Here is a 115,343-nt window from a genome sequence, read left to right on the forward strand (position 1 = left end):
TGTAGCATGAGTCTAAGTGAAATGTTAACAATAATAATTATGTTTCATACATCCTATGCTAAGAATTTTAAATTTTTCTATAAAAGTTATATAGAGTGCATGCATAAGGATGATTTTCCCAAAGCCTTGAGTTATAATAGATTTGTTGAATTAATGGCACGATTATTCATACCGCTAAATATGTTGATTCATTTGTTGTTTGGTGAGGAAACAGGTATTTATTTTATTGACTCTACAACGATTAAAGCTTGTCACAATAAAAGGCGTTATAGCAATAAAGTTTTTAAAGGATTAGCCAAACATAGTAAATCCTCTATGGGGTATTTTTATGGTTTTAAATTACATGTAATAATCAATAATAAAGGGGAGTTTATGGCATTAAAAGTGACCAAAGGCAATGTAGATGATAGGGTTCCAGTACCGGAGTTAACAAAAAGATTAACTGGAATTATAGCAGCTGATAAAGGTTATATTAAGCAAAATTTGTTCTTAAATTTATATGAAAGAGGCTTAAAAATGATTCATGGAATTAAGAAGAATATGGAAAATAAATTAATGGATTTGAAAGAAAAAATCTTACTTCGAAAGCGTAACTTAATTGAAACAGTTTTTGATTATCTAAAAAATAAAATGAACCTTGAACATACTAGACATAGATCACCAATAAATGCCTTTGTCCATATATTATCTACTCTTGTTGCTTACTCATTAAAGAAAAATAAACCTTCAACAAAATTTGATTTTAATCTACATGTTCACAATATCCTTATCCCGAATTGACGTACTATGTGATTGTCTCTAGATTTTACATAGATACAGTCCAAGTATAATATTGGATACACCCTATCTAAACAACGATTTTGCCACCTAGTTACTTCTTCTATTACCCCATCTGTTATGGTGGATATCAAGTCACCAGATACATCAGTTTGATATATTTCTTCTAAATGCCCTCGGATCTCGCTGACTGTCATACCGCGACCATAAAGGGATATCACTTTCTCATCAAATCCATTAAATCTCCTCAGCCCTTTTGGTATTAATTGAGGATTATACTCTCCTTCCCGATCTCTTGGTACTTCTACTGTCAGCTTACGACCATCCCCATCAATTACTGTCTTCTCATAGCTACCATTACGACTATTATTATCTACTTTTGGCATCTTGCTATGTTTTGAATATCCTAATTCATGATCCAACTCACTTGCTAATATTTTCTCAACTATTTGCTTCTTTAGCTGTTGAAATAAACCATCTCGACCAAATAACTCCGATGGATCTGCTTTTGATAATAATTCTTCTACTAGCTGATTACTGATGTTTAATGTATCTTTATCTGTATCTAATTTTTTAGCCATAATTCCTCCTTGCTTGCTTAAGTTACTTTTTTACAGTAATCTCTTACTGCTTTCTTTGCAACTTACACAAACTATAGGACAGACTCAAAACATTAGATAAAGTTATGCAGTTTTGCTGCAGGTATACACTGATTCTATTAATTCCTTTGTTTTCTTTGATTTATGGAAACTAGCATTATCCATCACTACAACTTGTCCTGCCTTTAACTCTTTAATTAAAAACTTCTCAACCCAATTATCAAATAACTCTGTATTGCACGTTCCATTAAAAACAAAAGGGGCTATTGATTGATTGTTTACCAAACCAGCTATGATATTAGTTCTTTGATAGTGTTTCCCACTCTTCTTTCCAATCAGTAATTCTCCTGTTTTACCCCAGCCTCTATCTTGGCAAATACCAGTATCTATACCTCTTTCATCAATATGCACTATTTGCCCTTTATCATATTTATTGATCTCTTCTAAATATTCAGCTCGTCTCTCTACACTTGACTCCATGTAGCTAAAGGTTTTTTTTTATAACTAAAGCCTAGCTGTTTTAATATCCTACCAGTTTGAGACCTAGCAATTCCAAACTCTTTACCAATATCTTGTAATCTCATATTTGGATTATTTCTTACAAAATTTGCTAACTTTTGCTTATCAACTTTACTTTTAAAACCTACTCTAGTTTTTGCTAATATCGTTCCTTCCTTTCTCTTCCTTACGTTCCAGCGACTAATTGTATTTTTATGTATATCGAATATCTTGGCAGCCGCTCTTTGACTGTTACCTTTTTCTATATAACTTATTACTTTTTTTCTTAAATCTTTACTATATGGGCTTGTTGACATTTTTTCTCTTATTTGTACCATATAATGTCATCTAATTCAACAGGTTTAACTATATCACCGGAACGATTACGTAAGGCACTAATTGGGGTGGAGGTTACCAGTGTAGTACACATTAAAGATAAAAGAGTATTTGGCATTCCATCCCCGGTATCAGATGAGGCAAAGATTATTTATAAAGCAATGAATTTACCGATTAGCACTATTCCTTATTTAATATCATCAGGAGAGTAAAAGAAATAATCAAGTAGTAAAGCTAATAATTATTATAGGATTATTTTGAAATTTTTATATTCGAACAAATATGTGTAGCGACAACTAAAATAATTTGTTGTGCCTGCAAATTTTATCATTTCCTCTTCTGTCAGCCATTTTTTGGCACAACAACACTGAAGTTGGGAAACTTGTACTAAATTTGCAGGTAATATCACTGCTCTATAGTAAGAACATAAATAACTCCTTTAATTATTTGTTGAGATTTTAGTAATTAGTTAACAAAAGTTAGCTAATCGTAACAAACGGTACTATATTTATTTTTTCAGAGTGTCAAGTATTCTTATATTAACCTGAGTTTGACGTAAGCACCAAACAAAATGCTAAGCATTATGTAATAACATAAACAAACTGTTGGTGGTGAGCTATGGTAAAAATAAAACCTTCTTTCAAACCAGTTTGTTAGAAAGAATATTTGAAAAGTAAGAAGGGAGGGATTATAAAGTTCTCGAATAATAACAACAAAATTGGAGAATATATTATGATCCCTCTTACGGAGATTTTCTGCTTAATTGATGATTTTTGCAAGCATTTTGATACGGAGCAAAATAAATATATATTACCAAATCCTAACCGTAAGCGTAAAGTAGTTTGCAGTATAGGACTCTCAGAGATTATTACTATTATAGTAATGTTTCACTTGAGTCACTACCGTACCTTTAAAGATTTTTATTTATGCTGCCTATGTCAAAGTCAGAACGCCCTCGCAAAGCGAGGGGCTTGACGGTTATGAGCAGCCCAAAGGGCTGCCATTGTTAATTAAAATTCTCCTGATTCGTCAGAGCCTAAACTATCAAGTTGCTCTTGATTCTTAATGTAGTGTTTGATCTGATTCTCTTCAAATCCTACAGTTGAGACCGCATAACCTCTAGCCCACAACTTTTCTCCATTAAAATTACGTTTTCGTCCACCAAACTGCCTAGCAACGGCTATAGCACTTTTCCCCTTGATATAGCCTATTACTTCAGCTACAGAATATTTAGGAGGAATCTTGATGAGCATATGCACATGATCTTGTACCATATGCCCCTCTATGATCTTGCTCCCACGTTGAAAAGCTAACTCATGGAATACGTTCCCAAGATATTTTCTAACCTTCCCGTACAATTCTTTTTTACGACACTTTGGAATAAACACAATATGATATTTGCAATCCCATTTAGAATGATTTAAACTTTCGTATGTTGTCATATATTTTCTCCTTTGACCGTCAAGCCAAAGAAGTTATATATGATAACTTTTTATTTTATACTAAATCTAAAGGCCAAGCCTTGATGGTCTCACTAGTCAAACTAGTGGCTTACCTATCATTGAGTTATAGAAAGGAATTTCCAAAACTTGTGAGCTATAGTCGTTTTGTTCAGTTAATGCCAATGAGCTTCATGCCCATGGTATTACTGCTAAAAAGCCTATCAGGAAAACAAACTGGTCAATATTATATCGACTCTACTAAACTTCCTGCTTGCCATAATTTAAGAATTAATAGACATAAAGTATTCAAAGACATAGCAAAAAGAGGTAAGACTTCCACTGGGTGGTTCTTTGGTTGTAAGCTACATATTGTCATTAACAGTTGCGGAGAGATTATGAGTTTTTCTTTAACTCCAGGAAATGTTGATGATAGAGCAGTGGTGGAAAATTTAGTAGATAAATTACAAGGCTGGCTTTTTGGTGATCGTGGGTATATCAGTAAAAAACTCACTCAATCCCTTGCTAATCAAGGTTTAGAACTAATAACAAAAATTAAAAGTAATATGAAAGAAAGAATAATAGATCCTATTAAAAAGCGGTTTTTAAATAAAAGGTATATTATTGAAACCATTAACGATCAACTAAAAAACCTTTGTCATATAGACCATACAAGGCACAGATCTGTTATGAATTTTCAAACTAACGTATTAGCTGGACTGCTTACCTATGTTTTTAAGCCTAATAAAATTTCTGTAGCTTTTGGAAAATTAAACAATCTCAACCTTCCTCTTACATCAAACTGAGGTTATATTAAATTGCTGAAGAGATGCTTGATATTTTATTACTTTTATAGTAACATATTACGTAGATATCTATAAATTATACTGATCAGTTTATGTCAAATACTAATTGTTATGATAAGGCAACTCGTAGAGATTTTATAACCTTAACTGCTAGCAGTATGGTTGTGGTTGGAGCAGCGTGTGCTACCTATCCTCTTGTTAATTCATTTAACCCTTCAGCAGATGTTCTTGCCCTATCTTCAATAGAAGTGGATTTATCTCAAATCCAACCAGGGCAAACTGTTACTGTTAAATGGCAAGGCAAGCCGGTTTTTATTACTAATAGAACTCCAGAAAAAATTGCTGAAGCAAGAAATGTAAATCTCGCCGAGTTAATGGATCCTGAGCTTGACCAAGATAGAGTGAAATCTGGGCATGATAAGTGGTTGGTGACTATAGGCATTTGTACACATTTGGGTTGCGTACCACTTGCAAACCAAGGCGATTATAACGGTTGGTTTTGCCCATGCCATGGCTCTCAGTATGATTCATCTGGTCGAGTACGCAAAGGACCAGCCCCTTCAAATTTGGCTGTTCCACCATATGAATTTATTTCCGATACAAAAATTAAAATCGGATAATTATTTATGAATGAAAGTAATTATCCTGAGGAATCCAATCCAAACAAATCCAATCCGATCATAGAATGGATCGACTACCGACTCCCTATTTTCTCGTTCTTTAAACATCTAGGCGAATACCGAACACCCAAAAATTTGAGTTACCTATGGAACTTAGGGTCAATAGCTGGTATTGCCTTAGTAATTCAGATAATCACTGGCATTATTTTGGCTATGCATTATACCCCTCACGTCGATTACGCCTTCGAGAGTGTTGAAAAAATTATGCGTAACGTCAATTATGGCTGGCTAATACGTTATATACACTCAGTTGGGGCATCAATGTTTTTTGTTGTCGTTTATCTACATATCTGTAGAGGGTTATATTATGGCTCGTACAAAAAACCTAGAGAGTTATTATGGCATATAGGCATAATAATTTTTCTTATCATGATGGCTACTGCCTTTATGGGATATGTACTGCCTTGGGGACAAATGAGCTACTGGGGAGCAACTGTAATCACCAATTTATTTTCAGCTATACCTATCATTGGCAAATCGATAGTTACCTGGCTTTGGGGAGGTTTTTCAGTTGATAACCCTACACTTAACAGATTCTTTGCTTTACATTATTTATTGCCTTTTATTATAGTAGCTTTAGTCTTACTTCATTTAGTAGCCCTACATGTTCATGGTTCAAATAACCCCAAGGGTATCGATGTTAAATCCCCTAAAGATACTATTCCTTTCCATCCATATTATACTGTAAAAGATTTTGTTGGATTTGGTGTTTATTTTCTAATATTTGCTTTTTTTGTCTTTTTCAAACCAAATTATTTAGGACATCCTGACAATTACGTACCAGCTAATCCTTTGGTTACGCCAACTCATATAGTTCCAGAATGGTATTTTTTGCCATTTTATGCTATTTTACGGGCAGTACCGTCAAAGCTAGGTGGGGTAATATTAATGTTTTCTAGTATTTTGTTATTATTTGTTTTACCTTGGCTTGACAGCTCAAAAGTTAGAAGTGCCAATTATCGACCAATGTTCCGTATAGCTTTTTGGCTGTTCATAGCTGATTGTTTGGTACTTGGATATCTTGGAGGAAAACCAGCCGAAGACCCTTATATTACCTTAAGTAGATTTGCTGCTACTTACTATTTCTTTCATTTTCTCGTTGCAGTACCACTAATTAGCAAGTATGAGAAAACTTTGCCATTACCGGATTCTATATGAAAGATAATAAAATTACCTCTTATATCAAATTTTACCTGTGTTTGTTAATTTTGTTAGTATCCAATACTATCACTGCCAACGAAGCATTACCTACAAAAAAGATTGCTTGGTCATTTGACGGAATTTTTGATAGCGTTGATAGAAAAGCTGCACAACGTGGCTTTCAAGTCTATAAAGAAGTATGTAGTGTGTGTCATGGTCTTTATAATTTATATTATCGTAATCTTAAAGATATAGGATTTTCAGATGAAGAAATTAAAGAAATAGCCAAAAATTATACGGTGCAAGATGGACCCAATGATGCAGGAGAAATGTTTGAAAGACCAGCTCTACCATCTGATTCATTTGTTCGCCCCTACTCTAACGAACAAGCAGCAAGAGCAGCCAATAACGGGGCAGACCCACCTGATTTATCATTGATCATTAAAGCAAGACCTGATGGGGCAAATTATGTATATTCTATACTTACTGGTTATACTAATCCTCCTGAGAATTTTAAATTAATGCCAGGATTAAGTTATAATCCATACTTTCCGCATAGTCAAATTGCCATGCCAGCTCCACTGACAGATGGACAAGTACAATATATAGACGGAACAAATTCATCGGTAGAACAAATGGCTATGGATGTTACCGTATTTTTACAATGGGCTGCTGAACCTGAAATGGAAAACCGTAAATCTATGGGTTTGAAGGTAATGATATTTTTAGTAATTTTTACAATTTTCTTTTATATTTCTAAAAATAGAATTTGGCAAGATGTCAAGTAACTTAATTATAAACCAGCAATTATAAATTCAAAATGTAAATGACAGTAATATTGTTCTAATTACAACTTATAGATATCAATTTGGAGTAATATTTTTTTATCATTGTATAATGTTTATCCTATGTCAAATATAATTAATGTGTCTCCTATATGTACAAATTTATAGATTTATTTTGCGGTATTGGTGGTTTTCGTATAGCTCTTGAAGAAAAAGGGATGGAGTGTGTTTTTTCATCCGATATTGATAAAGATGTGCAAGAAACTTATAAAAGGAATTTTGGAGAAAAGCCCATGGGTGATATTTCTGAGATTTCTGAGCGAAAAATACCAAAACATGATATTTTATGTGCCGGTTTTCCTTGTCAACCTTTTAGTATCTCCGGTAAACAGAATGGTCTACATGATATAAATGGTAAATTGTTTTATGAAATAATTAGAATTGCACAATATCATAAACCATTAATATTATTGCTTGAGAATGTTAAAAATATTATAAATATTGATAATGGTAATGTTATTAAAACGATAGATATAAAACTTGATGAAATAGGATATAATACCAAGTGCAATAATTAACGCAGTGGTGTAAAATGGGTTTTTAACTGATAAAGGTACTCAAATGGCTAGGTTAATATTACCACAAGGTTTTCATGGTCATGATTTTATAAAAATGATGAAACATGAGCCGCATGGTCGAAATCGTATACGTTTATTGGCGATGTATCACCTTCAATTAGGCAAATCTTTAAAAGCCATATCTGAAATAGTGAAGTCACACTGGAAAACTGTGCAATCATGGCTCAGAAGATTTAGGAATCATGGTTTTGAAGGATTATTTGAATCACAAAGAAGCGGCGCCCCTAGGAAGATTAACACTATACAAGAGTCTGCTCTTTTTGATAAAATCAATACGCTCAGTGAAAGTAAAACTGGTGGGTATATAACTGGAAAGGAGCTACATATCATGTTACTTGAGGAATATGGTGCTAAATGCGCTTTAAAAACAGTCTACAATACTATGCACCGCCTTGGTTTTAGCTGGATTACTTCTCGTTCAATGCATCCAAAGTCAAATCAAGAGACTCAAAATACATATAAAAAAACTTCCCAGACATGTTAACAAAATTATTACCAAAAAATATCGATAGATGTAAAGTTGATATATGGTCTCAGGATGAAACTCGAGTTGGGCAACAAGGTAGCTTAACTCGTATATGGGCTAAGCGTGGCACTAGACCCCGTAAAGTTCGGCAACAGCAATTCATTTCAACATATATTTATGGAGCTGCTTGCCATGATACAGGAGAAGCTTTTGCATTAATTTTACCATATGCAAACACACAGGCAATGAATAAATTCTTAGAAGAGCTTTCTCGCAGTATTCAAGGCAACCGACATATAGCTTTACTAACGGATAATGCAGGTTGGCACACAGCCAAAAAACTAACTGTGCCAAGCAATATCACTTTGATACCGCTTCCGCCCTATGCACCGGAACTTAATGCAATGGAACAAGTTTGGGAATGGATCAAAAATCATTTCTTGTCTAACCAATGTTATGGTGTATATGAAGATATCGTCACTATGGCTTGTTACGCTTGGAATCAATTTGCTCATAATGTAGATTTAGTAAAATCAATTATGTATAGAGACTGGATAAACACACCGTGTTAATTATTGCAATTGGTATAAAGTATACAGACATGTACTTAATGCGTCCTTGTTTGGTGTGCCGCAGGCAAGAGAACGTATTTACTTTGTTTGTATAAGAAAAGATATTGTAGGTGATATTAAGGTTAAATATTCACCACCACAGGAAACCAACAAGAAAATATACCTTGAGAATATACTGGAAAATAATGTCGATAAAAATTTGTTTATTGATAGAGATGATATAGTAGTTGAAAAAGAGATTACAGATAGAGAACTAAAACCTTTACGAGTTGGTTATTTAAATAAAGGGGGGCAAGGTGAAAGGATTTATAGCCCATTAGGACATTCAATTACATTATCAGCTTTTGGTGGTGGAGCTGGTGCAAGAACAGATTTATACTATATAAATAATAATATACGCAGACTTTCAATTAATGAATGCAAATCTTTAATGGGATTTTCACAAAGTCATTATGTATCAGAAGGCTTAAAAGGATATAAACAACTTGGTAATTCTGTTATACCAAAAATGATTGGTAGTGTTTATGATTCAATTAAAATATTGTAGTTATGAATAATAGAAATGCATATATAGGTAAAAATGTCGAAACTCTTTTTAAAAATTCAATTATTGATCTCACTGATGTAGTAAAGGCAATTCAAAATGTCTTTGCTATTGATAGTAGATTGGTAACAGCAATAAATAACGGTATTCATAATGAAAAAGTTGATGTTAAATTAGAATTTGCTTGCGGCAGAAACATTGATGCAAGTATTAAAGCTTATAAAAAGAGTGTGGCTTATAACCAACTTACAAGAACAACTTTAGCTATTTTTTGTAAAAAGTTCAATTTAGATTGTATCGAGTATTTACAAAATTTATTTATTGAGAAGGCAAAAAATTCAAAAACTGTTAAATTATTTTCAATCGAAGAACAAGAAAAAGTCAGCTGTATATTTAAACCAATAATAAAAGAGATGATAGATTGGTCAATGTCGTATAAAAAATCCCGTGAAATATTAGTATTATATGAACGAGAAGATAGTATGATGCGTATTTATTCAATGACTGATATATTAAAACATTTAGATTACACAATTACATTTACCTCAAATGGTAATTTACTTGTCGGTAAAAGTATAGTGATTCAAAGAAAAGGCGGTAATGGACATCATATTCATGGCATTTTAAATAAAACAGACCCAAAACATCCAGGCAATAATATTCAATTTAAATTATGGATTAATAGTTTTGTTGAAGAAATGAAAAATTATGAAATTAGTAAATATTATCATAGTACCCCACACTTTTATAAAAGCCTATCCTGATGCGGTAAACAGACATTTCTTATTACTACTCTAACTAACTATTTAAGATATTACGGCTTCTTATTTATCTAAAAATGTTTTTATATCTTTCTTTTTAAGATTTTTGATCTTGAATTTACCCCATCAGGATCGGCTTTTATAAAAGTGTGGGGTACTTATATCTTTAAATTATGATATAAGTAATGGTAAGAGGGTGATTTGAGGGGTACTTGATTGAGATAATCGAGCATAGAATAAGTACCCTCTTACAAAGTTTGCTTTGAACAAATTGCAGAAGGTGTTGGAAGTAGCAGCCTTGCACAATAAGACGAAGGAGATTATATCATGAGTAAAATAATAGGTCTAGATGTAAGTAAACAATGGCTTGATATATGTGTATATAATACAAGCGATAAACCTAAATATCATCGTTTTGCCAATGATGCAGCTGGTCATGAAGAGGTGATTAAATTAGCAAAAGAGCAAGAGATTAAGCTAATAATATGTGAACCCACTGGAGGATACGAAGCTGAGATTTGTCAAAAGCTGTATAATAATAAGCAACAAATACATAAGGTCAATACATATAGTTTTAATTCTTTTAGTAAATCGGTAAATTTGTGTAAAACTGATAGGAAGGATGCATTTAAATTAGCATATTATGGTGATAAGATGCAGCTTTCAGCGAATTATATATATCAAGTTGAATCAGAGAATTTGAAGAGATATAAGCAAAGACGAGAAGATTTAGTATTAATGCTTAGCAATGAAAAGAAAAGACTACATCATAGTATTGATGGTATTGATAAAGATAGTATAGAAAAACACATTAAATTCTTACAAAATGAAATAGCTGAGCTTGATAAGAAGTTAAACAAAACAATAGATGAGTCAGAAGAGTTAAAAGAGAAGGTAAAAATATTAGAGACTGTACCTAATATTGGTAAATGTTTGGCTACAAAACTAATTAGTTTTGTACCTGAATTAGGGGATAAAAATTATAGTAGTAATGAATTGTCAGCAATTGTGGGGATAGCTCCGTACGCCCGTGATAGTGGTAATAAGCAAGGACGAAGATTTATTAGGGGAGGCAGAAAAATACCACGGGATGCTTTATACATGGCGGTATTAACTGGCAAAAATGGTTTTCAATATTTAAAAACTTTATACAATAGGCTTGTTAATAATTTTAAACCTAAGAAAGTTGCGATAGTTGCTTGTATGCGTAAGCTACTTGAAGTTTGCCATAAACTTATTCAACAAAAACGTTGTTTTATTATTTAGATAAATATTTTTTTGAAAATTTAGATAAAAGATAATTGCTATGAAATATTATATATAATCCTCAAATCATAGAAGATATAGTCAATTGATGAGAAATTGGTGACGTCGTCACTCATCACTCCTACTACCCTATTCTCCTGAATTGACTGTACTATTATCCTTAGATAATTTTAGTATATACTAATTAACCTCAGTTTGATGTAAGAGGAAGGTTGAGATTGTTTAATTTTCCAAAAGCTACAGAAATTTTATTAGGCTTAAAAACATAGGCAAGCAGTCCAGCTAATACGTTAGTTTGAAAATTCATAACAGATCTATGCCTTGTATGGTCTATATGACAAAGGTTTTTTAGTTGATCGTTAATGGTTTCAATAATATACCTTTTATTTAAAAACCGCTTTTTAATAGGATCTATTATTCTTTCTTTCATATTACTTTTAATTTTTGTTATTAGTTCTAAACCTTGATTAGCAAGGGATTAAGGTGGTCCCCTTTGTCTAGACAAAAATTTAGATAAATAGAGATATAATTCACAAAAATTAAATTGTTGTTTTTATACAATATTTTTTTCAAAATATACACATTCTGGAGTTTTATAATCCAAAGCTTGATGCATCCTTTGTCTATTATAAAAGTCCATATATTCGTTAATTGCTGTCTTTGCCTCCTTTACTGTTGTTAAAATAATCCGATAAATTTTTTCCTGTTTTAATGATCGCCAAAAACGTTCAATAAAAATATTATCTAAGGCTCGTCCCTTACCATCCATACTAATCAAGATATTATGTAGCTTTAGCATACTAATAAAATTCTCCGAGGTAAATTGTACTCCTTGATCAGTATTAAATATTTTTGGCATACCATATTTTTCTATAGCGTCTTCAAGGGCTGTTACACAAAATTCACTTTCCAAACTAATGGAGATTCGCCAACTTAGAATATAACGACTATACCAGTCAATAATAGCTACTAAATATACGAACCCTTGGCTCAGTCTTATATACGTTATATCTGCACTCCAAACCTGGTTTGGCAATACTATTTCTAATCCTTTTAGTAAATAAGGATATATTTTATGCGCTTGATTCCTCTTGCTTAAATTTATTTTAGGATAAACAGCTTCAAGACCCATTATCTTGTAGTAACGTCTAACAGCTTTACTACCTACCGAAAAACCTTGGGCTTGTAAATATTTAGCCATCCGCCGCATACCATAATATGGATGCATAGTATAGGTCTCATCAATTATTGCCATAATCTTGATATCTTGTTCACTAATACCAGTAGGTTGATAGTAATAGGTTGACCTGCTAATATCCAATAACTTACACTGTTGTACAATTGTTAACTTATTATGATTAGGCTCTATCATATTACACCTAACCTTTAATTCCAAACAATGCAGATTTTTTTTTGAGCCAGTCATACCAATTGCAATAATTAACACGGCGTGTTTATCCAGTCTCTATACATAATTGATTTTACTAAATCTACATTATGAGCAAATTGATTCCAAGCGTAACAAGCCATAGTGACGATATCTTCATATACACCATAACATTGGTTAGACAAGAAATGATTTTTGATCCATTCCCAAACTTGTTCCATTGCATTAAGTTCCGGTGCATAGGGCGGAAGCGGTATCAAAGTGATATTGCTTGGCACAGTTAGTTTTTTGGCTGTGTGCCAACCTGCATTATCCGTTAGTAAAGCTATATGTCGGTTGCCTTGAATACTGCGAGAAAGCTCTTCTAAGAATTTATTCATTGCCTGTGTGTTTGCATATGGTAAAATTAATGCAAAAGCTTCTCCTGTATCATGGCAAGCAGCTCCATAAATATATGTTGAAATGAATTGCTGTTGCCGAACTTTACGGGGTCTAGTGCCACGCTTAGCCCATATACGAGTTAAGCTACCTTGTTGCCCAACTCGAGTTTCATCCTGAGACCATATATCAACTTTACATCTATCGATATTTTTTGGTAATAATTTTGTTAACATGTCTGGGAAGTTTTTTTATATGTATTTTGAGTCTCTTGATTTGACTTTGGATGCATTGAACGAGAAGTAATCCAGCTAAAACCAAGGCGGTGCATAGTATTGTAGACTGTTTTTAAAGCGCATTTAGCACCATATTCCTCAAGTAACATGATATGTAGCTCCTTTCCAGTTATATACCCACCAGTTTTACTTTCACTGAGCGTATTGATTTTATCAAAAAGAGCAGACTCTTGTATAGTGTTAATCTTCCTAGGGGCGCCGCTTCTTTGTGATTCAAATAATCCTTCAAAACCATGATTCCTAAATCTTCTGAGCCATGATTGCACAGTTTTCCAGTGTGACTTCACTATTTCAGATATGACTTTTAAAGATTTGCCTAATTGAAGGTGATACATCGCCAATAAACGTATACGATTTCGACCATGCGGCTCATGTTTCATCATTTTTATAAAATCATGACCATGAAAACCTTGTGGTAATATTAACCTAGCCATTTGAGTACCTTTATCAGTTAAAAACCCATTTTACACCACTGCGTTAATTATTGCAATTGGTATCACACTCAACGCTTAACTGACCAATTTGCTCATATAGATTCTTGATTAACCCCTGCTGATTTGGATCAGCACTCTGTGTTTTATTCTTAAAACCTTGTACTAACAACTCAAGACCTTGTTTTTTCCAGTTGCTGATCTGTGTTGCATGAACACCATACTTACTGGTTATCTGGGCTATTGTTAGCTCTCCCTTAATTGCTTCTATGACAATTTTGGCTTTCTCCTCAGCACTATATTGCCTTACTTGTTTTTTCATCTCTAGCTCTCCTTGTTTGCTAAAGAATTCTATCTCATTTTTCTTATTTTTCTGTCCAAAATATTGGAACCATTATAGATTGAGTGAGTTTTTTACTGATATACCCACGATCACCAAAAAGCCAGCCTTGTAATTTATCTACTAAATTTTCTACCACTGCTCTATCATCAACATTTCCTGGAGTTAAAGAAAAACTCATAATCTCTCCGCAACTGTTAATGACAATATGTAGCTTACAACCAAAGAACCACCCAGTGGAAGTCTTACCTCTTTTTGCTATGTCTTTGAATACTTTATGTCTATTAATTCTTAAATTATGGCAAGCAGGAAGTTTAGTAGAGTCGATATAATATTGACCAGTTTGTTTTCCTGATAGGCTTTTTAGCAGTAATACCATGGGCATGAAGCTCATTGGCATTAACTGAACAAAACGACTATAGCTCACAAGTTTTGGAAATTCCTTTCTATAACTTTGACATAGGCAGAGTCAATCATTTAATTTGTGTAAGTTCATTTTTTATTTTCCAATAAATCATATTTAAAATCTCCACAAAGTATTTCAAATTGATTTAAAGCTAAAGACCAATCTTTAATAGGCATGGTCCATTTTTTGGCTGCATTTTGTAGGGATAAAAATATTATTTTTTGAATTGACTTATCATCTGGAAACACCCCCTTATTTTTGATAATTTTTCTAATTTGACGATTTACAGATTCTATAGTGTTAGTAGTATAAATTACCTTTCTGTTCTCTTCAGGAAAGGCAAAAAACGGTATTATCCCAGACCAATTACGTTGCCAAATATCAGAAATTACCGGATATTTTTTATCCCATTTTACACCAAATTGCTGAAGTTTTAAACGTGCCATTTCGTCATTATTAGCTGTATAAATTTGTTTTAGATCTGATGTGACCTCTTTTAAATCTTTATATGACACATACTTTACTGAATTGCGAACCATATGTACAATACATAATTGTACTATAGTACTCGGGAATACACTGCTTATAGCTTCTGGAAAGCCCTTTAAACCATCCACACAAGCAACATAAATTTGTTCAATTCCTCGATTCTTTAACTCAGTAACTACTTGCATCCAAAATTTAGCACCTTCATTTTTGCCTATCCAAATGCCAAGTAACTCCTTTTTCCCTTCTATATTTACAGCAAGTGCTAAATATACTGCTTTATTTATTACTATGTGATTGTCTCTAGATTTTACATAGATACAGTCCAAGTATAATATTGGATACACCCTATCTAAACAACGATTTTGCCACCTAGTTACTTCTTCTATTACCCCATCTGTTATGGTGGATATCAAGTCACCAGATACATCAGTTTGATATATTTCTTCTAAATGCCCTCGGATCTCGCTGACTGTCATACCGCGACCATAAAGGGATATCACTTTCTCATCAAATCCATTAAATCTCCTCAGCCCTTTTGGTATTAATTGAGGATTATACTCTCCTTCCCGATCTCTTGGTACTTCTACTGTCAGCTTACGACCATCCCCATCAATTACTGTCTTCTCATAGCTACCATTACGACGATTATTATCTACTTTTGCCATCTTGCTATGTTTTGAATATCCTAATTCATGATCCAACTCACTTGCTAATATTTTCTCAACTATTTGCTTCTTTAGCTGTTGAAATAAACCATCTCGACCAAATAACTCCGATGGATCTGCTTTTGATAATAATTCTTCTACTAGCTGATTACTGATGTTTAATGTATCTTTATCTGTATCTAATTTTTTAGCCATAATTCCTCCTTGCTTGCTTAAGTTACTTTTTTTACAGTAATCTCTTACTGCTTTCTTTGCAACTTACACAAACTATAGGACAGACTCCATAGGCAGCATAAATAAAAATCTTTAAAGGTACGGTAGTGACTCAAGTGAAACATTACTATAATAGTAATAATCTCTGAGAGTCCTATACTGCAAACTACTTTACGCTTACGGTTAGGATTTGGTAATATATATTTATTTTGCTCCGTATCAAAATGCTTGCAAAAATCATCAATTAAGCCGAAAATCTCCGTAAGAGGGATCATAATATATTCTCCAATTTTGTTGTTATTATTCGAGAACTTTATAATCCCTCCCTTCTTACTTTTCAAATATTCTTTCTCCTAACACACTAGTTTGAAAGAAGGTTTTATTTTTACCATAGCTCACCACCAACAGTTTGTTTATGTTATTACATAATGCTTAGCATTTTGTTTGGTGCTTACGTCAAACTCAGGTTAAGTTATATAATCTACCATATGTTTTACAAAATTTTTAATCCCACCGATAGAATGAGCTTCTAACTGAAACCATGTCTTACCATCTTTTGTTTTGCCAACTAAAAATTCTCTAAATATTTCGCCAGCTTGAATTGACGTATCGGACTCAGCCTTATTGCCCCTATGGTGAGAAGAAAAACGTTCTTTAACCAGCCCTAGATCTTTTAATTTATCATACATACTCCCATTATCTTCAACTATTATATGGGCACCTTGTAGAAAATCACTCGAATGCGGCAATACAACTTTTGCCATTATGTCTATTATTACAACAGCTTTCTGCAAGCTATCCTTTGGGTTAACAGAGCTTTTAGGGGTGTTGAGTATATTTTGTATAAGAGCTTTTTTAGTATCCGGCGGGTCTATGGGCAGTGATTCAACACGCTCAACCAAATGATCCCTTATACTATCTACCTTTAACTCTGAATAATCAGTAGTAATATCTTTCATTTTTCCACTCCATTATATTTTATAGTCAATTCAAGAGAATTTGGGGCTAGGAGCGATGCCTATAAGTAATAGGCAAGCATTGAGCGACAACGTCCCCAACTTCTCATCAATTGACTATAGAGCTAATAGTAGCAACAAAGCAATCCAAGAAAATGATTATTTTGGATTGCTTTGCTTAAAATTTATAGTCATATCGTATGCCTAAATTAGTCAACCCTGCATTAGGCCCTACAATATCAGCATTAGAAATATGGTCAAGAATTAGTGAAATTGCATGTATTTCATTAAGCTTTACCCCTAAACTAAGACTTTCTCTAAATAACAGCCTTGATCCTAATGGACGTTTTTTCAAGGCTCGTTGTTTTGGTGATTTTTTCAATTCCCCATTATGAAACGCCCCTCCAAGGCTTAGCTCACAAAATATAAATTCTGTCATATCAAAATGCCAAGTAAGCCCACTATAAAAACTACTTGTATATCTACCAGTGCTAATATCCGCTCCTATATGAGGATAACCACCCCAAAATTTGTATTTTTCACTAAATAAATACTCGAGATTAATGGCAATGCCTTTTTCATACCGAAAATTTACGTCCTGCTTTAGCACCCCTATTCTTATTTCAGCAGCCAGGACTCTTTGTCCAATTAAACAAAAAGAAATACTAAACAAAATTAATAATATTAAACGATTCATATACCCCACAAATTTGAAAAAAGATTACCTTGATAATTGCAACCATATCTTGTTTTAAAACTAATATTTTAAAATTTATAATTACTGAACAGTTACTTCACCCAACAACTCAGCTAATTTGTTTATCTCTAGACTATCAGAACTATTAGAAAGATCAACAAATGAACGATGCGAAAGATTATCTAAAACACCATTAATCGTATTATTAAGATCATACCCATAAAGAACCTCGGAGAAACTATTAACTAATTTTCTTAGATTAGGATCAGTATCAAAACCAAGGACGTGTAACACTGCATCAGCAAAATGATCTTCTGAAGCATTTGCTGAAGTATTTTCTTCATCTTTCTAGCAATAATATATTTATTACCGTTTTCTTCTCGCTTTTCGTTTAAGAATTGCTTGAATAAATTTGTATTAGTCCAATTAGGTTCAAGTTGATCTTCATTAAACCCTTTATCTAGCAAAAATTCTACTACATCTTTATTTGCTACTAACTCCTTAAAAGAATATTTTTGCCCGGCTTTTGGGTTGGCGGTGTCTTTAAGACCTTGGTTGTTAATAGTGAATAAATGTAAATCTTCTATTCCCAAGCCTTTATATCGAAGCAAGTCCTTTGCACTATGCCCATATTCATCTTTAGTAGCAATATTTGCCCCATTATTTACTAACTCTTTAATTAACTCTCCCATTAAAGAATCAGTCGGGTTTACTGCATAATGTAAAATCGCTAAATGTAGCGGTGAAAACTTAGCATAACCACAAGAAACGTTAACTTCAGCTTGCAATTTTACTAATTCACTAGCGACAGGAAGAAGCCCCTCTTTAATGGATAAAGTTAAGGGAGTGTTATCATAACCTATGCTGTAGCTATTATAAGCTTCCGGAGTACCATTACCATAACGAAAATTAATAAATTCACTAAACTCTGCTTCTTGTAATTTTTTTTGAGCGTCTTCTAATATAACATTAGTCAACTGCCTTGCGATATCTTTATTACCTTCTTCTGCAAAGCTTGCCACAGCTATTGCTAATAAAAGAAGATTATTCCCCTTAGGATTATCCCAAGAAGTGTTCTGATCATCCGTACCAAAGAAACTATAGTACCCTACAATTTTGAGAAGATGAAGAAGAATGGTTGATTTAGAGTGGTGTGAAGTAGTATAAGGTAGGTATTTTTATAACAAAATGCATAATATAATACTTCAAGAATTGATTTTATATATAGACGGAAATAAATCAAGATTAAAATGTTTGGTTGGTATGGTAATACCAATTGCAATAATTAACACGGTGTGTTTATCCAGTCTCTATACATAATTGATTTTACTAAATCTACATTATGAGCAAATTGATTCCAAGCGTAACAAGCCATAGTGACGATATCTTCATATACACCATAACATTGGTTAGACAAGAAATGATTTTTGATCCATTCCCAAACTTGTTCCATTGCATTAAGTTCCGGTGCATAGGGCGGAAGCGGTATCAAAGTGATATTGCTTGGCACAGTTAGTTTTTTGGCTGTGTGCCAACCTGCATTATCCGTTAGTAAAGCTATATGTCGGTTGCCTTGAATACTGCGAGAAAGCTCTTCTAAGAATTTATTCATTGCCTGTGTGTTTGCATATGGTAAAATTAATGCAAAAGCTTCTCCTGTATCATGGCAAGCAGCTCCATAAATATATGTTGAAATGAATTGCTGTTGCCGAACTTTACGGGGTCTAGTGCCACGCTTAGCCCATATACGAGTTAAGCTACCTTGTTGCCCAACTCGAGTTTCATCCTGAGACCATATATCAACTTTACATCTATCGATATTTTTTGGTAATAATTTTGTTAACATGTCTGGGAAGTTTTTTTATATGTATTTTGAGTCTCTTGATTTGACTTTGGATGCATTGAACGAGAAGTAATCCAGCTAAAACCAAGGCGGTGCATAGTATTGTAGACTGTTTTTAAAGCGCATTTAGCACCATATTCCTCAAGTAACATGATATGTAGCTCCTTTCCAGTTATATACCCACCAGTTTTACTTTCACTGAGCGTATTGATTTTATCAAAAAGAGCAGACTCTTGTATAGTGTTAATCTTCCTAGGGGCGCCGCTTCTTTGTGATTCAAATAATCCTTCAAAACCATGATTCCTAAATCTTCTGAGCCATGATTGCACAGTTTTCCAGTGTGACTTCACTATTTCAGATATGGCTTTTAAAGATTTGCCTAATTGAAGGTGATACATCGCCAATAAACGTATACGATTTCGACCATGCGGCTCATGTTTCATCATTTTTATAAAATCATGACCATGAAAACCTTGTGGTAATATTAACCTAGCCATTTGAGTACCTTTATCAGTTAAAAACCCATTTTACACCACTGCGTTAATTATTGCAATTGGTATAAAGTTTGTTATTCCATTAAAAATGGATCATAAAATTCGTCTTACAAAAGGTTTAAGAACTTTAACCATTGAAAGAATATTTAGTGATGTTAAAGCCTTAGAGTATAGGGCTTGTAGTGGTATATTATGGAATAGAAAGGTTAATTTTACCGCATATAGAAATGATAAGAGCGAGCTGATGGTTCTGGTGTCTTCAATTGAAATAGAGCAAGATATTTTTGCTTTATATAAATTTCGTTGGAGTGTTGAACGACTATTTTTGCACCTAAAAAGCGGTGGTTTTGATATTGAAAAAAGTCACATTACGTCAATTCGGGATAAGGATATTGTGAACATGTAGATTAAAATCAAATTTTGTTGAAGGTTTATTTTTCTTTAATGAGTAAGCAACAAGAGTAGATAATATATGGACAAAGGCATTTATTGGTGATCTATGTCTAGTATGTTCAAGGTTCATTTTATTTTTTAGATAATCAAAAACTGTTTCAATTAAGTTACGCTTTCGAAGTAAGATTTTTTCTTTCAAATCCATTAATTTATTTTCCATATTCTTCTTAATTCCATGAATCATTTTTAAGCCTCTTTCATATAAATTTAAGAACAAATTTTGCTTAATATAACCTTTATCAGCTGCTATAATTCCAGTTAATCTTTTTGTTAACTCCGGTACTGGAACCCTATCATCTACATTGCCTTTGGTCACTTTTAATGCCATAAACTCCCCTTTATTATTGATTATTACATGTAATTTACGTCAGTTCGGGATAAGATATAGATGAAATAGTAATAGATAAAAGGATTGTCAAAAAGGAGTGCCTGCAGTATTTATATTTTTAAACAAAAAAACAAACTACAGGCATGAAAAAAGATATCACAGAATTATATAGTTTTATAGATGATTTTTGTAAAATTTATTTGGAGTATGAACAGAGAAAGTTATTACCATCAAATAAGCAAAGAAATCGCTGTTGTAGCATGAGTCTAAGTGAAATGTTAACAATAATAATTATGTTTCATACATCCTATGCTAAGAATTTTAAATTTTTCTATAAAAGTTATATAGAGTGCATGCATAAGGATGATTTTCCCAAAGCCTTGAGTTATAATAGATTTGTTGAATTAATGGCACGATTATTCATACCGCTAAATATGTTGATTCATTTGTTGTTTGGTGAGGAAACAGGTATTTATTTTATTGACTCTACAACGATTAAAGCTTGTCACAATAAAAGGCGTTATAGCAATAAAGTTTTTAAAGGATTAGCCAAACATAGTAAATCCTCTATGGGGTATTTTTATGGTTTTAAATTACATGTAATAATCAATAATAAAGGGGAGTTTATGGCATTAAAAGTGACCAAAGGCAATGTAGATGATAGGGTTCCAGTACCGGAGTTAACAAAAAGATTAACTGGAATTATAGCAGCTGATAAAGGTTATATTAAGCAAAATTTGTTCTTAAATTTATATGAAAGAGGCTTAAAAATGATTCATGGAATTAAGAAGAATATGGAAAATAAATTAATGGATTTGAAAGAAAAAATCTTACTTCGAAAGCGTAACTTAATTGAAACAGTTTTTGATTATCTAAAAAATAAAATGAACCTTGAACATACTAGACATAGATCACCAATAAATGCCTTTGTCCATATATTATCTACTCTTGTTGCTTACTCATTAAAGAAAAATAAACCTTCAACAAAATTTGATTTTAATCTACATGTTCACAATATCCTTATCCCGAATTGACGTAAAATGCCTTAAATCCCATCCGAATAAAACGGTACAAAACCATTGAAAGACAATTGTTTTCATTATTTACCTATGGCTTTGATCATATCAAAAATGCTTTTTATCAATCTACAACAGCCATAACGCAGCTAATATCCACATTATTAATACCTCCCAAACAAAAACTTTTTTCTATCCTAATACCATCTTTACAAAAATTGTAGGGTACTTATATCTTTAAATTATGATATAAGTAATGGTAAGAGGGTGATTTGAGGGGTACTTGATTGAGATAATCGAGCATAGAATAAGTACCCTCTTACAAAGTTTGCTTTGAACAAATTGCAGAAGGTGTTGGAAGTAGCAGCCTTGCACAATAAGACGAAGGAGATTATATCATGAGTAAAATAATAGGTCTAGATGTAAGTAAACAATGGCTTGATATATGTGTATATAATACAAGCGATAAACCTAAATATCATCGTTTTGCCAATGATGCAGCTGGTCATGAAGAGGTGATTAAATTAGCAAAAGAGCAAGAGATTAAGCTAATAATATGTGAACCCACTGGAGGATACGAAGCTGAGATTTGTCAAAAGCTGTATAATAATAAGCAACAAATACATAAGGTCAATACATATAGTTTTAATTCTTTTAGTAAATCGGTAAATTTGTGTAAAACTGATAGGAAGGATGCATTTAAATTAGCATATTATGGTGATAAGATGCAGCTTTCAGCGAATTATATATATCAAGTTGAATCAGAGAATTTGAAGAGATATAAGCAAAGACGAGAAGATTTAGTATTAATGCTTAGCAATGAAAAGAAAAGACTACATCATAGTATTGATGGTATTGATAAAGATAGTATAGAAAAACACATTAAATTCTTACAAAATGAAATAGCTGAGCTTGATAAGAAGTTAAACAAAACAATAGATGAGTCAGAAGAGTTAAAAGAGAAGGTAAAAATATTAGAGACTGTACCTGGTATTGGTAAATGTTTGGCTACAAAACTAATTAGTTTTGTACCTGAATTAGGGGATAAAAATTATAGTAGTAATGAATTGTCAGCAATTGTGGGGATAGCTCCGTACGCCCGTGATAGTGGTAATAAGCAAGGACGAAGATTTATTAGGGGAGGCAGAAAAATACCACGGGATGCTTTATACATGGCGGTATTAACTGGCAAAAATGGTTTTCAATATTTAAAAACTTTATACAATAGGCTTGTTAATAATTTTAAACCTAAGAAAGTTGCGATAGTTGCTTGTATGCGTAAGCTACTTGAAGTTTGCCATAAACTTATTCAACAAAAACGTTGTTTTATTATTTAGATAAATATTTTTTTGAAAATTTAGATAAAAGATAATTGCTATGCAAATGGGCATTGGTAAGCGAACTAAGTTGATGTTGTCTCAGTAATTGCTGATGATGTAATAGATTATTTGCTTGCCCCTCTAGCTTTATCCTCTGTTCAAGCGATAAATCTTCTTTCCATTCAGCAACTATATTGGGATTTAATAAAGCATCTGGCGAATGCTTTAAAGTACCTAGTGCTGAGGCAAATGCTAAAGCTTGTTTGGCATTAATTAGCATTTGTTCTCGCTCTTGCGGCAGTAATGACAGAGAGTTAATAGCTATCATGATATCTTGTAAGTTACTAGTATAAAGCTGTGGGTTATCATAAGTAGCATTCTTTAACTTTTCAATAGCTTCAATTGCTAAATGGTTACGTTTACCATCAATCAGCTTGGCTTCTGTATGACTTATTTGCCCAATTAAAGATATTCGGTAGTCATTAATCTTAGCTTGCAACATACGCTTGGTTAGTCTGTTCTTGGCTTGTTGCAGATAATTTACAGCCCGCTTATCATACTTGCCTAAAAAATACTCGATAAACGGTTTGTTGTTTTCTGAAAAATCCGGATGAAATTCATCAAATTGTGTCAAACAGTTAAAACCACCAGTTTTGTTATCACTAGCTACTTCAATATTGCTCTGTGATTGATGCAAGTGCGTAGTGGTATCTTTAATAAAGTCTGCCCATAAATTTGGCATTTCTACGCTGGAATCTTTCTCCAGTTTACGTACCAAATAGCCTTTAGCTTCTTCATTAATCTGCTGACTTATACCTGCTATAACTTGCCATTTCATCTTTTTTTATTACTTCCCTTTTACTTGTCTGTTATCCCTTCATTACTTCTTGATATCCTAGCAAGATCAGACATCCCGCTTAAAACCGTACCAAGATTTTGCCAAGGCGAAGCTGACCTGATCGAACTAATATTACGGTTAATTGCTTCCTTATTTAAATCAATCATTACCGTGTTTAAGTTTGATCTTGGTCTTTGGTGAAAATGTTCAGCTTCTACACTTCTTGCCTTCATCTCGTCCATATAAGCCATATGTCGTAGTAATAAGCCAGCTGAATCAGTACCAGTTATACCAATACCAGTTTTCAGGATATTATAGCCCAGCTGCTGGCGATTATATAACTGTTCTTGCCTCAACATATCAACATGATAACTTGATATTGCTCCATATTCCGCAGTTCTTTCTATTAGTTGTTGACGGTCAAACCTGACATTCTCCTGTTGTTGTCTCAATAAATGCTGTTGTTCATATAAGGATTGCTTAGTTTTTTCTTTATTACTTCTTAGTTGGGAGTAAGTATTAAATAAAGATGCTCCTGTAGCAAATATACTCGCTCCACTCGAGAAAAAATTTAGAAAATCAAACATTGCTATTTTTTACCTTTTAAAGATTTTTAGCTATTTAATTTGTTGCAAGAATATGTTACATTATAACTAGTATTAGTTGTGTAATGTACTGAAAAATCTGCCTAACGGGTAGGCATTTTTAGCAGTCGATTCTTTCGAAGAATTAGGGCATTACCGATTGCTACTTGCAACATTGACTGAGGAACGTAGGTACAGTGTTATGACCCCTGTGGTTAGTGGGGGTCTCTCGCTCATTCATCAATTACCCTTATAATTTGGTAAAATCTTTGCCTTGGCATAGATTTTTAATATACTAACGGGATAAGGCTTATCGACCTTAAAAATAACATCAATATCAGTTTTAATTTCTCCGTGCATAATAAAATTTACCCAACCTGATTGATAAGGAGTGGCAAATAAGTCACATACTTCTTTAGTAGCTGTTGATGTTGTTAAATATTTCTTATCATTAACCAATCTAATCAACGCATCACTATCTAAATATCTACTATTAATATGTTGCCTATCTATTTGCCCATTATCAAGCCTTTCTTCAATATAACCACCTTTACTATTAAAGACCTTCAATCCAAGTTCCGCATCTTTTTTCGGAACATGCTCGTATTCATCCGGAAATATCAAAGGAAAAGTCTGTAATATCGAAGAATAAGGAAAACCTACCGACAAATGTCTTACCGGATGTTTTAGCTTAATCAGCTCATTATCAATAATCTTTAAATCATGTAATTCTTCATCACCAATAATAGATACAGCAATTTTCTGAAAAATTGGCAATATAGTGGCAATATTTATTTGCTGGAATGATGGCAAGCAGTTTCCAGCTATACTACTTAGTTCATAACCTCCAATATCAGGAAATAGTTTTTTAAAAACTGGAAAATATCTTTTTGATAAAAGTAAATATTTCTCTAATTTTATGCTCTTCTCATCCTCAAGAATATCTTTCAATAAAGCTGGATGAAAGCTTGGCATGATTAACTGACAATATTCAATAATGTTACGCTGAAAATAAGCTAGTCCTTCTTTGAGCTCTTGCATTTGCTCAAATATTCTATCAGCTAACGTTTCAGTGTAATCTTCTTCGCTGCGAATAGAAGATGAGGAATAGGATGAAGATAATGAGGCTCTACGCTCTCTACTTCCTTCCGTTGGTGGTAAGTTCAGTCTTTCAGCATTTCCCAGCCTGTATGCTACTTCATCTATCATCTCATCGATAGTTTGATTAAAATTATCAGACAAAATATATTCTCTAACATCTTTACTTAATTGTTTATCAAGTATGATACTCCTTAAACAATCAACTATTTCTTCTCGTCTTTTGAAATTGCTTAGCTCATTAATCTTGTTGTCATTATGTATTTGTTGTAATTTATCAATTAATTGGTTAGTAATGGTTGATAATTTATCATTTATTTGTTGTTTGCTAGTATGTTGATCTAACTCTATTATTTGTCGGCTAATTAGTTGTTTAATCTCTTCACCAAATATATATTTAGTCAGTTTTGGATGAGCGATATTTAGCAGTTCCTGGTAAAAATCCACTACAGTTTTGGTAAAAAACTTTTTTATGTTAACTAGCAATTCTTTATTATTGTCACTATCCTGCTGAGCATAATATAATAACATTCTTTTATTGATGTGAATAGCCGCTAACCGCATCTCTTGTATTTCTCTACTTACTTCAAACTGTAGATTAATATTTTGCTTAGCATTTGCCATAATATCTTGCACCGTGCCAGCGATGAACCTTATTAGCTCAGTATTTAGTTTTTTTATTTGCAGACAAATAGTTGGACGAAAGGAAAAAGCACTATTAGGCAGATATTCCATTAAGCCACCATCTCTTAAAATAGCTGGTACATCAATTTTATTTAGTGCTTCTGTGGTTTCAATAATATCACCACCAAGACGCTCACCATCATATAATAATTGCTCGATTACCACTAAACTTTCAGGATGACCGGAAAATAGATTATCTATTTCAGCATAAATACGTGAGAATATTCGATGATAGGCAAAAGATATCGCCAAAATATTCATAATCTTAGGTAAATAATTTTTATAATATTTTTGTAAAAAACTTTCTATCTCGGGTCTATGTTCATCATAATTAGCAATGTGCCTGTTTTTGTATTTAAAAGAATCACCAGCATTATCTAACTTAACTCTCAAGATATTTTCTGCTTGAGCCTGTACAATATGCTCTAGCTTGGTTATATCACCTCTAAACTCATAAGCACTATCATCCTTTAACGCTTGCATAATTGAACGGTAAGCAGCATTCTCTCCTGGCTGCAGGATATTTACATGACAATCAGCATAAACTGCTCTATCGGTAACAAAATGCTTGGCAGAAAAATAACGAGTTTGCAGCACTTCTAGATATTCTTTACTGCTTACACCAGTATCATCACTTCTCCGAACATGCAAATATAACATATCAGCACTTTCAGCATAGATCGGCGTAATGCCTAATACTTGACCATTACCACCCAGCCAATGTTGTGACCAGCCCATAATTTTTAAATCTTGCGAATAGATAAAAATTGCAAAAGAGCCATTTTTTAGCACCGCCACTATCATCGAAAATGGACTGTTACAGCCGACAATTTGTCTAATACCACCAGCAAATATATGCTCAGCATAGGCAGTTATATCTGATATTTGAAAGCCACCTTTTTCTTGTGAATAATACAAGCTATTGATTTTACATCCATTACCTTCAACAAAAAAGATGGTCTTACCGATCACTACTGGTTTCAGTGGTGATACCGGCAACTCAATCTCTTTATGGATTTTGACAAACTCCCCTTTAGCTCGATCTCCTTCTTTCACTAAATAAATACCATCACTAGTACCGAGTAACAATTCATCAGCAAAAGGTACCGACCATAGAACATTATCAAAAGTAGCAGAAGAAAAAGTTGCCGAAAAAGCAGTTAAAGGATTACGGGCTTCTAGTAAAGTCCTATATGCCATCCTAAAATCACTAAAATCTCCCTTATAGCTTGCCCAAATTGCATGAATATTCTTATTAACCCCAAAACACCATAATCGGTTTTCAAAAGTAACCACTGAAGTGCAATATAATTTCTCCTGCTGGGCTTGGTAGATGGGGGATTGATTAACATATGATAAACTTGCTGCTCGCTGATAAAGAGCTTTTAGCTCATCATTAATTTTATCTACTTCTGCTCCATAAATTACCTCATTAAAAGGTTTCTGTATCTTAGTAGCTTGTCCAGTTTGTCCTGTAGTAAAATAATTAACTTGGCATTTTAGTGGTTCAATAATAAACATTCTATCTTTACCAGGAAAATTACTGGATAGCTCATAGCTACTACTTGAAGCTATCTCAGCTCTTTCACCATATTCTACCTGTCTTTTGCTTGCCTGTTCGCTAATATATTGGTAAAATTGCTCAACAATTTGCGGATCAACGGAGAATTTAAAGATCGGTCTCTTATCACCGAAGGAAATATAAGCAATCCCTTGGAACACTACATAAGAAAAATCCTTAGGACGAAAATGAAAATCTTGCCCATCATCCTTAATAATTTTATTGGTTAGCAATAACTCACCACCAACAAAAAATAAGCAATTAGTATGTAACTTATGCGATTCAAAAACTAGTAAGTAGGATAACTTCCTTGAGAACATCACTGCTGCCATTTTCTTTGGCACATTATCATTAAACAAATGGACAAATTGTGTCCCATGTCTACGCATAATGCCACCTGATGGTAACAGCATGAAGTTAATCAGCTTCTTAACACCATTCTGATACAATACCAGCTCAGTTCTCCCTTCAATGGTCGGAGTAAGCTCACCACCTGAGAAGTTGTTTTTTTGTGAGTAAACAAATTGTTCTTGTTGCATAACTTAACGTAATTTGATTATTCAAATATCATACTTCACCGGAATTAATCAGATTATAATCAACCGCATAAATCCTTCTTGTTTCTTCCAATTTGATCAAATATTGTTTCTTTAGTCCATCAGTAAACACACTATCGGAATACATAGCAAATGACACTTGTGAGGCTAATGATAAAGCTGCCAGTAATTTAAAGCTGGCAGGTACTTGTTGCCAAATAGTTGGATCATTCTCTAATAAATTATCAACAATGTTTTTGCTGTAATAAAACAGTGAGGTAAGTTTACCACCCTTGAAGTAAATCTTACCTGTCTCTGTATAAAATTGTAGGTTAGATGGCACTATTACAGCACATTTAATACAATCATTAATATTCGGTATTTCGGTAAAGTTTTGTCTATTACCTTCGATATTATCAACTCTCCGTAATGCAAATGACCATTTAACCATTAGTACAGTATCTTCAATAGCAGGATTAACAAACTCCTCACTTAATTCCTCGGCTTTTGATATTCTGCCACCACCAATGCTACTAATACCACAATTTGACCCAAGTACTACTACTGCCTTTTTGATAATCTCATATTTCACAATAATTACACTATTGAATCAATTTTGTAGTTACCCATCTTCATTCTCACTCTCAACAATACCACCATCACCATCATCCTCAACAACATTATCACCAACACCACCAACACCGGCAGCAGCATCAACAGTAGCAGCTCTTCTCATGACCAGTACTTGCGTAGCTAAATTATTGTTGGCAATTACTGCTAAATCATTATCAGTAATATCCTCACTATTATCACTATTCCGGCATTGATTGCCAAACATCTGCCATGGCATTGTTATGCTATGTAAGCCTTTCCGGTGATTCTCATTAGCTATTGCTTTCCACAATTCACCATGATGGCTGGTGCAGTCATAGTCCTCTAAACATTTAATGACCACTACTGCTTGTTCATTATCACGGCTAGCTCCAAATGCTTCACTGTAATATAATACCTTGGCATAGTGGTATTGTACCAGCTCTTCAATACCCTTCTTGTTAGAACCACTAACCGTATTAAATCTTATGGCTCCTTCATTAAAGGCATAGCAATCTCTAACAGCATATCTAGATTGATTAGCATCCCCAGTATTATCAAATATACCACCCAGCATCTCGCTAGTAATAAAAGTAAATCCTAAGAAACTATTAACTTCACCACTTACTAAGGCTCTAACGTTATTATAGTCATAATTGGTAATTTGTGGATCACGTAGTAAGTCTGAAATTTGATTGCTTGAGCACAATAAGTATAATTTATCATACATACCAAAAAAGCGTTTTTTTAAGATATGATGAGCTTTTATTAGTTTGTCAACAGTCAGTCCTGCTCTCTTTTGCTGGATGCCCCCTCTATTGACGGCAACTGCAGCTTGAGCATTTAAGCCTAAATTAACATCAGTAACCCTAATTCCTACTGGTACCACATTATTAGCTACGTCAAAGTTAACAACATTGTTGCCTGTCCTTCCTGCTCGAACTGGACTTGCAAAAGCACTAATAATTACTCTATCTTGTTGTCTACCCATTGCCCAACCTGCCATTTTAGGAAAATGTGAAGTAGGGTCAGTTAATAGGTTCAACTTATCGTTCCTATCCATGGTAGCGTTCCAATGATAGGCAGAAGCCGTCAAAAACCTTCTTGAAATAGTTGGAATTTTAAATTCTATTTGTTCTAATCTACCAGGGTCTCCACCATCAGTATAATGTCCATGTAAATGATCATCAGGATCAATTGCCCGTCGATTTCTACTCTCCACCTCATGGGTAGTCATTGACTCAAAGCTAATTACCTCAGTATCCTGCGTACCATTTGTAACGCATTTTCTTAGTTTACAACCTTCTTGTTGAATAACTAGGCTGATATTTTTGGCAAATTGTTCTTTAAGACCATCTGTTATTTGTTCCATTTCTTTTCTCCTCAAATAATCTATCAATATTTAAAGTGTGATATCATTTATACTCAAATCAACAAAAACTTAAGCTGGTCGTTGTCCTCTATGCAGCCAACAACCTTTCGGGTATATATGTTATTAGTGGCTCTTTTATGATAGGTTATTGCGAAGTTGCAGCCTTAAATGAGTTGTCACCTACTTCATGACTTTAATGATTGCTTGGTTACGTTATTTTTTATTGTGTCTTATCATAAGCGATCTTGTATAATTGTTGCATACGTTTAACAGCTTGTTCATGTCCCGTATGCTCTTTACTCCTTAATTTTACCACAAACTCGGGGTCAGAATCAAGTTTATCTATCTCTGACAATGCCGCCTCTCGGCTGTTAATGCCAGGTAGCTCTTTGCCAATTACTAACGAGTCAGATTTTAAAGTTTCACCGACTCGTACTAATAAATCAACTAAAGCTGGTGCGTAATGTGAGTCTTCAATTAATCCAGCCAGCTCTTTAGTACCAAACTTAGATAAGGCTGCCTGCATCACTGTCATTTTACTGTCAAAACCTTCACCATAATTGCGTTTCAGCAAATCAATGTGAGAGTTACGTGTTTGCTCGATAGCATTTTGTTGCTGTTTTTGTAAATCCTGCGAAAAACCATACAGAGAATTAAGCAGCTTCTCACCTTGCCTTTTAGATAATCCGCTTTGGTAAAACATATCTTCATAACGAGTTAAATACTCCTCATCTTCCTTGGAGCGTTTATCAGTATATTTCTTATCTTCAGGCAATCCCAAACGGCAATAGAATTTATGCCACTCATCATCAGAGCTGTCATCTTTTGGCACAGCAACTCGCTGATTTAAGCTTTTTTCTGCTTCCAAATAGCTCTGAGCTAAAGATGAGACATCCTTGAATTTACCCAGTGACTCAGCTTTACGTATTTCCTCAGGCATGTTAGCTAGCCAATCACTACCAGAGGAAGTAGGGCTAGTTTCATAGTTATTGGCAATTAATTCTTTACTCATCTGCTTATTCTTCTTTCAACGTTTCCATTTCTTCTTTTAACTTCTCTATTTCTTCAAGGATTAGCCCGGTAAATTCAATGATTTCATCTATTGGCTTTTTTTTATCCAACATTTTTTTTGCCATGGCTATAGCTTTTTCTTCAATACCTTCAGCTTTGCCTCTAGCTTCAGCATCTTCAATTTGTTGCTGTTCTACCGCTAAATTATCAAAATAGGCTTTTGTTCTTTGCTCATAGGTGTTAAGCTCTGCTTCTGACCAGCTAGCTTGGTCTACAGCCCCAAAGGCTCTCCTAATAATTTCATCTTTACCTATTAAATTCTCTATTTCTGTTAAGGTTAATTTACTATCTCCTGCATGCTTGAAAAAATACATCCACTTCTCTTCAATACTCTTTAGCTCATCAATAGTTTTTTTAAATTTCTCAAGCTCTAAAAAAACAAAGTAAAAATCTTTTAAATCATGGGCATAGCTCTCTGTATCTAAAAGACGATGTTCTGATTTCCAATGTTTTTTATCGCTAAACATCACAAAATCCGCTATCGCTAAAAATATTACTCCTTTTAATTTGGCGTATACTGCCAGTTTCTTGTGTTTCTCATCTTCCTCAAGTATTTGCTGAGAATATGCTTTAGCTGCATAATATTGGGCTCTCTTCTCAAATCCTGGATGCTTACTTACCTGCATCTCTACTATGAATTGATTACCGTGTTGATCTTTACATAACACATCAACTATGGACTTTCTGTAAATAGCAATATCAGGGTCTTGGATAGTTGGTAAAAATGTCACCTCAATTATTTGCTCATTTCCTTTACACTTGAGAACATCATTTAAAAAATGAACAAGTATATCTTTATTCTTTTCAGTACCAAAAATTTGGCGAAAACAAAAATCATTTTTAGGGTCAAGAAACTTTGATAAAAACATATAATATAACCTCTTAATTGTTACTAAATATCGCCATTATTTATCTGATTCATTAGTACCATCGATATTATCAATTCCATCATCTTCTGAAACTTGTGAGCATATGTATAGGAATAAAGCTCGATGCCCTTCAAGAAAGGCTGTGTAATCACTTTCTTGCCGAACGAAATTGCTACGATATATGCCACTCATTTGTGCTAAATCCTCTAATACTATTTTACCATCTTCTCCACTAAAAAGCTTGTAATAAATTGATTTTAACTGCTCTTTTGTTAATAAAGGTAATGAGGATGAGGAGTTAATTGATAGTTTCATTCTTTCTTACCCTTATATCTGTTGTTGTTGCTGTTGCATTTGCATCATCTTACGTTGTTGTCTGATTTGTAATACTTCTTGCTCGTTCTTCAGGATTGAGCTTGGGGCTCCTCGCAGCTCAAAAAATAGTTTAAAACATTCATCCCAGTTGATATTATCATAAATCTCAGGAAAAAAGTTACTGATTCCACTTCGTTGAAAAAAACCTAATACTTGCTCAACGCTGGATATTGCTGATGTTTTCTGTGCCCTGGATAGTGGTGAAACATATTCAATCTCTATCTCAGGAGGGCTATTTGCTCCCTCTAAAATCGGTACTCTACGTCAATTCGGGATAAGGATATTGTGAACATGTAGATTAAAATCAAATTTTGTTGAAGGTTTATTTTTCTTTAATGAGTAAGCAACAAGAGTAGATAATATATGGACAAAGGCATTTATTGGTGATCTATGTCTAGTATGTTCAAGGTTCATTTTATTTTTTAGATAATCAAAAACTGTTTCAATTAAGTTACGCTTTCGAAGTAAGATTTTTTCTTTCAAATCCATTAATTTATTTTCCATATTCTTCTTAATTCCATGAATCATTTTTAAGCCTCTTTCATATAAATTTAAGAACAAATTTTGCTTAATATAACCTTTATCAGCTGCTATAATTCCAGTTAATCTTTTTGTTAACTCCGGTACTGGAACCCTATCATCTACATTGCCTTTGGTCACTTTTAATGCCATAAACTCCCCTTTATTATTGATTATTACATGTAATTTAAAACCATAAAAATACCCCATAGAGGATTTACTATGTTTGGCTAATCCTTTAAAAACTTTATTGCTATAACGCCTTTTATTGTGACAAGCTTTAATCGTTGTAGAGTCAATAAAATAAATACCTGTTTCCTCACCAAACAACAAATGAATCAACATATTTAGCGGTATGAATAATCGTGCCATTAATTCAACAAATCTATTATAACTCAAGGCTTTGGGAAAATCATCCTTATGCATGCACTCTATATAACTTTTATAGAAAAATTTAAAATTCTTAGCATAGGATGTATGAAACATAATTATTATTGTTAACATTTCACTTAGACTCATGCTACAACAGCGATTTCTTTGCTTATTTGATGGTAATAACTTTCTCTGTTCATACTCCAAATAAATTTTACAAAAATCATCTATAAAACTATATAATTCTGTGATATCTTTTTTCATGCCTGTAGTTTGTTTTTTTGTTTAAAAATATAAATACTGCAGGCACTCCTTTTTGACAATCCTTTTATCTATTACTATTTCATCTATATCTTATCCCGAACTGACGTATTAAGCAAAATTTGTTCTTAAATTTATATGAAAGAGGCTTAAAAATGATTCATGGAATTAAGAAGAATATGGAAAATAAATTAATGGATTTGAAAGAAAAAATCTTACTTCGAAAGCGTAACTCAATGATAGGTAAGCCACTAGTTTGACTAGTGAGACCATCAAGGCTTGGCCTTTAGATTTAGTATAAAATAAAAAGTTATCATATATAACTTCTTTGGCTTGACGGTCAAAGGAGAAAATATATGACAACATACGAAAGTTTAAATCATTCTAAATGGGATTGCAAATATCATATTGTGTTTATTCCAAAGTGTCGTAAAAAAGAATTGTACGGGAAGGTTAGAAAATATCTTGGGAACGTATTCCATGAGTTAGCTTTTCAACGTGGGAGCAAGATCATAGAGGGGCATATGGTACAAGATCATGTGCATATGCTCATCAAGATTCCTCCTAAATATTCTGTAGCTGAAGTAATAGGCTATATCAAGGGGAAAAGTGCTATAGCCGTTGCTAGGCAGTTTGGTGGACGAAAACGTAATTTTAATGGAGAAAAGTTGTGGGCTAGAGGTTATGCGGTCTCAACTGTAGGATTTGAAGAGAATCAGATCAAACACTACATTAAGAATCAAGAGCAACTTGATAGTTTAGGCTCTGACGAATCAGGAGAATTTTAATTAACAATGGCAGCCCTTTGGGCTGCTCATAACCGTCAAGCCCCTCGCTTTGCGAGGGCGTTCTGACTAACCAGCTGAAGCTGGTAGGTTGAAGTTGCGACTAGAAGTCACGGATTTACTCTAAAGAGATATTCATTACATTATTAGGCTGATGTGCATCTGAATGATTGTTAATGTAGTTATTGATTATATCATCAGTGACATTACCACTGGTTGAGCTAAAGAAGCCCCTAGCCCAAAAGTGGCGTCCCCAGTAAGTTTTTCTAATTTCAGGAAATTCTTGCTGAATTTTATATGATGAACGTCCTTTAGCTGCTTTAACAAACTGACTAATGGATATATGAGGTGGAATTTCAGCCATAATATGGACATGATCGGCAGATAATATTCCATTGATGATTTTGATACCAAGATATTCTGCTACCTGAGCAATAATTTCTCTAATTCTAATCCTGAGGTTACCTGTGAGTACTTTGTATCGATACTTAGTAATCCAAACGATATGGAAGCGGTGGTAAAATACGGTGTGGCTAGACTTACTATAATCAGTCATATATATTATTCTCTATTCAGAGAATAATATATATGATAACATTAGTAAATTGAAATATTTTAGAACAAGGACTGAAGTCTTTTCCGGCTGAAGCCGGAGGTTTTAACCAAATTTTGGGACAATAAAATGAACCTTGAACATACTAGACATAGATCACCAATAAATGCCTTTGTCCATATATTATCTACTCTTGTTGCTTACTCATTAAAGAAAAATAAACCTTCAACAAAATTTGATTTTAATCTACATGTTCACAATATCCTTATCCCGAATTGACGTTACTCTGTTATATTTGATTAGCGTTTGATATATTGCCATGATTAACGGATTTAACAACTCACTCTCAATTCTACCAACCATTGGAGACATTAAACGGTATTGTTCCTCCGTCCTAATTTGCACCTCAGTGGCAGTCATTTCTTTATTGTCCCAAAATTTGGTTAAAACCTCCGGCTTCAGCCGGAAAAGACTTCAGTCCTTGTTCTAAAATATTTCAATTTACTAATGTTATCATATATATTATTCTCTGAATAGAGAATAATATATATGACTGATTATAGTAAGTCTAGCCACACCGTATTTTACCACCGCTTCCATATCGTTTGGATTACTAAGTATCGATACAAAGTACTCACAGGTAACCTCAGGATTAGAATTAGAGAAATTATTGCTCAGGTAGCAGAATATCTTGGTATCAAAATCATCAATGGAATATTATCTGCCGATCATGTCCATATTATGGCTGAAATTCCACCTCATATATCCATTAGTCAGTTTGTTAAAGCAGCTAAAGGACGTTCATCATATAAAATTCAGCAAGAATTTCCTGAAATTAGAAAAACTTACTGGGGACGCCACTTTTGGGCTAGGGGCTTCTTTAGCTCAACCAGTGGTAATGTCACTGATGATATAATCAATAACTACATTAACAATCATTCAGATGCACATCAGCCTAATAATACCAATTGCAATAATTAACGCAGTGGTGTAAAATGGGTTTTTAACTGATAAAGGTACTCAAATGGCTAGGTTAATATTACCACAAGGTTTTCATGGTCATGATTTTATAAAAATGATGAAACATGAGCCGCATGGTCGAAATCGTATACGTTTATTGGCGATGTATCACCTTCAATTAGGCAAATCTTTAAAAGCCATATCTGAAATAGTGAAGTCACACTGGAAAACTGTGCAATCATGGCTCAGAAGATTTAGGAATCATGGTTTTGAAGGATTATTTGAATCACAAAGAAGCGGCGCCCCTAGGAAGATTAACACTATACAAGAGTCTGCTCTTTTTGATAAAATCAATACGCTCAGTGAAAGTAAAACTGGTGGGTATATAACTGGAAAGGAGCTACATATCATGTTACTTGAGGAATATGGTGCTAAATGCGCTTTAAAAACAGTCTACAATACTATGCACCGCCTTGGTTTTAGCTGGATTACTTCTCGTTCAATGCATCCAAAGTCAAATCAAGAGACTCAAAATACATATAAAAAAACTTCCCAGACATGTTAACAAAATTATTACCAAAAAATATCGATAGATGTAAAGTTGATATATGGTCTCAGGATGAAACTCGAGTTGGGCAACAAGGTAGCTTAACTCGTATATGGGCTAAGCGTGGCACTAGACCCCGTAAAGTTCGGCAACAGCAATTCATTTCAACATATATTTATGGAGCTGCTTGCCATGATACAGGAGAAGCTTTTGCATTAATTTTACCATATGCAAACACACAGGCAATGAATAAATTCTTAGAAGAGCTTTCTCGCAGTATTCAAGGCAACCGACATATAGCTTTACTAACGGATAATGCAGGTTGGCACACAGCCAAAAAACTAACTGTGCCAAGCAATATCACTTTGATACCGCTTCCGCCCTATGCACCGGAACTTAATGCAATGGAACAAGTTTGGGAATGGATCAAAAATCATTTCTTGTCTAACCAATGTTATGGTGTATATGAAGATATCGTCACTATGGCTTGTTACGCTTGGAATCAATTTGCTCATAATGTAGATTTAGTAAAATCAATTATGTATAGAGACTGGATAAACACACCGTGTTAATTATTGCAATTGGTATAATGTAATGAATATCTCTTTAGAGTAAATCCGTGACTTCTAGTCGCAACTTCAACCTACCAGCTTCAGCTGGTTAGTTATTGAGTTTCCTTTTGCATCCTGAATATATCGATATAGAATGCTTTGTATATGGCATCGCGACATTGATTTTGTTCAATTTCAGTAGGTAGGATATTTTCCATACCAGTTAGCGGTATTATTTTATCTGCCATACCATTACGGTAGAAATTAACACTGCCTGGCGTAGTATATAGTGGTAAGTAATACCCATCTTTTGGCACTAATAATGGTGGGTCTAGCTGTTTCTGGGCTACTTTTAGGGTAATTTGCCTTAAACTATTGAGCAATTTAATATCAGGCAGCACATGATGAGCCGGAGCATAGCCATATACTTCACCTTCTTCTTTTACCCATCGCGTCACAAAAAATGGGAAATAAGAATAGCCTGATTGATTGATAATTTTTTGTTCAGCTAGGTAGATATATTCTGAGCTATAATCAAGTATTAATGAGCTAGCTGTTGCCATTGGTTTTCTACCTTTATTCTTCTGATTTTGAGCTTGCGGGCTAACTATGTGTAATATTTCTACTATTTCATCAGGATTTTTGGCTAATCTTTCATTGAAAGGAGCAAAGTCTGACCATTTAGCTAACGCAGATTTTATCGGCATACTAAATAGTCGATACATTGTATTAACAAAACCAAACTTATCCTCTTCACAATAACATTCTTGTAAATTAATGTTACGGAAGAATAGAGTTTGTTCTAATTCTGGGTCTTCTTCAACATAGAATATCGCGGTACCAAAGGCAGCGAGATTTAGAAAAAACTGATGAATCTGATTATAAAAATTAGAAGCCGGATTGTTGAATATATCCATTAAAGATTTTTCTAACATTTGGGCTAGCATGCTGCGTTCAGCTGTTGTTAAATATTCCTGCTGCTCTTTATTTTCAGCAGCTATAGTAAGGTTAAACCAATTTATTGCTGGATTTACCAGCAAGCTTTGTAAACCTGATGCTAATTGCTCTCTTGACCAAATAGAAGTTGAATCAAATATTACCTTATTACTCTCAGTTTGTGGGCAAACATATTTCTTTAGCTCATCCCATACTTGCTGCCATTTCTCCCGCTTGCTCTTGAGATTGTCAAAATATTCAATTTTTTTGTTTAAATCACTATCAGCCATAAGCTGTCACCATATTCCTTGTTACGTTTGAGTTTATAGTTGAGTTTGGGTTTAAATATGGCGTACCAAGTTTCTTTGACACTTTCTTGAGCTTCTTGATAAAGTCATTATCATACAACACCTGATAGTTATATTTCTTACCGCTAGCTGCCGTCATGCTAGGCAAACCAAGGGTTAACCCTTCAATATCCTTAAGCGATACTATCTTGCCAAGAGATTCAGATAATTGCGGTAAATCTTTTAATTGTGGTACTGACCGCATGTTAAAATGCTCCACTGCTTGTTTTAAACCACCAAGCTCAGCTATCGGCGTTTTTGCTAATCCTGATCGACCATATCTTGCCATTTGCTCTAAATTGCCCGACATACCATCATATTGATGGTTATTAGCAAGATCAACTTGTTCAATCCTCCCTCTAAGGTTATGCATAATATTTGATGTATTCATATAATGACCAATACCAACTAATGGAGATAAACATTTTAGTCCAAAACCTAGCTGTCCAAGTATTGAAGTTCCTCCTGCTACAGTTGCTGCTCCTGCTCCTCCTAATGCTCCCAGTCCCATTCCAGCTCCAAAGGTTAAGGCACCAAGACCTGCCCCCTGTACCAAGCCTGTAATGTTGGCTGATTTCTGAAGTTTCTCAGCCCGCCACTTTACATCGTGAGCATAACTATCTAACTGACTTTGTGCAGATGAACCATAATCCCTTAATTTATTTTGTAAACCCTCAATATGCTTTTGGCGTTCAGTATAATCAGCAGTTATTTTATCTTCTATGCTTTGCTGTTGTTTATATTGTTCAATGATGCTGGTTAATTGATGTCTTGCCTGATCAAAATTACTAGTATCTTGCAATAGACGATCTTGACTTGCTTGATAGTTACCTAACTGATTCTCAAGATCAGCTTTTTCCATACTAAGATTTTTATGTTCCCTAGTAATGTCATTCATAGATTGACGAATTCTGCCTTCCATTTCTTGACGTTGCTTTTTTAACGATTCAACGTCTTGCTGATGTTTGGCAATTGTACTGCCTGCTTCTTCTTCAGTTAAGCCTCGTAAACTTTCTTTTTGCTTGGCTACTTGCTCATAGAGATTTTGAAAGACACCTGGTAATTGTTCCACCTCGCTCATTCTTGCTTCAAGGGCTGGAGCTTTCTGTTGCAATGCTGCAAAAGATTGTTTAAGTTGTTCAGATGAGGAAGCTAGCCTAGCTCTTTGTGCTTCTATGTTCTTTAAACCACTATCATATTGGCTAGTATAGTGATTTAATTGGTTCTGCATCTCATAGTTTCTAACGTTAGCTTGATATTTCTGCTCCTCTAGAGAACGTAAACCATGCACTGACTGTTGTAATTCATGAGATAGCTTATTGATAGTATTTTGTGCCTCACGAGCATAATTATTATAACGATTCTGCGATTCCTCATAGTTATGCGTATGCCTTTTTTTATCAGCACCAGTAAGATACTTGCCGCCAGGAACATACTTAGAAATACCTTTAGAAACCTCCCGGCTAAAAAAACCTCCAACTAAACCTGCAACTGCTAAGGCTGGTAACCAGAACATTATATTACCTCATCTATATTATAGCTATTTATATTTATCCCCCTTTCAGCCATTTCATCTCTCCAAAGCATTATAATCATTCATTACTTTACGATATTTTAGTATGTTATATTGTGATTGCTGTTGCTCATTACCAGTTTTAACATCCATCGCTAAATAACAAAAACTCTCAGTTATATCGGTAGCTCTCGAGGAGCTAGAATGCACGCCTCTTTTAGTGGCATCAAACTCATAGAGACCGTTAATGCCACGTTGGCATTTCTCAGCATCTATTCGGCACGTGCCTAGCAGATTTCTGGCTTTAGTTATCATTTCTTCCCGTAAATATTTCCTACCAATAGCAAAAGGTGGGAAGCCTACTTTTTCTGCTATTTCATTGGCTTGTTGTAAGCGAGTATCCAAAGTTGGCATTTGTCTTTGGTTCATATCATGGGGCAATACATTACGTCCATATTGATACGGTCTAGTTCTTAAATGATTAAGATAAAACTCTAAATTTTTACCCCTATTCATATAAAAATCGATAATATCAATATAGTCTTTTTTCTCTTGAACAAACCAAATCACCGTATAATCAACAATACCTATATCCCAGTAAGTGTTAACCTGATAGCTTGCATCAAATGGCACATAGCCAATACGCCCCTGACTTTCAGCCAACCGTAATTGTTCAACAAAAGTACCACCTTGATCAGCTCTCTTGTAACGATAAGCAGCAAAGTCACAATAAAACTCTCTTTGAATCTCTTCATTAGTCATGTCGACCGAAGCCAACTTATTTTTATCGACTAATGGTTGTCCCTCATTATCCGTAGTATCTTCAATAGTTTTTATTTGGCAAAATACTTCCGGACTATCTTGGTATTTCCGGTATAATTCTTCACCATGTGTCAGTTTTGGATTATCGGAAGGAGTGTACAAATAAAGCAACCAGGCATTATTACGAATTACCATCGGCTCTATAACACAACTCATAGCTCGTGGATCATGGTAAGAATATTCCGAGATAACTGCTCCCTTAATACCACTACCCCTGATAGTAGCATAACGATCACTACCAACAAACTGAATCACTGAACCATTTTTAAATAATATCCGTTGCTTATATTGCTGACTACGAGCAATAATGCCTTTAGGGATAAATGACATATAGGGACGTCCTGATAATGTCATACCATCCCATACGCTCATTTTAGCTTGATTATAGGTAGGATAGACATACCAGTAAATGCCAACTTCTCGAATAGCACTAGCAGTGATCCAATTAATACCCATAATATCTTTACCAGCCCTTCTATGCCAAATGGCAATAGCTTTCTTACCACCCGAATATAAATATCTCCACAAAGGTAGCTGAAATGGATAGGGACACCAGTCCACCGGAAACTTGCTGCTCGTAGATCTAGGTAGCTCTTTGTTGACTTTAGCTTTACTAGTAGTTTTCATCACTGTGGTCTTACTTTTCTTAATTAATTGAACCATCTGCCCCATAAGACTCTATTTCAAAGTTAGTTACATCAATCATCTTTGCCATTTCTCGGGTTTTTACTGTTTGTTCAGTTTCATCACTATTTTTCCTATGGTAACTAGCACCATTCTTTCTCATTTGATATTTCTGGGAATTAGCTTTAAGATATTCTAACAACGATTTAGAGCAATATTTTTTCTTAGTAGCAATTGCCTGATTATCCTTGTTATAAGTCACTTCCTCATAACCATTAATTGCTCTGTCATATAATACCCCTTCTGCTCTATCTACCGCAATGGCTAAAGCTAAATTAACGCATTTGGCTAAATATTTATCGCTATTAATAATCCGGTGCAACCTAAGTGGCGAGATACAACCAGCCTTCTTAGCGGCGATAATGATGTTACCATGCTCACAAAGATATAATAGGAAATTAGAGATATCCTCTATTAAACCAAACTTACTGATGGTACTAGATGATATCTTTGCTAAATATTTTTCAAACAAACCATAATTTTTAATCATATATGTCTCTTTAAAAATCACTTGTAATTACCTCTATTATACCTGACTTCCAGGCTTTTTACCACTTGAAAAATAAAAATTAAAAAAGTGAAAATTTTTAATAACAAATAATTAATTACCTTAAAAAAATTTTTTGTAAAACGCCCCCCTATACCCTATTTTATGCTGCATGTACCCCCGGATGATTTTGCGGCAATTTTTGCAAAAAAATATAAAAAAGTGACAAAAATTACTAAAAATCTTATCAAAATAGCTATAAATGGTAAATTTAGGGTCGGGGTTCTGCTGTTTCAGCAGAGGCTCTATTCTTACAAGCCGCATTACTCTTATATTTTCTAAATCCTTACAATTTCATATGTGATTCATATGTACTTTTCAACCTTCAGTAACTGGTTGATTATTATTAACCTCTTTGTAATCTTTCTTTTTTTCGCTTAATACAATTAATCTTTTCTTCTATTTGCCATATGTTATACCGCCACCATTCTATCAGCATTGATAACCTCAAAAGTAAAATTCTGGCTGCTGCAAGCATCTTCCAAAGCTCTCCTGTAATTATTCTGAATCCAAGCACCAATAAAGGCAGTGGCTGGTTTGAGAATGATCTTCTTGCTAGTCATATCCTCTTCAATGGCTTCTAACTGGCTAAACCATGCTTTGTCGATGAACTCACCCTGTGACTTTAACAAATATTCCCTTATTTTATACCATACTGACTTTGGGTCTAGTTGACTTAGCCCCGAATACACTGATGCTGATTTATTGCTACTGTCAGTGGTTTTGTTGCTAATAATATCCAATAGATCAACCTGCTTGCCGTATACCTCCTGCACTTGATTGAGCAATTGGCTTTTATCATTGTCTGACAAAGATATATCTGCTAAATCAATCTTGTATTCATCGTTAAACACTCCTACAAACCGACAACTAGTCAGCAATTTATAAGCAGTATCAGGCTCAAAGGCTGCAGCAATTTTGCGTTTTAACTGACTCCGTGGTGAAGTATCCTGATTTGCTTCTATCTTCAACAAATAAGCCTCTTTTGCCTTGGTAACATCGTCTATCTTGAAGTTAAAATTATCATTATTTACCAAATTTGATTGACGCATTTCACGAATCAAAGCTATTTTCATGTAATTCAGTACTGCTTGCTTGCAAGGAAAGCGATTATCAGGATATTGTTCACTAAGTTTAATCAACAGCTTGTTGATATAACTCAAATTGAAGTCACGACCTGATCTCATTCTTAGCAAAGCCCCATCTTCTTTGGTCAATGGGTGAAACTCCTCTAGCTTCTTAGATGCATACCAGTTTTTAGCCTTTTTGGCAATATTGCTAATCCAACTTACTGATTCCCTACTTGGCTGTTGCTCCCCATTATTCCCTGAATATCCACCACCTGTTGAATCTGAGTCTGACTCATCATCGGTTGGAGCTACATCACCAGAATTGCAGTCTGTTGAATTGTCGGGTAACGCTTCACTTAGTGAGTTTACCGTTACCTCAGGCGATAAATTAAAGCTTTGCTCCTGAGTTGATTCAAGCTCTGACAAACTTTGTTCACCTGGACTTATCGTTACCTCAGACAGCAAATTAAAGCTTTGCTCCTTAGTTGACTCAGGTTCTGGCAAATTTTGTCCACAACTTTGTCCACAATTTTTTTTATTTTTTTCACATCTAGATAAAGATATAGATATATTATTATCTATTATATTGTGTGGGGGAAATTTTTTTTCATTCGGGTTAGATTTTTCTTCTGATTGAGTTAAAATTTTTCGATGGCTAGATTGACTATTTGTGTGATTAAAGTGATAAGAATTATCATTAGCTTTACGAAAACTCATAAATTTCTTAAGGAGTTTGATACATAAAATATTGCGGCATTTTAGGTTATATTTGATTGTAGTAATTAAAGTGAAATCAATGAACCCACTTGTTTGTAATTCTTTTAGACATTGTCTAACCCTTCTTTGACAAACTCCTAGTTCTTTTTCGAAGAAGTGATAGCCTTCTTGCAATTCTTCTGATAGTTTATCTTTTTGATAAATCTGTAAACGAGAAACTATCAATGATAAAAGTCGACGAGAAGTTGTACTTAATCGTTTATTACAATTATTGGTAAGATTTCGCCATTCAGGTGGGATAAAATTGCCAACAAAGTTATAAAAGATGATATCATGTTTTTCAATTAAAGGGTTAGAAAAAGTTAATGATTCTGTCATACTTTTCCCCCTTGTAATAGGGTTGAAAATAGATTTTTTTGTAGATCAAATTTCAGGATTAGCACATATGGTGCACATATGAAATTCTTAAAAAGAGTAAGAAAATTCTGAAAGGCTAATAAGTAAAGGTTTAAGAGAGGAGGTGGAGAGGGAAGGAGTGTCTGCCTGTCACGCAGAAGGTCGCGGGTTCGAGTCCCGTCACTCCCGCCAAAGACTTATTAGGGTTTCAGGACTTTTCTAATTTCACTAAAAAATCCATATGTGTTCTATATGTGTTATTCAAGTTAAAATTCCTGACATATAACATCCTAAAAAGTCCATCTCTAACTGGTCTACAGAGGGAGGGTATATGACGGAAATTTTAACTTTCCCCTCCACTTTTGTCGATAATCGTGATACTATCTTTTACAATGTAGTTGACAATTTCATTCCATATGAGTGGCGAAATCTTACTAACAATTGTGGCAAGCGATTAAGTATCACCGCTCGTCAACTTTTGTCGCTGATAGTTTCTCGCCTACAATTTGATAACAAGAGGGATAAGCAAGTAGAAGAATTACAGGAAGGCTATCTTTTTTTCCAGCAAAAGCTAGGAGTTGGTCAAAGACGGGTAAGGCAATGTCTATTAGAACTGAAAGACAGTGGTTTGATTGATTTTTATTCAACTACTCTGATTATACGTAATATGAGATGTCCTCATATCCAATGTATCAAACTTCTTAAAAATTTTGTCAGTTCCCGTAAAACTAATTATCACTCTAATCAACAAGAATTTTTAAAACAATCTGAAACAAACCATAACCCAATAGGTCAGAATATTCAGCCTAACCGGCAAAAAATTTCAGGTCAACCTGAAAAAAATTGCACCTCAACTGAAAAAATTGAAAAAAATTTTTCCCCACTCAATATAATAGATAATAATATATCTATATTTATATCTAGATATGGCAAAAAAAAATTTTTTGAAGAAAATTGTGGACAAAGTTTGGAAGAGGGTAAATCAACGGAAGAGCAAAGTTTACAATCGGAAGCAACGGTAAGTTCAGTAAGTAAGATACTACCGCTAAATTCTAGCGATGATTGTGGGGAAAATAAAAAAAATTGTGAACAAAACTGGGTGGAAGGTAAGTCAACGCAAGAGCAAAACTTTCAATCAGAAGGAGCGGTAAGTTCAGTAAGTAAGATACCACCCATAAATTCTAGTGAGTCCTCTCCAATCAGCGATTCAGGCAGTGAGTCAGAGTCTGACTCAAAAGATGATGATGCAGATAGTGGTGGGGTTAATCAACAATCTTGCCAAAAATTGGCTGGTGTGATTAGCAAAATTGCCAGCAAGGTTAAAGGTTGGGGTTTGCCTCAGAAGTTAGAGGAGTTTCACCCATTGACTGAAGACGATGGCGATGTGCTAAGAATGAGATCAGGACGTGACTTCAACTTGAGTTTTATCAACAAGTTGTTGATGAGACTAAGCGAGCAACGTCCCAATAATTACTTTCGCAATAAGCAAGCCGTGCTAAGTTACATGACTTTGGCTTTGATGCATGAAATGCGTCAACCGGCTTTGGCAAATAACGAGAGCTTTAACTTCAAAATGGATTATACTGCTAGGACTAAAGAGAGTTATTTGCAGAAGGTAGAAGCGAGTCTAGACACTAGTCCAACAAATCAACTGAAATATAAGATTGCTGGAGTCTTTGAGGGTGATACTGCCTATAAGTTGCTGACTAGTTGTAGTTTCTTAGGGGTCTTTGGCGATGTATACAGGATTAAGCTAACACAGGATATTAGCTTGCTTGAGCATGAAAAAAGCAAATTATTCAATCAAGTACAAGCGGTATACGGCAACAAGGTACAGCACTTGGAGATTATTAACAAACAAACTACCACAACTACCGATAAATCAAAATCAAGCTATTTAGGACTAAGCCAGCTAAATCCACAGTCAGTGTGGTACAAAGTACGGCAATATTTACTGGAATCTTATGGTGAATTTGTTGATAAAGCATGGTTTAGCCAGTTAGAAGTGGTTGAGGAGGATATGAGTTGCAAAAAAATCATTCTCAAGCCAGCAACAGCCTTTATTGGTGATTACATTAAGCAGAAGTATGGTATGGATCTAAGGCATGCTTTTAACAGTCATAATTTTACTTTTGAGTTTATAAAAGTTAATAATGGTGCAATGGCAATTTAGAAAGATAGCACTTAAAGCTATTTTAAGCGTATTTATAAGAGGATTCTAATTTTTAGCTAGAAAGATATATTATACCAATTGCAATAATTAACACGGTGTGTTTATCCAGTCTCTATACATAATTGATTTTACTAAATCTACATTATGAGCAAATTGATTCCAAGCGTAACAAGCCATAGTGACGATATCTTCATATACACCATAACATTGGTTAGACAAGAAATGATTTTTGATCCATTCCCAAACTTGTTCCATTGCATTAAGTTCCGGTGCATAGGGCGGAAGCGGTATCAAAGTGATATTGCTTGGCACAGTTAGTTTTTTGGCTGTGTGCCAACCTGCATTATCCGTTAGTAAAGCTATATGTCGGTTGCCTTGAATACTGCGAGAAAGCTCTTCTAAGAATTTATTCATTGCCTGTGTGTTTGCATATGGTAAAATTAATGCAAAAGCTTCTCCTGTATCATGGCAAGCAGCTCCATAAATATATGTTGAAATGAATTGCTGTTGCCGAACTTTACGGGGTCTAGTGCCACGCTTAGCCCATATACGAGTTAAGCTACCTTGTTGCCCAACTCGAGTTTCATCCTGAGACCATATATCAACTTTACATCTATCGATATTTTTTGGTAATAATTTTGTTAACATGTCTGGGAAGTTTTTTTATATGTATTTTGAGTCTCTTGATTTGACTTTGGATGCATTGAACGAGAAGTAATCCAGCTAAAACCAAGGCGGTGCATAGTATTGTAGACTGTTTTTAAAGCGCATTTAGCACCATATTCCTCAAGTAACATGATATGTAGCTCCTTTCCAGTTATATACCCACCAGTTTTACTTTCACTGAGCGTATTGATTTTATCAAAAAGAGCAGACTCTTGTATAGTGTTAATCTTCCTAGGGGCGCCGCTTCTTTGTGATTCAAATAATCCTTCAAAACCATGATTCCTAAATCTTCTGAGCCATGATTGCACAGTTTTCCAGTGTGACTTCACTATTTCAGATATGGCTTTTAAAGATTTGCCTAATTGAAGGTGATACATCGCCAATAAACGTATACGATTTCGACCATGCGGCTCATGTTTCATCATTTTTATAAAATCATGACCATGAAAACCTTGTGGTAATATTAACCTAGCCATTTGAGTACCTTTATCAGTTAAAAACCCATTTTACACCACTGCGTTAATTATTGCAATTGGTATTAAAAACAAATAACACTATTATACGAGTCTGTATTTGCGAAATTTTAAGATGTTATAGTTTGATAAAACTAATTGTATTAGTTGAGAAGAGAATAATTACAATAGGGTTAATAATGACAAGGGATTATTTAGTAAATTTTTCATTTTAAAGAAAAACCAGCATGTAACCAGCATGTGGAACTATGAAAACTTAAAAATTTTGAGAGTAATGGGGTTTGCAAGACTTTAGTCCTCTGCCAGTTTGGCAGAGACTCTTGCCCTAAATTAGTTATTGATAGCTATTTTAGCAAGATTTTTATACTATTTTTATCGGATTTTTCATTTTTTTTGCAAAAGTAAACTTCGTAAAGTCAATAGGGGGCTATGCGGCATAAAATCAAGTATAGGGGGGCTTTTTGTAAACTTTTTTTTAAGGTAATTAATCGCTTATTATTAATAATTTTCATTTTTTATTCTCAATACTTAAGAGTTAATTCACTCTTGAAATTATCTTATTTATTCCACGCTATAGGACTAATTTGGTAGTTGTTTAAAGTTAACAGCAAGAATATAAAAATGTAAAAAGTAATTCATTTGCAAGTAACATTGAATAGAGCTATAATATAAGATATTGCAGGTATTCTATGGATTATTAATGATCAAGAGTTACAGTTTATTTGAAAAATATTTAGAAAAGATCTCATCTAGCACTATTAGCAAATTTGGTTCAATAGATAGTATCTCTAGTTTTTTGTTGTATCTTGGTGAGTGTGGCAATATTGTTACTGCTGTTAGCAAGGCTGGGTGTATTTCGCCGCTTATGTTACACCGGATCATTCACAGTGATAAATATCTAAACAAATGTGTTAATTTAGCTTTGCAATGTGCAGTAGATAGAGCAGAAGGGGTTTTGTATGATCGAGCTATTAATGGCTATGAGGAAATAACCTATAACAAAGATAATCAACCGATTGCTATTAAGAAAAAATATTGTTCCAAATCCCTGCTGGAATATCTTAAAGCTAATTCTAAGAAATATCAAAATCAAACTAGGAAAGGTGATGGTAGTAGTAATAGGAAAAGTGCTAATAGTACTGAGCAAAGAGCAAGGGATATAGATATAACGAGGATGGTAACTAATTTTGAGGTAGAATCTTACGGAGCAGAGGATAGCAGCAATGAAGAAAAATGATGTTAAGGTGGAAAAAAGTATTAGCAAAACTATTACTGCTGAAGCTATCAAAGCTATTCCTAGGTCTAAAAGCTTTAAATTCCCAGTAGACTGGTCACCCTATCCATTCCAACTACCTTTGTGGAGGTATTTGTATTCTGGCGGTAAGAAAGCCATAGCCATTTGGCATAGAAGAGCTGGTAAGGATATTATGGGTATTAACTGGATCACTGCTAGTGCTATTCGGGAAGTTGGCATTTACTGGTATGTCTATCCTACCTATAATCAATCTAAAATGTCTGTTTGGGACGGTATGACCTTGTCGGGTCGTCCCTATATGTCATTTATCCCTGATGGTATTATTGCCCGCAGTCAGCAATATAAGCAACAGATATTGTTTAAAAATGGTTCGGTGATTCAGTTTGTTGGTAGTGATCGTTATGCCAGTATCAGGGGTAGTGGTATTAAGGGAGCAGTAATTTCGGAATATTCCTACCATGATCCAAGGGCTATGAGTTGTGTTATAGAGCCAATGGTAGTTCGTAATGATGCTTGGTTGCTTTATTTGTATACGCCAAGTGATAACCCGAAACTAACGCATGGTGAGGAGTTGTATCTTAAATACCAAGATAGTCCTGGGGTGTTTTGTCAAGTCAGAACTATTGAAGATACTACTGATAATGAGGGTAAACCATTAGTTGATAAAAGTAAACTTGATTCAGTCGATATGACTAATGAAGAGATTCGCCGAGAATTCTATTGTGACTTTGAAGCATATCGTTATAAGAGGGCTGATCAAGGCGGTACTTTTGTTGAACAATTACGGCTAGCTGAAGAAGAAGGACGTATTGGTTATGTACCACATGACTCAGCCTATCAGGTTCATACTTACTGGGATATTGGCATTGTTGACTATACAGTGATTTGGTTTGTCCAAGAAAAAAAGGACTCTATTGATATTATCGATTTTTACATGAACAGGGGCAAGGATTTAGAGTTTTACTTGAATCATTTAAGAACTAGACCTTATCAATATGGACGCAATGTCTTACCGCATGATATGAGTCGAAGACAAATGCCAACTTTGGATACTAGGTTACAACAAGCCAACGAGATTGCCCAGCAAGTAGGATTTTCACCTTTTACCATTGGTAGGAAATATTTACGAGAGGAGATGATAAGTAAGGCAAGAATGCTACTAGGTAAATGCCGTATCGACGTCCAAAAATGTCAACGTGGTATTAACGGACTTTATGAGTTTGATGCCAGCAAAAGAGGGGTGCATTCTAATTCCTCTAGAGCTACTGACATAGTAGAAAGTTTTTGTTATCTCGCGATGGACGTTAAAACTGGTAATGAACAACAGCAGTCACAATATAATATATTGCAACACCGTAGGGTAGTGAATGATTATAATGCCTTGGAGATAGGAGTTAAGAAATGAGATTAACATTTTGTTCAGTTATATTTTTACTATTAGTAGGTACTATAGTAATATCTATAAATAATTTACGATAGGATTATGGGTGGAATTTGGAATTATCTTACCGGTAAAGATAAAAGACGACAGAATCGTCTGTACAATGAATCACGAGATCGTTACAATAATTACGCTAGTGAAGCACAAACTACTATCAATAATTTATCACAGCAATTGCAACATGCTCAGCAGGGTTTGCGTTCTTTAGAAGAGCAACAATACCAAGCTAGCATGAGAAGCTATGAAATGCAGAACCAACTGGATTATTATACTAGACAATATGAGAGTGGTTTAAAAAACTTAGAGTCACAAAGATCTAGTTTGTCCGCATCAGCCAATCAACTGAAACAAGCTTTTGAAGGATTTAAACAAAAAACTCCTGCTCTTGATGCAAAAATAAGTGAGGTAGAGCAATTACCAAGCAACTTCCAAAACCTGTATGATCAGATAGCCCAGCGAAAAGAAAGTTTGAAAGGTTTAACTGAAGAGGAAGCCGGTAGCCACATTTCTAAATATCAGCAAGACGTAGAGAGTCTAAAAAAGCAACGTGGCGAAGTGGAAAGCAAAATACGCCATTCGATGGATAGTATCACCAAAGAGCATCAACAACTAACAAGGGAAAAAGCTAATCTTGAACATCAGCTTGCTAACCACCAATCACAGCAAAATCGATTGTTGCAGGATAGTAGTAACTTTGATAATACTAGACAACAATTAACCAGAATTATTGAACAATACAAGGAAGAACAAAATAGACAAGAACAAATTGCTGCTGACTATGCAAGACAGCAATCGCATGCTGAAGGGTTGCAAAACCAGTTAAAGAGTTATGGGGCAGCAGCTCAGAGTCAGTTGGATAGCTATGGCAGAGATTTAGAATGGCGGGCTGGGAAGTATCAAAAATCTGCAAGAACTACTGGATTAGTACAAGGATTGGGGCTAACGGCTTTAACCTTTGGACTTGGGTCAGGATTAGGAGCAATTGGTGCTAAGGGTTCAGTACTTGCTGGGATAGGTTCAGGAATCAAAATGTTATCTCCGCTTGTTGGTATAGGTCATTATATGAATAGAGCCGATATTGGTCGTAAACTTGCTGGTTTTGAAAGAATTAATCTTAACAACAATGATCCAAGTATAGGTGCTGATTTGTCGCGAATAGCAAGATACGGTCCAGCAGGATTAGGAAAAATAGCCATAGATGAGCTTGGTGGTCTAAAACAATCGCTGGAACATTTTAATATGCGATCAGTACCACGATTAAAAGATTTACCGCCGTTACATGAATCTCTTGGCAAAATCACATCCCTTAGAGATATTGAAGGATTAACTCTAGGCTTGCCTAGTATGACTGCAGCTAGTGGCAAAAAATATAACCATGAGGTGCTATATAATAGTGACTTCCTCAAGAAACTTAAGAAAGTATCAAGAAAATTGGCAACACCATATTTAACAGCTAATACAAGTTTAAACTCAAGAGTTATGAACTATGCATGATAATGATTTAAATAAAAAGATTGAATATTTTGATAATCTGAAAAGCAAGCGGGAGAAATGGAATCAGATATGGGATGAGCTAAAGAGATATGTCTGTCCACAAACTGAGAGTAATAAGGTAATATTTGATTCTACTTCCATTTGGTCAAGGGAACAATTAGCCTCAGGTTTACAAAGCTTGCTAGTTAATCCATCAATGAACTGGTTTAACCTGAGTATAGTAGTTGAGGATGAAAATCAATACCAAAGTAAATTAACATCAGCTGAGCTGAACATGCTAGCCCAAATGATAGAAAAAGCCATAATGGATATATTCAACAATCCAGCTTCTAATTTCTACAATCAGATTCATCAGTTTTTTCTAAATCTAGCTGCCTTTGGTACAGCGATATTCTATGTTGAAGAAGACCTATTATTGCCCCAAACTCTATTTTTTCGTAATATTAATTTACAGGAATGTTACTTTGAAGAAGATAAATTTGGTTTTGTTAATACCATGTACCGACTATTTAGCATGCCAATTAAAGCTGCATCAGCTAAATGGTCAGACTTTGCCGATTTCAAGGAAAGACTAGCTAAGAATCCTGATGAAACAGTAGAGATATTGCACATAGTTAGCCCACAAAGTGAGAATCAGAGAGGTAAAGGTGGAAAAGGGTTAATGACAACACTTGCCTATAGCTCAGAATATATCTACTTATCTGAACAAAAAATTATCAGTCAATCAGGATATTCGTATTTTCCGTTTTTTGTTACGCGGTGGATTAAAGAAGAAGGTCAAGTATACGGCTATGCTCCAGCTCACCATGTACTACCCGATATAAAACTACTAAATAGTTTAAGACAAATTATCCTGAAAGTAGCCCAAAAACAATTAGACCCACCATTATTAGTTCCCAAGGATGGCTACTACTTACCGCTCTATACTACTCCAGGTAGCGTTAACTTCTACCGTAACGGTATGGCAGATAAGATAGTACCATTAACTGGCATGGAGAGTATCATTCCAACTGAAATTGAACAAAATCAATGCCGCGATGCGATATTTAAGGCATTCTATATTGACATATTCAGAATGCAGAAAGAAAACAAAGAGATGACTGCCACTGAGGTACAAATTAGAACGGAGGAACAATATCGGTTAATGTCACCAATGGTGGGTAGAATCGAGACGGAATTTCTAAACCCGTTAATCACTGCAATATATCAGACGCTGATAAAATATAACAGAGTACCGATCCTTGAAGGAGCAACTAGCCCACCTGATATTGAGATTGAATATGTCTCACCATTATCCAAGGCTCAAAAATCATCAACGATATCTGGGGTTGAGCAAGTAGTGAGCTTTTTCCAAAGGAGCGGCATCAGTAACTTCTACCCTGAAATTTATGACAATATAAATTGGGATGAGTGTTTTAAACTATTTTGTGAGCTTAGAGGAACACCAAGCTCAATTCTCAAGAGTGAACAGGAAGTATTGCAGCTTAGACAACAACGCAAAATGATGCATTTACGACAACAGATGCATCAACAAATACAAGGGCAACAAAATGAAACTATCAATTAATTGTTCAGCAATTTCTCAATCTTCATCCCAACGCTCAATACTCACAAAAGAGCAATTAAAATCAATTTATTGCAAGCTTTTTAATGGAGAAGATGGTAGAATAGTCTTAGAAGATTTAGCCCAAGTCAGTGGTGTATATCGTAGCAACTTCATTCTGCAAGAAAGTGACTACACCGCCTTCCTAGAAGGGCAACGAGCTTTGTTGTTGTATATATGTTCACAAGCTTCAGAGGATGAGGGAGTTGATAATATTGAAGGTGGTAGAATAGATTAATATAATAAGAATATTTTTTAAAAGGATGAGATAATAAAGTTTATGACAAGATATTTAGATCCAACGAACGATGTTGCCTTTAAAAAATTGTTTGCCGAGGACAGTATAAGGTTGATGAGTTTCTTAAACAGCATTATGAGATTGCCGGATAGTTTAAAGATTACGGAACTCGAATATATTACCAATGAACAAGTTCCTGATCTCGGACAAAATAAGAGGAGTATAGTTGATGTTAAAGTAAAAGATAACTCAGGTAATACATACATTGTTGAAATGCAAAACGGCTATGCTGATGCTTTTTTAGCTAGGGTGCAATTTTACGGTTGCGTAGCATTTTCTTCACAACTGAAAAGAGGTAAGAGATATGCTGATTTAGCTCCTGTAGTTATGGTAATAATTACTTCAGGATTCTGTGCATTACCTGAAGAAGAGGAATGTATTAGTTTTCATCAAATTATCAATGTAGATAATGGCAAGAACCACCTCAAATGTTTATCTTACGTATTTGTTGAACTGGATAAATTTACTAAGGAAGCAAATGAGCTTGAGACAATGGAAGATGATTGGTTATATATGATGGCTAAATTTGATAAAGCCAAAGAGCCACCAGAACATACCAAGGATAAAACAATACTCTCAGCCTATCGGACTATCGAACAATTTAACTGGAGTGAGAAAGAATATGAGGCTTACCTAAAAGCTATGTTGGTAGCTCAGACCGAAGAACTAAATTTGGAAAGTAAATATAATCAAGGTAGAGAAGAAGGTAAGGCTGAAGGTAAGGCTGAAGGTGAAAAAAAGAAAGCTATAGCAATAGCAATAGAGATGTTGAAAGAAGGGTATCCTATAGAGACTATAAGTAAATTAACAAAACTATCTATAGAAGAAATAAAAAAGCTACGTGATGATTTGGCTAAAGAGACAACTACTGATAGTTAATGAAAATTAAATGGCAAAGAATATGGGCTTATTGTATTGCCAAAATAGAGGATTACGTTGGTCATCCGCTACATAGCTAAGGACTCTAGTAGTCATAACCATAATACTAATTATATTGTTAATGACTATTATATAAAGTTTTTTGTCAAATTTCTAAAAAATTTACGTATAAAATTATCAATGAGTAAAATATGAGCGAAGAAGCAAATATTATTAACCATGAAACTGGCAGCAGCAATAGCAATGATTCATGGCTAGCTAGTTTGCCGGAGGAGATCCGCAAAGCTGAATCACTGAGCAAGTTTAAAGATGTCTCTTCTTTGGCACAGAGCTATTTAGAAGCAGAAAAAAGCTTGAATCAGCGGGTTGTTGTGCCAAAGTCTGAAGCTTCAGAAGAGGAATGGCGTAAATTTTATTGTCGCTTAGGATTGCCTGAGGATAAGAAATATACTGATAAAAGAAGTAAGGAAGATGAAGAATATCTAGCTCGCTATGAGGAGATGTTTTACCAAAGCGGTTTATCTAAAAAGCAGGGTGAGAAGTTACTGGAAAATTTGTATGCTTTCTCGCAGGATTTGCAGAAGCAGCAGCAAAAAGCTATTGAACAAGCTAGTCACTCAAATATTGATTGGCTAAAAAATAATTATGGTAAGGAGTTCGACAGCAAGATGACAGTAATGCAAGCAGCTTTGTCTAAATTCGGTACTAAGGAACTAGCTGGCTTAATTGAAGAATCAAGTTACTCGCCAGCTTTAGTAGATTTATTAGTTCGGGTTGGTGAAACCTTAAAATCTGATTCATTAGTTACTGGTAATGAACCACCGACAATTAGCAGTCAAGATAAGGCATTGCAAGAGATTAATAGACTTGAATCTGATGGGGAATTCATGGTAAAATTAAATAGCAAAGAGCATACGGGGCATCATCAAGCTGTTAAACGTATGGAGGAATTGTACAAGATAGCTTATGACAAAAAACAACAATGAATAACAAAAATAAAGTGAAGAAATAACAACTAAAATAGGTGATAACTCGTTTTAAAGGCTGCTGCTCGCAATAACCTATCCTAAAAGAGCCACTGCAATATAGTGCTTTAAATATTAGATTTTTTAAAATAACAAATTATTTCTCAAATTAGATTTTAAAAAAGTTTATTGATAGGAGAAAGAAAATGCAACAAATAACTGACAGCCTTAAGGAACAATTTGCTAAAAATATTAGCTTAGTGATCCAGCAGGAAGGGTCGAAGTTACGGAAATGTGTTACTAACGGTACGCAAGATACTGAGGTAATTAGCTTTGAGTCAATGACTAACCATGAGGTTGAGAGTAGAAACCGGCAGCCAATTGATCCTGATGATCATCTGCATGGTCATTATGCGGAAGCCGGCAATGCTCAGCGATTAGAACAAATAGAGTTTAAAATACCGACTATTTCAAGACGGTTTTTGACGGCATCGAGCTATCACTGGAATGCCACAATGGATAGGAACGATAAGCTAAACCTGTTAACTGATCCAACCTCGCATTTTCCTAAGATGGCTGGTTGGGCAATGGGCAGACAACAAGACCGAGTAATTATCAAAGCTTTTGCCGGGTCAGTCCGAGCAGGTCGTACTGGCAGTAACGTCATTAACTTTGATGTAGCAAGTAATGTAGTACCAGTGGGACTCAATGTTACTGATGCTGATTTAACCTTAAATGCTCAAATATCAGCTGTCGAGAACAAAGACATCATCCTACAGAAAAGAGCGGGATTAACTGTTGAAAAATTAATAAAAGCCCATCATATCTTAAAAAAACGTTCTTTTGGTATGTATGATAAATTATACTTACTATGTTCAAGCAATCAAATCTCTGACTTGCTAGGTGATCCGCAAATAACCAATTATGATTATAATAACGTTAGAGCCTTAGTTAGCGGTGAAATTAACAGCTTTTTAGGATTTACCTTTATTACTAGTGAAATGCTGGGCGGGATATTTGATAATACCGGTGATGCCGGTCATCCTAAATATGCTGTTAGGGATTGTTATGCTTTTAATGAAGGAGCAATGAGATTCAACACAGTCAATGGTTCTAGCAAGAAAGGCATAGAAGAGCTAGTACAATATCATTATGCCAAGGTGCTATATTACAGTGAAGCCTTTGGTGCGAGTCGAGATAATGAGCAAGCAGTGGTAGTGATTAAATGTTTAGAGAATTATGACCCAACTAGCCATAATGGTTCACTGTGGCAAGCAGTAGCTAATACTCCTTACCGAAAAGGTTTACATAGTATGACTATGCCGGGCAGATGTTTGGTAGTCAATGTCGTAATGTTGATAATAGTGAGGATATTAATGATGAGCATTTAACAATAATGGCTAACAACAACTTATCTACTGTTAAAAAGCCACGGGTAGTAGTAATGAGAACAGCAGGTGGCGATGTTGGTGGTGATAATGATGATATAGATGGTGGTATAGTCGAGAGTGAAGACGATGGTGATGATAAAACGATAAATGATTAATTACCGTGAAACAGGAATTATCAAGAAAGCAGTGGTAATACTTGGAGCAAATGGCGGTATTAGTAGTAGTAGCGGTAGAATATCGAAAGCCGAAGAATTATGTGAGGAATTTGTCAATACTGCTATTGAAGATACTGTACTAACGGTTAAATGGTCATTTGCCCTGAAGAGAGTTGATAATATTGAAGCTCATGAAATTACTGGCAACAACTTTACTGAAGTAGCAAATATTAATGATTGCATTAAATGTGCAGTAATAGTGCCATCTAATCTGCAATTTTACACTGAAGCAGGTAAGATTTACTTCAAGGGAGGTAAACTTACCTCGCTGTTTTATTACTCTAAAAGAATTATCGATAATTTGTTAAATAACGATACTACTACTTGGCAACAAGTTCCATCTGGGTTTAAGTTACTAGCTGCTTTATCATTGGCTTGGCAAGTATCATTTGCTATGTATTCTGATAGTTTGTTTACCGATGGACTGAAGAAGCAATATTTAATTAAATTAGATGAGACAACAAGGATTTACTCTGTCGATTATAATCTGATTAACTCCGGGGAGATATGATAATTTTGCCAATAAATTATATATATGCAGCAAGAACAATTTGTCTATTCGCAAAAAAACAACTTTTCAGGTGGTGAGCTAACTCCAACCATTGAAGGAAGAACAGAGCTAGCTTTGTATCAGAACGGCGTTAAGAAGCTGATCAACTTTATGCTACTACCGTCAGGTGGTATTATGCGGAGGCATGGTACACAGTTTGTTCATTTGTTCAGTGACAATGTACCAAGGAAAATGGCAGCAGTGATGTTTTCAAGGAAATTATCATATTTGTTAGTCTTTGAATCGCACAAGTTACACACCAACTGCTTATTCTTTGTTGGCGGTGAGTTGTTGCTAACCAGTAAAGTTATTAAAGATGATGGGCAGGATTTTCATTTTCGTCTCAAGGATTTTTCTTATGTAGTGTTTCAAGGGATTGCTTATATTTCCTTTGGTGATAAGCGACCGATTTTTAAATTTTCTATTGACCCGGAGATTGTCGAGCAGTTTTATGAGCATATTAAAGATCAGGGGAGGCAAAGACAGGAGAAATATAATGAAAGAGCTGAAATAGCCTCGAATATTAGCATGGAGCTAGCCGGCAATTTTCCTGGTAAAGATAAGATGTTTATTATTGAGCCGCTAAAATGTCAGGTAAATTATTTTACCACAGGACAAACTAGCTTAGATAGGCAAGCTAACAAGATACAAAAACCTTTCAACGAAGTAATTTATGGAGCAGAAGTAGATAAAATTAATGATGAGCTAAAAGCCATTCACCAGCGGGCAATTAGACAAGCAGCAGGGCAAGAAGCTGGTCAAAGTAATATCTATCAAGCTAGGTCGGAGAAATTATATTGTGCTTCGGTAGTAACTTTCGAGAACCGACTGTGGTGCTTTGGGGTTAATAAAAACATCCACTCAATTTGGGCAAGTTATAAGGGTGATTTCAGTGATTTTAGAATGGCTTATAAGACTTTATTGGAAGCCCGAAATCCATTAACTGCTTTTGCAGCTACTTTTTCTTCGGCTACTTTTGATAATGTCCTATGGTCGATTCCGTTTGGCGATGAATTATTACTAGGCACTAGTGACGGTATTTATTTGGTTAAAGAAGGCGATCGAGCTAAGGGCGAGTTTATTAAAATCCACAAAGAGATTGATCTACCAATATCCTTAATGCAACCAGTAATACTTGGTAAAACTATCTTTTTTGTTTCCGGTAACGGCTGTAAAATTAACAGTTTATATTATTCACGGGAAAAAGGTGGTTTTCAGATATCTGATATCACTGCCTATGCTGAACATATATTTGCTGGCGGTATTAGGCAAATTGTTGGTAGTAATAGTCCATTTTCGATGATAGTGGCAGTACTAAAAAACGGATCTTTTGCGAGTTTTATCTATTCGCAAGATTTAAAGATTATGGGCTGGTCACAACATTGGTTAGGCGGTAACGGTGAAGTATTAGCTATTACGCCTATTTATGCGGAAAATGCTGATATGTTGTATTTACACGTTCGGAGAAACGATGATACTGGCATAGGCAGCAGGGAATATCTTGAAGTGCTACACACTCGTTATTTCTCTGCCAAGAATTTCACCTTAGAGCAAGCGGTATATGCTGATTGTCATGTGAATATCAAGCAACCGGGGGAAAATGCTATCTATCGTTCAATCATGCAAGTATTAAAGGATGATACTGCCTATGAGTTTAGAGGAGGCATTACCAAGTTAGAGCATATTGTACAAGCTCAAGCAGAAAATATCCTAAAACTTAACGTACGTCAGTTCGGGATAAGATATAGATGAAATAGTAATAGATAAAAGGATTGTCAAAAAGGAGTGCCTGCAGTATTTATATTTTTAAACAAAAAAACAAACTACAGGCATGAAAAAAGATATCACAGAATTATATAGTTTTATAGATGATTTTTGTAAAATTTATTTGGAGTATGAACAGAGAAAGTTATTACCATCAAATAAGCAAAGAAATCGCTGTTGTAGCATGAGTCTAAGTGAAATGTTAACAATAATAATTATGTTTCATACATCCTATGCTAAGAATTTTAAATTTTTCTATAAAAGTTATATAGAGTGCATGCATAAGGATGATTTTCCCAAAGCCTTGAGTTATAATAGATTTGTTGAATTAATGGCACGATTATTCATACCGCTAAATATGTTGATTCATTTGTTGTTTGGTGAGGAAACAGGTATTTATTTTATTGACTCTACAACGATTAAAGCTTGTCACAATAAAAGGCGTTATAGCAATAAAGTTTTTAAAGGATTAGCCAAACATAGTAAATCCTCTATGGGGTATTTTTATGGTTTTAAATTACATGTAATAATCAATAATAAAGGGGAGTTTATGGCATTAAAAGTGACCAAAGGCAATGTAGATGATAGGGTTCCAGTACCGGAGTTAACAAAAAGATTAACTGGAATTATAGCAGCTGATAAAGGTTATATTAAGCAAAATTTGTTCTTAAATTTATATGAAAGAGGCTTAAAAATGATTCATGGAATTAAGAAGAATATGGAAAATAAATTAATGGATTTGAAAGAAAAAATCTTACTTCGAAAGCGTAACTTAATTGAAACAGTTTTTGATTATCTAAAAAATAAAATGAACCTTGAACATACTAGACATAGATCACCAATAAATGCCTTTGTCCATATATTATCTACTCTTGTTGCTTACTCATTAAAGAAAAATAAACCTTCAACAAAATTTGATTTTAATCTACATGTTCACAATATCCTTATCCCGAATTGACGTAACTTAGGTCAGACTAATGCTGACAGCGATAGTAACGATGACAATCTTGGTAATTCCTTTAAATATAAAAACAAGCTAATTGCTGATTATGGGGAATATAGACCAGCCATAGAGAATTTTTTACGGAACTATTATCAAAAAATGCTACCAACCATTATGGAGATTTTGGGGGTATCTTTTGCTTACCATCGAATATTCTCGCACATTTATGCTGAACTGGAAAATCTATTTTCCGGTAATCCTGAGAGCTTGGCTAAAGTTAAGCAATTATTCTATGACGGGGAAAGGGTAAGCGTATGGTAAAGGTGGTCTTATAAAAGAAGGAAGATTGAAGTATTGTTCTGTGGTAGAAATAACAAAGGAATAATAGTATGAATAAGAGTAGGAGGGATATTACATCTGAACAAAAGAGGCAAATAATTTCAGAGTCATATGTGTCCGGGTGTGTTATATCACAAGTTGCTCAGTCTTATGGAATTTCAAAGGAGACATTATACGGATGGCGTAGTAGGGAAAGGAGAATAAGAGGTGAAGAGGCAGCAGTAAATAATTCAGGCAACAAATTTGTAGAATTATCAATACAGAAAACAACATTACAGGAGACAAGATGTATAATATTAAAAAAAGCTGAATTGACATTTAATGATTTTTCTTTATCAATTGAAGGTAATGTTAGTAGTAGTAAATTATTAGAGATAGTTAAAATATTGGATAGATCATGCTAGATATAGGGTATGATAGCAAGATATATCTTTGTACCGGTTGTACTGACATGCGTAAGGGGATTAACGGTTTATCAATACTGGCACAATCAATATTGTCAGATCAATTTCACAAGAGTGCCTTATTTGTATTTAGGGGTAAAAAGGCTGACCGGATAAAAATATTGTGGTGGGACGGACAAGGTTTTTGTTTATATTACAAATGTCTTGATAGCGGTAAATTTATATGGCCTAAGGTTGACGAGAAGCAATCTGTTGGAATTACCAAAGCCCAGCTATCAATGTTGATAGAAGCTATTGACTGGCGAAATCCAAAATGGTTTAATAGACCTCAATATGCTGGATAAAAATTTGATGTAAAAGTATATATTATATATAACAGTTATGGTTTTTGATTTAAACAATTTACCTAGTGATATACCAGTGTTGCATAAGATGCTTGCGGCATTAAATAATAATATACAGTCACTAATTACAGAGAATCAATCGCTAACTACAGAAAACCAGTCATTAACCACTGAGAATCAATCATTAAGAGAACAGCTGGCATTACTAAAAGCAAAGCGTTATGGGAAATCATCAGAAAAGCTAGATAAACAAATAGAGCAGATTGAGCTTAAAATAGAAGAAAATGAGCTTATTTTAGGATTTAAAACTGAGCAAGATAATGTTAATTCTGATAAGAGTATAGCTACTGTCGATGATAGTAAGCAGAAGCCAAAACGACAAAAATTACCGGAGCATTTACCAAGAGAAGCTGCGGTATTAAAACCTGTTGATCAATGTCCTGCATGTGGTGGAGTGGAATTTCGTAAGATAAGTGATGATATCTCAGAAACATTAGAATATGTTCCATCATCATTTAAGGTGATACGGCATGTAAGGCCACGCTGTGCCTGCACCCACTGTGAGAAGATAGTACAAGCCTACGCACCGTCAAAAGCCATTGATAAAGGTAAGCCGGGGTCTGGGTTACTGGCACATATATTAATTCAGAAATATTGCAATCATCTACCACTATATCGTCAGTCGCAAATTTACGAGAGAGAAGGAGTGGAGATTTCGAGGACAACAATGGCGAGTTGGGCGGGTCAGTGTGCTAGATTGCTAGAGCCAATAGCCAAAGCAATTCAACAATGTATCTTTTCGGGTAAACAGATACATGGTGATGATACACCTGTGAGGGTTCTAGCTCCTGGGATTGGTAAAACCAAGATCGGTAGAATATGGACCTATGTATCATACCAATTGTAATAATTAACACGGTGTGTTTATCCAGTCTCTATACATAATTGATTTTACTAAATCTACATTATGAGCAAATTGATTCCAAGCATAACAAGCCATAGTGACGATATCTTCATATACACCATAACATTGGTTAGACAAGAAATGATTTTTGATCCATTCCCAAACTTGTTCCATTGCATTAAGTTCCGGTGCATAGGGCGGAAGCGGTATCAAAGTGATATTGCTTGGCACAGTTAGTTTTTTGGCTGTGTGCCAACCTGCATTATCCGTTAGTAAAGCTATATGTCGGTTGCCTTGAATAGGACCAGTGTTAAGAACAAGCTCTTTTGCCGCCACTTACAGTTCCTAAAAAAATAATGTTTACACTTTTTTATTGTTAGAGCAAAAAATATATTGCAAAATAATTGTAATATGAATAAAATCGAGTAAATCAATACCGACACTGTGATTTCTAGGAACAGATAAAAATGCAATATAATTTATCATTAGAGGATTTAAATTTATGCAAGAAAAAGAAAGGTCAATCAAATCAGTTAACTTTTGCAATAATGTTAGTGTATTTCAAAAAATACATACAATTTCCCTCTAATAAAGCTAACACAGTTTCGATGCAATTATTGTTACAGGTTGCCAAACATTTAGATATTGATCCAACACAAATTATTACATTTGACTGGGATACACGTACTGGAGAAAGGTATCGTCAGGATATCAGACAGTATTTAGGATATCGTGTAGCAAATGCCAAGGATATTACATTAATAATGAATTATCTTGTAGATGACTTGATACCGCGTCATTTCTCAGATTCAGTGCTACTTGAACAAATACGTACATATTTCATCAAAGATAGAATAGAAATTGTTAATACCAAACAATTAGAAAATTACATTTCGTTAGCTAAACAAAAATTTGAACAACAATTTTTTAGAAAAATATTTGATAATTTAAGTCAAGGAAATCTTCTTTTAATAGATCGCATTCTTAGTAAAAATAGTGATGAGGATAATAACATTATAGAATTATCAGAACTTAAAAAAGATATCTCTGGAGCTAAAATTAAGAATATTCAATGTGCCATAAATAAAATCAATTTACTAGGTCAAATCAAATTATCTGACTGCATAATAGAGTCAGTAGACAGAAAATTATTATTAAAATATTATGAACGTGTGATGGTTTTTGCACCTAGCAATATTCTAGATTTTGCCCCGACTATAAAATATGCCACCATGGCAATATTCTGTAGTGTAAGACTGGAGCTATTGTTGGATGCCTTAATAGATACCATGATTAAACTAATTAAAAAGATGCGAGCCGGAGCAGAGAAGCATGTAGACCGTCATATTCTTCAGGAAGTTAAGCGTGTTGACGGAAAGTTTGATATTCTAGAAAAGTTGGCTATACTAAATGCAAAAAATCCTAAAAGCATTATTGAGGACAAAGTTTATCCGGTAGTGCCTCAGGAGAAGCTGGAAGAAGTAATTGAAGATCTACAACATCGTGGTAGTAAGTGGTATCAGGCTCAGGTGCGAGAAAAAATGCATACCACCTATGCTTATGGCAATAGAGGTAGTCTACTTGCGATAATAAGAATATTACAAATTTCTGAAGATCATATTGATTATCAACCTATCTTAAAGGCAATTCGTTTTATCAACCAATACTGGAATGAATCAGATTTAGCTTACTATATTAATATCCCACCAATCAATAGAGCTATCCCACAGAACTGGTATAACGTCAATTCGGGATAAGGATATTGTGAACATGTAGATTAAAATCAAATTTTGTTGAAGGTTTATTTTTCTTTAATGAGTAAGCAACAAGAGTAGATAATATATGGACAAAGGCATTTATTGGTGATCTATGTCTAGTATGTTCAAGGTTCATTTTATTTTTTAGATAATCAAAAACTGTTTCAATTAAGTTACGCTTTCGAAGTAAGATTTTTTCTTTCAAATCCATTAATTTATTTTCCATATTCTTCTTAATTCCATGAATCATTTTTAAGCCTCTTTCATATAAATTTAAGAACAAATTTTGCTTAATATAACCTTTATCAGCTGCTATAATTCCAGTTAATCTTTTTGTTAACTCCGGTACTGGAACCCTATCATCTACATTGCCTTTGGTCACTTTTAATGCCATAAACTCCCCTTTATTATTGATTATTACATGTAATTTAAAACCATAAAAATACCCCATAGAGGATTTACTATGTTTGGCCAATCCTTTAAAAACTTTATTGCTATAACGCCTTTTATTGTGACAAGCTTTAATCGTTGTAGAGTCAATAAAATAAATACCTGTTTCCTCACCAAACAACAAATGAATCAACATATTTAGCGGTATGAATAATCGTGCCATTAATTCAACAAATCTATTATAACTCAAGGCTTTGGGAAAATCATCCTTATGCATGCACTCTATATAACTTTTATAGAAAAATTTAAAATTCTTAGCATAGGATGTATGAAACATAATTATTATTGTTAACATTTCACTTAGACTCATGCTACAACAGCGATTTCTTTGCTTATTTGATGGTAATAACTTTCTCTGTTCATACTCCAAATAAATTTTACAAAAATCATCTATAAAACTATATAATTCTGTGATATCTTTTTTCATGCCTGTAGTTTGTTTTTTTGTTTAAAAATATAAATACTGCAGGCACTCCTTTTTGACAATCCTTTTATCTATTACTATTTCATCTATATCTTATCCCGAACTGACGTAGATTGATAAAAAGCATTTTTGATATGATCAAAGCCATAGGTAAATAATGAAAACAATTGTCTTTCAATGGTTTTGTACCGTTTTATTCGGATGGGATTTAAGGCATTTTGTATTATTCCATTTTTGACTATTAAAGCTGAAGCAATAGCAGTTATCACTAATAATTTTTCAAATCTATCCAATTTTACAATGTGACTTTTTTCAATATCAAAACCACCGCTTTTTAGGTGCAAAAATAGTCGTTCAACACTCCAACGAAATTTATATAAAGCAAAAATATCTTGCTCTATTTCAATTGAAGATACCAGAACCATCAGCTCGCTCTTATCATTTCTATATGCGGTAAAATTAACCTTTCTATTCCATAATATACCACTACAAGCCCTATACTCTAAGGCTTTAACATCACTAAATATTCTTTCAATGGTTAAAGTTCTTAAACCTTTTGTAAGACGAATTTTATGATCCATTTTTAATGGAATAACAAACTTTAGATGGTTATTTATCAGAAAGTCTAACCATTCTTTATTCATAAATTCTCTATCAGCAAGCAAATATTTTATTCTTTCAACGCCAAAATTATTAATAAATTTCTGTAAAAATTCCTTCATAAATTCTGCAGAACACCCGCCACCATGCGACAAAGTCTTCCAGAATATTGGCACCGATATTTTACCAATTACCATTACTAAAAATAAAATATTAATATCGGATTTACCAAATTTCCAACTTGTCCTATCCATTGCTACGACATAATTTTTTGAAGCAAAAAAGCTTAATAGCAAATAGCCAACCTTCATATAATCAAAATTAAAATCTTTTAAAAAACGATAAATTCTATGAGTTTTTGACGTCGCTTTAGCATCACCTAAAATACCAAGTGCTAAACCTTTTTGATAAATTGAGCTGCCCGTCAGCAAACTAATTACCATACCAACCAAACATTTTAATCTTGATTTATTTCCGTCTATATATAAAATCAATTCTTGAAGTATTATATTATGCATTTTGTTATAAAAATACCTACCTTATACTACTTCACACCACTCTAAATCAACCATTCTTCTTCATCTTCTCAAAATTGTAGGGTACTATAAGGAAGCACTATCATCGGCATTCATGAGGTGTATGGAAAAATTTATGACCAACTTGGTTTTAATAGAATCTTACCTAATCCTGCCAGGGAAGTGTCAAGCATAAACATAATACGCAATGTTGTTTTAGCTCGTATTGCTAACCCAACTAGTAAGCGTGAAACAGTCAATTTATTGGTCAATAATTATGGAGTAGATTTAAAGCTTGATTCGGTATACAAAACTATGGATAAAATAGATGATAAGGTGGTTGAGAAAATCGAGCAGTGTGCTTTACTTAGCACTCAAAAGTTGTTTAAAGAAAAAATCGATGTACTATTTTATGATGCAACAACTCTTTATTTTGAATCATTTACTGAAGATGAGTTGAAGAGTAAGGGGTTTAGTAAAGATCATAAATTCAATGAAGTACAGGTAATGCTGAGCATTTTTGTTACTAATAATGGTATTCCAATCGGTTATGAGATATTTCCTGGGGCGACCTATGAAGGTCATACTTTATTGAAAGCTTTAGATAGCTTGAAAGGCAGGTTTGCTATTGATAAAGTAGTGTTTGTAGCAGACAGCGGTATGTTGAATAATGAAAATTTAGCTCTATTAGAACAGGCTGGCTATCAATATATAGTAGGTGCTAAAATTAAGAATATGACTAAGGATATTACAGCTAAAATCTTAAATAATGATGATTATCAGCCATTAACCGTTGATGCAGAAGAATATAGGGAAAAATAATTGAACTAGCTGAAAAGGGTCGCAAACTGATTATGAGCTATAGTAGCAAAAGGGCTTATAAAGATGCTCAAGATAGAGAGCAAGCATTGAAGAAATTAATGAAAAAAAGTAAAGGAGTTAAGTCGTTAATTTCTGCTAGTGGTTATAAAAAATATTTAATAATTAATAATAATGATAAGTTTACAGTAAACGAGCAAAAGATAGAGGAAGATAGCAAATGGGATGGTTTGCATGGAGTTATTAGTAACCTAGAAAATGTTGATGTAGCGTATATATTGTCTCGTTATAAAGGATTGTGGCAAATTGAAGAAACATTTCGAATTAGTAAACACGATATTAAGATTAGACCAATTTATCATTGGAGTCCTAGCAGAATCAAGGCACATATTGCTTTATGTTTTATGGCGTTAGTATGTATCAGGCATTTAGAATATCGAGTAAATTTACAGTCAATTAAACTATCACCGGAACGATTACGTAAGGCACTAATTGGGGTGGAGATTACCAGTGTAGTACACATTAAAGATAAAGGAGTATTTGGCATTCCATCCCCGGTATCAGATGAGGCAAAGATTATTTATAAAGCAATGAATTTACCGATTAGCACTATTCCTTATTTAATATCATCAGGAGAGTAAAAGAAATAATCAAGTAGTAAAGCTAATAATTATTATACCAATTGCAATAATTAACGCAGTGGTGTAAAATGGGTTTTTAACTGATAAAGGTACTCAAATGGCTAGGTTAATATTACCACAAGGTTTTCATGGTCATGATTTTATAAAAATGATGAAACATGAGCCGCATGGTCGAAATCGTATACGTTTATTGGCGATGTATCACCTTCAATTAGGCAAATCTTTAAAAGCCATATCTGAAATAGTGAAGTCACACTGGAAAACTGTGCAATCATGGCTCAGAAGATTTAGGAATCATGGTTTTGAAGGATTATTTGAATCACAAAGAAGCGGCGCCCCTAGGAAGATTAACACTATACAAGAGTCTGCTCTTTTTGATAAAATCAATACGCTCAGTGAAAGTAAAACTGGTGGGTATATAACTGGAAAGGAGCTACATATCATGTTACTTGAGGAATATGGTGCTAAATGCGCTTTAAAAACAGTCTACAATACTATGCACCGCCTTGGTTTTAGCTGGATTACTTCTCGTTCAATGCATCCAAAGTCAAATCAAGAGACTCAAAATACATATAAAAAAACTTCCCAGACATGTTAACAAAATTATTACCAAAAAATATCGATAGATGTAAAGTTGATATATGGTCTCAGGATGAAACTCGAGTTGGGCAACAAGGTAGCTTAACTCGTATATGGGCTAAGCGTGGCACTAGACCCCGTAAAGTTCGGCAACAGCAATTCATTTCAACATATATTTATGGAGCTGCTTGCCATGATACAGGAGAAGCTTTTGCATTAATTTTACCATATGCAAACACACAGGCAATGAATAAATTCTTAGAAGAGCTTTCTCGCAGTATTCAAGGCAACCGACATATAGCTTTACTAACGGATAATGCAGGTTGGCACACAGCCAAAAAACTAACTGTGCCAAGCAATATCACTTTGATACCGCTTCCGCCCTATGCACCGGAACTTAATGCAATGGAACAAGTTTGGGAATGGATCAAAAATCATTTCTTGTCTAACCAATGTTATGGTGTATATGAAGATATCGTCACTATGGCTTGTTACGCTTGGAATCAATTTGCTCATAATGTAGATTTAGTAAAATCAATTATGTATAGAGACTGGATAAACACACCGTGTTAATTATTGCAATTGGTATTAGAGGATTATTTTGAAATTTTTATATTCGAACAAATATGTGTAGCGACAACTAAAATAAATAATTTGTTGTGCCTACAAATTTTATCATTTCCTCTTCTGTCAGCCATTTTTTGGCACAACAACACTGAAGTCGGGTTAAAGAGTTAATGAATAAGTATTCTGAACAAAATCCGTAAGTATGTCGAGGCTCTAGAAGCCGTGGGAATGAGAGGTTACTCAAGGATATTTATAAGAATGCAGAAACCATTATGGCACTCGATGCCGAATATATGACCGCTTCCTTTGTGGCTCTATTTTTTTATTTTCTTTGTTGACAAATTCACTCGTCCATATATGACAAATTTTGCGTTTAAAGATAGATGTTGTGACTCGGATATATTCAAATTTCCTTCAAACAACCTACTATTTATAAGCTCTGCAAAAAACTTGATTATTGAGTTTTACTTATAGGCGTCGCTCCATCGTTCCTAGCTTCAAATTCCCCTGAATCGACTATAACACTAATTGGGTTAGCTATATTTAATCTCCCTTTTAAAACTTTGATATAAAACTGGAATAACAAATATAGTAAATAGAGTACCAATAGTCATACCACCCACTATTACTAAACCAATAGACTTTTGAGATTCGGCTCCTGCTCCTGAGGCGATAACTAATGATACTGCCCCAAAAATGGTTGCTAAAGTAGTCATTAGAATTGGTCTAAGCCTTAAGCTAGAAGCTTTAGTTACAGCTTCTCTAATATTTAATCCTTGGCTTCTTAAGTTATTAGTAAATTCTACGATCATAATAGAATTTTTTGTGATCAAACCAATTAAAGTGAGCAAGCCAATACCACTATACATATTAAACGTATTACCAAATATCCAGAGTGCTAATACGCCACCAGTAAATGAAAATGGTACAGCAATAAGGATTAATATCGGATCAATAAAACTTTCAAATTGTGCTGAAAGCACTAAGTAAATAAACAATAAAGCAAATAAGAACGTAGTAGTCATAGTACCTTCTGATTCAGCCTTTTTCTTAATTTTGCCAATATATTCTAGAATAGTGGTATTATTATCCAATAATTCATTAGCTATGTTATTCACTTGCTTTATTGCATCGGTAATTTTTTGGTTTGGGGCTAAATCTGCAAAGATGGTTACTGATCTAGCATTATTATAATGATTATAATATTTGATAGATACTTTCTCAACTATATTAGCCACGACATTTAATGGCAATAAATTATTAGTTGGTTTATTGGTTGGTATAAGTATCTTACTAAAGTGATCGATATTACTACGATGTTTTAAATTATATTGCATAGTTATATCATACAATTCATTGCCCATTCTAAAATCACCAAGCTGCTTTCCTGCTAGCAAATATTGCAATGTTAACCCTATATTTTCTAAACTCACACCATAAAGGTAAGCTTTATCTCGGTTAACAATTACGTCAATGATCGGAGAGAAATCTACATTACTATAAACATTCATATTCATAAAAGCTGGTTTTTTCTTCATAGCCCCCACGAATTTCTCTGATATTTGAACTAATTGCTCATATTCAAGCGAGGATTGCAAAGTAAATTCCACAGCATGTCCAGCATTGCCGCTAATTGGTGAACGATGTGGCACTGCAAAAGCCGATATTCCGGTTATTTGTTGAAATTGTTGATTAAGTAAGTTTATTATAGTTGTTTGTGACATTGACCTTACCTTCCAATCTTTAAGAGGCACAAAACCATGACCACTACCTCCTTGATTAATCATCATCAAATAACCTAATATATCTTTGTAAGAACTAAGTATTTTATCAACTTCTATTACTGCTTTTTCTGATTGTTCACTATTAGAGCCTTTAGGACTAGAGAAGAAAATCTGCACTAAGCCATCATCTTCCTGGGGAATAAACACCTTTTGGACAAAGATAAAACTAACGACTAGCAGCACTAAAGATAGGGCAATAATAAGTGAAAATTGCTTTTTATGATCAAAAGCAAGATTTAAATAGACCAAATACTTGCTTTGGACTAATTTAATAAACTGGTCAAATTTAACTAAAAACCCTAAGGAAGGTTGGTCATTTTTGCCAATCATGCGACTTGCCATCATTGGCGTCAAAGTTAAAGCAACAAAACCAGAAACTAACACACAGAATGCTAAGGTCCAAGCAAATTCAATGAATAACTTACCCATAGATCCATCAATAAAACCTATTGGTAAGAATACTGAGGCAAGTGTTATAGTCATTGCTATAATAGCAAAACCAATTTCCTTAGATGCCAGGATGGCAGATTCCATAGCAGAATGCCCCATCTCATTGTATCTAAAAATATTTTCCAGCATTACTATTGCATCATCTACCACCAAACCAATAGCCAATATCATTGCTAAAAGGGTAAATGTGTTAATAGAAAACCCTAAATAATACATGAAAATAAATGTACCAATCAACGATACCGGAATAGTTACAAGTGGTATCAAAGTGATTCTTGCTGATGCCAGGAATAAATATACTACTATTATAACTAAAATTAATGCTTCAAAGATCGTGAAGAATACTGATTTGACTGAGGCATTAACTGGAATTGACGCATCATAGGCTATATCAATTGTTATATTTTTAGGTAGATTATTTTTAATTTTATCTAGTGACGACCTAACTTCTTTAGATAAATCAAGAAAGTTTGCCTTTGATTGTTTTCTCAGTGTAAGTGCTACCGAGCTTTTGCCGTTATATCTAAAAATTACATCATCTTCTGGAGGAGCTAAATATATTTTAGCAATATCTTGTAACCTTAATATACTAGTATCGTTCACTTTTAATATAATTTGTTCAAACTGTTCCGGTTTACTTAAAGAACCATCTAATCTTATATCAAAATCACGACTGGCGGTTTTAATAGTTCCCACCGGATAAGAAATAGTTTGTTTTTTTATAGCATTTTCAATTTCCAACACCGACATTTTATGCTGATATAATTTTACCGGATCTGGCTCTATCCGCATAGAATAATCTTTACCATATACTTTAACCTCACCTATTGTTTCAAGTTTATCTAAAACACTTTTAACACTCTCTCGAACAATTTTAGTTAATTGTAAATCACTATATACATCACTACTAACAGTTAAGATCAAATCAACAAACTTATTTCCATCTTGCTTACTAACACGAGGTGCTTGCATATCTTTTGGAAATATACGACTTATCTCAGCAATCTTAGATCGAACATCGTTTAAGGATACTTCGATATTAGCCGATGATAAAAATGTTAAAGAGATATGGCTACTACCTGTCGCACTTTGGGAAGTGATAGAATCAAGATTTTTTATAGTTTTTAGAGCCTTTTCAATACGAGTGGTAATCTCTTTTTCCATATAAAGAGCATCTGCCCCAGGATAATATGCATGTACTGTTATTACAGGAAAAGAGATATCGGGAATCCCCCTAATTTGTAGTTTAGTAAAAAATACAGCTCCTAAAATAACAATTACTAGACTCAGAACTGTTGCAAATACTGGGCGCTTGATGCATATTTCACTTAAATACATATAAACAAATCCTACTCAATACCAATTGTTAATTTTTTCTCAAGAATTTTGGCTAGGTTACTAATAATTATTACCATAACATAATAACAAAGCCCTGCTATTAACAGAGGCGTAAAATAAGTAAAATGTTCAGCCGATACTAGCTGAGCTCTCCGCATTAAATCCATTCCACCGATCGTTGATATAATCGATGATTCTTTGATTAGGTTAATAAGCTCATTAACCAGTGAAGGTAAAATATTTCTTATAGCTTGCGGTAAGATGATATCTTTGATCATTAATCTTTCAGGTATGCCTAACGCCTTAGCCGCTTCAATCTGCCCCTTATCAACAGCATTCATTCCAGCTCTAATTATTTCCGAAACATATGCCCCTGAATTTAATGAGAAAGCTATGGTACCTGCAGCGAATACCCCAAGCTTAATACCAATTACCCCAGGCAAACCAAAATAAATTATGCTAAGTTGGATAAGTAGTGGTGTACCACGAAAAATTGATGTATAAAAATTAGCAAATAGCCTTAAGGCATGACTTTTGCTTACCTTACAAATTGCTAGTAAAGTACCGATAATCAATCCAAATAGCACTGAAACTAAGCTATATTTCAGTGTTACTACCATCCCTTCCATAATAAAATATATAGAAGAAAAATCAAGTAATTGCTCAAACATCTAATATTTCCAACTGTCGGTATGACTAATCCATTCCTTAGTATTACCTATCCGTTCATCTGCTAATTTAGCTAATATTTTCTCGTCTAAAGACACTAATAATCGTTTAGCTAACACAAGATCGCTCCAATTTATTTATTATTATTCAATTGTACCACATTTGTAACTCGATAATCAAATTTTTTGCAGAGTTCTGTCAATTTGTTTTATTTATCATTATAAATTCATTTGCTATAATATAAACTTTATAATAATTTAAAATTAGCGAAAATTTTAAGTTAAGTTATAGAGATTATGATGAGTAAAAAATTAAACGAAAAAAATACAATTCTTTGTATTTCAGGTGGTGGAGTAAAAGGAATAGCTGCGTTAGTTATCCTTGCAAAAATAGAACAGATTACAGGGCTACCTATATCTAAATTATTTAACATTATTTCTGGTACTAGCGTTGGTGGGTTAATTGCTGCGTTGTTAACGCTCCCTAAAGAACAAGGGTCGAAAGAGCCTTGTTATTCAGCCAAAGAAGCTTTAGAATTATTTGAGAATAGTGCTGCTGAAATCTTCCCTAAAAGTTGCTTTAACTGTGGAATAATAAAACACAAATATAGCCCAGAACCTTTGGAAGAAATGTTGAAAAAACATTTAGGGGACAATAGATTAATCGATACTCTCTGTCGTCTTATTATACCAGTTGCTAATTTGATCGAGGGAAGAGATAGCATAAAGGTCTTTGATAGCGAGGATAAACATAGCATACATATTAGAATAAAGGATGTACTTCGTGCAACTACTGCAGCACCGACCTATTTTTCAGTAGTTGCTAATAGTGAGGCTGTACGCGATTATGACTACGCTGCTGTATAGCAATTATCTTTTATCTAAATTTTCAAAAAAATATTTATCTAAATAATAAAACAACGTTTTTGTTGAATAAGTTTATGGCAAACTTCAAGTAGCTTACGCATACAAGCAACTATCGCAACTTTCTTAGGTTTAAAATTATTAACAAGCCTATTGTATAAAGTTTTTAAATATTGAAAACCATTTTTGCCAGTTAATACCGCCATGTATAAAGCATCCCGTGGTATTTTTCTGCCTCCCCTAATAAATCTTCGTCCTTGCTTATTACCACTATCACGGGCGTACGGAGCTATCCCCACAATTGCTGACAATTCATTACTACTATAATTTTTATCCCCTAATTCAGGTACAAAACTAATTAGTTTTGTAGCCAAACATTTACCAATACCAGGTACAGTCTCTAATATTTTTACCTTCTCTTTTAACTCTTCTGACTCATCTATTGTTTTGTTTAACTTCTTATCAAGCTCAGCTATTTCATTTTGTAAGAATTTAATGTGTTTTTCTATACTATCTTTATCAATACCATCAATACTATGATGTAGTCTTTTCTTTTCATTGCTAAGCATTAATACTAAATCTTCTCGTCTTTGCTTATATCTCTTCAAATTCTCTGATTCAACTTGATATATATAATTCGCTGAAAGCTGCATCTTATCACCATAATATGCTAATTTAAATGCATCCTTCCTATCAGTTTTACACAAATTTACCGATTTACTAAAAGAATTAAAACTATATGTATTGACCTTATGTATTTGTTGCTTATTATTATACAGCTTTTGACAAATCTCAGCTTCGTATCCTCCAGTGGGTTCACATATTATTAGCTTAATCTCTTGCTCTTTTGCTAATTTAATCACCTCTTCATGACCAGCTGCATCATTGGCAAAACGATGATATTTAGGTTTATCGCTTGTATTATATACACATATATCAAGCCATTGTTTACTTACATCTAGACCTATTATTTTACTCATGATATAATCTCCTTCGTCTTATTGTGCAAGGCTGCTACTTCCAACACCTTCTGCAATTTGTTCAAAGCAAACTTTGTAAGAGGGTACTTATTCTATGCTCGATTATCTCAATCAAGTACCCCTCAAATCACCCTCTTACCATTACTTATATCATAATTTAAAGATATAAGTACCCTACAATTTTGAGAAGATGAAGAAGAATGGTTGATTTAGAGTGGTGTGAAGTAGTATAAGGTAGGTATTTTTATAACAAAATGCATAATATAATACTTCAAGAATTGATTTTATATATAGACGGAAATAAATCAAGATTAAAATGTTTGGTTGGTATGGTAATTAGTTTGCTGACGGGCAGCTCAATTTATCAAAAAGGTTTAGCACTTGGTATTTTAGGTGATGCTAAAGCGACGTCAAAAACTCATAGAATTTATCGTTTTTTAAAAGATTTTAATTTTGATTATATGAAGGTTGGCTATTTGCTATTAAGCTTTTTTGCTTCAAAAAATTATGTCGTAGCAATGGATAGGACAAGTTGGAAATTTGGTAAATCCGATATTAATATTTTATTTTTAGTAATGGTAATTGGTAAAATATCGGTGCCAATATTCTGGAAGACTTTGTCGCATGGTGGCGGGTGTTCTGCAGAATTTATGAAGGAATTTTTACAGAAATTTATTAATAATTTTGGCGTTGAAAGACTCAATAACTAACCAGCTGAAGCTGGTAGGTTGAAGTTGCGACTAGAAGTCACGGATTTACTCTAAAGAGATATTCATTACATTATTAGGCTGATGTGCATCTGAATGATTGTTAATGTAGTTATTGATTATATCATCAGTGACATTACCACTGGTTGAGCTAAAGAAGCCCCTAGCCCAAAAGTGGCGTCCCCAGTAAGTTTTTCTAATTTCAGGAAATTCTTGCTGAATTTTATATGATGAACGTCCTTTAGCTGCTTTAACAAACTGACTAATGGATATATGAGGTGGAATTTCAGCCATAATATGGACATGATCGGCAGATAATATTCCATTGATGATTTTGATACCAAGATATTCTGCTACCTGAGCAATAATTTCTCTAATTCTAATCCTGAGGTTACCTGTGAGTACTTTGTATCGATACTTAGTAATCCAAACGATATGGAAGCGGTGGTAAAATACGGTGTGGCTAGACTTACTATAATCAGTCATATATATTATTCTCTATTCAGAGAATAATATATATGATAACATTAGTAAATTGAAATATTTTAGAACAAGGACTGAAGTCTTTTCCGGCTGAAGCCGGAGGTTTTAACCAAATTTTGGGACAATAAAATATTTGCTTGCTGATAGAGAATTTATGAATAAAGAATGGTTAGACTTTCTGATAAATAACCATCTAAAGTTTGTTATTCCATTAAAAATGGATCATAAAATTCGTCTTACAAAAGGTTTAAGAACTTTAACCATTGAAAGAATATTTAGTGATGTTAAAGCCTTAGAGTATAGGGCTTGTAGTGGTATATTATGGAATAGAAAGGTTAATTTTACCGCATATAGAAATGATAAGAGCGAGCTGATGGTTCTGGTGTCTTCAATTGAAATAGAGCAAGATATTTTTGCTTTATATAAATTTCGTTGGAGTGTTGAACGACTATTTTTGCACCTAAAAAGCGGTGGTTTTGATATTGAAAAAAGTCACATTGTAAAATTGGATAGATTTGAAAAATTATTAGTGATAACTGCTATTGCTTCAGCTTTAATAGTCAAAAATGGAATAATACAAAATGCCTTAAATCCCATCCGAATAAAACGGTACAAAACCATTGAAAGACAATTGTTTTCATTATTTACCTATGGCTTTGATCATATCAAAAATGCTTTTTATCAATCTACAACAGCCATAACGCAGCTAATATCCACATTATTAATACCTCCCAAACAAAAACTTTTTTCTATCCTAATACCATCTTTACAAAAATTGTAGGGTACTTATATCTTTAAATTATGATATAAGTAATGGTAAGAGGGTGATTTGAGGGGTACTTGATTGAGATAATCGAGCATAGAATAAGTACCCTCTTACAAAGTTTGCTTTGAACAAATTGCAGAAGGTGTTGGAAGTAGCAGCCTTGCACAATAAGACGAAGGAGATTATATCATGAGTAAAATAATAGGTCTAGATGTAAGTAAACAATGGCTTGATATATGTGTATATAATACAAGCGATAAACCTAAATATCATCGTTTTGCCAATGATGCAGCTGGTCATGAAGAGGTGATTAAATTAGCAAAAGAGCAAGAGATTAAGCTAATAATATGTGAACCCACTGGAGGATACGAAGCTGAGATTTGTCAAAAGCTGTATAATAATAAGCAACAAATACATAAGGTCAATACATATAGTTTTAATTCTTTTAGTAAATCGGTAAATTTGTGTAAAACTGATAGGAAGGATGCATTTAAATTAGCATATTATGGTGATAAGATGCAGCTTTCAGCGAATTATATATATCAAGTTGAATCAGAGAATTTGAAGAGATATAAGCAAAGACGAGAAGATTTAGTATTAATGCTTAGCAATGAAAAGAAAAGACTACATCATAGTATTGATGGTATTGATAAAGATAGTATAGAAAAACACATTAAATTCTTACAAAATGAAATAGCTGAGCTTGATAAGAAGTTAAACAAAACAATAGATGAGTCAGAAGAGTTAAAAGAGAAGGTAAAAATATTAGAGACTGTACCTGGTATTGGTAAATGTTTGGCTACAAAACTAATTAGTTTTGTACCTGAATTAGGGGATAAAAATTATAGTAGTAATGAATTGTCAGCAATTGTGGGGATAGCTCCGTACGCCCGTGATAGTGGTAATAAGCAAGGACGAAGATTTATTAGGGGAGGCAGAAAAATACCACGGGATGCTTTATACATGGCGGTATTAACTGGCAAAAATGGTTTTCAATATTTAAAAACTTTATACAATAGGCTTGTTAATAATTTTAAACCTAAGAAAGTTGCGATAGTTGCTTGTATGCGTAAGCTACTTGAAGTTTGCCATAAACTTATTCAACAAAAACGTTGTTTTATTATTTAGATAAATATTTTTTTGAAAATTTAGATAAAAGATAATTGGAGTCAATCATTTAATTTGTGTGTGCGTCAAGATAAGGTGCATTAATCTTACGGGTGAAAGTCCTGTTATGGAAGGAGTAGCTAGCTCCACCATATAGCGAGTCTTGTGCTGCTGAAGGTAACGACAGTAGTAAAGCGTAGACAGCGAAACATCCGAGCCGAAACCAAATGGTGAACGTGATAGCCCTGAAATGATATTGGTAGTGGAAGTCGATGTGCTACACAACGCAGTAGACAAGAGAAAACTAGAGGTCAAACTAGCGAAAATCCGAAAGTTTTCAACCATCGGGGTCTCAGGCGTCAGCGAGTTTGTAGAGATTAATGACACAACTTGAGAAGTCCTTATAACTCTTACTGAGTTAAGTAAGTATTCAAAGTACAAGTGCCGAAACATAAGGCTTTGGAGATGGTGTTAAGGATGGCTGAGTCAGTTGTAGTAGTGATGAAGCTTCGTAATGGGAGTGGAGCGAAGGGCTGACAGAAAGGTAAGAACGTAAGAGGGAAACAATGACCGTACACAGCATAGACGGAAATACATGGTCAACGAAACTTGAGCGTATAAAGTTGCTATCATCACAAAATCAAGACATAAAGTTTAATAATCTTGGACATATTATTGATTTAAAGATGTTAGAAGAACAATATAAGGAACTTGATAGCAAGAAAGCTGTAGGAATAGATGGTATAACCAAAGCGGTTTATGGTAAGAAGTTGGAAGCAAATTTGCTCTCGCTCCTTACTAAAATTCGCAAGGGGCAATATCAAGCTAAACCTGCACGAATTACATTGATTCCAAAAGAAGATGGAGGCAAAAGACCTTTGGTAATATCATGCTTTGAAGACAAGATAATCGAGTCGGCAGTAAGCAAGATATTAAACTCAGTGTTCGAGCCAATATTCTTAAAATGTTCTTACGGGTTTCGACCTAAATTAAACGCCCATGATGCACTTAAGGAGTTGAATAGACTTACGTATAACTTCAATAAAGGAGCTGTAGTTGAAATTGATATAACTAAGTGCTTCAATTCAATCAAACATTCTGAGTTGATGGGATTCCTAAGAAAGAGAATATCTGACAAAAGATTCCTAAGACTAGTTATGAAACTGATGGAAACACCAATTATAGAAAACGGCATTACAGTTACTAACAAGGAAGGATGCCGCCAAGGGTCTAAAACATCACCAATTTTGGCAAATGTCTTCCTACATTATGTTATTGACTGTTGGTTTGCTAAAATCAGCAAGGAAAACATAAGAGGGCAAACTGGAATGGTGAGGTATTGTGACGATATGGTGTTCGTCTTTGAGAATGAAGAAGACGCGAGGAAGTTTTATGAGGTTTTGCCCAAAAGATTAAACAAGTATGGCTTGAACATCAATGAAGCTAAATCGCAGATGATTCAGTCCGGTAGATACCATGCTGAGGACTTAGCTAAGCAAGGTAAGAAGATCAAGAGTTATAATTTTCTTGGCTTTACTTGCTATTGGGGTAAATCAAGGTTTGGTAACATATGGAGATTAAAATATACCACAAGGAAAGATCGATTTACCGAGAAGCTTAAAGGGCTAAGAGAATATCTACGAAGTCACCTTAATGAGAGGGGCAAAGAACAGATATTATTGCAAGTCATTAGAGCTACAAAGGGGTGGATCAATTATCATGGTATATCAGATAATCAAAGACGAGTAAGTTCATTTATTCACCAAACTAGGCGAGCAATATATGGGTGGTTTAATAGAATGGGTGGGAAGCGTAAGATGAATTGGCAAAGATTAGCTGAAATACTCAAAAGGGTCGACTTTCCAAATAAGTGGAAGACCATTTCAATGTTCTAAAACCAACAAAAAAAAATAGGGTACAAGCCTATCTTACCTTTCGGGAGCCGGATGCGGTAGCTCTGCATGTCCGGTTCTGAGGAGGGGCTTAACCAAGCAATTGGTTAGGTCTACTCACAAAGTTCATTTTTTATTTTCCAATAAATCATATTTAAAATCTCCACAAAGTATTTCAAATTGATTTAAAGCTAAAGACCAATCTTTAATAGGCATGGTCCATTTTTTGGCTGCATTTTGTAGGGATAAAAATATTATTTTTTGAATTGACTTATCATCTGGAAACACCCCCCTTATTTTTGATAATTTTTCTAATTTGACGATTTACAGATTCTATAGTGTTAGTAGTATAAATTACCTTTCTGTTCTCTTCAGGAAAGGCAAAAAACGGTATTATCCCAGACCAATTACGTTGCCAAATATCAGAAATTACCGGATATTTTTTATCCCATTTTACACCAAATTGCTGAAGTTTTAAACGTGCCATTTCGTCATTATTAGCTGTATAAATTTGTTTTAGATCTGATGTGACCTCTTTTAAATCTTTATATGACACATACTTTACTGAATTGCGAACCATATGTACAATACATAATTGTACTATAGTACTCGGGAATACACTGCTTATAGCTTCTGGAAAGCCCTTTAAACCCCACACAAGCAACATAAATTTGTTCAATTCCTCGATTCTTTAACTCAGTAACTACTTGCATCCAAAATTTAGCACCTTCATTTTTGCCTATCCAAATGCCAAGTAACTCCTTTTTCCCTTCTATATTTACAGCAAGTGCTAAATATACTGCTTTATTTATTACTATGTGATTGTCTCTAGATTTTACATAGATACAGTCCAAGTATAATATTGGATACACCCTATCTAAACAACGATTTTGCCACCTAGTTACTTCTTCTATTACCCCATCTGTTATGGTGGATATCAAGTCACCAGATACATCAGTTTGATATATTTCTTCTAAATGCCCTCGGATCTCGCTGACTGTCATACCGCGACCATAAAGGGATATCACTTTCTCATCAAATCCATTAAATCTCCTCAGCCCTTTTGGTATTAATTGAGGATTATACTCTCCTTCCCGATCTCTTGGTACTTCTACTGTCAGCTTACGACCATCCCCATCAATTACTGTCTTCTCATAGCTACCATTACGACTATTATTATCTACTTTTGGCATCTTGCTATGTTTTGAATATCCTAATTCATGATCCAACTCACTTGCTAATATTTTCTCAACTATTTGCTTCTTTAGCTGTTGAAATAAACCATCTCGACCAAATAACTCCGATGGATCTGCTTTTGATAATAATTCTTCTACTAGCTGATTACTGATGTTTAATGTATCTTTATCTGTATCTAATTTTTTAGCCATAATTCCTCCTTGCTTGCTTAAGTTACTTTTTTTACAGTAATCTCTTACTGCTTTCTTTGCAACTTACACAAACTATAGGACAGACTCGAAAATTTAGATAAAAGATAATTGCTATGATTACTTATAGGCGTCGCTTCATCGTTCCTAGCCCCAAATTTTCTTGAATTGACTATATCTCTAACTCATTAATAGAACAATGTAGTATCTGATAAGCATCTACCATGTTTTTATTACCTGCTCATGAGTTACTACTATTACATACTTATAGTTTAGATATCTTGTTAAAACACCTTCTGTTCTATCTTTTATAGAACTTTTTGATTCCCACGTTTTAAGAATACCTTCTGGGTATATACCATCATTTCTTTTATAATCATCTATTGCACTTTTTAGCTGTAGTTGATTGCTAATTTCTAACCTTAAGTCTGGTTGCCATTCTCTTAAGTCAAATTCTACAGTAATGTCTAAATTAATGTTTTTTGAAAGAATTGCTGCGGTTTGCAACGCCCTAGTATATGGAGAAGATAGAATTAGTTCTGCATTTTCTAATCTCAAACTTTTAGATAGCTCATTGGCTTGTCTAATTCCATTTGGCGTTAAACATGGCAAGTCCCTATATTCACCTTTTAATTGATGTTTTTCATTTAAAGACCAATCTGTTTCACCATGTCGTATTAAAAAGAATATTGTCACAAAAATAACTAAGGATATATTTAAGTTAGTTCTTCTATTAATGCTATGGTACTAGCTCTTAAATCTAGGTCATAATCTATAGTATTATTTATTATTCGCTTAATATTAGCAAATTTTGTTACCAACCAATCAGGTGAATTGGAAGGTAATTGATTAAATATTTTATTCTCTAATTCATTAAATTCAATATTGATATTGAGCGATTTCTTAGTAATCCTATTAACTAGATATAGCATGCTATAAGCAAAATCCCCCCATAACTCTTTGTTTTTACTGGTAAATTCTTCGATAATATTTAACCTCACTTCAGGGTTTGAACAATTAGCAATATATGTAATGAATTTAACATATATTTCACTCCCCACTAAGCGATTTTGTGATTTTATATTAATTTTAGCACATCTAGATCTTATAGTGCTTATTATACCAGCAGCTCTTGAGGTAATTAAGAAAATAAAACTATCCTTTGGGGTATCTTCTAAAAGTTTAAGGCAGGAATTTGCCGCATTAAGATTCATTAGATCGGCTTGATAGATAACAGCTACTCTATATTTAGATATTGACGATGTTTTATAAAAAAATTGCTGTAAATCCCTAATTTGGTCAACAGATATGTCTTTGACATTAGCAGCACCAGAATTATCCCTTGCTACTAACCGATAATCTGGATGATTTTTTAATTGAATTTTATCTGCAAACAAACTGCTTTCTATAAATATTAGTAAATTTTCTAAAGCTTTTGCCGTATCATCAACGTCAATCAACCAACTATTATAAAGCCGACCTTGTTTAAATCTATCCTCAAGATATTCTTTGATCATTCTATTTATTCCACTTGTCAATTGCTTATCTTTTAGCTACCCAAAGTAGGGATTATAGTTAGTTCAGGAGAAATTGACTATAGTCAATTCAGGAGAATTTGGGGCTAGGAGCGATGGAGCGACGCCTATAAGTAATAGGCGAGCATTGAGCGACGACGTCCCCAACTTCTCATCAATTGACTATATCAGCGATTAACCCTGTTATGTTATTATACATGTTAGGTCTTTCATCTTCAGAATCTAACAAATCGCATGAATTTACTAAATCAACTAATTTTGCTTTTTTTTCCCAATCTGAATCTAGTAACTTTGATACTTTTGAGTATCCAGAAGCAAAACTCTCTTTTAGCTGTTTATCGAATAAATGTTTAAACCTAAATAAAGTTGCAATATCACCATATACTGAACCAGAATAAGCAAATTCCCAATCTAATATTCCTGATAAAATTAATGTTCCGTCGACATTCTTAACTAAAATATTAGAAGGTTTAAAATCACCATGCACCAATTGATTATTACCTTCCTTTGGAAAAAATTTCTCATATGAAATAATTTTATTTTTTAAATAATCAGAAAGTTGTTTACCTAACTTATCTTTCACTCTGTGCTTAGTTATTTTATCTAAAATATAATTTATAAATACATTATATTCATTATGTTTGGTAGTAATTTTGTTGATTGATAAATTTGCAGTGAGTAAACCACTTTCTTGAAACTTATAGGAGTTCAAATTCCCTAAAAATTCACCAAGTTTACTATATATTACTAGTATTGAATCTAAAAACGAGGGATTATAGTCAATTGATGAGAAATTGGTAACGTCGTTACTCATACTCCTGCTACCCAATTCTTCTGAATTAACTATAGTTAAAAAATCTGATAATAAATTACCTTCACGATATTCTATAAAACTGCAAAAATAGTTTGTTGTTTCATTTATAGGATTAAAACTAAGAAATTTTGGAACTAAAGGTTCATTATGGAGTAAATATGAAAGTTTAAATTCTTTTTTACCTAACTCTATATCTCGAACATTAATGCGTAATATAAATTTATCTCCATTCTCGAATTCAATAATATAATTTGTATTCGCAAGCCCATGTTTTGCTTTAGTAACAATAAACTTATCTTCCCTAATTAAAAACTTTTTACATAAATTTTTAATTTCTTCGAATTCAAGATTGAAAAACTTACTTCGGCGTTCCCATTCTAACAATTTTTCCATATATTCTTCTTTAATATATAAGAACCTAGAGGATACTGCTGATAATAACTAAAGTAATTCTATATTTGGTTCTTTTGGGCTGCGAATAAACTTAAGGGTAAATCAAACTCAATGGCAAAAGCAGATTTTTCATCAGTAGTGAAACAACTTTCTGAGACTAATGAACGCTTCCAAATTTCAAGAAACAGTTCAGGTGAACAAGCTTCTTTAATATCTTGTAAATAAGTGCGTTTTTCAAAAAAATTTAAAACCGGGAAGAAGCTCGAGCTATCTAATAAAACCTCTTCAGGCAGACCTTTATAACTATCTATGGTAACCTGCTGCAACTCTTTATCCGAATAAAGCTTCCATAATTCAGGCATTAATATGTTTTCTTCTTGATAAAAATGCAGAAGATTGTCAGACAGAAACTCATCATATGAGGAACAGATATGGCGACCCTGCACAACTCGCTCTTCATCATCCACGGTTTTTATCGCAGTTTCAAAAAGCCCCTGAAAGACCACCAACTCATCTTGTTGGCTAAAATGTGCTTGCTCAACTTGCCTATGCACGATCAAATACAATGTTATCAAAAGAATCTTTAATACTAGTTATAGCTAATATTTTTCGAAAATCTGTTGTGCCTAGCTTCTCTCCAAACTGGTATAGCTCCTTACGAATGAATTTATGTACACTTCTATACAAATCATATCTTACTATCATTTTCATTTTATTATACTCATCATTTTCTTGGAATAAGATATACTATTTCCTGCAAAAATCATAATTATTGCAAGCAGCCCCTATCGTTTAACCACAGTAAATTAACGTCTATTAGCAAGGAATTGCTTTAGTGGCAATGTAAGTTGTCATCCATAAATTGTCATATATGGACGAGTGAATTTGTCAACAAAGAAAATAAAAAAATAGAGCCACAAAGGAAGCGGTCATATATTCGGCATCGAGTGCCATAATGGTTTCTGCATTCTTATAAATATCCTTGAGTGACCTCTCATTCCCACGGCTTCTAGAGCCTCGACATAATTACGGATTTTATTCAGAATACTTATTCATTAACTCTTTAACTTTCGTTCTCTTTATTGTTACTATTCTTTACTCGCAATATTTATCAATTACCAATTTTTATTTAGTTGACATAGTTTCTTCTTTTTTCTCAACTAAACTAATTTGCAACATATTCGCTACCATTGGTGACTACTGCATAAGCAATCCTTGCTAACTTATTTGCTAAACCAACACATATAATATTATATGATTTATTTTCAGCAAATTTCTTCACTGCCCACTGCACTAGTTTATCTTTCGATTCCTTACCACTTTTTGCTCTTATTGCTATTGTCCTTGCGGCTTGAATCAACATAGTTCTGGCATATCTATCTCCCTGTTTGGTAATCCCTCCTAAAACTATCTTACCTCCTGAGCTATGTTGCTTTGGTACCAAACCAAGCAAAGCAGCAAAATCCCTCGGGGTTGGATAACTTTCCATTGGGGCTACACTCAAACAACTAGCATTGATTGCTCCAATGCCAAAAATTGTCTGCAACCTAGTAGCTTTCTCACTTTGCTTATTATTGCTGATAATCAGCTTTTCTAAAGTTTTCTCTTTGTCACATAAATCCTCAATTTCTTTACATTCTAAAAGTAAAATTGACCGTATCCCAGAATTTATATAACCTTTACTATACGCTAACTCTACCTCCAGCCTACATGATTTGCAAAATTTATTTTTACTTAATTTTGTATTATAGCCATATTCACATAAACTTGATATTGTAGAATTAGTTTTTTGCACACGATCTCTGATCGTATTACTTCTAATTTTATGCAAAAATTTTATATCTTGTTCCTCTTTGCTTTTTGGCAGCACAGTTTTTAATTCTGGATCACGAGCCGCTTTGCATATTGCTAACGCATCGTTATAATCATTTTTCTGTTTCGATGTAGCATAAACTTTTACATCTTTTGTTTTCATTAGTTTGACTTGCAAACCAAGCTTAGCAATTTCCTGTGACCAATAATTAGCTCCTCCACATGCTTCCATAGCTACCAATGAACTTTTATCGAGATTGCTTAAATAGGCTATTAACTCATCTCTTGTAACTTTTTGATAACCTATTTTTTTGCCATTTTGATCGACTTGCACCAAGTGCATACTATTTTTTGCTAAATCTATTCCTATTATAGTATTTTTTATGCTATTATTTATCATGGTATGGACCTATTAATTAAATTATTATTTAATTTGGAGCAGCTGAAAACTATTTTTCAGCTGACTCCGTACCAGTAAAGCATATTTCGCTTCACTCGTCCATACCATCATTCCCGCGTAAGTGCATAGGCGTCAGTTTAAGAAAATAAAGTAGAAAAGCCGTCTTCTGGATTGCTTCGTCGACCTTACGGTCTCCTCGCAATGACGGTTTCTCAATTATTGTTTTCTTAAACTAACGCTTATGTGCGTAAACGGGAATCTATATCCCTGCTTTCGCATGGATGACAACCTTGCAGAGAGACAACCCTTACAGGGATGGCACAAAACAGGATTGTTTCGTTAGCTTACGTACCCCTCGCTAATAGACGGAACTAATCGAACTGGCTCTAAGAAAAACGACTTAAGAATTATTACAAGCTTCCTTCATTTTCTTACCAGCTCTAAATACTGGTTGCTTATAAGCAGCAATATGCATTTTTTCGCCAGTTTTTGGATTACGACCTTCACGTGCAGCTCTACTTTGTATGTGAAAAGAACCAAATCCCACTAGATTAACGTCCTCACCACGACTAAGTGCTTTAAGTACACTATCTACAACCCAAGTAAGGGATTTTTCTGCATCAGTTTTTGAATGACCAGCTTCAGCCATTAATGCTACTAATTCTCCTTTATTCATATGATCAGCTCTCCAAATAGATTGTTAACATTATCAGACATTAATGTATTTATTATACCAGATGCCAGCAAGATTTATTAATCTCGTTGCATAGATTATATCAAACACTAAATTGACTGCAACTGAGACTTATTCAGAATTTTTGAATATAATTATTTTTATAGTCTAATTGCAAAAAATTGTATCTATTTTACATCAAATTAGCTTCTTATCCCGTAATTAGGAAGTAGTTTAATAAGTCTCTACTGGCAATTAAACTCCAAAATTTGATAAAAAACAACTTTTAAAGTTAGTTTTTAGCATATTTTATGCTGATTAAATGAAATAATTAGTTAAAAATCTAATTGGTTTGTATTATTATGGTTATAAATTAATAGACACTAACCTGAATATTGCATGAAAGAATAGAGACAAAACCCTTGTAATACTATATAATATCAGTGTTAAAAGAAGATTACATAGAGGGTTTTGCCATGACAAATTGTACAGGATTAATTTACCAATCGAAAGTAAAAAATCGTCAAATAGAAATAAATTTCACAGGAGGTAATATTAGTAGCGATGGAGGTGTATTATTGCTAAGAGAAGCAGATAAAAGACTTGGTCTAACTAATGAACTGGCTAAGATTTTTCCTGATAAGCGAGATTCTGATAAAATTACTCATACTATTTTAACAATGCTCAAACAGCGTATTTATGGTATTGCTCTTGGTTATGAAGATTTAAATGATCACGATAATTTAAGAAAATGTCCAGCTTTGCAAACAAGTATAGACACACTGGACGATATGGCTAGTAGCTCTACTTTATGCCGTTTAGAAAATAAAGCAGATCGTGGATTTGCTCTTAAAGCTCATAAGGTGATGATTGACAAGTTTGTCGAATCTCATAAAACCGTGCCGAAACAATTAATACTTGATTTTGATGCCACTGATGATGAAATTTATGGCAATCAAGAGGGGAAGTTTTATCATGGATATTATCGTCATAATTGCTTTCTACCTTTATATGTTTTTTGTGGAAAAAAGCTGTTAGTAAGCAATCTTCGCAGCTCAAAGCTAGAACAAGCAAAGCATAGCTGGGCAATATTATCTCTAACCTGAGTTTGACGTAAGCACCAAACAAAATGCTAAGCATTATGTAATAACATAAACAAACTGTTGGTGGTGAGCTATGGTAAAAATAAAACCTTCTTTCAAACTAGTGTGTTAGGAGAAAGAATATTTGAAAAGTAAGAAGGGAGGGATTATAAAGTTCTCGAATAATAACAACAAAATTGGAGAATATATTATGATCCCTCTTACGGAGATTTTCTGCTTAATTGATGATTTTTGCAAGCATTTTGATACGGAGCAAAATAAATATATATTACCAAATCCTAACCGTAAGCGTAAAGTAGTTTGCAGTATAGGACTCTCAGAGATTATTACTATTATAGTAATGTTTCACTTGAGTCACTACCGTACCTTTAAAGATTTTTATTTATGCTGCCTATGTCAAAGTTATAGAAAGGAATTTCCAAAACTTGTGAGCTATAGTCGTTTTGTTCAGTTAATGCCAATGAGCTTCATGCCCATGGTATTACTGCTAAAAAGCCTATCAGGAAAACAAACTGGTCAATATTATATCGACTCTACTAAACTTCCTGCTTGCCCTAATTTAAGAATTAATAGACATAAAGTATTCAAAGACATAGCAAAAAGAGGTAAGACTTCCACTGGGTGGTTTAAGGTGGTCCCCTTTGTCTAGACAAAAATTTAGATAAATAGAGATATAATTCACAAAAATTAAATTGTTGTTTTTATACAATATTTTTTTCAAAATATACACATTCTGGAGTTTTATAATCCAAAGCTTGATGCATCCTTTGTCTATTATAAAAGTCCATATATTCGTTAATTGCTGTCTTTGCCTCCTTTACTGTTGTTAAAATAATCCGATAAATTTTTTCCTGTTTTAATGATCGCCAAAAACGTTCAATAAAAATATTATCTAAGGCTCGTCCCTTACCATCCATACTAATCAAGATATTATGTAGTTTTAGCATACTAATAAAATTCTCCGAGGTAAATTGTACTCCTTGATCAGTATTAAATATTTTTGGCATACCATATTTTGCTATAGCGTCTTCAAGGGCTGTTATACCAATTGCAATAATTAACACGGTGTGTTTATCCAGTCTCTATACATAATTGATTTTACTAAATCTACATTATGAGCAAATTGATTCCAAGCGTAACAAGCCATAGTGACGATATCTTCATATACACCATAACATTGGTTAGACAAGAAATGATTTTTGATCCATTCCCAAACTTGTTCCATTGCATTAAGTTCCGGTGCATAGGGCGGAAGCGGTATCAAAGTGATATTGCTTGGCACAGTTAGTTTTTTGGCTGTGTGCCAACCTGCATTATCCGTTAGTAAAGCTATATGTCGGTTGCCTTGAATACTGCGAGAAAGCTCTTCTAAGAATTTATTCATTGCCTGTGTGTTTGCATATGGTAAAATTAATGCAAAAGCTTCTCCTGTATCATGGCAAGCAGCTCCATAAATATATGTTGAAATGAATTGCTGTTGCCGAACTTTACGGGGTCTAGTGCCACGCTTAGCCCATATACGAGTTAAGCTACCTTGTTGCCCAACTCGAGTTTCATCCTGAGACCATATATCAACTTTACATCTATCGATATTTTTTGGTAATAATTTTGTTAACATGTCTGGGAAGTTTTTTTATATGTATTTTGAGTCTCTTGATTTGACTTTGGATGCATTGAACGAGAAGTAATCCAGCTAAAACCAAGGCGGTGCATAGTATTGTAGACTGTTTTTAAAGCGCATTTAGCACCATATTCCTCAAGTAACATGATATGTAGCTCCTTTCCAGTTATATACCCACCAGTTTTACTTTCACTGAGCGTATTGATTTTATCAAAAAGAGCAGACTCTTGTATAGTGTTAATCTTCCTAGGGGCACCGCTTCTTTGTGATTCAAATAATCCTTCAAAACCATGATTCCTAAATCTTCTGAGCCATGATTGCACAGTTTTCCAGTGTGACTTCACTATTTCAGATATGGCTTTTAAAGATTTGCCTAATTGAAGGTGATACATCGCCAATAAACGTATACGATTTCGACCATGCGGCTCATGTTTCATCATTTTTATAAAATCATGACCATGAAAACCTTGTGGTAATATTAACCTAGCCATTTGAGTACCTTTATCAGCTAAAAACCCATTTTATACCACTGCGTTAATTATTGCAATTGGTATAAATCAACCATTCTTCTTCATCTTCTCAAAATTGTAGGGTACTTATATCTTTAAATTATGATATAAGTAATGGTAAGAGGGTGATTTGAGGGGTACTTGATTGAGATAATCGAGCATAGAATAAGTACCCTCTTACAAAGTTTGCTTTGAACAAATTGCAGAAGGTGTTGGAAGTAGCAGCCTTGCACAATAAGACGAAGGAGATTATATCATGAGTAAAATAATAGGTCTAGATGTAAGTAAACAATGGCTTGATATATGTGTATATAATACAAGCGATAAACCTAAATATCATCGTTTTGCCAATGATGCAGCTGGTCATGAAGAGGTGATTAAATTAGCAAAAGAGCAAGAGATTAAGCTAATAATATGTGAACCCACTGGAGGATACGAAGCTGAGATTTGTCAAAAGCTGTATAATAATAAGCAACAAATACATAAGGTCAATACATATAGTTTTAATTCTTTTAGTAAATCGGTAAATTTGTGTAAAACTGATAGGAAGGATGCATTTAAATTAGCATATTATGGTGATAAGATGCAGCTTTCAGCGAATTATATATATCAAGTTGAATCAGAGAATTTGAAGAGATATAAGCAAAGACGAGAAGATTTAGTATTAATGCTTAGCAATGAAAAGAAAAGACTACATCATAGTATTGATGGTATTGATAAAGATAGTATAGAAAAACACATTAAATTCTTACAAAATGAAATAGCTGAGCTTGATAAGAAGTTAAACAAAACAATAGATGAGTCAGAAGAGTTAAAAGAGAAGGTAAAAATATTAGAGACTGTACCTGGTATTGGTAAATGTTTGGCTACAAAACTAATTAGTTTTGTACCTGAATTAGGGGATAAAAATTATAGTAGTAATGAATTGTCAGCAATTGTGGGGATAGCTCCGTACGCCCGTGATAGTGGTAATAAGCAAGGACGAAGATTTATTAGGGGAGGCAGAAAAATACCACGGGATGCTTTATACATGGCGGTATTAACTGGCAAAAATGGTTTTCAATATTTAAAAACTTTATACAATAGGCTTGTTAATAATTTTAAACCTAAGAAAGTTGCGATAGTTGCTTGTATGCGTAAGCTACTTGAAGTTTGCCATAAACTTATTCAACAAAAACGTTGTTTTATTATTTAGATAAAAGATAATTGCTATGCCAAAAACCAGACAAACTATGTTTTAAAGGTTCTGGTTTACCAATTCCTGAAAAAGATGAACGAGATATATCTCGAATTATCTTATTTATTTTCTCTAGAATTCTTATATCATTTTCTTGAAAATATTGATAATCATTCCAAGCATCGTATACCTGCAGCAAAACTGCATAACTTTATCTAATGTTTTTGCTAGTATGAATTTTTTATACATTTGGATTCCATACTATGCAAATACCATCAATTACTATTGAGCAAGTAGCTCAGCAATTTAAAGCCTGGCGTCAAACTAAAACTAATAAGTTTGATCCTATACCAAACCATCTAAAGGAATTATACCAATTGCAATAATTAACGCAGTGGTGTAAAATGGGTTTTTAACTGATAAAGGTACTCAAATGGCTAGGTTAATATTACCACAAGGTTTTCATGGTCATGATTTTATAAAAATGATGAAACATGAGCCGCATGGTCGAAATCGTATACGTTTATTGGCGATGTATCACCTTCAATTAGGCAAATCTTTAAAAGCCATATCTGAAATAGTGAAGTCACACTGGAAAACTGTGCAATCATGGCTCAGAAGATTTAGGAATCATGGTTTTGAAGGATTATTTGAATCACAAAGAAGCGGCGCCCCTAGGAAGATTAACACTATACAAGAGTCTGCTCTTTTTGATAAAATCAATACGCTCAGTGAAAGTAAAACTGGTGGGTATATAACTGGAAAGGAGCTACATATCATGTTACTTGAGGAATATGGTGCTAAATGCGCTTTAAAAACAGTCTACAATACTATGCACCGCCTTGGTTTTAGCTGGATTACTTCTCGTTCAATGCATCCAAAGTCAAATCAAGAGACTCAAAATACATATAAAAAAACTTCCCAGACATGTTAACAAAATTATTACCAAAAAATATCGATAGATGTAAAGTTGATATATGGTCTCAGGATGAAACTCGAGTTGGGCAACAAGGTAGCTTAACTCGTATATGGGCTAAGCGTGGCACTAGACCCCGTAAAGTTCGGCAACAGCAATTCATTTCAACATATATTTATGGAGCTGCTTGCCATGATACAGGAGAAGCTTTTGCATTAATTTTACCATATGCAAACACACAGGCAATGAATAAATTCTTAGAAGAGCTTTCTCGCAGTATTCAAGGCAACCGACATATAGCTTTACTAACGGATAATGCAGGTTGGCACACAGCCAAAAAACTAACTGTGCCAAGCAATATCACTTTGATACCGCTTCCGCCCTATGCACCGGAACTTAATGCAATGGAACAAGTTTGGGAATGGATCAAAAATCATTTCTTGTCTAACCAATGTTATGGTGTATATGAAGATATCGTCACTATGGCTTGTTACGCTTGGAATCAATTTGCTCATAATGTAGATTTAGTAAAATCAATTATGTATAGAGACTGGATAAACACACCGTGTTAATTATTGCAATTGGTATAATACTAATTATAGAAGGTAATACTAGAGTAGCCTTGCTTCTCTGTTATATTTTTGTCAAAACTTCAGGTAAAAAGAACTACACATCGAAAGCTTTGTAAGTATAAAAAAGATACTAAAGCAAGACAGTACAGGAAGATAATGATAAGCCTAAAAGTTCATTTAGGTAGAGTGATTTGTATATGTGAAAGAGGTATAGTAAAATTAAAATTAGAACTGTCAGCACATGATGTTACAATTGTATCTAGTGCTAAAAATATCCATGCACAATCTGTACTTAAGAAAAAGGATAAAGAAATCTATAAAAAAGAGAATAAGCTAATTTATAGTTTTCATGCTCCTGAGGTAGAGTGTATTGGCAAAGGAAAATGGAATAAACCTTATGAATTTGGAAATTATTTCCCAAAACACACTAAATTTTTCCACTGCTATTTTTGCTTATTTCCATAAGCTCTTGATATTAAACCCTTCATTTTCTTATGGATTTTACTATTACTTTTTGCCTTAAAACCCTATTACCTATAGGGCTTGTAGAGTTTTAGCGGATGGACTAGTTGTGGTGATATTATCAATCCTCTTATTTCAGCTGTTGGGTTAAATTTGCGTAGAATTGCAAATGTTTTGCACTGCTCTACAGCGTAGCAATTTCTTATGAAATTTGAATAATTTAAGCAATATTAATATTGCCTAAGAGTAGGTCATGAGCAAAATTTGGATTTATGACATTCCAGCAATAGTGAGGTGCATATGTGGCAAAATATCACAATTAACTCATTACTCTTGATACTCAAATTTTTATATTCCTGACACAAAAACATCAAAAAAATAAAGAGGTTATTATTGACTCTTACATTTTTAAAAATTACATCAAAAATTTTGATTTTTGACGGACATATCTAAAAAAGCAGCTTAAATGACATTAAATATTAACACTTCCATACATGTCATGTTCATTATAGTTACCACCTAATAATGTAGCATCGACATTTTCATAGTAGTTAGGACATCTAATCTCTTTATGTTGATTACTTGATATATACTGACCTATTTTCTTATGTGAAATCTCTTTATCAAATAGCATCAACTTTGTGTTTTCACTATTTATATATATTTTAGATGATACCAATCTAGAATCTATTGAAACAATTTTTACTTCATATAGTTTTTTATGTAAATATTTTATTCCTGAAGTACCACATTTACTAACCAACCCTTTCATTAAAGTGTCTTTCCATTTTTGTAATAAAGATTCTTCACATTTTTCTTCTAGTCTAGGGTCAATAGCTGTATATAAAGAATACTCTATTCTAGTTGTTGAAGAAAGTTTAATTTTAATAGGTATATCTTGATCAATTAACCACCCAGCTTCATTATTAGTTTTTTTAAAATTTAAGATTAGCTTATTACACATTTCACGTTTAGTATCTTGAAAATATTTATGTATTTTTTTAGGATCATTAGTCGCAATTATACTGTCATATGATTGTAATAAAATATCTTCATTTGATACTTCTGCTGAAACATCCAATGTTTCTCGTGATTCTGTCCAACTATTAGATGCTATAGGTTCAACTACTGACTTTTCTTCTACTCTTTCACAAGATGGTAGTATGCTTTCTTTTAAGGGGTGTTTTAGTTGATTAATTGTTATAGCTTGTGTCAATATTTCTTTTTGTCTTAATAATACACAATTATCGAGATCAAATTGCAGAGCAATCTCTACACATTTTTTAGCTACTTCATATGTAGTTGGGTTAGCATATATGAACGACATATCATATAATAAATTAAATCTTTCGGTATTAGGAATCTTTAATAATTGCTCATATATCTTTTTATCATAGATATTTTCACTTGAATATAAAAGCTTTATAGTAATTTGGCTAGTATTATTCATTGTGTGAAATGATAAATGATTATTCAATATATTAGTAGCTGCTATATTTCTATAATATTCTGTCCATTCTGTATCATTATCAGTAATAGCCTTTTTAAGTGCTAATATTACTACAGTAGCCATATTGTAGTAAGATAATTTTTTAATATCTTTAAGTGCAGGATATTGTGAATTAATAATTATTTCATCTACCATAGACATATAAGAAAATAAATCAGGATGTTCTTTGATAAGACCCCTTGCTTTATTATATTCTCCTGTATTATAATAAGTATTATGCAAACGTTCTATACATTCTTTGTCCGTTGGATCATCTTTATATAACTCTATTAAGTATTTTAGAGTACTTTTATTATTGTCCCCTTTATGTATATTTACCATCGCTGAAGCCCACTTCTGATTTTTTATATACTTTTCTAAAGAAGAATATTTTTGATCATCCAAACTTATGGTTGTTTTTTTATTTTGTATATCATTAAGCATACTGTTTGTAATAGCTAAAAAGCTTTCAGCATTTTGTAAGTTATTAATTTGAATAAAGAACTGTGTTAAATGCTGTGAAAGCATTATTGAAGTGCTGAAAAAATTTTTTTTGCTATTAATTTCCTCCAAAATTTTTAAGTCTATAGATTCTATAATCTTACTATAATCAAAGAATAATTTTGTAAAACATTTATCACTTTCAACTAATTTTATTAAAGAGATAAATGATTTTTTCATATGCCTTATTATTGGAGGATTACCCTTATAATAGGAACATAAGTTAGCTAATGCCTCAGTATAGGTGCACCAATTAGCACGTACTAAATCTAGATTAGTAACAGTACTGTGTATTTCTATTTCCATCACTCGATTGTCACTCAAATTCTTGTAAACAATTTTCCCCGTAGGAAGCATTATTAATATTTTTACTTGCCCATATTTTTCTATCTCTCTAGCAAACGACTTATCATAAGTATCTTGAGATGATAAGTAAAGATTAGAGAGCAATGTTGGAGTTATTTTATCTTTAAATTTGTCCAATATATTTTTGTTAACTGTATATATTGATTTTATATGTTTGTACTTTCCGTGCTTACAAATCACACTTAACAATGAACTATCCCAATTTTCTGTAGTGACATTAAATTCTTTATTAATTTTTTTTAAAAAATCCGTATTATTTTCTAATAATGGTAACGGTGTTATATAAAAAGTAGAATTTGGCATATTTTTAAACAGTTTTTGAGATATTTCAATATAATTGATAATGGATAGAGAACTATTTGTCAAGACAAGTTTTCAGTAATTTTGTTTTCTATTTAAGGTTACCTTTAAGCAGTATTTATATCCCCCTTCTTTGTTATGGGAACACATTAATTGGACTTTGGACAAAATAATTTAGCCTATATTTAGCAACTTATAATTTATCTATTATGTAAAATAATTTACCTAAAATTATAAAAATATTAACTATAGATTAATAATAATCTTAGAAAATTAACTTAAAATACTAGCTTTGTATCAAACTTTCTATTTTGTGAAAAAACAGGGATTTTTGTCCAAAGTCCAACAATAAAAAGAACTGCAAATAAAATAGGTAAAACGGTTTACCAGATAAAGTTAGGACTTTTAGATGATTATATGCAACAACAGCTCCGTTCTCCATCTTTATCCTATTTAGAACCTTCTATAGCGTAAGTTTTGTTAGTATTATGAAGATTTATGTTGGGGGTTACCGTGTCGTTATTTTCTAAAGCTTCGCTAAGTAGCTTGACACCTCTACTATTGATATTATAATTGCTAAGATTTATATAGGTTAACTTTTCATCGGTTTGTAGTTTTTTGATAAGATCATTATCTTTAAGAAATTTAGTAGGTTTAATTATTTTAGTCATAATATTTACTCTCTAAAATTTAATAGATATTTGTAATAATTATTCATTGAAACGGTGGTTAGTATTGATAGTCAATTATCGATTTATAACCTCCTATTAGCTATATCGTTAATCATGTCTTCAATAATATCTTCAACTAATGGTAATTTAACTGGTACTTGTAAAGTAAAAGTTGTACTCTTACCTTGATGGCTGTTAACGTTAATTTTACTATTTAGTTCAAAGATAAACTGTTTGACTAAATTTAAACCTAAGCCTAAGGTTAAATCCACTCCCTCACCATTATCTTTGCTAGTAGAACAGTCAAGACTGTTTAATTGCTTATAAAGATATTGTTGTTGGTCTTGGGACATACCTATGCCAGTATCATGAACGATGAATTGCAAAATATCTTCCTTAGCACAGGTATTTTTAATATTATTTTCATTATAGATATTTTCTAATTCGAAGGTTGGAGCAGCAAAAAAATTGGTGGTGATAATAATACTACCTTTCTCGGTAAAATTAATGGCGTTACTAACTAATTGATCTAATATTGCCTCAAGTCGGTAACTATCAGCAATGACTACAGCCGCAAGATCATGCTGAAAATTAGCGACGAGCTTTATGCCTTTATAATTAGCAGATGGTATTAGTTTAGTAATAACTCTATTTACTAACTTCTTAGGATCAATTTTTTGTAAGATGTGAGGTGCTAAAGCTTTGGTAGCTGTCAAGCTTGAATGCGACTTAGCAAAGTTCAGTATATCACCGGAGTAATTGATAAGCTCCTTGGCACAATTGGTAATGTTGGCTATAGATTGCTTCTTGTTAGGATCATTCTCTACTTCATATAGTACCAAAGCACCTGACCAAATGCCGATACAGGGAGTTTTTATGCTAAGTGATACATTTTTTATAAAGTCTTGGTGGACTAAATTAGCTAATTTTAGTTTTTTCTTAACTTGTTCTAACTCAAGAGAAATGTCATTATCGATATTATTTGTTTCATTGCTAGTTTTAGTTGTGTTTTCACTGGTATTGTTATTATTTTTTTCATTTGTTAATTCGTTTTGTTGTTGATTTTTAATATCACTCGCCATACAATTAGCTCCTGTTTTCGTTTGAGAAAATGGACACTGAGGTTAGAATTGAAAAATTTCCGTTTTGTTTTCTAACCTCGGTGCTTGACATCACACTACGCGGGTCATCATCATCATTACCCTCGTTAATTAGCAGAGTCCAGCGGTTTTTTTAGAATTTATAATATTTTTTTAGAATTTTATAGATCAGTGATAAAACGGCGGCAGTGGGTGAAATTATAGTTTTAGTTAATGACTAAATAGCTAGTTAAGTAAGTGGCTAACTAGTAGCGGATTTAGCTATTTACAATATATCTCCAATATTGACTAAGTTTCTTATAGTGCTTTTGTGATATTTATGATACAATAGGTAAATTATTTTTAAAATTAGTGATTAGTCACCCTATTAGTTCACTTAAATTAAGTCTTACTTAAGCAATAATAATTATGACTGCTACTGCAAATAGGACTAGTGTTAAGAACAAGCTCTTTTGCCGCCACTTAGAATTAAATTGGAAAATCTTTAATCCTTTTTTCATACTCAGATTGGCAATCTCCGAGTGATAATTTTGAATACATCTCCAATGATTGACGACTCTCATGTCCTGAATATGGCTGAATTAATGCGTCATCTACGCCTTTTTTCTTCATCCAAGTAAAAAGAAAATGTCTTAATGTATGAGGAGATATTGAATGCTCAATACCCGCTTCTTTTGTATAGTTCATTAATATTTTTCTAATGCCTCGATCAGAATATGCCATCTTCAAACTTGATTCAAATAAATATTTTGAATCATTTCTTTTCATATTTTCTAGATGAACAGCTAATATTTCCTTAAAACTATCAGGAAACGGAACTATTCTGTCCTTCTTTCCCTTACCTTGCACAACTTTTATCTGACAATTATCTAAATCTATGTCAGATATTTTTATATTTACTAACTCAGAAACTCTCACCCCGGTATAAAGCAATGTTTTAATCATTACTATATGCTTCATATTTCTAGATTTCCATACCGTGTTGTAATATTTATTTATTTCCTCTTCCGTAGGCACATACGGCAACTTCCTTTCCTTACCACTCTTTACTTCTACATCAAGATTTTTTCTTATATGCCTGAATAATTCTCTTAAGTAATTATAATCAGGCTTTTCTTTTTTCAGATGTTTGCAAAAATATTTAGCTTTTTCTCTAACTGGCGTACGTTCTAATATCATAATAAGCAATTAAATAGTTATCCCGATTAACAAGCGTTTATTAAAATCTAACGGAAAAAGACCATAAGGATTTATATGACCTGAGAATAACGGTGTTAATGCTCTATAGTCTTCAGGCATAAACCTGTTCTGCCAATGTGGCTGTGATAATATTTGTTGAATAATCAAGGTATTGATATAAACCATACATACCTGCAACAGATGTAAACATAATACCGATAATTCCTGATCTTCAATATTGTTCGTTGCAATGTGACCTAGTTTACCGTAAAAAATAAAATCCATTACATTATTAAGGCGTTCAACAATATTTAGTCCTTCATTAACTCAATGATAGGTAAGCCACTAGTTTGACTAGTGAGACCATCAAGGCTTGGCCTTTAGATTTAGTATAAAATAAAAAGTTATCATATATAACTTCTTTGGCTTGACGGTCAAAGGAGAAAATATATGACAACATACGAAAGTTTAAATCATTCTAAATGGGATTGCAAATATCATATTGTGTTTATTCCAAAGTGTCGTAAAAAAGAATTGTACGGGAAGGTTAGAAAATATCTTGGGAACGTATTCCATGAGTTAGCTTTTCAACGTGGGAGCAAGATCATAGAGGGGCATATGGTACAAGATCATGTGCATATGCTCATCAAGATTCCTCCTAAATATTCTGTAGCTGAAGTAATAGGCTATATCAAGGGGAAAAGTGCTATAGCCGTTGCTAGGCAGTTTGGTGGACGAAAACGTAATTTTAATGGAGAAAAGTTGTGGGCTAGAGGTTATGCGGTCTCAACTGTAGGATTTGAAGAGAATCAGATCAAACACTACATTAAGAATCAAGAGCAACTTGATAGTTTAGGCTCTGACGAATCAGGAGAATTTTAATTAACAATGGCAGCCCTTTGGGCTGCTCATAACCGTCAAGCCCCTCGCTTTGCGAGGGCGTTCTGACTTCAATACGTAATTCTTCCGAGGATAAATATTTACACAAAAATATGGTTTTATTGGCTTTGCCTAGTTCTACCAGTGCCTTATATACCGGATGAGCGTAATTATTATTACTAAATCTTTTGATTAATACGGATGGTGTAACTATTCCTAGTTTTAGGGCAACCATATGTTTGACAGTCTCATCGTAATTATCTTCTAATAACTCCCAATTTATACTTCCCTTTAGGATCTCTGAAATATTTTTATATTTATTTCTATCTCTAGAATCAACGTAATACAATTTTTGCTTATTGATTGCCTTTAGTCTCGGGCATAAGGAGAAATCTAGTAAATAACTCACGGCAAAACCTATTACACTTTGTCCATGGGTATCGACAAATACACGATTCATGTCCATGTCCGTATCATGGTCAATAATGCCTTTTATCATGCTACCTACCTCTGATGAGGTGCAATCCTTTAACTGCGAGTAAATACATAATGATTTCTTGTCAACATGCCAATAAATCATTACTCCTTTCTTACCATAACGAAAATGCCATTCGCTCATTAGATTTTGATCCCAAGCAAACAGATGAGTTGAGTCACAGGCCACTGTTGTAGTAGCCTCTCCCCAAACATCAGGATTTCGTGTTTTTAAAACGTTATTAACCATTGTACGAATAGCATTTCTAATGTTTGTAGCATTAATATGGCGTTTTTTTACATAACGTAAATCACTATAATTAACATTATCATTAGCAATGCTGATTCTTTTTAATCCGGTGTTGCTACCAATGCCAAATATACATAGTAATAGTCTTCTTTGTAGATCAGAACTATTGATATTGCTGCTTTTACCAACAGTTTCAAGTTCCTTAGTAAAATTGATTCTTAGATCGCACTCTTTTAAAATATCAATTAAGTGTATACTTGACCACTTATTATTGATTTCTTGCTGTAACTTAATAATATTATCAGGTTCATCCTGTGAGTCTAAGGGAGTAAGCTTTATATTGTTACCAACTTTACTTTGTTGGATCTTTACAAACTGATTATTAGGAATATTTGCATTTAATGCATCTAAGCTGTTAGTAAGTGAAGTCTTTAATTTTTCTACGAACTCCTCGAATTTTAGCGGTAACCCAAGTAACTCATAATATGATTCTCGTTTCTCAATAAAGTCCTTCGGTAAGTCCTTATTCGGATCTCTATAACGGTAACTTTTATTAACCCAAATAGCTTTAAAACCAAGAAGTTCTTTAATCTGTTCTAATATGGCTAGTTCATAATTATATTTATTTATTCGCAATTGACCTTTTTCTATTTTAAAGATCATGCTATACCAGTTCTGTGGGATAGCTCTATTGATTGGTGGGATATTAATATAGTAAGCTAAATCTGATTCATTCCAGTATTGGTTGATAAAACGAATTGCCTTTAAGATAGGTTGATAATCAATATGATCTTCAGAAATTTGTAATATTCTTATTATCGCAAGTAGACTACCTCTATTGCCATAAGCATAGGTGGTATGCATTTTTTCTCGCACCTGAGCCTGATACCACTTACTACCACGATGTTGTAGATCTTCAATTACTTCTTCCAGCTTCTCCTGAGGCACTACCGGATAAACTTTGTCCTCAATAATGCTTTTAGGATTTTTTGCATTTAGTATAGCCAACTTTTCTAGAATATCAAACTTTCCGTCAACACGCTTAACTTCCTGAAGAATATGACGGTCTACATGCTTCTCTGCTCCGGCTCGCATCTTTTTAATTAGTTTAATCATGGTATCTATTAAGGCATCCAACAATAGCTCCAGTCTTACACTACAGAATATTGCCATGGTGGCATATTTTATAGTCGGGGCAAAATCTAGAATATTGCTAGGTGCAAAAACCATCACACGTTCATAATATTTTAATAATAATTTTCTGTCTACTGACTCTATTATGCAGTCAGATAATTTGATTTGACCTAGTAAATTGATTTTATTTATGGCACATTGAATATTCTTAATTTTAGCTCCAGAGATATCTTTTTTAAGTTCTGATAATTCTATAATGTTATTATCCTCATCACTATTTTTACTAAGAATGCGATCTATTAAAAGAAGATTTCCTTGACTTAAATTATCAAATATTTTTCTAAAAAATTGTTGTTCAAATTTTTGTTTAGCTAACGAAATGTAATTTTCTAATTGTTTGGTATTAACAATTTCTATTCTATCTTTGATGAAATATGTACGTATTTGTTCAAGTAGCACTGAATCTGAGAAATGACGCGGTATCAAGTCATCTACAAGATAATTCATTATTAATGTAATATCCTTGGCATTTGCTACACGATATCCTAAATACTGTCTGATATCCTGACGATACCTTTCTCCAGTACGTGTATCCCAGTCAAATGTAATAATTTGTGTTGGATCAATATCTAAATGTTTGGCAACCTGTAACAATAATTGCATCGAAACTGTGTTAGCTTTATTAGAGGGAAATTGTATGTATTTTTTGAAATACACTAACATTATTGCAAAAGTTAACTGATTTGATTGACCTTTCTTTTTCTTGCATAAATTTAAATCCTCTAATGATAAATTATATTGCATTTTTATCTGTTCCTAGAAATCACAGTGTCGGTATTGATTTACTCGATTTTATTCATATTACAATTATTTTGCAATATATTTTTTGCTCTAACAATAAAAAAGTGTAAACATTATTTTTTTAGGAACTGTAAGTGGCGGCAAAAGAGCTTGTTCTTAACACTGGTCCAATAGACAAAGGATGCATCAAGCTTTGGATTATAAAACTCCAGAATGTGTATATTTTGAAAAAAATATTGTATAAAAACAACAATTGAGTCAATCATTTAATTTGTGTAAGTTCATTTTTTATTTTCCAATAAATCATATTTAAAATCTCCACAAAGTATTTCAAATTGATTTAAAGCTAAAGACCAATCTTTAATAGGCATGGTCCATTTTTTGGCTGCATTTTGTAGGGATAAAAATATTATTTTTTGAATTGACTTATCATCTGGAAACACCCCCTTATTTTTGATAATTTTTCTAATTTGACGATTTACAGATTCTATAGTGTTAGTAGTATAAATTACCTTTCTGTTCTCTTCAGGAAAGGCAAAAAACGGTATTATCCCAGACCAATTACGTTGCCAAATATCAGAAATTACCGGATATTTTTTATCCCATTTTACACCAAATTGCTGAAGTTTTAAACGTGCCATTTCGTCATTATTAGCTGTATAAATTTGTTTTAGATCTGATGTGACCTCTTTTAAATCTTTATATGACACATACTTTACTGAATTGCGAACCATATGTACAATACATAATTGTACTATAGTACTCGGGAATACACTGCTTATAGCTTCTGGAAAGCCCTTTAAACCATCCACACAAGCAACATAAATTTGTTCAATTCCTCGATTCTTTAACTCAGTAACTACTTGCATCCAAAATTTAGCACCTTCATTTTTGCCTATCCAAATGCCAAGTAACTCCTTTTTCCCTTCTATATTTACAGCAAGTGCTAAATATACTGCTTTATTTATTACTATGTGATTGTCTCTAGATTTTACATAGATACAGTCCAAGTATAATATTGGATACACCCTATCTAAACAACGATTTTGCCACCTAGTTACTTCTTCTATTACCCCATCTGTTATGGTGGATATCAAGTCACCAGATACATCAGTTTGATATATTTCTTCTAAATGCCCTCGGATCTCGCTGACTGTCATACCGCGACCATAAAGGGATATCACTTTCTCATCAAATCCATTAAATCTCCTCAGCCCTTTTGGTATTAATTGAGGATTATACTCTCCTTCCCGATCTCTTGGTACTTCTACTGTCAGCTTACGACCATCCCCATCAATTACTGTCTTCTCATAGCTACCATTACGACGATTATTATCTACTTTTGCCATCTTGCTATGTTTTGAATATCCTAATTCATGATCCAACTCACTTGCTAATATTTTCTCAACTATTTGCTTCTTTAGCTGTTGAAATAAACCATCTCGACCAAATAACTCCGATGGATCTGCTTTTGATAATAATTCTTCTACTAGCTGATTACTGATGTTTAATGTATCTTTATCTGTATCTAATTTTTTAGCCATAATTCCTCCTTGCTTGCTTAAGTCAGAACGCCCTCGCAAAGCGAGGGGCTTGACGGTTATGAGCAGCCCAAAGGGCTGCCATTGTTAATTAAAATTCTCCTGATTCGTCAGAGCCTAAACTATCAAGTTGCTCTTGATTCTTAATGTAGTGTTTGATCTGATTCTCTTCAAATCCTACAGTTGAGACCGCATAACCTCTAGCCCACAACTTTTCTCCATTAAAATTACGTTTTCGTCCACCAAACTGCCTAGCAACGGCTATAGCACTTTTCCCCTTGATATAGCCTATTACTTCAGCTACAGAATATTTAGGAGGAATCTTGATGAGCATATGCACATGATCTTGTACCATATGCCCCTCTATGATCTTGCTCCCACGTTGAAAAGCTAACTCATGGAATACGTTCCCAAGATATTTTCTAACCTTCCCGTACAATTCTTTTTTACGACACTTTGGAATAAACACAATATGATATTTGCAATCCCATTTAGAATGATTTAAACTTTCGTATGTTGTCATATATTTTCTCCTTTGACCGTCAAGCCAAAGAAGTTATATATGATAACTTTTTATTTTATACTAAATCTAAAGGCCAAGCCTTGATGGTCTCACTAGTCAAACTAGTGGCTTACCTATCATTGAGTTACTTTTTTTACAGTAATCTCTTACTGCTTTCTTTGCAACTTTGTGAGTAGACCTAACCAATTGCTTGGTTAAGCCCCTCCTCAGAACCGGACATGCAGAGCTACCGCATCCGGCTCCCGAAAGGTAAGATAGGCTTGTACCCTATTTTTTTTTGTTGGTTTTAGAACATTGAAATGGTCTTCCACTTATTTGGAAAGTCGACCCTTTTGAGTATTTCAGCTAATCTTTGCCAATTCATCTTACGCTTCCCACCCATTCTATTAAACCACCCATATATTGCTCGCCTAGTTTGGTGAATAAATGAACTTACTCGTCTTTGATTATCTGATATACCATGATAATTGATCCACCCCTTTGTAGCTCTAATGACTTGCAATAATATCTGTTCTTTGCCCCTCTCATTAAGGTGACTTCGTAGATATTCTCTTAGCCCTTTAAGCTTCTCGGTAAATCGATCTTTCCTTGTGGTATATTTTAATCTCCATATGTTACCAAACCTTGATTTACCCCAATAGCAAGTAAAGCCAAGAAAATTATAACTCTTGATCTTCTTACCTTGCTTAGCTAAGTCCTCAGCATGGTATCTACCGGACTGAATCATCTGCGATTTAGCTTCATTGATGTTCAAGCCATACTTGTTTAATCTTTTGGGCAAAACCTCATAAAACTTCCTCGCGTCTTCTTCATTCTCAAAGACGAACACCATATCGTCACAATACCTCACCATTCCAGTTTGCCCTCTTATGTTTTCCTTGCTGATTTTAGCAAACCAACAGTCAATAACATAATGTAGGAAGACATTTGCCAAAATTGGTGATGTTTTAGACCCTTGGCGGCATCCTTCCTTGTTAGTAACTGTAATGCCGTTTTCTATAATTGGTGTTTCCATCAGTTTCATAACTAGTCTTAGGAATCTTTTGTCAGATATTCTCTTTCTTAGGAATCCCATCAACTCAGAATGTTTGATTGAATTGAAGCACTTAGTTATATCAATTTCAACTACAGCTCCTTTATTGAAGTTATACGTAAGTCTATTCAACTCCTTAAGTGCATCATGGGCGTTTAATTTAGGTCGAAACCCGTAAGAACATTTTAAGAATATTGGCTCGAACACTGAGTTTAATATCTTGCTTACTGCCGACTCGATTATCTTGTCTTCAAAGCATGATATTACCAAAGGTCTTTTGCCTCCATCTTCTTTTGGAATCAATGTAATTCGTGCAGGTTTAGCTTGATATTGCCCCTTGCGAATTTTAGTAAGGAGCGAGAGCAAATTTGCTTCCAACTTCTTACCATAAACCGCTTTGGTTATACCATCTATTCCTACAGCTTTCTTGCTATCAAGTTCCTTATATTGTTCTTCTAACATCTTTAAATCAATAATATGTCCAAGATTATTAAACTTTATGTCTTGATTTTGTGATGATAGCAACTTTATACGCTCAAGTTTCGTTGACCATGTATTTCCGTCTATGCTGTGTACGGTCATTGTTTCCCTCTTACGTTCTTACCTTTCTGTCAGCCCTTCGCTCCACTCCCATTACGAAGCTTCATCACTACTACAACTGACTCAGCCATCCTTAACACCATCTCCAAAGCCTTATGTTTCGGCACTTGTACTTTGAATACTTACTTAACTCAGTAAGAGTTATAAGGACTTCTCAAGTTGTGTCATTAATCTCTACAAACTCGCTGACGCCTGAGACCCCGATGGTTGAAAACTTTCGGATTTTCGCTAGTTTGACCTCTAGTTTTCTCTTGTCTACTGCGTTGTGTAGCACATCGACTTCCACTACCAATATCATTTCAGGGCTATCACGTTCACCATTTGGTTTCGGCTCGGATGTTTCGCTGTCTACGCTTTACTACTGTCGTTACCTTCAGCAGCACAAGACTCGCTATATGGTGGAGCTAGCTACTCCTTCCATAACAGGACTTTCACCCGTAAGATTAATGCACCTTATCTTGACGCACACACAAACTATAGGACAGACTCCAACAATTTAATTTTTGTGAATTATATCTCTATTTATCTAAATTTTTGTCTAGACAAAGGGGACCACCTTAGGCTTTTGGCTATGCTCTAAACGCCTATCCAAAGGTAAATTTACCGCAAAACTTTTCCCATCTGATAATTCATCTTATCAAATTTGTTATAGAACCTTACACATTCTTATTCATAATGGTGATCCTAGTTCTGCCAAATTCTCTAATGATTGGCTTCCTGTCGTTTAAGCTGCTGTCTCGATTAATTCCGTATTATTCATATATCTTGCATAGGCAAAAGGCGTATAATTCGCAGGACTCTTCTTTGCTTTGCTACTCTGCTCTTGTAGCCAATTTAAATATTTAAAGGCATTGATCTCGTTCTCACTACAAGTCTTTACTATACTATACAGACCACTATGTATCTCAGCACTATTGATTGTTTTAAAGAATAATGAATTCTTCCTTTGTAAAATAATGGTACGCAGTGATCTCTCAGCCCAATTATTATCAAGATTGCTAACTGGCATTTTGAGTCAAACCTTCTTTATTATTTATCCAATATTTCATAGCTTGTCCAAGCCTACTATTAGGCTCAACTTTCTTGTCGTTAAATAATTCGTCTATTTTAAGGTGGTCCCCTTTGTCTAGACAAAAATTTAGATAAATAGAGATATAATTCACAAAAATTAAATTGTTGTTTTTATACAATATTTTTTTCAAAATATACACATTCTGGAGTTTTATAATCCAAAGCTTGATGCATCCTTTGTCTATTATAAAAGTCCATATATTCGTTAATTGCTGTCTTTGCCTCCTTTACTGTTGTTAAAATAATCCGATAAATTTTTTCCTGTTTTAATGATCGCCAAAAACGTTCAATAAAAATATTATCTAAGGCTCGTCCCTTACCATCCATACTAATCAAGATATTATGTAGCTTTAGCATACTAATAAAATTCTCCGAGGTAAATTGTACTCCTTGATCAGTATTAAATATTTTTGGCATACCATATTTTTCTATAGCGTCTTCAAGGGCTGTTACACAAAATTCACTTTCCAAACTAATGGAGATTCGCCAACTTAGAATATAACGACTATACCAGTCAATAATAGCTACTAAATATACGAACCCTTGGCTCAGTCTTATATACGTTATATCTGCACTCCAAACCTGGTTTGGCAATACTATTTCTAATCCTTTTAGTAAATAAGGATATATTTTATGCGCTTGATTCCTCTTGCTTAAATTTATTTTAGGATAAACAGCTTCAAGACCCATTATCTTGTAGTAACGTCTAACAGCTTTACGACCTACCGAAAAACCTTGGGCTTGTAAATATTTAGCCATCCGCCGCATACCATAATATGGATGCATAGTATAGGTCTCATCAATTATTGCCATAATCTTGATATCTTGTTCACTAATACCAGTAGGTTGATAGTAATAGGTTGACCTGCTAATATCCAATAACTTACACTGTTGTACAATTGTTAACTTATTATGATTAGGCTCTATCATATTACACCTAACCTTTAATTCCAAACAATGCAGATTTTTTTTTGAGCCAGTCACACTCAACGCTTAACTGACCAATTTGCTCATATAGATTCTTGATTAACCCCTGCTGATTTGGATCAGCACTCTGTGTTTTATTCTTAAAACCTTGTACTAACAACTCAAGACCTTGTTTTTTCCAGTTACTGATCTGTGTTGCATGAACACCATACTTACTGGTTATCTGGGCTATTGTTAGCTCTCCCTTAATTGCTTCTATGACAATTTTGGCTTTCTCCTCAGCACTATATTGCCTTACTTGTTTTTTCATCTCTAGCTCTCCTTGTTTGCTAAAGAATTCTATCTCATTTTTCTTATTTTTCTGTCCAAAATATTGGAACCATTATATTGAGAAAATATCCGCATTCTTCAGGGTAATATAGTTCATTCTCTGTAAATTTTCTCTGACCATGTGACAAACAATTGATCATCACTATTATTGCCAGTAATTCTTGATCTGCTTCTGATAATACCGGGTTATTATTATTACTTGCGTCAGTCATTAATTGGATAGAATCTGTTCTATTCTTACGATTCTTTAGTACGTTACCTATATTTTCTCCACCATGCCTATTACCGGTAAAATATAAAACTATCACCTCATTATTTGCAGTCTTAGCACATATTGTAGTAGTATAACAGCTGCGTCCTTTCTTATTTTGAGTACGTAATTTCTTATTGGCTATAGTAATTTCTAAAATCCTAGCTCTAGTATCATCAAGGTTCAGTGAACTACATTCAGCAGCCATTTCCAATAATACCCCGTAAATTTCAGCTCCACCACCTTCTTGCCAAACATCTAAATATTGTTGCCAGAGCGAGCTATATGCCACAGGAACACCACTTAAACTTTGCAGCCTAGATAAACGGTAGAAAGGAGTGCCATAGGTCTTTTGTAACACTATTGCACTTCTGCTACTATTTGTCCATTTGTTGATATTTTTATTGTTCATAACTATATAATCACAAGCATTACAACGTAGCGTTTTCTTTACATATCTGTTGACTGTAATTGGAGCATTACCTGTAAATTGTAGCAATTTTCTAGCTTCACTATTATATAGTTTGCCATTACAACAGTGAGGACAGCTATCACCACTACAAAAATTCTCAGGAGTTAAATAGCTGGTATTCGCATCCTTATAATCATCAAACCCATATTTACCTTGCCAATTACTACGATCTATCTTTTTGGGCTTATCGCACTCTTCTTCATTACCACCATTCCCGTTATCAGATTCACTTGGCGGTTCTTTTAATGAATCTGAACTATCTTTTTTTTGTTATCTGCCTTAAAACCAATCAGCATTTCCTTAAGCTTATTTATACTGATATTTGATGATGCTAGCTTGTCTATTAGCTCATTACAAAATTTCACAAGTTCTACTATCGTTTGCTGTTCATCTCCCGTTAATGAACTTTCCTTGACGTGTTGTATTAGTTCTTCTCGTTCTTCAGCACTTAAGGTCGCTACTTTTGGTTTTTTCATTTGATTAATTATCATTATTATTAATATTTCAAATGTTATAATATAACTGGTACTTTTTCAACTAGTTTTTATTAATCGGTGATATTTGCATAGTAGAAACCCAAATTTATACAATAAATTCGTACTAGCAAAAAAATTAGATAGTGTTACGCAGTTTTGCTGCAAGTATACGATGATATTGTGAATTAATCACTCCGATAGCGTCATTGTGCATAAACGTCAGTTTAAGAAAACAATAATTGAGAAACCGTCATTGCGAGACTACGCAAGTAGGTCGTGGCAATCCATAAAACTTGTCATATGGATTGCTTCAATGCTACTAAAGTAGCTTCTCGCAATGACGTTTGAGGTTTACGCACTCCTCGCGACGGTGTAGCTGATAAAGAAGCGTTGCATCACCATAACTAAAAAACCGCATTTTTTGATCTATAGCATATTTGTAGATATTAGTTATTTCCTGATAGCCAGCAAATGCACAAACTAACATGAATAATGTAGATTTTGGCAAATGAAAATTGGTAACTAACATATCGACAATTTGAAATTTAAATCCTGGTCTAATAAAAATGGCTGTTTCAAATCCACCATTTGTTATTTGCCCATTATTTGCTATGGCGTTACTTTCTAATGCTCGTAAGGTGGTAGTGCCGACGGCTATTATTCGTCTATTTTCTTTTTTTGCCTTATTAATCATATCTTCAGTTTTTTTATCTATATGATAATACTCTGAATGCATTTGATGTTGATCAATATCTTCAGTTTTAACTGGTAGGAACGTCCCTGCCCCAACATGCAAGGTAATAAAGGCAGTTTCAATATTTTTTGCTTTAACTAATGCCAACAATTGTTCGGAGAAATGTAGCCCTGCAGTTGGGGAGGCTACTGCTCCAGGGTTATTGCTATAAACTGTTTGATATCTATTATAGTCAAATTCTTCTGAATTGCCTATATCATCCTCTAGATTAGCGTCCTTTGGTAACCTTTCTCCCCTTTTTATATAAGGAGGTAGCGGAATTTCACCATATTTCTCTAAAAACTCAAAAATTGAGATATTATCTAGAGCAAAAGCCACCTCAACTTGTCCCATTCCAAGCTTTTTACTTATAATAATCTTATTACCAGCAAACTCAAACTGATCTTCAATGGCAAGTCTTTTTGATGGTTTGGCAAAACCATGCCAATAATTATCACTTATTGCCTTGTTTAGGTATAATTCGATCTTTTTACCAGCTTTATTCAGTAGCAATTTGGCGTTAATAACTTTAGTGTCATTAAATACCATTAAATCACCAGGGCATAGATAATCGATTATATCATGAAACTTGGTTTGCACTAAGTGATTATTTGGGGCAGCTACCAATAAATTAGACTCATCTCGTTTTTTTGCTGGGTTCTGGGCTATTAATTCACTAGGTAAGGTAAAATCAAAATCAGATAACTTCATTAGACCTCCTGCAAAACTCTACTTCTGCTGGTAATTTGTGCGTGATACCGGTACTCTGCTCCTCACGTACACTTAAGTACGCTGCGGTTCTCCGTTCCGTGTCTCCTACAAATTCCTCAGCATAAGCGAGTTTTGCAAGAGGTCTATTCAGGCAATACTTCCTTATCGTCACTATCATCTTGCATATTCTCTTCTTCTGTTTCAGGACTTTCAGCAATCAACGCAACAGAAACTACTTTTTCTTCTTGCTCAGTTTTAAATAATATTACCCCGCTAGTATTACGTCCAGTGATACGTACCGATTCAAGTTTACACCTAATTAGTTTGCCGTTATTAGTAATTAGCATCAACTCATCAGATATATTAACCGGCATTACGCCAACAACCAAGCCTGTTTTATTAGACACATCCATATTAACAACACCGCTCCCACCACGATTAGTAATCCTATACTCATATGCCGAACTTCTTTTGCCAAAACCATTTTCCGTAACAGTGAGGATAAATTCTTCAGACAGTGCCATTTCCAAAATTTGTTCTTTAGTTAAATTTACCCCATATTCTTCCGGAGTAAATTCTTTACCATCAGCTATTAACAATCTTTCCTCTAGAGGAATTGATCGGTAAGTTTCTCTTTCATCCATAGTGCAGGAGATGCCTTTTAATATGGTCATAGAGATAACATAGTCGCCTGAAGCAAGTCTCATCCCTCTTACTCCATCAGAAGTGCGGCTTTTAAATACCCTAACTGAGCTAGCAGGGAATCTTATAGCTTTACCAGATTTTGTTGCCAGTAACACATGATCTTCATTTTTACAAACTTTAACATCTATTAAAAGGTCATTATCATCAAGCCTAATAGCAATTTTACCATTTGATTGAATACGTTTAAAGTCTGATAAATCATTTCTCCTGATATTACCTTGGCTTGTAGCAAAAATAATATTCAAACTATCCCACTCATCCTGATTCTCAGGTAATGGCATAATATTATTGATATGCTCTCCTTTTTTTAAAGGTAAAATATTGACTATTGGTCTGCCCTTACTCTGAGGATTACCGAGCGGTAATTTGTATAATTTTAAGCTATATACTTGACCAATATTTGAGAAAAACAACATTGGTGTGTGAGTACTACCAACAAATATTTGAGTAGTAATATCCTCGTCTCTCATTGACAGCCCTGACCTGCCCCTCCCTCCCCGGTTCTGTGCTCTATAGATAGCAAGAGGTACGCGTTTAATATAACCGCCTAATGTTACGGTCACAACCATCTCTTCTCTTTGGATAAGATCCTCTATATCCTGATCGAAGTCACCAAATTCAATACTAGTAAGACGTGGTGTAGCGAATTCATCTTTAATTCTAATTAACTCGTTTTTTAAAATTTCTAGAAGTCTCTCACGTGATGATAAAATAGCAGTATAGCCTGTAATTTCCTCAGCAATTTCTGCCAGATCATTTTCTAATTTATTCTTCTCCATAGCAGTTAAACGTTGTAACCGCATTTCAAGAATAGCTTTTGTCTGTGTTTCAGTAAAATAACAGTTACCATCATCGGCTATCACCGCTCTATCATCAACAAGTTTTACTAAATTTATGATAGTTGAGGCATCCCAAGTCCTTTGCATTAATTGCTCTTTAGCACTTGCCGGATCACTTGAAGATTTAATAATTCTAATAACTTCATCAATGTTACTAACTGCAATAATTAGTCCCAATAAAATATGAGCTTTATCCCGAGCCTTATTTAATAAATATATCGTTCTCCGAGTGATTACTATTTCTCTAAAATTAACAAAAGCCGCTATTACTTCTTTTAAGTTCATAACTTCTGGTAGCCCATCTTTTAGAGCTAACATAATCACCCCAAAACTGGTTTGTAACTGAGTATAAGAATATATTTGGTTTAGCACTACTTCGGCTACCACGTCTTTCTTTATTTCAATTACTACTCTAATACCATCTTTATTTGATTCATCTCTAAGATCGCTGATACCCTCTATCCGTTTTTCTTTGACTAATTCAGCAATTTTCTCAACTAATTTAGCTTTATTAACCATATATGGTATTTCTGTAATAATAATAGCCTGTCTATTATTAGCAATCTCTTCAATTTCTGCCCGACCTCTAGTTATAATACTCCCCCTGCCCGTTAAATAAGCTGACCTAATACCGCTTGTACCAAGCACAATACAAGCAGTAGGAAAGTCAGGTCCTTTAACCACTGACATAAGATCTAATATTTCTATATCATTATTCTCAACATATAGGCAGCAAGCATCAATAATTTCTCCAAGATTATGAGGTGGAATGTTAGTAGCCATACCCACAGCAATACCATTAGTGCCATTCACTAAGAGATTTGGAAACATTGATGGCAATACTGTAGGCTCTCTCTCAGAACCATCATAATTTGGAGCAAAATCAACGGTTTCTTTGTCAATATCTTCAAGCAATGTATGAGTGACTTTTGCCATCCTTGACTCTGTATACCTCATAGCAGCAGGTGCATCACCATCTCTCGAACCAAAATTACCCTGTCCATCAACTAGTGGTAATCTTAAAGAAAAATCCTGTGCCATTCTTACTAATGAGTCATAAATTGCCACATCACTATGTGGATGATATTTACCCATTACATCACCGACAATTCTTGCTGACTTACGATGAGGTTTGTTAAAATAATTAGAAGCTTCATACATTGCATAAAGAACTCTACGATGCACTGGCTTTAGACCATCGCGTACATCTGGAATAGCCCTACTGACAATTACACTCATTGCATAATCTAAGTATGAGCCTTTCATCTCATCTTCAATGTTAACAGATATTAAGTTTTGATGATCTATAATAGCCACAGTTAGAACCCACATTTATTAAAGTAATATTCGAATGGTTTAAGTATAGTACATATTCGGAAAGAAATCTATTGTTGAATGAGCATAGACTAGCTAACCTGAGTTTGACGTAAGCACCAAACAAAATGCTAAGCATTATGTAATAACATAAACAAACTGTTGGTGGTGAGCTATGGTAAAAATAAAACCTTCTTTCAAACCAGTTTGTTAGAAAGAATATTTGAAAAGTAAGAAGGGAGGGATTATAAAGTTCTCGAATAATAACAACAAAATTGGAGAATATATTATGATCCCTATTACGGAGATTTTCTGCTTAATTGATGATTTTTGCAAGCATTTTGATACGGAGCAAAATAAATATATATTACCAAATCCTAACCGTAAGCGTAAAGTAGTTTGCAGTATAGGACTCTCAGAGATTATTACTATTATAGTAATGTTTCACTTGAGTCACTACCGTACCTTTAAAGATTTTTATTTATGCTGCCTATGTCAAAGTTATAGAAAGGAATTTCCAAAACTTGTGAGCTATAGTCGTTTTGTTCAGTTAATGCCAATGAGCTTCATGCCCATGGTGTTATACCAATTGCAATAATTAACACGGTGTGTTTATCCAGTCTCTATACATAATTGATTTTACTAAATCTACATTATGAGCAAATTGATTCCAAGCGTAACAAGCCATAGTGACGATATCTTCATATACACCATAACATTGGTTAGACAAGAAATGATTTTTGATCCATTCCCAAACTTGTTCCATTGCATTAAGTTCCGGTGCATAGGGCGGAAGCGGTATCAAAGTGATATTGCTTGGCACAGTTAGTTTTTTGGCTGTGTGCCAACCTGCATTATCCGTTAGTAAAGCTATATGTCGGTTGCCTTGAATACTGCGAGAAAGCTCTTCTAAGAATTTATTCATTGCCTGTGTGTTTGCATATGGTAAAATTAATGCAAAAGCTTCTCCTGTATCATGGCAAGCAGCTCCATAAATATATGTTGAAATGAATTGCTGTTGCCGAACTTTACGGGGTCTAGTGCCACGCTTAGCCCATATACGAGTTAAGCTACCTTGTTGCCCAACTCGAGTTTCATCCTGAGACCATATATCAACTTTACATCTATCGATATTTTTTGGTAATAATTTTGTTAACATGTCTGGGAAGTTTTTTTATATGTATTTTGAGTCTCTTGATTTGACTTTGGATGCATTGAACGAGAAGTAATCCAGCTAAAACCAAGGCGGTGCATAGTATTGTAGACTGTTTTTAAAGCGCATTTAGCACCATATTCCTCAAGTAACATGATATGTAGCTCCTTTCCAGTTATATACCCACCAGTTTTACTTTCACTGAGCGTATTGATTTTATCAAAAAGAGCAGACTCTTGTATAGTGTTAATCTTCCTAGGGGCGCCGCTTCTTTGTGATTCAAATAATCCTTCAAAACCATGATTCCTAAATCTTCTGAGCCATGATTGCACAGTTTTCCAGTGTGACTTCACTATTTCAGATATGGCTTTTAAAGATTTGCCTAATTGAAGGTGATACATCGCCAATAAACGTATACGATTTCGACCATGCGGCTCATGTTTCATCATTTTTATAAAATCATGACCATGAAAACCTTGT

Annotated in this window: 119 protein-coding genes and 15 pseudogenes (2 of these 134 cut by a window edge); 60 read left to right on the forward strand and 74 right to left on the reverse strand. The window is 33.8% G+C overall.

The window, feature by feature from the left end; genetic code table 11:
* Window positions 1–780, forward strand: partial view of an IS982 family transposase gene (locus NBW66_RS10630; RefSeq protein ID WP_250310582.1) — the 3' portion only. The gene continues 111 nt to the left of window position 1, outside the view; the window shows 780 of its 891 coding nt (coding positions 112–891); its start codon lies off the left edge, out of view; its stop codon occupies window positions 778–780.
* Here NBW66_RS10630 and NBW66_RS10635 read toward each other — a convergent pair.
* The 3 genes from NBW66_RS10635 to NBW66_RS10645 form a co-directional block, all read right to left on the reverse strand.
* Window positions 756–1,358: a transposase gene (locus NBW66_RS10635; RefSeq protein ID WP_250310956.1), complete on the reverse strand. Its 603-nt coding sequence runs from the start codon at window positions 1,356–1,358 to the stop codon at window positions 756–758. The genes NBW66_RS10630 and NBW66_RS10635 overlap by 25 nt on opposite strands.
* 102 nt (window positions 1,359–1,460) lie before the next feature.
* Window positions 1,461–1,856 carry a transposase gene (locus NBW66_RS10640; RefSeq protein WP_250310957.1) on the reverse strand — a complete coding sequence of 132 codons (396 nt, stop codon included), beginning with the start codon at window positions 1,854–1,856 and terminating at the stop codon, window positions 1,461–1,463.
* Window positions 1,841–2,191, reverse strand: a complete 351-nt coding sequence (locus NBW66_RS10645) for an IS630 transposase-related protein (protein WP_250310958.1) — start codon at window positions 2,189–2,191, stop codon at window positions 1,841–1,843. Before NBW66_RS10645 ends, NBW66_RS10640 begins: the two co-directional genes overlap by 16 nt.
* Before the next feature lie 51 nt (window positions 2,192–2,242).
* Here NBW66_RS10645 and NBW66_RS10650 point away from each other — a divergent pair.
* Both NBW66_RS10650 and NBW66_RS10655 read left to right on the forward strand, forming a co-directional pair.
* Window positions 2,243–2,422: pseudogene (locus tag NBW66_RS10650) on the forward strand (IS1634 family transposase); the annotation flags it as partial.
* Between the two features lie 520 nt (window positions 2,423–2,942).
* A pseudogene (locus NBW66_RS10655) lies at window positions 2,943–3,155 on the forward strand (IS982 family transposase); the annotation flags it as partial.
* A gap of 65 nt (window positions 3,156–3,220) precedes the next feature.
* On the opposite strand, the gene tnpA (NBW66_RS10660) reads toward NBW66_RS10655, so the two are convergent.
* A complete protein-coding gene (gene tnpA, locus NBW66_RS10660) occupies window positions 3,221–3,652 on the reverse strand; it encodes an IS200/IS605 family transposase (RefSeq protein ID WP_250310729.1) in 432 nt (143 codons plus the stop codon).
* 113 nt (window positions 3,653–3,765) lie between these two features.
* Between tnpA (NBW66_RS10660) and NBW66_RS10665 the strand changes: the two are divergent.
* From NBW66_RS10665 to NBW66_RS10710, 10 genes and pseudogenes are all read left to right on the forward strand, one after another.
* Window positions 3,766–4,455 (forward strand): annotated as a pseudogene (locus tag NBW66_RS10665) (IS982 family transposase); the annotation flags it as partial.
* Between the two features lie 92 nt (window positions 4,456–4,547).
* Window positions 4,548–5,075 carry a ubiquinol-cytochrome c reductase iron-sulfur subunit gene (gene petA / locus NBW66_RS10670; RefSeq protein ID WP_250310962.1) on the forward strand — a complete coding sequence of 176 codons (528 nt, stop codon included), beginning with the start codon at window positions 4,548–4,550 and terminating at the stop codon, window positions 5,073–5,075.
* Between the two features lie 6 nt (window positions 5,076–5,081).
* A complete protein-coding gene (locus NBW66_RS10675; protein ID WP_250310963.1) occupies window positions 5,082–6,293 on the forward strand; it encodes a cytochrome b in 1,212 nt (403 codons plus the stop codon).
* The gene (locus NBW66_RS10680) at window positions 6,290–7,063 is read left to right on the forward strand and encodes a cytochrome c1 (protein WP_250310964.1); all 774 of its coding nucleotides are present in this window, start codon (window positions 6,290–6,292) and stop codon (window positions 7,061–7,063) included. The genes NBW66_RS10675 and NBW66_RS10680 overlap by 4 nt, the downstream gene beginning before the upstream one ends.
* A gap of 149 nt (window positions 7,064–7,212) precedes the next feature.
* On the forward strand, window positions 7,213–7,638 hold the full coding sequence (locus NBW66_RS10685; RefSeq protein ID WP_250310965.1) for a DNA cytosine methyltransferase: 426 nt from the start codon (window positions 7,213–7,215) through the stop codon (window positions 7,636–7,638).
* A 43-nt stretch (window positions 7,639–7,681) separates the two neighbouring features.
* A complete protein-coding gene (locus tag NBW66_RS10690; protein WP_250310542.1) occupies window positions 7,682–8,182 on the forward strand; it encodes a helix-turn-helix domain-containing protein in 501 nt (166 codons plus the stop codon).
* Window positions 8,176–8,736, forward strand: a complete 561-nt coding sequence (locus NBW66_RS10695; RefSeq protein WP_250310543.1) for an IS630 family transposase — start codon at window positions 8,176–8,178, stop codon at window positions 8,734–8,736. Before NBW66_RS10690 ends, NBW66_RS10695 begins: the two co-directional genes overlap by 7 nt.
* Before the next feature lie 55 nt (window positions 8,737–8,791).
* Window positions 8,792–9,283: a DNA cytosine methyltransferase gene (locus NBW66_RS10700; protein ID WP_250312189.1), complete on the forward strand. Its 492-nt coding sequence runs from the start codon at window positions 8,792–8,794 to the stop codon at window positions 9,281–9,283.
* A gap of 2 nt (window positions 9,284–9,285) precedes the next feature.
* On the forward strand, window positions 9,286–10,044 hold the full coding sequence (locus NBW66_RS10705) for a hypothetical protein (protein WP_250310966.1): 759 nt from the start codon (window positions 9,286–9,288) through the stop codon (window positions 10,042–10,044).
* A gap of 324 nt (window positions 10,045–10,368) precedes the next feature.
* The gene (locus tag NBW66_RS10710; RefSeq protein WP_250310967.1) at window positions 10,369–11,307 is read left to right on the forward strand and encodes an IS110 family RNA-guided transposase; all 939 of its coding nucleotides are present in this window, start codon (window positions 10,369–10,371) and stop codon (window positions 11,305–11,307) included.
* Window positions 11,308–11,497: 190 nt separating this feature from the next.
* Here NBW66_RS10710 and NBW66_RS10715 read toward each other — a convergent pair.
* The 11 genes and pseudogenes from NBW66_RS10715 to NBW66_RS10765 form a co-directional block, all read right to left on the reverse strand.
* Window positions 11,498–11,785, reverse strand: a pseudogene (locus tag NBW66_RS10715) (transposase); the annotation flags it as partial.
* Window positions 11,786–11,860: 75 nt separating this feature from the next.
* The gene (locus NBW66_RS10720; RefSeq protein WP_284346761.1) at window positions 11,861–12,733 is read right to left on the reverse strand and encodes an IS3 family transposase; all 873 of its coding nucleotides are present in this window, start codon (window positions 12,731–12,733) and stop codon (window positions 11,861–11,863) included.
* 14 nt (window positions 12,734–12,747) lie between these two features.
* Window positions 12,748–13,308: an IS630 family transposase gene (locus NBW66_RS10725; protein WP_250310543.1), complete on the reverse strand. Its 561-nt coding sequence runs from the start codon at window positions 13,306–13,308 to the stop codon at window positions 12,748–12,750.
* Entirely contained in the window at window positions 13,302–13,802 is a 501-nt protein-coding gene (locus tag NBW66_RS10730) for a helix-turn-helix domain-containing protein (protein ID WP_250310970.1), read from the reverse strand. The genes NBW66_RS10725 and NBW66_RS10730 overlap by 7 nt, the downstream gene beginning before the upstream one ends.
* A 43-nt stretch (window positions 13,803–13,845) precedes the next feature.
* Window positions 13,846–14,121 carry a transposase gene (locus NBW66_RS10735; protein WP_250310971.1) on the reverse strand — a complete coding sequence of 92 codons (276 nt, stop codon included), beginning with the start codon at window positions 14,119–14,121 and terminating at the stop codon, window positions 13,846–13,848.
* Between the two features lie 73 nt (window positions 14,122–14,194).
* Window positions 14,195–14,605: pseudogene (locus tag NBW66_RS10740) on the reverse strand (IS982 family transposase); the annotation flags it as partial.
* A 26-nt stretch (window positions 14,606–14,631) separates the two neighbouring features.
* Window positions 14,632–15,894, reverse strand: coding sequence for an IS256 family transposase (locus NBW66_RS10745; protein ID WP_250310691.1), 1,263 nt, complete (start codon window positions 15,892–15,894; stop codon window positions 14,632–14,634).
* A 47-nt stretch (window positions 15,895–15,941) separates the two neighbouring features.
* Window positions 15,942–16,187: pseudogene (locus tag NBW66_RS10750) on the reverse strand (IS982 family transposase); the annotation flags it as partial.
* Between the two features lie 192 nt (window positions 16,188–16,379).
* Window positions 16,380–16,871, reverse strand: coding sequence for a hypothetical protein (locus NBW66_RS10755; protein WP_250310974.1), 492 nt, complete (start codon window positions 16,869–16,871; stop codon window positions 16,380–16,382).
* A gap of 175 nt (window positions 16,872–17,046) precedes the next feature.
* Window positions 17,047–17,565 carry an acyloxyacyl hydrolase gene (locus NBW66_RS10760; RefSeq protein ID WP_250310975.1) on the reverse strand — a complete coding sequence of 173 codons (519 nt, stop codon included), beginning with the start codon at window positions 17,563–17,565 and terminating at the stop codon, window positions 17,047–17,049.
* A gap of 254 nt (window positions 17,566–17,819) precedes the next feature.
* Window positions 17,820–18,587, reverse strand: coding sequence for an ankyrin repeat domain-containing protein (locus tag NBW66_RS10765; RefSeq protein ID WP_250310976.1), 768 nt, complete (start codon window positions 18,585–18,587; stop codon window positions 17,820–17,822).
* Window positions 18,588–18,753: 166 nt separating this feature from the next.
* On the opposite strand from NBW66_RS10765, the gene NBW66_RS14650 reads away from it, so the two are divergent.
* Window positions 18,754–18,885 carry a hypothetical protein gene (locus NBW66_RS14650; RefSeq protein ID WP_284346683.1) on the forward strand — a complete coding sequence of 44 codons (132 nt, stop codon included), beginning with the start codon at window positions 18,754–18,756 and terminating at the stop codon, window positions 18,883–18,885.
* Here the strand turns inward: NBW66_RS14650 and NBW66_RS10770 are convergent.
* A complete protein-coding gene (locus NBW66_RS10770; RefSeq protein WP_250310543.1) occupies window positions 18,851–19,411 on the reverse strand; it encodes an IS630 family transposase in 561 nt (186 codons plus the stop codon). The genes NBW66_RS14650 and NBW66_RS10770 overlap by 35 nt on opposite strands.
* Window positions 19,405–19,905 carry a helix-turn-helix domain-containing protein gene (locus NBW66_RS10775; RefSeq protein ID WP_250310542.1) on the reverse strand — a complete coding sequence of 167 codons (501 nt, stop codon included), beginning with the start codon at window positions 19,903–19,905 and terminating at the stop codon, window positions 19,405–19,407. Before NBW66_RS10775 ends, NBW66_RS10770 begins: the two co-directional genes overlap by 7 nt.
* Before the next feature lie 85 nt (window positions 19,906–19,990).
* On the opposite strand from NBW66_RS10775, the gene NBW66_RS10780 reads away from it, so the two are divergent.
* Window positions 19,991–20,308 carry a hypothetical protein gene (locus tag NBW66_RS10780; RefSeq protein WP_250310977.1) on the forward strand — a complete coding sequence of 106 codons (318 nt, stop codon included), beginning with the start codon at window positions 19,991–19,993 and terminating at the stop codon, window positions 20,306–20,308.
* On the opposite strand, the pseudogene NBW66_RS10785 reads toward NBW66_RS10780, so the two are convergent.
* A pseudogene (locus NBW66_RS10785) lies at window positions 20,276–20,719 on the reverse strand (IS982 family transposase); the annotation flags it as partial. The gene NBW66_RS10780 and the pseudogene NBW66_RS10785 overlap by 33 nt on opposite strands.
* 107 nt (window positions 20,720–20,826) lie before the next feature.
* Between NBW66_RS10785 and NBW66_RS10790 the strand changes: the two are divergent.
* The 3 genes from NBW66_RS10790 to NBW66_RS10800 all read left to right on the forward strand — a co-directional run bounded on the left by NBW66_RS10790 (window position 20,827) and on the right by NBW66_RS10800 (window position 23,036).
* Window positions 20,827–21,717 (forward strand): IS982 family transposase, encoded by an 891-nt coding sequence (locus tag NBW66_RS10790; protein ID WP_250310582.1) that lies wholly within the window; start codon window positions 20,827–20,829, stop codon window positions 21,715–21,717.
* Between the two features lie 56 nt (window positions 21,718–21,773).
* Window positions 21,774–21,923 (forward strand): hypothetical protein, encoded by a 150-nt coding sequence (locus NBW66_RS10795; RefSeq protein ID WP_250310699.1) that lies wholly within the window; start codon window positions 21,774–21,776, stop codon window positions 21,921–21,923.
* Window positions 21,924–22,097: 174 nt separating this feature from the next.
* Window positions 22,098–23,036 (forward strand): IS110 family RNA-guided transposase, encoded by a 939-nt coding sequence (locus NBW66_RS10800; RefSeq protein ID WP_250310767.1) that lies wholly within the window; start codon window positions 22,098–22,100, stop codon window positions 23,034–23,036.
* Here NBW66_RS10800 and NBW66_RS10805 read toward each other — a convergent pair.
* From NBW66_RS10805 to NBW66_RS10845, 10 genes are all read right to left on the reverse strand, one after another.
* Window positions 23,029–23,856 (reverse strand): hypothetical protein, encoded by an 828-nt coding sequence (locus tag NBW66_RS10805; RefSeq protein ID WP_250310978.1) that lies wholly within the window; start codon window positions 23,854–23,856, stop codon window positions 23,029–23,031. The two genes, NBW66_RS10800 and NBW66_RS10805, sit on opposite strands and share 8 nt — an antisense overlap.
* A gap of 20 nt (window positions 23,857–23,876) precedes the next feature.
* On the reverse strand, window positions 23,877–24,443 hold the full coding sequence (locus tag NBW66_RS10810) for a hypothetical protein (protein ID WP_250310979.1): 567 nt from the start codon (window positions 24,441–24,443) through the stop codon (window positions 23,877–23,879).
* A 237-nt stretch (window positions 24,444–24,680) separates the two neighbouring features.
* Complete coding sequence (locus NBW66_RS10815) at window positions 24,681–28,322, reverse strand: phage tail protein (protein ID WP_250310980.1); 3,642 nt, start codon at window positions 28,320–28,322, stop codon at window positions 24,681–24,683.
* Between the two features lie 28 nt (window positions 28,323–28,350).
* Window positions 28,351–28,911, reverse strand: a complete 561-nt coding sequence (locus NBW66_RS10820) for a hypothetical protein (RefSeq protein ID WP_250310981.1) — start codon at window positions 28,909–28,911, stop codon at window positions 28,351–28,353.
* 30 nt (window positions 28,912–28,941) lie between these two features.
* Window positions 28,942–30,282 (reverse strand): phage capsid protein, encoded by a 1,341-nt coding sequence (locus tag NBW66_RS10825; protein WP_250310982.1) that lies wholly within the window; start codon window positions 30,280–30,282, stop codon window positions 28,942–28,944.
* Window positions 30,283–30,502: 220 nt separating this feature from the next.
* On the reverse strand, window positions 30,503–31,294 hold the full coding sequence (locus NBW66_RS10830; RefSeq protein WP_250310983.1) for a hypothetical protein: 792 nt from the start codon (window positions 31,292–31,294) through the stop codon (window positions 30,503–30,505).
* A 4-nt stretch (window positions 31,295–31,298) separates the two neighbouring features.
* Window positions 31,299–32,222 carry an Rpn family recombination-promoting nuclease/putative transposase gene (locus NBW66_RS10835; RefSeq protein ID WP_250310984.1) on the reverse strand — a complete coding sequence of 308 codons (924 nt, stop codon included), beginning with the start codon at window positions 32,220–32,222 and terminating at the stop codon, window positions 31,299–31,301.
* A 36-nt stretch (window positions 32,223–32,258) separates the two neighbouring features.
* Window positions 32,259–32,537 carry a Bbp19 family protein gene (locus NBW66_RS10840; RefSeq protein WP_250310985.1) on the reverse strand — a complete coding sequence of 93 codons (279 nt, stop codon included), beginning with the start codon at window positions 32,535–32,537 and terminating at the stop codon, window positions 32,259–32,261.
* Between the two features lie 12 nt (window positions 32,538–32,549).
* Complete coding sequence (locus tag NBW66_RS15095; RefSeq protein WP_410525835.1) at window positions 32,550–32,849, reverse strand: portal protein; 300 nt, start codon at window positions 32,847–32,849, stop codon at window positions 32,550–32,552.
* 12 nt (window positions 32,850–32,861) lie between these two features.
* The gene (locus NBW66_RS10845) at window positions 32,862–33,752 is read right to left on the reverse strand and encodes an IS982 family transposase (RefSeq protein WP_250310582.1); all 891 of its coding nucleotides are present in this window, start codon (window positions 33,750–33,752) and stop codon (window positions 32,862–32,864) included.
* Window positions 33,753–33,859: 107 nt separating this feature from the next.
* Between NBW66_RS10845 and NBW66_RS10850 the strand changes: the two are divergent.
* Window positions 33,860–33,982, forward strand: a pseudogene (locus NBW66_RS10850) (transposase); the annotation flags it as partial.
* Window positions 33,983–34,105: 123 nt separating this feature from the next.
* Window positions 34,106–34,537, forward strand: coding sequence for an IS200/IS605 family transposase (gene tnpA, locus NBW66_RS10855; protein WP_250310729.1), 432 nt, complete (start codon window positions 34,106–34,108; stop codon window positions 34,535–34,537).
* 115 nt (window positions 34,538–34,652) lie between these two features.
* Here tnpA (NBW66_RS10855) and tnpA (NBW66_RS10860) read toward each other — a convergent pair whose 3' ends face one another.
* The gene (tnpA, locus tag NBW66_RS10860; RefSeq protein ID WP_250310592.1) at window positions 34,653–35,090 is read right to left on the reverse strand and encodes an IS200/IS605 family transposase; all 438 of its coding nucleotides are present in this window, start codon (window positions 35,088–35,090) and stop codon (window positions 34,653–34,655) included.
* Between the two features lie 117 nt (window positions 35,091–35,207).
* On the opposite strand from tnpA (NBW66_RS10860), the pseudogene NBW66_RS10865 reads away from it, so the two are divergent.
* Window positions 35,208–35,366, forward strand: a pseudogene (locus NBW66_RS10865) (IS982 family transposase); the annotation flags it as partial.
* On the opposite strand, the gene NBW66_RS15100 reads toward NBW66_RS10865, so the two are convergent.
* Window positions 35,334–35,507 carry a portal protein gene (locus tag NBW66_RS15100; protein WP_410525797.1) on the reverse strand — a complete coding sequence of 58 codons (174 nt, stop codon included), beginning with the start codon at window positions 35,505–35,507 and terminating at the stop codon, window positions 35,334–35,336. The pseudogene NBW66_RS10865 and the gene NBW66_RS15100 overlap by 33 nt on opposite strands.
* Before the next feature lie 129 nt (window positions 35,508–35,636).
* On the opposite strand from NBW66_RS15100, the gene tnpA (NBW66_RS10870) reads away from it, so the two are divergent.
* The 3 genes from tnpA (NBW66_RS10870) to NBW66_RS10880 are packed head-to-tail and all read left to right on the forward strand — an operon-like array spanning window position 35,637 to window position 37,166.
* Window positions 35,637–36,068, forward strand: coding sequence for an IS200/IS605 family transposase (gene tnpA, locus NBW66_RS10870; RefSeq protein WP_250310987.1), 432 nt, complete (start codon window positions 35,637–35,639; stop codon window positions 36,066–36,068).
* Between the two features lie 43 nt (window positions 36,069–36,111).
* Complete coding sequence (locus NBW66_RS10875; protein ID WP_250310542.1) at window positions 36,112–36,612, forward strand: helix-turn-helix domain-containing protein; 501 nt, start codon at window positions 36,112–36,114, stop codon at window positions 36,610–36,612.
* On the forward strand, window positions 36,606–37,166 hold the full coding sequence (locus NBW66_RS10880) for an IS630 family transposase (RefSeq protein WP_250310543.1): 561 nt from the start codon (window positions 36,606–36,608) through the stop codon (window positions 37,164–37,166). Before NBW66_RS10875 ends, NBW66_RS10880 begins: the two co-directional genes overlap by 7 nt.
* A 92-nt stretch (window positions 37,167–37,258) precedes the next feature.
* Here NBW66_RS10880 and NBW66_RS10885 read toward each other — a convergent pair whose 3' ends face one another.
* The 5 genes from NBW66_RS10885 to NBW66_RS10905 form a co-directional block, all read right to left on the reverse strand.
* Window positions 37,259–38,371 carry a portal protein gene (locus NBW66_RS10885; protein WP_250310988.1) on the reverse strand — a complete coding sequence of 371 codons (1,113 nt, stop codon included), beginning with the start codon at window positions 38,369–38,371 and terminating at the stop codon, window positions 37,259–37,261.
* Window positions 38,364–39,944: a coiled-coil domain-containing protein gene (locus tag NBW66_RS10890; protein ID WP_250310989.1), complete on the reverse strand. Its 1,581-nt coding sequence runs from the start codon at window positions 39,942–39,944 to the stop codon at window positions 38,364–38,366. The genes NBW66_RS10885 and NBW66_RS10890 overlap by 8 nt, the downstream gene beginning before the upstream one ends.
* Before the next feature lie 54 nt (window positions 39,945–39,998).
* Window positions 39,999–41,390 carry a hypothetical protein gene (locus NBW66_RS10895; RefSeq protein WP_250310990.1) on the reverse strand — a complete coding sequence of 464 codons (1,392 nt, stop codon included), beginning with the start codon at window positions 41,388–41,390 and terminating at the stop codon, window positions 39,999–40,001.
* A 19-nt stretch (window positions 41,391–41,409) separates the two neighbouring features.
* Window positions 41,410–41,937 carry a hypothetical protein gene (locus NBW66_RS10900; protein WP_250310991.1) on the reverse strand — a complete coding sequence of 176 codons (528 nt, stop codon included), beginning with the start codon at window positions 41,935–41,937 and terminating at the stop codon, window positions 41,410–41,412.
* A 470-nt stretch (window positions 41,938–42,407) separates the two neighbouring features.
* Window positions 42,408–44,159: a DnaA N-terminal domain-containing protein gene (locus tag NBW66_RS10905; RefSeq protein ID WP_250310992.1), complete on the reverse strand. Its 1,752-nt coding sequence runs from the start codon at window positions 44,157–44,159 to the stop codon at window positions 42,408–42,410.
* 349 nt (window positions 44,160–44,508) lie between these two features.
* Between NBW66_RS10905 and NBW66_RS10910 the strand changes: the two genes are divergently transcribed.
* Complete coding sequence (locus tag NBW66_RS10910) at window positions 44,509–46,350, forward strand: DnaA N-terminal domain-containing protein (protein ID WP_250310993.1); 1,842 nt, start codon at window positions 44,509–44,511, stop codon at window positions 46,348–46,350.
* Window positions 46,351–46,437: 87 nt separating this feature from the next.
* On the opposite strand, the gene NBW66_RS10915 is transcribed toward NBW66_RS10910, so the two are convergent.
* Complete coding sequence (locus NBW66_RS10915; protein ID WP_250310543.1) at window positions 46,438–46,998, reverse strand: IS630 family transposase; 561 nt, start codon at window positions 46,996–46,998, stop codon at window positions 46,438–46,440.
* Complete coding sequence (locus tag NBW66_RS10920) at window positions 46,992–47,492, reverse strand: helix-turn-helix domain-containing protein (RefSeq protein WP_250310542.1); 501 nt, start codon at window positions 47,490–47,492, stop codon at window positions 46,992–46,994. Before NBW66_RS10920 ends, NBW66_RS10915 begins: the two co-directional genes overlap by 7 nt.
* A gap of 697 nt (window positions 47,493–48,189) precedes the next feature.
* Between NBW66_RS10920 and NBW66_RS10925 the strand changes: the two genes are divergently transcribed.
* From NBW66_RS10925 to tnpC, 15 genes are all read left to right on the forward strand, one after another.
* Window positions 48,190–48,726, forward strand: coding sequence for a hypothetical protein (locus NBW66_RS10925; protein ID WP_250310994.1), 537 nt, complete (start codon window positions 48,190–48,192; stop codon window positions 48,724–48,726).
* Entirely contained in the window at window positions 48,713–50,149 is a 1,437-nt protein-coding gene (locus NBW66_RS10930) for a hypothetical protein (protein WP_250310995.1), read from the forward strand. Before NBW66_RS10925 ends, NBW66_RS10930 begins: the two co-directional genes overlap by 14 nt.
* Window positions 50,150–50,227: 78 nt before the next feature.
* On the forward strand, window positions 50,228–51,679 hold the full coding sequence (locus NBW66_RS10935) for a coiled-coil domain-containing protein (RefSeq protein ID WP_250310996.1): 1,452 nt from the start codon (window positions 50,228–50,230) through the stop codon (window positions 51,677–51,679).
* Entirely contained in the window at window positions 51,672–53,246 is a 1,575-nt protein-coding gene (locus NBW66_RS10940) for a portal protein (protein ID WP_250310997.1), read from the forward strand. Before NBW66_RS10935 ends, NBW66_RS10940 begins: the two co-directional genes overlap by 8 nt.
* Window positions 53,230–53,520 carry a Bbp19 family protein gene (locus NBW66_RS10945; RefSeq protein WP_250310998.1) on the forward strand — a complete coding sequence of 97 codons (291 nt, stop codon included), beginning with the start codon at window positions 53,230–53,232 and terminating at the stop codon, window positions 53,518–53,520. The genes NBW66_RS10940 and NBW66_RS10945 overlap by 17 nt, the downstream gene beginning before the upstream one ends.
* Window positions 53,521–53,562: 42 nt before the next feature.
* Window positions 53,563–54,459 carry an Rpn family recombination-promoting nuclease/putative transposase gene (locus NBW66_RS10950; protein ID WP_250310999.1) on the forward strand — a complete coding sequence of 299 codons (897 nt, stop codon included), beginning with the start codon at window positions 53,563–53,565 and terminating at the stop codon, window positions 54,457–54,459.
* 191 nt (window positions 54,460–54,650) lie between these two features.
* Window positions 54,651–55,445: a hypothetical protein gene (locus NBW66_RS10955; RefSeq protein ID WP_250311000.1), complete on the forward strand. Its 795-nt coding sequence runs from the start codon at window positions 54,651–54,653 to the stop codon at window positions 55,443–55,445.
* A 185-nt stretch (window positions 55,446–55,630) separates the two neighbouring features.
* The gene (locus NBW66_RS10960; RefSeq protein ID WP_250311001.1) at window positions 55,631–56,815 is read left to right on the forward strand and encodes a phage capsid protein; all 1,185 of its coding nucleotides are present in this window, start codon (window positions 55,631–55,633) and stop codon (window positions 56,813–56,815) included.
* Window positions 56,816–56,820: 5 nt separating this feature from the next.
* The gene (locus NBW66_RS10965) at window positions 56,821–56,970 is read left to right on the forward strand and encodes a hypothetical protein (RefSeq protein ID WP_250311002.1); all 150 of its coding nucleotides are present in this window, start codon (window positions 56,821–56,823) and stop codon (window positions 56,968–56,970) included.
* A complete protein-coding gene (locus tag NBW66_RS10970) occupies window positions 56,963–57,541 on the forward strand; it encodes a hypothetical protein (RefSeq protein WP_250311003.1) in 579 nt (192 codons plus the stop codon). The genes NBW66_RS10965 and NBW66_RS10970 overlap by 8 nt, the downstream gene beginning before the upstream one ends.
* 24 nt (window positions 57,542–57,565) lie before the next feature.
* A complete protein-coding gene (locus NBW66_RS10975; RefSeq protein ID WP_250311004.1) occupies window positions 57,566–59,332 on the forward strand; it encodes a phage tail protein in 1,767 nt (588 codons plus the stop codon).
* 79 nt (window positions 59,333–59,411) lie between these two features.
* Window positions 59,412–60,302: an IS982 family transposase gene (locus tag NBW66_RS10980; protein WP_250310582.1), complete on the forward strand. Its 891-nt coding sequence runs from the start codon at window positions 59,412–59,414 to the stop codon at window positions 60,300–60,302.
* 374 nt (window positions 60,303–60,676) lie between these two features.
* Window positions 60,677–61,030, forward strand: coding sequence for a transposase (locus tag NBW66_RS10985; RefSeq protein ID WP_250311005.1), 354 nt, complete (start codon window positions 60,677–60,679; stop codon window positions 61,028–61,030).
* Window positions 61,024–61,374 carry an IS66 family insertion sequence element accessory protein TnpB gene (gene tnpB, locus NBW66_RS10990; protein WP_250311006.1) on the forward strand — a complete coding sequence of 117 codons (351 nt, stop codon included), beginning with the start codon at window positions 61,024–61,026 and terminating at the stop codon, window positions 61,372–61,374. Before NBW66_RS10985 ends, tnpB begins: the two co-directional genes overlap by 7 nt.
* 76 nt (window positions 61,375–61,450) lie before the next feature.
* The gene (tnpC, locus tag NBW66_RS10995) at window positions 61,451–62,281 is read left to right on the forward strand and encodes an IS66 family transposase (protein WP_250311007.1); all 831 of its coding nucleotides are present in this window, start codon (window positions 61,451–61,453) and stop codon (window positions 62,279–62,281) included.
* Between the two features lie 3 nt (window positions 62,282–62,284).
* Here the strand turns inward: tnpC and NBW66_RS11000 are convergent, their stop codons facing one another.
* Complete coding sequence (locus NBW66_RS11000) at window positions 62,285–62,614, reverse strand: transposase (protein WP_250311008.1); 330 nt, start codon at window positions 62,612–62,614, stop codon at window positions 62,285–62,287.
* Window positions 62,615–62,745: 131 nt separating this feature from the next.
* Here NBW66_RS11000 and NBW66_RS11005 point away from each other — a divergent pair, with 131 nt between their 5' ends.
* Window positions 62,746–64,035, forward strand: coding sequence for a DUF4158 domain-containing protein (locus NBW66_RS11005; RefSeq protein WP_250311009.1), 1,290 nt, complete (start codon window positions 62,746–62,748; stop codon window positions 64,033–64,035).
* Here NBW66_RS11005 and NBW66_RS11010 read toward each other — a convergent pair.
* Window positions 64,022–64,912 (reverse strand): IS982 family transposase, encoded by an 891-nt coding sequence (locus NBW66_RS11010; RefSeq protein WP_250310582.1) that lies wholly within the window; start codon window positions 64,910–64,912, stop codon window positions 64,022–64,024. The genes NBW66_RS11005 and NBW66_RS11010 overlap by 14 nt on opposite strands.
* 83 nt (window positions 64,913–64,995) lie before the next feature.
* Window positions 64,996–66,027: a transposase gene (locus tag NBW66_RS11015; protein WP_250311010.1), complete on the reverse strand. Its 1,032-nt coding sequence runs from the start codon at window positions 66,025–66,027 to the stop codon at window positions 64,996–64,998.
* 90 nt (window positions 66,028–66,117) lie between these two features.
* Here NBW66_RS11015 and NBW66_RS15330 point away from each other — a divergent pair.
* The 3 genes and pseudogenes from NBW66_RS15330 to NBW66_RS11035 form a co-directional block, all read left to right on the forward strand.
* Window positions 66,118–67,484: pseudogene (locus tag NBW66_RS15330) on the forward strand (IS1634 family transposase); the annotation flags it as partial.
* 97 nt (window positions 67,485–67,581) lie between these two features.
* Window positions 67,582–68,082 carry a helix-turn-helix domain-containing protein gene (locus NBW66_RS11030; protein ID WP_250310542.1) on the forward strand — a complete coding sequence of 167 codons (501 nt, stop codon included), beginning with the start codon at window positions 67,582–67,584 and terminating at the stop codon, window positions 68,080–68,082.
* Window positions 68,076–68,636, forward strand: coding sequence for an IS630 family transposase (locus NBW66_RS11035; protein WP_250310543.1), 561 nt, complete (start codon window positions 68,076–68,078; stop codon window positions 68,634–68,636). The genes NBW66_RS11030 and NBW66_RS11035 overlap by 7 nt, the downstream gene beginning before the upstream one ends.
* A gap of 527 nt (window positions 68,637–69,163) precedes the next feature.
* On the opposite strand, the gene NBW66_RS11040 is transcribed toward NBW66_RS11035, so the two are convergent.
* The gene (locus tag NBW66_RS11040) at window positions 69,164–72,202 is read right to left on the reverse strand and encodes an efflux RND transporter permease subunit (RefSeq protein ID WP_250311013.1); all 3,039 of its coding nucleotides are present in this window, start codon (window positions 72,200–72,202) and stop codon (window positions 69,164–69,166) included.
* A gap of 11 nt (window positions 72,203–72,213) precedes the next feature.
* A complete protein-coding gene (locus NBW66_RS11045; protein WP_250311014.1) occupies window positions 72,214–72,873 on the reverse strand; it encodes an amino acid ABC transporter permease in 660 nt (219 codons plus the stop codon).
* A 297-nt stretch (window positions 72,874–73,170) separates the two neighbouring features.
* Between NBW66_RS11045 and NBW66_RS11050 the strand changes: the two genes are divergently transcribed.
* On the forward strand, window positions 73,171–73,737 hold the full coding sequence (locus NBW66_RS11050) for a patatin-like phospholipase family protein (protein WP_250311015.1): 567 nt from the start codon (window positions 73,171–73,173) through the stop codon (window positions 73,735–73,737).
* 38 nt (window positions 73,738–73,775) lie between these two features.
* On the opposite strand, the gene NBW66_RS11055 is transcribed toward NBW66_RS11050, so the two are convergent.
* Window positions 73,776–74,714 (reverse strand): IS110 family RNA-guided transposase, encoded by a 939-nt coding sequence (locus NBW66_RS11055; protein ID WP_250310767.1) that lies wholly within the window; start codon window positions 74,712–74,714, stop codon window positions 73,776–73,778.
* Window positions 74,715–74,968: 254 nt separating this feature from the next.
* Here NBW66_RS11055 and NBW66_RS11060 point away from each other — a divergent pair, with 254 nt between their 5' ends.
* Entirely contained in the window at window positions 74,969–75,424 is a 456-nt protein-coding gene (locus NBW66_RS11060) for a hypothetical protein (RefSeq protein ID WP_250311016.1), read from the forward strand.
* Window positions 75,425–75,469: 45 nt separating this feature from the next.
* Here the strand turns inward: NBW66_RS11060 and tnpA (NBW66_RS11065) are convergent, their stop codons facing one another.
* A complete protein-coding gene (gene tnpA, locus NBW66_RS11065) occupies window positions 75,470–75,907 on the reverse strand; it encodes an IS200/IS605 family transposase (RefSeq protein WP_250310592.1) in 438 nt (145 codons plus the stop codon).
* A gap of 130 nt (window positions 75,908–76,037) precedes the next feature.
* Between tnpA (NBW66_RS11065) and NBW66_RS11070 the strand changes: the two genes are divergently transcribed.
* The 3 genes from NBW66_RS11070 to NBW66_RS11080 all read left to right on the forward strand — a co-directional run bounded on the left by NBW66_RS11070 (window position 76,038) and on the right by NBW66_RS11080 (window position 79,672).
* Window positions 76,038–76,685, forward strand: a complete 648-nt coding sequence (locus NBW66_RS11070; RefSeq protein WP_284346684.1) for a transposase — start codon at window positions 76,038–76,040, stop codon at window positions 76,683–76,685.
* 174 nt (window positions 76,686–76,859) lie between these two features.
* Entirely contained in the window at window positions 76,860–77,798 is a 939-nt protein-coding gene (locus NBW66_RS11075; protein WP_250310767.1) for an IS110 family RNA-guided transposase, read from the forward strand.
* Window positions 77,799–78,343: 545 nt separating this feature from the next.
* A complete protein-coding gene (locus tag NBW66_RS11080) occupies window positions 78,344–79,672 on the forward strand; it encodes a reverse transcriptase domain-containing protein (RefSeq protein ID WP_250310618.1) in 1,329 nt (442 codons plus the stop codon).
* 123 nt (window positions 79,673–79,795) lie between these two features.
* Here NBW66_RS11080 and NBW66_RS11085 read toward each other — a convergent pair.
* From NBW66_RS11085 to NBW66_RS11095, 3 genes and pseudogenes are all read right to left on the reverse strand, one after another.
* A pseudogene (locus tag NBW66_RS11085) lies at window positions 79,796–81,057 on the reverse strand (IS256 family transposase).
* 216 nt (window positions 81,058–81,273) lie between these two features.
* A complete protein-coding gene (locus NBW66_RS11090) occupies window positions 81,274–81,750 on the reverse strand; it encodes a histidine phosphatase family protein (RefSeq protein WP_250311017.1) in 477 nt (158 codons plus the stop codon).
* A 20-nt stretch (window positions 81,751–81,770) separates the two neighbouring features.
* Window positions 81,771–82,571 (reverse strand): DNA polymerase III subunit delta', encoded by an 801-nt coding sequence (locus NBW66_RS11095; protein ID WP_250311018.1) that lies wholly within the window; start codon window positions 82,569–82,571, stop codon window positions 81,771–81,773.
* A gap of 73 nt (window positions 82,572–82,644) precedes the next feature.
* Between NBW66_RS11095 and NBW66_RS11100 the strand changes: the two genes are divergently transcribed.
* Window positions 82,645–82,767 (forward strand): palindromic element RPE2 domain-containing protein, encoded by a 123-nt coding sequence (locus NBW66_RS11100; protein ID WP_250311019.1) that lies wholly within the window; start codon window positions 82,645–82,647, stop codon window positions 82,765–82,767.
* Here NBW66_RS11100 and NBW66_RS11105 read toward each other — a convergent pair.
* The 4 genes from NBW66_RS11105 to NBW66_RS11120 all read right to left on the reverse strand — a co-directional run bounded on the left by NBW66_RS11105 (window position 82,744) and on the right by NBW66_RS11120 (window position 86,684).
* A complete protein-coding gene (locus NBW66_RS11105; protein ID WP_250311020.1) occupies window positions 82,744–83,796 on the reverse strand; it encodes a phosphotransferase in 1,053 nt (350 codons plus the stop codon). The genes NBW66_RS11100 and NBW66_RS11105 overlap by 24 nt on opposite strands.
* A 59-nt stretch (window positions 83,797–83,855) precedes the next feature.
* Window positions 83,856–84,371, reverse strand: coding sequence for a hemerythrin domain-containing protein (locus NBW66_RS11110; protein WP_250311021.1), 516 nt, complete (start codon window positions 84,369–84,371; stop codon window positions 83,856–83,858).
* Window positions 84,372–84,961: 590 nt separating this feature from the next.
* On the reverse strand, window positions 84,962–86,008 hold the full coding sequence (locus NBW66_RS11115) for an IS110 family RNA-guided transposase (RefSeq protein WP_250311022.1): 1,047 nt from the start codon (window positions 86,006–86,008) through the stop codon (window positions 84,962–84,964).
* Between the two features lie 400 nt (window positions 86,009–86,408).
* Window positions 86,409–86,684 carry an HU family DNA-binding protein gene (locus tag NBW66_RS11120; protein ID WP_250311023.1) on the reverse strand — a complete coding sequence of 92 codons (276 nt, stop codon included), beginning with the start codon at window positions 86,682–86,684 and terminating at the stop codon, window positions 86,409–86,411.
* A 440-nt stretch (window positions 86,685–87,124) separates the two neighbouring features.
* On the opposite strand from NBW66_RS11120, the gene NBW66_RS11125 reads away from it, so the two are divergent.
* Together NBW66_RS11125 and NBW66_RS11130 are read left to right on the forward strand one after the other, a co-directional pair.
* A complete protein-coding gene (locus NBW66_RS11125; RefSeq protein ID WP_250311024.1) occupies window positions 87,125–87,787 on the forward strand; it encodes a transposase in 663 nt (220 codons plus the stop codon).
* A gap of 187 nt (window positions 87,788–87,974) precedes the next feature.
* A pseudogene (locus NBW66_RS11130) lies at window positions 87,975–88,412 on the forward strand (transposase); the annotation flags it as partial.
* Between the two features lie 73 nt (window positions 88,413–88,485).
* Here the strand turns inward: NBW66_RS11130 and NBW66_RS11135 are convergent.
* The 3 genes from NBW66_RS11135 to NBW66_RS11145 are packed head-to-tail and all read right to left on the reverse strand — an operon-like array spanning window position 88,486 to window position 89,896.
* Window positions 88,486–88,848 carry an integrase core domain-containing protein gene (locus NBW66_RS11135; RefSeq protein WP_250311026.1) on the reverse strand — a complete coding sequence of 121 codons (363 nt, stop codon included), beginning with the start codon at window positions 88,846–88,848 and terminating at the stop codon, window positions 88,486–88,488.
* Window positions 88,842–89,402: an IS630 family transposase gene (locus tag NBW66_RS11140; RefSeq protein WP_250310543.1), complete on the reverse strand. Its 561-nt coding sequence runs from the start codon at window positions 89,400–89,402 to the stop codon at window positions 88,842–88,844. Before NBW66_RS11140 ends, NBW66_RS11135 begins: the two co-directional genes overlap by 7 nt.
* On the reverse strand, window positions 89,396–89,896 hold the full coding sequence (locus NBW66_RS11145; RefSeq protein ID WP_250310542.1) for a helix-turn-helix domain-containing protein: 501 nt from the start codon (window positions 89,894–89,896) through the stop codon (window positions 89,396–89,398). The genes NBW66_RS11140 and NBW66_RS11145 overlap by 7 nt, the downstream gene beginning before the upstream one ends.
* A 274-nt stretch (window positions 89,897–90,170) precedes the next feature.
* Between NBW66_RS11145 and NBW66_RS11150 the strand changes: the two genes are divergently transcribed.
* The gene (locus NBW66_RS11150) at window positions 90,171–91,109 is read left to right on the forward strand and encodes an IS110 family RNA-guided transposase (protein WP_250310767.1); all 939 of its coding nucleotides are present in this window, start codon (window positions 90,171–90,173) and stop codon (window positions 91,107–91,109) included.
* On the opposite strand, the gene NBW66_RS11155 is transcribed toward NBW66_RS11150, so the two are convergent.
* Window positions 91,102–91,290, reverse strand: a complete 189-nt coding sequence (locus NBW66_RS11155) for a Txe/YoeB family addiction module toxin (protein WP_284346685.1) — start codon at window positions 91,288–91,290, stop codon at window positions 91,102–91,104. The genes NBW66_RS11150 and NBW66_RS11155 overlap by 8 nt on opposite strands.
* A gap of 64 nt (window positions 91,291–91,354) precedes the next feature.
* Here NBW66_RS11155 and NBW66_RS14655 point away from each other — a divergent pair, with 64 nt between their 5' ends.
* From NBW66_RS14655 to NBW66_RS11170, 4 genes are all read left to right on the forward strand, one after another.
* On the forward strand, window positions 91,355–91,477 hold the full coding sequence (locus NBW66_RS14655) for a hypothetical protein (RefSeq protein WP_284346686.1): 123 nt from the start codon (window positions 91,355–91,357) through the stop codon (window positions 91,475–91,477).
* Window positions 91,478–91,524: 47 nt separating this feature from the next.
* Complete coding sequence (locus NBW66_RS11160; RefSeq protein WP_250310542.1) at window positions 91,525–92,025, forward strand: helix-turn-helix domain-containing protein; 501 nt, start codon at window positions 91,525–91,527, stop codon at window positions 92,023–92,025.
* On the forward strand, window positions 92,019–92,579 hold the full coding sequence (locus tag NBW66_RS11165; protein ID WP_250310543.1) for an IS630 family transposase: 561 nt from the start codon (window positions 92,019–92,021) through the stop codon (window positions 92,577–92,579). The genes NBW66_RS11160 and NBW66_RS11165 overlap by 7 nt, the downstream gene beginning before the upstream one ends.
* Before the next feature lie 69 nt (window positions 92,580–92,648).
* Window positions 92,649–93,044, forward strand: coding sequence for a hypothetical protein (locus tag NBW66_RS11170; RefSeq protein WP_250312277.1), 396 nt, complete (start codon window positions 92,649–92,651; stop codon window positions 93,042–93,044).
* Between the two features lie 469 nt (window positions 93,045–93,513).
* Here NBW66_RS11170 and NBW66_RS11175 read toward each other — a convergent pair whose 3' ends face one another.
* Window positions 93,514–95,763, reverse strand: a complete 2,250-nt coding sequence (locus tag NBW66_RS11175; RefSeq protein ID WP_250311027.1) for a hypothetical protein — start codon at window positions 95,761–95,763, stop codon at window positions 93,514–93,516.
* Between the two features lie 282 nt (window positions 95,764–96,045).
* On the opposite strand from NBW66_RS11175, the pseudogene NBW66_RS15335 reads away from it, so the two are divergent.
* Window positions 96,046–96,171, forward strand: a pseudogene (locus NBW66_RS15335) (IS701 family transposase); the annotation flags it as partial.
* Here the strand turns inward: NBW66_RS15335 and NBW66_RS11180 are convergent.
* The 4 genes and pseudogenes from NBW66_RS11180 to NBW66_RS11195 all read right to left on the reverse strand — a co-directional run.
* Entirely contained in the window at window positions 96,147–96,368 is a 222-nt protein-coding gene (locus NBW66_RS11180) for a hypothetical protein (RefSeq protein WP_250311028.1), read from the reverse strand. The pseudogene NBW66_RS15335 and the gene NBW66_RS11180 overlap by 25 nt on opposite strands.
* Window positions 96,369–96,451: 83 nt before the next feature.
* Window positions 96,452–97,450 carry a sensor histidine kinase gene (locus NBW66_RS11185; protein ID WP_250311029.1) on the reverse strand — a complete coding sequence of 333 codons (999 nt, stop codon included), beginning with the start codon at window positions 97,448–97,450 and terminating at the stop codon, window positions 96,452–96,454.
* A 486-nt stretch (window positions 97,451–97,936) separates the two neighbouring features.
* The gene (locus tag NBW66_RS11190) at window positions 97,937–98,647 is read right to left on the reverse strand and encodes a tyrosine-type recombinase/integrase (RefSeq protein ID WP_250310731.1); all 711 of its coding nucleotides are present in this window, start codon (window positions 98,645–98,647) and stop codon (window positions 97,937–97,939) included.
* Window positions 98,648–98,656: 9 nt separating this feature from the next.
* Window positions 98,657–98,974: pseudogene (locus NBW66_RS11195) on the reverse strand (Tn3 family transposase); the annotation flags it as partial.
* A 123-nt stretch (window positions 98,975–99,097) separates the two neighbouring features.
* Between NBW66_RS11195 and tnpA (NBW66_RS11200) the strand changes: the two are divergent.
* Window positions 99,098–99,529, forward strand: a complete 432-nt coding sequence (gene tnpA / locus NBW66_RS11200; protein WP_250310729.1) for an IS200/IS605 family transposase — start codon at window positions 99,098–99,100, stop codon at window positions 99,527–99,529.
* Here tnpA (NBW66_RS11200) and NBW66_RS11205 read toward each other — a convergent pair.
* The 12 genes from NBW66_RS11205 to gyrA all read right to left on the reverse strand — a co-directional run bounded on the left by NBW66_RS11205 (window position 99,474) and on the right by gyrA (window position 113,713).
* A complete protein-coding gene (locus NBW66_RS11205) occupies window positions 99,474–102,188 on the reverse strand; it encodes a Tn3 family transposase (RefSeq protein ID WP_250310728.1) in 2,715 nt (904 codons plus the stop codon). The genes tnpA (NBW66_RS11200) and NBW66_RS11205 overlap by 56 nt on opposite strands.
* A gap of 278 nt (window positions 102,189–102,466) precedes the next feature.
* Window positions 102,467–103,729, reverse strand: a complete 1,263-nt coding sequence (locus NBW66_RS11210; RefSeq protein WP_250310691.1) for an IS256 family transposase — start codon at window positions 103,727–103,729, stop codon at window positions 102,467–102,469.
* An 88-nt stretch (window positions 103,730–103,817) separates the two neighbouring features.
* Window positions 103,818–104,249, reverse strand: a complete 432-nt coding sequence (gene tnpA, locus NBW66_RS11215) for an IS200/IS605 family transposase (RefSeq protein WP_250310729.1) — start codon at window positions 104,247–104,249, stop codon at window positions 103,818–103,820.
* Window positions 104,250–104,535: 286 nt separating this feature from the next.
* Complete coding sequence (locus NBW66_RS11220; protein WP_250310618.1) at window positions 104,536–105,864, reverse strand: reverse transcriptase domain-containing protein; 1,329 nt, start codon at window positions 105,862–105,864, stop codon at window positions 104,536–104,538.
* A gap of 742 nt (window positions 105,865–106,606) precedes the next feature.
* Window positions 106,607–106,891: an IS66 family transposase gene (locus NBW66_RS11225; RefSeq protein WP_250311030.1), complete on the reverse strand. Its 285-nt coding sequence runs from the start codon at window positions 106,889–106,891 to the stop codon at window positions 106,607–106,609.
* On the reverse strand, window positions 106,881–107,045 hold the full coding sequence (locus NBW66_RS11230; RefSeq protein WP_250311031.1) for a hypothetical protein: 165 nt from the start codon (window positions 107,043–107,045) through the stop codon (window positions 106,881–106,883). The genes NBW66_RS11225 and NBW66_RS11230 overlap by 11 nt, the downstream gene beginning before the upstream one ends.
* 19 nt (window positions 107,046–107,064) lie before the next feature.
* Window positions 107,065–107,883: an IS3 family transposase gene (locus tag NBW66_RS11235; RefSeq protein WP_250310664.1), complete on the reverse strand. Its 819-nt coding sequence runs from the start codon at window positions 107,881–107,883 to the stop codon at window positions 107,065–107,067.
* A 7-nt stretch (window positions 107,884–107,890) separates the two neighbouring features.
* Window positions 107,891–108,190 carry a transposase gene (locus NBW66_RS11240; protein ID WP_094649795.1) on the reverse strand — a complete coding sequence of 100 codons (300 nt, stop codon included), beginning with the start codon at window positions 108,188–108,190 and terminating at the stop codon, window positions 107,891–107,893.
* A 43-nt stretch (window positions 108,191–108,233) separates the two neighbouring features.
* Window positions 108,234–108,872 carry an IS66 family transposase gene (locus tag NBW66_RS11245; RefSeq protein WP_250311032.1) on the reverse strand — a complete coding sequence of 213 codons (639 nt, stop codon included), beginning with the start codon at window positions 108,870–108,872 and terminating at the stop codon, window positions 108,234–108,236.
* A gap of 302 nt (window positions 108,873–109,174) precedes the next feature.
* Window positions 109,175–109,408, reverse strand: a complete 234-nt coding sequence (locus NBW66_RS11250; RefSeq protein ID WP_250310741.1) for a hypothetical protein — start codon at window positions 109,406–109,408, stop codon at window positions 109,175–109,177.
* Window positions 109,409–109,727: 319 nt separating this feature from the next.
* Window positions 109,728–110,852, reverse strand: coding sequence for a tRNA preQ1(34) S-adenosylmethionine ribosyltransferase-isomerase QueA (queA, locus tag NBW66_RS11255; RefSeq protein WP_250311033.1), 1,125 nt, complete (start codon window positions 110,850–110,852; stop codon window positions 109,728–109,730).
* 143 nt (window positions 110,853–110,995) lie between these two features.
* Window positions 110,996–113,713: a DNA topoisomerase (ATP-hydrolyzing) subunit A gene (gene gyrA / locus NBW66_RS11265; RefSeq protein WP_284346687.1), complete on the reverse strand. Its 2,718-nt coding sequence runs from the start codon at window positions 113,711–113,713 to the stop codon at window positions 110,996–110,998.
* A gap of 286 nt (window positions 113,714–113,999) precedes the next feature.
* On the opposite strand from gyrA, the pseudogene NBW66_RS11270 reads away from it, so the two are divergent.
* Window positions 114,000–114,293: pseudogene (locus tag NBW66_RS11270) on the forward strand (IS982 family transposase); the annotation flags it as partial.
* A 15-nt stretch (window positions 114,294–114,308) separates the two neighbouring features.
* Here the strand turns inward: NBW66_RS11270 and NBW66_RS11275 are convergent.
* Together NBW66_RS11275 and NBW66_RS11280 are read right to left on the reverse strand one after the other, a co-directional pair.
* Window positions 114,309–114,869: an IS630 family transposase gene (locus NBW66_RS11275; protein WP_250310543.1), complete on the reverse strand. Its 561-nt coding sequence runs from the start codon at window positions 114,867–114,869 to the stop codon at window positions 114,309–114,311.
* A protein-coding gene (locus NBW66_RS11280; RefSeq protein WP_250310542.1) for a helix-turn-helix domain-containing protein crosses the window boundary here: on the reverse strand, window positions 114,863–115,343 show its 3' portion. The gene runs 20 nt beyond the window's last position; only the last 481 of its 501 coding nucleotides appear in the window; its start codon lies off the right edge, out of view; its stop codon occupies window positions 114,863–114,865. The genes NBW66_RS11275 and NBW66_RS11280 overlap by 7 nt, the downstream gene beginning before the upstream one ends.

The sequence above is a fragment of the Rickettsia endosymbiont of Oedothorax gibbosus genome (assembly GCF_936269705.1).
GTDB lineage: Bacteria > Pseudomonadota > Alphaproteobacteria > Rickettsiales > Rickettsiaceae > Tisiphia.

What these genes read in the sequence shown, in the direction of transcription:
- NBW66_RS10635 (WP_250310956.1), bottom strand. Translation starts at nt 1,358, where the DNA reads ATGGCTAAAAAATTAGATACAGATAAAGATACATTAAACATCAGTAAT.
- NBW66_RS10640 (WP_250310957.1), bottom strand. Translation starts at nt 1,856, where the DNA reads ATGGAGTCAAGTGTAGAGAGACGAGCTGAATATTTAGAAGAGATCAAT.
- NBW66_RS10645 (WP_250310958.1), bottom strand. Translation starts at nt 2,191, where the DNA reads ATGTCAACAAGCCCATATAGTAAAGATTTAAGAAAAAAAGTAATAAGT.
- tnpA (WP_250310729.1), bottom strand. Translation starts at nt 3,652, where the DNA reads ATGACAACATACGAAAGTTTAAATCATTCTAAATGGGATTGCAAATAT.
- petA (WP_250310962.1), top strand. Translation starts at nt 4,548, where the DNA reads ATGTCAAATACTAATTGTTATGATAAGGCAACTCGTAGAGATTTTATA.
- NBW66_RS10675 (WP_250310963.1), top strand. Translation starts at nt 5,082, where the DNA reads ATGAATGAAAGTAATTATCCTGAGGAATCCAATCCAAACAAATCCAAT.
- NBW66_RS10680 (WP_250310964.1), top strand. Translation starts at nt 6,290, where the DNA reads ATGAAAGATAATAAAATTACCTCTTATATCAAATTTTACCTGTGTTTG.
- NBW66_RS10685 (WP_250310965.1), top strand. Translation starts at nt 7,213, where the DNA reads ATGTACAAATTTATAGATTTATTTTGCGGTATTGGTGGTTTTCGTATA.
- NBW66_RS10690 (WP_250310542.1), top strand. Translation starts at nt 7,682, where the DNA reads ATGGCTAGGTTAATATTACCACAAGGTTTTCATGGTCATGATTTTATA.
- NBW66_RS10695 (WP_250310543.1), top strand. Translation starts at nt 8,176, where the DNA reads ATGTTAACAAAATTATTACCAAAAAATATCGATAGATGTAAAGTTGAT.
- NBW66_RS10705 (WP_250310966.1), top strand. Translation starts at nt 9,286, where the DNA reads ATGAATAATAGAAATGCATATATAGGTAAAAATGTCGAAACTCTTTTT.
- NBW66_RS10710 (WP_250310967.1), top strand. Translation starts at nt 10,369, where the DNA reads ATGAGTAAAATAATAGGTCTAGATGTAAGTAAACAATGGCTTGATATA.
- NBW66_RS10720 (WP_284346761.1), bottom strand. Translation starts at nt 12,733, where the DNA reads ATGACTGGCTCAAAAAAAAATCTGCATTGTTTGGAATTAAAGGTTAGG.
- NBW66_RS10725 (WP_250310543.1), bottom strand. Translation starts at nt 13,308, where the DNA reads ATGTTAACAAAATTATTACCAAAAAATATCGATAGATGTAAAGTTGAT.
- NBW66_RS10730 (WP_250310970.1), bottom strand. Translation starts at nt 13,802, where the DNA reads ATGGCTAGGTTAATATTACCACAAGGTTTTCATGGTCATGATTTTATA.
- NBW66_RS10735 (WP_250310971.1), bottom strand. Translation starts at nt 14,121, where the DNA reads ATGAAAAAACAAGTAAGGCAATATAGTGCTGAGGAGAAAGCCAAAATT.
- NBW66_RS10745 (WP_250310691.1), bottom strand. Translation starts at nt 15,894, where the DNA reads ATGGCTAAAAAATTAGATACAGATAAAGATACATTAAACATCAGTAAT.
- NBW66_RS10755 (WP_250310974.1), bottom strand. Translation starts at nt 16,871, where the DNA reads ATGAAAGATATTACTACTGATTATTCAGAGTTAAAGGTAGATAGTATA.
- NBW66_RS10760 (WP_250310975.1), bottom strand. Translation starts at nt 17,565, where the DNA reads ATGAATCGTTTAATATTATTAATTTTGTTTAGTATTTCTTTTTGTTTA.
- NBW66_RS14650 (WP_284346683.1), top strand. Translation starts at nt 18,754, where the DNA reads ATGCATAATATAATACTTCAAGAATTGATTTTATATATAGACGGAAAT.
- NBW66_RS10770 (WP_250310543.1), bottom strand. Translation starts at nt 19,411, where the DNA reads ATGTTAACAAAATTATTACCAAAAAATATCGATAGATGTAAAGTTGAT.
- NBW66_RS10775 (WP_250310542.1), bottom strand. Translation starts at nt 19,905, where the DNA reads ATGGCTAGGTTAATATTACCACAAGGTTTTCATGGTCATGATTTTATA.
- NBW66_RS10780 (WP_250310977.1), top strand. Translation starts at nt 19,991, where the DNA reads ATGGATCATAAAATTCGTCTTACAAAAGGTTTAAGAACTTTAACCATT.
- NBW66_RS10790 (WP_250310582.1), top strand. Translation starts at nt 20,827, where the DNA reads ATGAAAAAAGATATCACAGAATTATATAGTTTTATAGATGATTTTTGT.
- NBW66_RS10800 (WP_250310767.1), top strand. Translation starts at nt 22,098, where the DNA reads ATGAGTAAAATAATAGGTCTAGATGTAAGTAAACAATGGCTTGATATA.
- NBW66_RS10805 (WP_250310978.1), bottom strand. Translation starts at nt 23,856, where the DNA reads ATGAAATGGCAAGTTATAGCAGGTATAAGTCAGCAGATTAATGAAGAA.
- NBW66_RS10810 (WP_250310979.1), bottom strand. Translation starts at nt 24,443, where the DNA reads ATGTTTGATTTTCTAAATTTTTTCTCGAGTGGAGCGAGTATATTTGCT.
- NBW66_RS10815 (WP_250310980.1), bottom strand. Translation starts at nt 28,322, where the DNA reads ATGCAACAAGAACAATTTGTTTACTCACAAAAAAACAACTTCTCAGGT.
- NBW66_RS10825 (WP_250310982.1), bottom strand. Translation starts at nt 30,282, where the DNA reads ATGGAACAAATAACAGATGGTCTTAAAGAACAATTTGCCAAAAATATC.
- NBW66_RS10830 (WP_250310983.1), bottom strand. Translation starts at nt 31,294, where the DNA reads ATGAGTAAAGAATTAATTGCCAATAACTATGAAACTAGCCCTACTTCC.
- NBW66_RS10835 (WP_250310984.1), bottom strand. Translation starts at nt 32,222, where the DNA reads ATGTTTTTATCAAAGTTTCTTGACCCTAAAAATGATTTTTGTTTTCGC.
- NBW66_RS10840 (WP_250310985.1), bottom strand. Translation starts at nt 32,537, where the DNA reads ATGAAACTATCAATTAACTCCTCATCCTCATTACCTTTATTAACAAAA.
- NBW66_RS10845 (WP_250310582.1), bottom strand. Translation starts at nt 33,752, where the DNA reads ATGAAAAAAGATATCACAGAATTATATAGTTTTATAGATGATTTTTGT.
- tnpA (WP_250310729.1), top strand. Translation starts at nt 34,106, where the DNA reads ATGACAACATACGAAAGTTTAAATCATTCTAAATGGGATTGCAAATAT.
- tnpA (WP_250310592.1), bottom strand. Translation starts at nt 35,090, where the DNA reads ATGACTGATTATAGTAAGTCTAGCCACACCGTATTTTACCACCGCTTC.
- NBW66_RS15100 (WP_410525797.1), bottom strand. Translation starts at nt 35,507, where the DNA reads ATGACTGCCACTGAGGTGCAAATTAGGACGGAGGAACAATACCGTTTA.
- tnpA (WP_250310987.1), top strand. Translation starts at nt 35,637, where the DNA reads ATGACTGATTATAGTAAGTCTAGCCACACCGTATTTTACCACCGCTTC.
- NBW66_RS10875 (WP_250310542.1), top strand. Translation starts at nt 36,112, where the DNA reads ATGGCTAGGTTAATATTACCACAAGGTTTTCATGGTCATGATTTTATA.
- NBW66_RS10880 (WP_250310543.1), top strand. Translation starts at nt 36,606, where the DNA reads ATGTTAACAAAATTATTACCAAAAAATATCGATAGATGTAAAGTTGAT.
- NBW66_RS10885 (WP_250310988.1), bottom strand. Translation starts at nt 38,371, where the DNA reads ATGGCTGATAGTGATTTAAACAAAAAAATTGAATATTTTGACAATCTC.
- NBW66_RS10890 (WP_250310989.1), bottom strand. Translation starts at nt 39,944, where the DNA reads ATGTTCTGGTTACCAGCCTTAGCAGTTGCAGGTTTAGTTGGAGGTTTT.
- NBW66_RS10895 (WP_250310990.1), bottom strand. Translation starts at nt 41,390, where the DNA reads ATGAAAACTACTAGTAAAGCTAAAGTCAACAAAGAGCTACCTAGATCT.
- NBW66_RS10900 (WP_250310991.1), bottom strand. Translation starts at nt 41,937, where the DNA reads ATGATTAAAAATTATGGTTTGTTTGAAAAATATTTAGCAAAGATATCA.
- NBW66_RS10905 (WP_250310992.1), bottom strand. Translation starts at nt 44,159, where the DNA reads ATGACAGAATCATTAACTTTTTCTAACCCTTTAATTGAAAAACATGAT.
- NBW66_RS10910 (WP_250310993.1), top strand. Translation starts at nt 44,509, where the DNA reads ATGACGGAAATTTTAACTTTCCCCTCCACTTTTGTCGATAATCGTGAT.
- NBW66_RS10915 (WP_250310543.1), bottom strand. Translation starts at nt 46,998, where the DNA reads ATGTTAACAAAATTATTACCAAAAAATATCGATAGATGTAAAGTTGAT.
- NBW66_RS10920 (WP_250310542.1), bottom strand. Translation starts at nt 47,492, where the DNA reads ATGGCTAGGTTAATATTACCACAAGGTTTTCATGGTCATGATTTTATA.
- NBW66_RS10925 (WP_250310994.1), top strand. Translation starts at nt 48,190, where the DNA reads ATGATCAAGAGTTACAGTTTATTTGAAAAATATTTAGAAAAGATCTCA.
- NBW66_RS10930 (WP_250310995.1), top strand. Translation starts at nt 48,713, where the DNA reads ATGAAGAAAAATGATGTTAAGGTGGAAAAAAGTATTAGCAAAACTATT.
- NBW66_RS10935 (WP_250310996.1), top strand. Translation starts at nt 50,228, where the DNA reads ATGGGTGGAATTTGGAATTATCTTACCGGTAAAGATAAAAGACGACAG.
- NBW66_RS10940 (WP_250310997.1), top strand. Translation starts at nt 51,672, where the DNA reads ATGCATGATAATGATTTAAATAAAAAGATTGAATATTTTGATAATCTG.
- NBW66_RS10945 (WP_250310998.1), top strand. Translation starts at nt 53,230, where the DNA reads ATGAAACTATCAATTAATTGTTCAGCAATTTCTCAATCTTCATCCCAA.
- NBW66_RS10950 (WP_250310999.1), top strand. Translation starts at nt 53,563, where the DNA reads ATGACAAGATATTTAGATCCAACGAACGATGTTGCCTTTAAAAAATTG.
- NBW66_RS10955 (WP_250311000.1), top strand. Translation starts at nt 54,651, where the DNA reads ATGAGCGAAGAAGCAAATATTATTAACCATGAAACTGGCAGCAGCAAT.
- NBW66_RS10960 (WP_250311001.1), top strand. Translation starts at nt 55,631, where the DNA reads ATGCAACAAATAACTGACAGCCTTAAGGAACAATTTGCTAAAAATATT.
- NBW66_RS10965 (WP_250311002.1), top strand. Translation starts at nt 56,821, where the DNA reads ATGGCTAACAACAACTTATCTACTGTTAAAAAGCCACGGGTAGTAGTA.
- NBW66_RS10970 (WP_250311003.1), top strand. Translation starts at nt 56,963, where the DNA reads ATGATTAATTACCGTGAAACAGGAATTATCAAGAAAGCAGTGGTAATA.
- NBW66_RS10975 (WP_250311004.1), top strand. Translation starts at nt 57,566, where the DNA reads ATGCAGCAAGAACAATTTGTCTATTCGCAAAAAAACAACTTTTCAGGT.
- NBW66_RS10980 (WP_250310582.1), top strand. Translation starts at nt 59,412, where the DNA reads ATGAAAAAAGATATCACAGAATTATATAGTTTTATAGATGATTTTTGT.
- NBW66_RS10985 (WP_250311005.1), top strand. Translation starts at nt 60,677, where the DNA reads ATGAATAAGAGTAGGAGGGATATTACATCTGAACAAAAGAGGCAAATA.
- tnpB (WP_250311006.1), top strand. Translation starts at nt 61,024, where the DNA reads ATGCTAGATATAGGGTATGATAGCAAGATATATCTTTGTACCGGTTGT.
- NBW66_RS11005 (WP_250311009.1), top strand. Translation starts at nt 62,746, where the DNA reads ATGCAATATAATTTATCATTAGAGGATTTAAATTTATGCAAGAAAAAG.
- NBW66_RS11010 (WP_250310582.1), bottom strand. Translation starts at nt 64,912, where the DNA reads ATGAAAAAAGATATCACAGAATTATATAGTTTTATAGATGATTTTTGT.
- NBW66_RS11015 (WP_250311010.1), bottom strand. Translation starts at nt 66,027, where the DNA reads ATGCATAATATAATACTTCAAGAATTGATTTTATATATAGACGGAAAT.
- NBW66_RS11030 (WP_250310542.1), top strand. Translation starts at nt 67,582, where the DNA reads ATGGCTAGGTTAATATTACCACAAGGTTTTCATGGTCATGATTTTATA.
- NBW66_RS11035 (WP_250310543.1), top strand. Translation starts at nt 68,076, where the DNA reads ATGTTAACAAAATTATTACCAAAAAATATCGATAGATGTAAAGTTGAT.
- NBW66_RS11040 (WP_250311013.1), bottom strand. Translation starts at nt 72,202, where the DNA reads ATGTATTTAAGTGAAATATGCATCAAGCGCCCAGTATTTGCAACAGTT.
- NBW66_RS11045 (WP_250311014.1), bottom strand. Translation starts at nt 72,873, where the DNA reads ATGTTTGAGCAATTACTTGATTTTTCTTCTATATATTTTATTATGGAA.
- NBW66_RS11050 (WP_250311015.1), top strand. Translation starts at nt 73,171, where the DNA reads ATGAGTAAAAAATTAAACGAAAAAAATACAATTCTTTGTATTTCAGGT.
- NBW66_RS11055 (WP_250310767.1), bottom strand. Translation starts at nt 74,714, where the DNA reads ATGAGTAAAATAATAGGTCTAGATGTAAGTAAACAATGGCTTGATATA.
- NBW66_RS11060 (WP_250311016.1), top strand. Translation starts at nt 74,969, where the DNA reads ATGCATAATATAATACTTCAAGAATTGATTTTATATATAGACGGAAAT.
- tnpA (WP_250310592.1), bottom strand. Translation starts at nt 75,907, where the DNA reads ATGACTGATTATAGTAAGTCTAGCCACACCGTATTTTACCACCGCTTC.
- NBW66_RS11075 (WP_250310767.1), top strand. Translation starts at nt 76,860, where the DNA reads ATGAGTAAAATAATAGGTCTAGATGTAAGTAAACAATGGCTTGATATA.
- NBW66_RS11080 (WP_250310618.1), top strand. Translation starts at nt 78,344, where the DNA reads ATGACCGTACACAGCATAGACGGAAATACATGGTCAACGAAACTTGAG.
- NBW66_RS11095 (WP_250311018.1), bottom strand. Translation starts at nt 82,571, where the DNA reads ATGATCAAAGAATATCTTGAGGATAGATTTAAACAAGGTCGGCTTTAT.
- NBW66_RS11105 (WP_250311020.1), bottom strand. Translation starts at nt 83,796, where the DNA reads ATGGAAAAATTGTTAGAATGGGAACGCCGAAGTAAGTTTTTCAATCTT.
- NBW66_RS11115 (WP_250311022.1), bottom strand. Translation starts at nt 86,008, where the DNA reads ATGATAAATAATAGCATAAAAAATACTATAATAGGAATAGATTTAGCA.
- NBW66_RS11120 (WP_250311023.1), bottom strand. Translation starts at nt 86,684, where the DNA reads ATGAATAAAGGAGAATTAGTAGCATTAATGGCTGAAGCTGGTCATTCA.
- NBW66_RS11140 (WP_250310543.1), bottom strand. Translation starts at nt 89,402, where the DNA reads ATGTTAACAAAATTATTACCAAAAAATATCGATAGATGTAAAGTTGAT.
- NBW66_RS11145 (WP_250310542.1), bottom strand. Translation starts at nt 89,896, where the DNA reads ATGGCTAGGTTAATATTACCACAAGGTTTTCATGGTCATGATTTTATA.
- NBW66_RS11150 (WP_250310767.1), top strand. Translation starts at nt 90,171, where the DNA reads ATGAGTAAAATAATAGGTCTAGATGTAAGTAAACAATGGCTTGATATA.
- NBW66_RS14655 (WP_284346686.1), top strand. Translation starts at nt 91,355, where the DNA reads ATGCAAATACCATCAATTACTATTGAGCAAGTAGCTCAGCAATTTAAA.
- NBW66_RS11160 (WP_250310542.1), top strand. Translation starts at nt 91,525, where the DNA reads ATGGCTAGGTTAATATTACCACAAGGTTTTCATGGTCATGATTTTATA.
- NBW66_RS11165 (WP_250310543.1), top strand. Translation starts at nt 92,019, where the DNA reads ATGTTAACAAAATTATTACCAAAAAATATCGATAGATGTAAAGTTGAT.
- NBW66_RS11180 (WP_250311028.1), bottom strand. Translation starts at nt 96,368, where the DNA reads ATGACTAAAATAATTAAACCTACTAAATTTCTTAAAGATAATGATCTT.
- NBW66_RS11185 (WP_250311029.1), bottom strand. Translation starts at nt 97,450, where the DNA reads ATGGCGAGTGATATTAAAAATCAACAACAAAACGAATTAACAAATGAA.
- NBW66_RS11190 (WP_250310731.1), bottom strand. Translation starts at nt 98,647, where the DNA reads ATGATATTAGAACGTACGCCAGTTAGAGAAAAAGCTAAATATTTTTGC.
- tnpA (WP_250310729.1), top strand. Translation starts at nt 99,098, where the DNA reads ATGACAACATACGAAAGTTTAAATCATTCTAAATGGGATTGCAAATAT.
- NBW66_RS11205 (WP_250310728.1), bottom strand. Translation starts at nt 102,188, where the DNA reads ATGCAATATAATTTATCATTAGAGGATTTAAATTTATGCAAGAAAAAG.
- NBW66_RS11210 (WP_250310691.1), bottom strand. Translation starts at nt 103,729, where the DNA reads ATGGCTAAAAAATTAGATACAGATAAAGATACATTAAACATCAGTAAT.
- tnpA (WP_250310729.1), bottom strand. Translation starts at nt 104,249, where the DNA reads ATGACAACATACGAAAGTTTAAATCATTCTAAATGGGATTGCAAATAT.
- NBW66_RS11220 (WP_250310618.1), bottom strand. Translation starts at nt 105,864, where the DNA reads ATGACCGTACACAGCATAGACGGAAATACATGGTCAACGAAACTTGAG.
- NBW66_RS11225 (WP_250311030.1), bottom strand. Translation starts at nt 106,891, where the DNA reads ATGCCAGTTAGCAATCTTGATAATAATTGGGCTGAGAGATCACTGCGT.
- NBW66_RS11235 (WP_250310664.1), bottom strand. Translation starts at nt 107,883, where the DNA reads ATGATAGAGCCTAATCATAATAAGTTAACAATTGTACAACAGTGTAAG.
- NBW66_RS11240 (WP_094649795.1), bottom strand. Translation starts at nt 108,190, where the DNA reads ATGAAAAAACAAGTAAGGCAATATAGTGCTGAGGAGAAAGCCAAAATT.
- NBW66_RS11245 (WP_250311032.1), bottom strand. Translation starts at nt 108,872, where the DNA reads ATGAACAATAAAAATATCAACAAATGGACAAATAGTAGCAGAAGTGCA.
- NBW66_RS11250 (WP_250310741.1), bottom strand. Translation starts at nt 109,408, where the DNA reads ATGAAAAAACCAAAAGTAGCGACCTTAAGTGCTGAAGAACGAGAAGAA.
- queA (WP_250311033.1), bottom strand. Translation starts at nt 110,852, where the DNA reads ATGAAGTTATCTGATTTTGATTTTACCTTACCTAGTGAATTAATAGCC.
- NBW66_RS11275 (WP_250310543.1), bottom strand. Translation starts at nt 114,869, where the DNA reads ATGTTAACAAAATTATTACCAAAAAATATCGATAGATGTAAAGTTGAT.